Below are 112,855 nucleotides of genomic sequence, written 5' to 3'. Positions count from 1 at the left end.
TGACCTGATCGCCGGAAATCAGGCCTCATCGCGCCGGCCCCGGAGGCCGTACATCCAACAAGAATGCGCAGTACAGGAGGAGACAATGCAACAACAGAAGGGGTTCGGCCAGATCGCCGAACGCGAACAGGGACTCAAGCGCCGGCTGACGTCCGGCCAGATGAGCATGATCGCCATCGGCGGGGCCATCGGAACAGGGCTGTTCCTGGGCAGCAAATTCGCCATCGGCTTTGCCGGTCCCAGCGTGCTTATCAGCTATGCCATCGGCGGCGTCATCACGCTGCTGCTCATGGCCTGCCTGGCGGAAATGACGGTCGCGCATTCCACGTCCGGCTCGTTCGGCGCTTACGCCGAGCACTACATCGGCCCGCTTGCGGGCTTTTTGGTGCGTTATGCGTACTGGTCCTGCGTGGTGCTGGCGGTGGGCACCGAGGTCACGGCGGTGGCCAAGTACATGGCCTTCTGGTTTCCCAGTGTGCCGGGATGGCAGTGGGTCTGCGTATTTTCGGCGGCGCTCATCCTCATCAATGCCCTGAGCGTCAAGGCGTTCGGCACGATCGAATACTGGTTCTCGACCATCAAGATCAGCGCTATCGTGGGTTTCATCATCCTGGGCGCCTATGTGGTCTGGGGCGATCCGCAGTACGGCACCGCGAACTACACCGCGCATGGCGGGTTTTTTCCGAACGGCGTGTGGGGCATGTGGATCGCGGTCGTGATCTCGATCTTCAGCTATCTGAGCGTCGAGATGATCGCCGTGGCGGCCGGCGAAGCCGAAGACCCGGAACGTGCGGTCAAGCAGGCGTTTCGCGCCACCATCGTCCGGCTGGTCGTGTTCTATCTGCTGACGCTGGCGCTGATCCTGGCCATCGTGCCCTGGAATGAAGCCGGCAAGGACGGCAGCCCCTTCGTGAAGGTGATGCAGGTGCTGGATATTCCGGGGGCGGCGGGCGTCATCAATTTCATCGTGCTGGTGGCTGCGCTGTCGGCCATGAACAGCCAGCTCTACATCACCACGCGCATGATGTTCAGCTTGTCGCGGGCGGGCCACGCGCCGTCGGCGATGGGCCGGCTGTCCCGCAACGGCACGCCGCTGAACGCGTTGCTGCTGTCCACTAGCGGCATCGCCATCGCCACGGTGTTGAATGTGCTGTATCCGGAAACGGCCTTCACGCTGATGATGGCCATCTCGATGTTCGGTGCGCTCTTTACCTGGATGATGATCTTTGTGACGCATTACTTCTTTCGCCGCCGCTGGGTGCGTGAGGGCGGCGCGAAGCTGTCATTCCGCATGCCGGGATTTCCGGTGCTGACGCTGCTGGGCGCGGGGGCGATGCTGGCGATTCTGGTGACCACGTACTTCACCAGCGTCTTCAAGCTGACGTTGGTGTTTGGCGTGCCGTTCCTTGTGCTGCTGGCCGCGGCGTATTATCTGCTGTTCAAGAAGCGCGGCGAAGCGGTGGCCATGAACGCGCGCCGGCAGCGTGCGTGATGCATCATTGACGGCCGCGCCCACGGGCGCGGCCGTTTGCCGCAAATACAGCCGTCAAATTGACGTCAAACCGTGGCCACCGCACGCGCTGTCTGGACGGCGTCCGGTTCCGGCGCGGGGGCGAATACCCGCAGGCGGTGGCCGTCGGGATCCAACGCCACAAAGGTGCGGCCAAAGTCCATGTCGGTAGGCGCCTGCAGGATGGGCAGGCCGCGCAGGCTCCAGTCCACATGACGCTGGTTGACCGCGTCGGCATCCGCCACGGTGAATGCCAGTTCGGACGCGCCGCCGCGCCCGGCCGCCGGGGGCGCCACGGTGTAGCGCGACCACAATCCCAGCATCAGTCCGGAATCGAGCGCAAACAGCGCGAACGTGGGCGAGGATTCGACGGGCGGGCGCTGCAGCAGCGCGCTGTAGAAGGCGGCGCTGGCCTGCGCCTTTTCCACATACAGAATGACGAAATTGGTGTCTGACATGATGCGCTCCAGGGGGGTGATGCGCTCATGATAGGCAGGGGTACTGTCAGATTTTGGCAGTAGTCGATATCAAGTCTTGCGGGCCTCGTGGTCGAGCGCGCGCCACTCCTTGAGCAGGATGTGGCGGCGCCTGGGATATCTGCCCGCAACTGTCAGCGTCGCGATGCGGTCGGTGCGGAAATGCCGGAAGTCCCCGCGCAATTCGCACCAGGCCATCACCAGCCGCACGCTGTCGAAAAAGCCCAGCGCGAACGGCCAGATGATGCGGTTGGAATCCGCTCCCTTGTCATCGCGGTACGTGATTTCCAGCTTCTGTTCGCCGCGGATCGCCTGGCGGATCAGCGACACGTCCACGCGATCCGTGACAGCCACGGCGCTGGGCGCGACCAGCAGCGGGATGGCGTCGAGCTCGTCGCGCAATTCCTGCGGCAGCACCGCGCCGATCTTGGCCAGCGCATTGCTGGCGGCCAGCCCCAGGCGCTCGTCCGAGCGGCGGGCCACCCAGCGCGTGCCCAGCACCAGCGCCTCGATCTCTTCGGTACTGAACATCAGCGGCGGCAGCATGAAGCCGGGCCGCAGCACGTAGCCCACGCCGGGTTCTCCCTCGATCTCGGCGCCCTGGCATTGCAGGGTGGCGATGTCGCGATACAGCGTGCGCAGGCTGACGCCCATTTCGGCCGCAAGCCGATGGCCGCTGACGGGCAGGCGGTGGCGGCGCAGGGTCTGGAGCAGGTCCAGGAGGCGTTCAGTGCGGGACATGGGGGCGGGCGCGGGGCGGACGGCGCAATACTGCCACGAAATGGCAGCAGGCGGGGACAGTCCGCCGCGGATCGTCCCCGACCTTCAACGCCGTTTGCCAGCCCTACCTGCGCGGCCTTAGTTGCGGACCGGCTTGCCCGACGCGACGTCCAGCACCGACCCGTCCTCCAGGCTGACGCGGTAGATCTCACGCAAGACGTTGCCGGCAAAGCCGATCTCCACGATCGAGACGTCCTTGAACGTGGTCTGGATGCCGTCGGGCAGCACGGCGTTGAACTTGTCCGATTCGGCCTTCATGGCTTCCTGCAGGCGCGCGTCGTAGGGCGTCATGCTGTAGACCAGCGTGGTGTGCGGGTTGTGCGCGCGCACTTCCTTGCCGTCCTGCACGGTGTTCACGCCGCTTACGCCCAGCGTCTTGACCAGCTCCTTGCCGGCGTCGCTCATCTTGGCGTAGACCGGGCCCGTCACGCGCGGCAGCGGGCCGTCGCGCAGGGGAGCAAGGGCGGCGGTGGCCACGGTGTTGTAGCGCATCATGTCCTCGAAGCCCTGGCCGCTCTTGACCACGCCCAGGTCCAGCCACCACGGATGGCCCGCGCCCTTGGCGGCCTCGGTGGGATAGAAGGTCTTCAGGGTCACGGGCAGCGGTCCGGGCGGCTTGGGCAGCGCCTTGAGCATGCGCGCGGGCGTCTGCGGATCGGCGTTATGGATGTGGACCACGGTCACGTGCGGCAGGTTGGGCGTGTCGGCCTCGGTCTTCAGGCCGAGCGCGATGAGGTCCTGCTTGAGGGTGCCGTTGACCTTGGCGTCCAGGATGGCGTTGACCTCGGCCGGCAGGCGGTAAACCACGCCGTAGGTGGCCTGGTGCGCGCGGAACCCGGGTTGGGCGAGGGCGCTGTTGTCGATGGGCTCGGCGTGGGCGGCGCCGGTGGTGGCGAGAAGGCCGATGGCGGCCAGATGCAATGCACGTTTGATCATGGGTGCTCCCTGTTGTTGTGGACGTGACCCGCGAGAGTCATCCGCAGTGTGGCCAACGGGGATGTACGGCGTATTGCACCAAGGCCAAGATTTCCGATGGCAACCGGCAATTGTCCGATCGGTCCGGGGGCGGCGCGCCCCTTCGCTAGCCCAGGAACATGACGCCCACGATGGCGATGCCCAGCAGCAGGTTCACGCCCACCCAGCGCCGGATGCCGGCCATCGCCCGGCCGCCCGCCGGCCAGTCGGACGCCGCCACGGCCGCGGCCAGCCGCTTGTACAGCGCGAAGCGGATATGGCCGAAGATCGCGATCATCACGATGCCGCCGCTGGCCATCAGCGTCCAGTTCCGGGGCATGAAGAACGCGCCGCCGGTCTGGGCGGCCTGGCTGGCCGACGCGCCGATCATCCAGGCGCCCGTCACCAGAATCAGAACAATGGCTCCCAGCACGGCGTTCAGAAACGGCCCCAGCACCGACGCCATGAGCGGCAACCGCACGGGAGGCTCCAGCTTGGCGGCCGCCGGCCGCAGAAAACAGTGGGCAAAGAGCATGCCGCCCACCCAAAGGATCACGGCCATGACGTGGACGAATTGCAGGACGGCGTAGAGCATGGGGATCAGCCTGTAGAAAGCGGCGCCACGGAAGGCGGCGCGTGTGGTTGGGATGATATATGGCGCGAAGCCGGCGCGCGGACTTGACCTGGATCATGGTTTTGCATTTAGAATGAGATTGATTTCTATTTGTAGTTGTGATTTTTGCAGTTGTGAGTCAGGGAGCCATCCGTGCCGAATTCCGTGCTCGCCTCGGGCGACGCCGTCAACCTGCTGTACCGCGCCCATCACGGATGGCTGCATGGCTGGCTGCGCGCCAAACTGGGCAACAGCTTCGATGCCGCCGATCTTGCGCAGGACACGTTCGTGCGCGTGTTGCGCCACCGGCACGAACTGGATGCGCTGCGTGAACCCCGCGCCTACCTGACCACCATCGCCAAGCGCCTGCTGCTGAACCACCATCGCCGCCGCTCGGTAGAGCAGGCGTACATGGAGGCGTTGGCGCTGATGCCCGAGGCGCTGGCGCCGTCCGCGGAGCAGCGTCTCATCATCCTGGAAACGCTGCAGGAGATCGAAGAAATGCTGGCCGGCCTGTCGCTGCCCGCTCGCCAGGCGTTCCTGATGGCGCAACTGGAGGGGCTGAGCCACGCCGAGATCGCCAGCCGGCTCGATGTGTCGCTACGCACCGTGCACCGCTACATCACCAAGGGGCTTGAGCAATGCATCATGGCGGTGATGTGAGCGCGCAGGCCGATCCGGCGGGCGAGCTGCCCGCCGTCGAGCGCAACGTCGCGCGCGAGGCCGCGCGCTGGCTGTTGCGCCTGAGCTCGGAACGCGCCACGGACGCCGACGTCCATGCCTGCGCCCAATGGCGCGCCAGCAAGGCCGAGCACGAACATGCCTGGGAGCGGGCGCAACGCGTGAATGCGCGCTTCGGGCTGATTCCGTCGGCGCTGGGCATGGCGGCGCTGAATCGCCCGGATCTGAAGTCCCGCCGCGCCGCCGTCAAGACGCTGGTCGCCCTGATCGTGGCGGGGCCGGCAGGCTGGGCCGCATGGCGGGCCGATCCCCTGGACTGGCGCGCGGACTACCGCAGCGCCGCGGGCGAGCGGCGCGACGTGATGCTGGCCGACGGGTCGACGCTGCACCTGAACACCTCCAGCGCCGTCGACGTGCTGTTCGACGACGCGACGCGGCTATTGCGCTTGCGCGGCGGCGAGATCGCCGTGCACGCGGTGGCCGATCCCGCCAGCCATCCGCGCCCGTTCATCGTGCGCACGCGGCTGGGCGATATCGAAGCCCAGGCCTCGCGCTTTTGCGTGCGCCAGGAGGGTGGACGCTGTCAGCTCAGCGTGCAGGAAGGGCGCGTGCGCGTCGCCAGCAGCGGGCAGCCAGGGCATTACGTCGACGTGTCGGCCGGCGAGCAGAGCCAGCTGTCGCCCGGGTCCGTGGCCGTGGCCACGCCCGCGGACCCGCACGCCAGCGACTGGCTGCGCGGCGTGCTGTACGCCAGCGCGCTGCGGCTGGATGCCTTTGCGGCCGAACTGGGCCGCTACCGCCAGGGCATCGTGCGCTGCGATCCCGACATCGCGCACCTGCGCATTTCTGGCGCCTTCCAATTGCACGACACCGATGCGGTGCTCGCTGCGCTCCCCGCGACCCTGCCCGTGCAGGTGCGTTACCGCACGCCGTATTGGGTGACGATCCTGCCGCGCGACGCCGCGGCATGAGGCCGGGCGAAGACATGACAGGCCGCTCGCGGGTCGTGTTGGCGGGCGCGATTTTCAGCGCACCGAAATTTTTTCGCACATTGTTGTCCGGTTTTGAATTCACGAGGGTCATGGTCTGTATGGGCACACAGATGCCGATACCTGTTGGATCGAAAGGACGACCATGGCTTACTACCCCGCCGGCCGCGCAAGCGGCTCCCGTTCAGCCCGAGGCGCGCAATGCCGGCTGACCCGTCTGACCGCCGCCGTGCACGCGGCGCTGGCCTTGTGCGCGGCATCCGCCGCGATGCTGCCGATGTCCGCCGCGCAGGCGCAGGGGGCCGCGGCGGCGCAGGCCGGCATGCGCGGCTACAGCATCCCGGCCGGGGCGCTGGCGGATGCGTTGCCGCGTTTTGCGGACAGCGCCGGCGTGACCGTGCTGTTCGACGCGGCGCTGGTGGGGCAACGGCGCACTGCGGGATTGCAGGGGGCCTATTCCGTGCATGAGGGGTTTTCGCGTCTGCTGGCAGGCAGCGGATTGGGCGTGCAGGAACGCAGCGCGGGCGTCTTCGTGTTGCAAGCGCTGCCGCAGGGCGGCGTGACGCAGCTTGCGCCGGTGCGGATCGACGGCGAGGCCGCCGTCGTCACGCCGGCCTGGGACACCAGCACCGACCGCCGCCGCATGGACGATCTGCAGATCCGGAACTGGACCGACCTGGGCCGGCGCGCCGAACCGGGCGTGAACTTCAATCGCACGACCAACAGCATCAACATCCGCGGTCTGGACCAGGACCGCGTGCTGACCCGCGTGGACGGCATCCGCCTGCCGTGGCTGGACGACGGCGCGCGCGGCGTGAAGGGCGGCCTGGAGGCCGTGGACTTCAACAGCCTGTCGCGCCTGGACATCGTGCGCGGCGCGGACGCGACCGGCGGCGGCTCCGGCGCCATCTCGGGCATCGCCGACCTGCACACGCTGAACCCCGCGGACTTGCTGAGCGGCGGCAAAACCTTCGGCGCGCTGGCCAAGACCGACTTCGACTCCGCGGACAACAGCTGGGGCGCCAACGCCGCGCTGGCCGGGCAGATCCACAGCAACACGTTCTGGCTGGTGCAGGCGGGTGTGCGCAACGGTCACGAGCTGGATAACCGGGGCGACGTCGGCGGCTACGGCGCCACCCGCAGCGAGCCCAGCCCCGAAGATTACGACCAGCGCAGCTTCCTGATGAAGCTGCAGCAACGGGTGGACGGCGCGCATCTGTTCGGCCTGACGGGCGAATACTTCAAGCGCAATGCCGACATCGACAACCTGTGGGAGCAAGGCCCCGGCACCAGCTACCTCATCGGCGAAAACAGCACGCGCAAGGAAACCGAACGCGAGCGGGTGTCGTTCGACTACACGTACACGGCGCCGGACTCGGGCGGCCTCATCGACACGGCCCACGCCGTCGTGTACTGGCAGCGCGTGCGCCTGGACAACTCGCTCACCGGCATCCGCGGCGTCGACGCGCGTGCTCGCATTATTCCGGGCGATCCGTTCCGCTACGGCTTTCCCAACGGGCCGTATGGCCGCAGCAACTCGATCCAGCAGACGCTCTTTGGCGCCAGCACGGAATTGACCAAGCGCATCGCGGGCGCGTCGGTGTCGCAACTGTGGTCGTTCGGCGGCGAGTGGTACGGCAACAAGACCGAGCAGAACTCCAGCGGCTATGACAATTGCCCGGTGATTCGTCCGGGCACATCCGCGCCGTTCGGTCCGCGTGCGTGCGACATGCTGCACACCAACCAGGCCGACGTGCCGCAGTCCAAGGGCGACCAGTGGGCGCTGTGGGTGCAGGACGAGTTCAGCTTTGCCGACGGGCGCTACACGCTGGCACCCGCCTTGCGCTATGACCATTACGAGCAACGGCCGCAGTCCACGGCCGGCTACGAAAGCAATCCCAACGCGGGCGCGCTGCCGCCCAGCAACAGCGGCAGCCGCTTCTCGCCCAAGCTGCTGGGCACCTGGCGGGCGGCCGAGCAGCTCAGCCTCTATGCGCAGTACGCCTACGGCTTCAAGGCGCCCAGCGCCACGCAGCTCTACACCAACTATGGCGGCCCGGGCACCTATCTGCGCGTGGGCAATCCGTACCTGAAACCGGAGACCAGCAAGGGCTGGGAGTTGGGCGCCAAGCTCGGTTCCGACGACCTGGGCGGTGCAGTATCGTTCTTTGATAATCGCTATCAGAACTTCATCGATGGCGATGTGCCGCTGAACGCCAGTTCGCCGCAGTGGCAGGCGGGCTGGGCAGGCCAGTATCCGCTGGGTGTGACGGGCAACGTCAACCGCGCCAAGGTCCGCATCTACGGCGCCGAGGCAAGCGCGCACTGGAAGTTCGCGCCGGGCTGGCGCACGTGGGGTTCGCTGGCGTGGGCAGTGGGCAAGGACGAGGGCACGGGGCAGTACCTGAATTCCGTGGCGCCGCTGAAGGCGGTGCTGGGCTTGGGGTATGGCCGCGACGTGTGGGGCGTGGACGCCATGCTGACCACGGCGATGCAGCGCAACAAGGTCGAGTACCCCGAGGCGTCGGCCGACGCGCCCAATCCCGACTTCAAGGCGCCGGGCTACGGCGTGGTCGACCTGATGGGCTACTGGCGTCCGGCCGCGGTGAAGGGCTTGCAGGTGCAGGCGGGCGTTTTCAACCTGTTCGACAAGAAGTACTGGGAGGCCATCAACGTGCCGACCGCCGGCGCCACCGCGATTCCGCGCCCGGTGGACTGGTACACGGAACCGGGACGCAGCGTGCGCGTTTCGCTGACGTATCAATATTGAGTTCGGTCCGCCGCCATTCGGCGCTGACCGGATCCGGCGGCGGTTTTCAGCAATGTGTTTTGCACTGGCCGGAGGGCCTACGATGACGACTACCGATTTCACCACCCGCGCGCAAGCACTGCGCGCTCGCAACGAGGCGCTCGCCGCCTCGCAACCCGGGCTGCGCGCCCGCAATCTGGCGCAAGCCCTGGGCGTGTCCGAGGCCGAATGGGTGGCCGCGGGCTGTGGCGGCGTGCAGGCGACGGCGCTCATTGGCACGCCGCAGGAGATCTTCCGCGAGCTGGGCACGCTGGGCGAGGTCATGGCGCTGACGCGCAACGACTGGTGTGTGCACGAGCGCCACGGCCGGTATGAGGACATCCAGGCCGACGGTCCGGTAGGCCTGGTGCTGGGGCCGGACATCGACCTGCGCGTTTTCTTTACCGCCTGGAAGTCGGCCTGGTCGGTCGAGCAGGACGGCCGCCGCAGCCTGCAGTTCTTCGACGGCGCGGGCGTGGCGGTGCACAAGGTCTACCGCACCGACGGCACGGATGCCGCCGCGTGGGACGCGCTGGTTGCGCGATTTGCGGGCCAGGCGCAGTGGCCCGTCACGGAAACCTACGCGCCGCCTTCGGACGCCGCGCAGGTCGAGGACGCCCAAGCGTGGCGCGAGGCCTGGCTGGCCATGAAGGACACGCACGAGTTCTTCCCGCTCCTGCGCAAGTTCAAGGTGTCGCGCCTGGCGGCGCTGTCGGCGGCGGGTGAAGACCTGGCGCAGCCGGTGCCGGCCGATGCCGTCGAGCGCATGCTGCAGGCCGCCTCGGAATCGGGCCTGCGCATCATGTGCTTCGTGGGCAACCGCGGCATGATCCAGATCCATTCCGGACCGGTGCAGTCGCTGCACCGCACGGGGCCGTGGTTCAACGTGCTGGATCCCAGGTTCAACCTGCACCTGGACACCACCGCGATCGCCTCGGCGTGGGTGGTCAACAAGCCCACGACGGACGGTTGGGTCACCTCGCTGGAGGTGTATGCCAGCACGGGCGACCTGATCGTGCAGTTCTTTGGCGAACGCAAGCCCGGCCAGCCGGAAATCCCGCAATGGCGCGAACTGATGGTCAGCCTGTGCAGCGCGCCGCTGGCCGCCTGAGCCCCGAGCGCATAAGGAAACGAAAGCGATGAAGAAATGGTTGGCAGTGGCGGCCTGGTTACTGGCGGCGGGCGCGCACGCGGCGCCGCCCGAACGGGTGGCGACGCGGGTGGTGACGCTGGGCGGCAGTGTGACCGAGATCGTGTATCAGCTCGGGCAGGGCGGCAAGCTGGTGGGGGACGATCTGTCCAGCCTGTACCCCGAGGCCGCGACCAAGCTGCCGCGCGTCGGCTATTACCGCGCGGTGCCGGTGGAAGGCGTGCTGGCGCTCAAGCCGGATCTGGTCCTTGCGTCCGAGCAGGCCGGCCCGCCCGATGCGCTCAAGCGTCTGGGCGACGTCGGCGTGCGCATCGTCACGGTGCCGGACGCGCCGTCTGTGGACTCGCTGAAGGCCCGCATCCGCAACATCGCCGAGGCGCTGGACGTGGCCCCGGCCGGCGACGCGCTGGTGACCGAGATCACGCGCGACCTGAAGGCGGTCGAGGCGATTCCGGCTACCGGCGCCCGCGCGATCCTGGTCATCAACCGCACGGGCACGCTGCAAGGCGCCGGGGGCGGCACGGCGGCCAACGAGGTCATGACGATGGCGGGCCTGGCCAATGTGCTCAAGGACCAGCACGGCTACAAGCCGCTCTCGGCCGAGGCCGTCAGCGCGCTGGCGCCGGAGATCATCGTGGTGACGCGGACGTCGCTGGAAGCGTCCGGCGGTGTGGATAAGCTGCTGGCGCTGCCCGGCCTGGCTTCCACGCCCGCCGCGGCGCGCAAGCGCGTGATCGTCATGGACGACCTGCTCCTCTTGGGCATGGGCCCGCGCCTGCCGCTGGCGCTGACCGAACTCAAGCGGGAGGCGGCCGGTGTCATGGGGCGCTAGCGCAAGGCGTGTCTCGGCACCGCTGGCGCTGGCCGTGCTGGGCGCCGTGCTGTTGGGGGTGGCACTGGCCGCCAGCGCCAGCGGCGCAGTGCAGATTCCGCTGCGCGACATGCCCGCGCTGCTGTTTGGCAATCCCGCGCCGGACGATGCGCTGTGGCGCAATGTCCTGATCGACATCCGGCTGCCGCGGGTGCTGTTTGCCATGGTGGCGGGCGCCGCGCTGGCCATTTCAGGCGCGGCGATGCAGGCGCTCTTTCGCAATCCGCTGGCCGAGCCCGGCCTCATCGGCATTTCGGCGGGCGGATCGCTGGGCGCGGTGGCCGCGATCGTGCTGACCGCGGGCGGCTTCTGGGTGCTGGCGCCGGCGGCCTTTGCGGGCAGTCTGCTCGCCACCTTCTGCGCGTACACGCTGGGTCGGCGCGTGCCCGGCATGGCGGGACTGCTGCTGGCGGGCATCGCCATCAACGCGGTGGCGGGCGCGATGATCGGCCTCTTCACGTTCGTGGCCAATGACGCGCAACTGCGCGACCTCACGTTCTGGACCATGGGCAGCCTGGCCGGCGCCAACTGGACGCTGCTGGCCTTTCTTGGGCCGTGGGTGCTGGCGATGTCCTGGTGGCTGATGCGCCAGTGGCGGGTGATGAACGCGTTGCTGCTGGGCGAACGTGAGGCGCAGCACCTGGGCTATGCGCTCAAGCGGGTCAGGGCGCAACTGGTGCTGGCGTGCGCGCTGATCGTGGGCCCGCTGGTGGCCGCAACCGGCGGCATCGGCTTCGTGGGCCTGGTCGTGCCGCATCTGGTGCGCATGACGCTGGGCGCCAACCACCGCTGGCTGCTGCCCGCGTGCGTGCTGGGCGGCGCGCTGGCGTTGACGCTGGCTGATTGGCTGGCGCGCGTGGCCGTCGTGCCGGCCGAGCTGCCGATCGGACTGGTGACCAGCCTGGTGGGCGGACCCTTTTTCTTGTGGCTGCTGGCGCGCGGCCGGAGGCATGGATGATGCTCGCGGCCGATGAGTTGGTGCTGACGCGCGGGGCCAGCCGCATCCTGGACAAGGTGTCGCTGGCGGTGCGGCCCGGCGAAGTGGTGGGCCTGCTGGGCGCCAACGGCGCGGGCAAGTCGACGCTGCTGGGGGCAATGTCGTCCGAACTGGCGCCCGATTCGGGCACGGTCCGGCTGGGCGATGCCGACGTGCGGCGGCTGGCGCACCGCCAGCAGGCCCGCTTGCGCGCGGTGCTGCCGCAAAAGCCCGGGCTCAGTTTCGATCTGGACGTACGCGAGGTGGTGGGGATGGGCGCCTATCCGTTTCCGGAGCTGTCGCCCGCGCAGGTGGACGCGCTGGTGGAGCAGGCGCTGGGCTGGGCCGACGTGGCGCATCTGTGCGCGCGCCGTTACCCCGAGCTGTCCGGCGGCGAGCAGCAGCGCGTGCAATTCGCCCGGGTGCTGGTGCAGTGCAAGGCGGCGCGCGGGCAGGGCGAACCGCGCTATCTGCTGCTGGACGAGCCCACCGCCAGCCTGGACCCCAAGCACCAGGGCGATCTACTGCGCGTGGCGGCGGGTCTGGCCCACGATGGCGATACGGGGGTACTGGTGATCCTGCACGACATGAATCTGGCGGCGCGCTGGTGCGACCGCCTGTTGCTGCTGTGCGGCGGCCGCGCCATTGCGGCGGGCACGCCGGCGCAGGTGCTGACCCCGCGGAACCTGTTCCTGGCCTACGGTATCGACGCCCACGTCATGCCGCATCCCTTGCAACCCGAGCGCCTGCTGGTGGTGATGGCATGACGGCGTGACGCCGCGCGCGAGGCCGGTAAAATGGCGGGCATTGCATTTTTCCGCCAATTTTCACAGGATCCCGTGTCATGCCTACTTTTGACGTCGTCTCCGAAGTCGACAAACACGAACTGGCCAACGCCGTCGACCAGGCCAACCGCGAACTGGCCACGCGCTTCGATTTCAAGGGCACGGACGCCAAGTTCGAACTCGAAGGCTTCGTCGTGACCCAGGTCGCGTCCAGCGCGTTCCAGCTCAAGCAGATGCTGGACATCCTGCGCGGCCGCCTGTCTGCGCGCGGCATCGACGTGCGCTGCCTGGATGTGGCCGACCCGCTCGAAAACCTGGGCGGCGCCCGCCAGAAGGTCACGATCAAGCAGGGCATCGAGCAGCCCGTGGCCAAGAAGCTCATCGCTGCCATCAAGAACGCCAAGCTCAAGGTCGAATCGCAGATCAACGGCGACAAGCTGCGCATCTCCGGCAAGAAGCGCGACGACCTGCAGACCGCCATCGCGCTGCTGAAAAAGACCGACGTCGACCTGCCGCTGCAGTTCGAGAACTTCCGCGACTGAGCGGCCGGTCCACGCCGATGGGCCATTCCGGCGAGCTGCTTCTTGTCGTGGAACTTGCGCGCGCGGGTGGCATGTCGGCCGCGGCGCGCGAGCTTGACGTCACGCCCGCCGCGGTCAGCAAGCGCCTCGCGCAGATCGAGGCGCGGCTGGGCGTGCGGCTGTTCAACCGCAGCACGCGGCGCCTGAGCCTTACCGCAGAGGGCGAGGTCTACCTGGAAAACGCCCGCCGCATCCTGGGTGAAATCGACGATCTGGATGCGCTCATCGCCAGCCGGCAGGCCGCGCCGCGCGGGCTGCTCAAGGTCAATGCGCCGCTCGGTTTCGGGCGCAGCTACATCGCGCCCGCCATCGCGGAATTCGCGCAGAAGTACCCCGAGGTCTCGCTGCAATTGCAGCTGACCGACCGGCCCGCCGACTTCGTGCGCGAGGCCTTCGACGTCGCCGTGCGCTTCGGCGATCTACCCGACACCAGCCTGATCGCGCGCAAGATTGCGCCCAACCGCCGCCTGGTCTGCGCGTCGCCCGGCTATCTGAAAAAGCACGGCACGCCGGCCACGCCGCACGACTTGGCGCGGCATCAGTGCATCGTGCTGCGCCAGAACGAGGCGGCCTATGGCCTGTGGCGGTTCACCCGCGGCCGGCGTAGCGAAACCGTGAAGGTGCGCGGCAATCTCAGCAGCAACGACGGCGAGGTCACGCTGACCTGGGGGCTGGCGGGCCTGGGCATCCTGCAACGCGCCGAATGGGATCTGGCCCGCTACCTGCGCAGCGGCCGGCTGGTGCAGGTGCTGGAAGACTATGCGCTGCCGCAGGCGGACATCTACGCGGTGTTCCCCGAACGCCATCACCTGTCCGCCAAGGTGCGCGTGTTTGTGGACTTTCTGGTGGCGTATTTTGGCGAAGGCTCGGAGGGTCGTTGGTGAAGGCCGGCCGCCCGAGCGCTGGTCAGGCCGTCCAAAGGTGCTGCGCCGCATAGGCGCGCCATGGCCGCCAGGCCTCGGACCGCGCCAGCAGCTGTGCGGGCGTGTAGGGCCGGGATTCCAGCTTTTCCAGCGCGCGGATCAGGCCGATGTCCGCATGCGGAAACGCATCCGGTTCGCGCAGTTGCCGTAGCGCGATGTACTGCGCCGTCCATTCCCCCACGCCGCGTATCGTGCGCAGCCGCCGCACCGCGTTTTCCAGATCGACGGCGGCGTCAAAGAGATGCGGGTCCGCGACGGCGGCTGCGGCCACCGCCGACAACGTCGCCGCGCGGCTGCGCGGCATGCCCAGCGATGCCAGCTCGGCGGCGGCCACCGTTGCGGGCTCGGGGAACACATGGGTCAGCGCACCGTCCGGTTGCGTCAGCGGCGCGCCGTGCGCCGCCACCAGCTTGCCGGCCAGCCGGATGGCCGCGGCCACCGTGATCTGTTGGCCCAGCACCGCGCGCATGGCGAGTTCAAACCCGTCCCACGCGCCCGGCACGCGCAAGCCCGGCCGCGCCTGCATCAGCCCCGTCATGACCGGATCGGCGGCAAACTGCGCGGCAATGGCCGTGGGGTCGCTGGCCAGATCAAAGACGCGGCGCAGGCGCGCAATGATCGCGGGCAGCGATTGCAGGCGGGGAAAGCGCACCGTCACGTGCAGTGCGTCGCCGGCGCCCGGCCGGACCGTGACCGTGCCCTGCGCGCCGTCCAGGCTGATGGTGCGCGCATAGGTGTCGCTGGTCACGGATTCCACCCCCGGGATGGCGCGCAGCCGCAGGAAGGCCAGCATGGCTTCCCAGTCGTAGGGCGGGCGATAACGCAGCAACAGCTTGATTTCTCCGTCCCGACCCGCGGGCACTTCCGGCTTGCCTGAACGCCGCAATTCGCCGGGTGCGCGGCCGAACAGGTCCAGGAACACCTCGTTGAAGCGGCGGATGCTGCCGAAGCCGGCGGCGAACGCGATCTCGGCCATGGGAAGTTGCGTTTCGTGGATGAGCTGCTTGGCCAGCAGCACGCGGCGCGTCTGTGCGAATGCGACGGGCGAGGCCCCCAGATGCTGGCGGAATTGGCGGCGCAACTGCCGTTCGCCGATGCCAAGGCGCTGCGCCAGCACGTCGACGCCGGCCTCGTCCAGCGCGCCCAGTTCGATGCGCTGCAGCGCGCGCGTCACGCTGGCCGGCAGTTCCTGGCCAGGGCCCAGTTCGGGCGCCGTTTCCGGACGGCACCGCAGGCACGGGTGGAAACCCGCCTCTTGCGCGGCCGCGGCGGTCGAGAAGAACGTGACGTTCTTGGACAGGGGCGTGCGCGCCGGACAGACCGGCCGGCAGTAGATGCGCGTGGTTTTCACGGCCGTGAAGAAGCGGCCGTCGTAGCGGGCGTCACGCACCTGTATGGCGCTGTAGCAGGCATCGTGGTTCAGGTTCATGAGGCGATGCTAACGCCGCCGGGCGGACAAGATCTAGCGGATTTCGGACGGGGATGTGAATGTCACACAGCTGTCCGAAAACCGCCAGCGCACGGTCTGGCGGCAGGTCTATATTGGCGGCTTGCACACCTTTGCGGAGCGGCATCATGCCGGTACACACCTTTCTGCTCGAACGCGTGTCCACGCCCATCGGCCGGATGCTCGTGCTGACGGATGCGCAGGACCACCTGCGCGCTGTGGACTGGGAAGACTACGAGTCCCGCATGCACCTGCTGTTGCAGCGCCAGTATGGCCGGGGCGCGGTGCAACTGCAGAGCGCCGCGCAGCCCTCGCAGGCTAGCCGCGCGCTGCAAGCGTATTTCGACGGCGATGTGGACGCCATCTCGGCGCTTCCGGTCGCCTTTGGCGGCACGCCGTTCCAGCAGCAGGTCTGGCGCGCGCTGCGCGGCATCGACGGCGGCTGCACCATCAGCTACGGCACGCTTGCGGCGCGGATCGCGCGGCCCACGGCGGTGCGCGCGGTCGGGCTGGCCAATGGCGCCAATCCGGTGGGCATCGTGATTCCGTGCCACCGCGTGATCGGTGCCAACGCCGCGCTGACCGGGTACGGCGGCGGCCTGGCCCGCAAGCGCTGGCTGCTGGCGCACGAGGCCGGCTGGCGCAGCGCGCAACCGTCGGCCGCGGCCGCGTGGGCACTTTCAACTTCAGGTTGAAAATGTTGTGAATCTGGGCGCGTGCGCCACGCGCCGCGCTCGGTAAAGTGCCAGCAGCATTCACCCCGCACGGAGCGCTGGCACCATGAAGACCTATCGCATTGCAACCATCCCCGGCGACGGCATCGGCAAGGAAGTGATTCCCGCCGGGCAGCGCGTCATGCAGGAACTGGCGGCCCAGGGCGGGCTGCGTTTCGAGTTCCAGGATTTCGACTGGGGCGGGGACTATTACCGCAAGCATGGCGTCATGATGCCGGCCGACGGGCTGGACGCGCTGCGCGACAAGGACGCGATCCTGTTCGGTTCGGCGGGCGACCCGGACATCGCCGATCACATCACGCTGTGGGGCCTGCGCCTGAAGATCTGCCAGGGCTTTGATCAGTACGCGAACGTGCGTCCCACGCGCATCCTGCCGGGCATCGACGCGCCGCTCAAGCGCTGCACGCCCGAACAGCTGAACTGGGTGATCGTGCGCGAGAACTCCGAAGGCGAATACTCCGGCGTGGGCGGCCGCGTGCATCAGGGCCATCCCATCGAGGCCGCGACCGACGTATCGATCATGACGCGCGCCGGCGTCGAGCGCATCCTGCGCTTTGCGTTCAAGCTGGCGCAGTCGCGGCCGCGCAAGCTGTTGACCGTCGTCACCAAGTCCAATGCGCAGCGCCATGCCATGGTGATGTGGGACGAGATCGCCGTGCAGGTCAGCCGCGAGTTTCCGGACGTGACCTGGGACAAGGAGCTGGTCGATGCGGCCACCGCGCGCATGGTCAACCGACCTGCGTCGCTGGACACCATCGTTGCCACCAACCTGCACGCCGACATCCTGAGCGACCTGGCGGCGGCGCTGGCCGGCAGCCTGGGCATCGCGCCCACCGGCAACATCGATCCCGAACGCCGCTATCCGTCCATGTTCGAACCCATCCACGGCTCGGCCTTCGACATCATGGGCAAGGGCCTGGCCAATCCGGTCGGAACCTTCTGGTCGGTGGTGATGCTGCTGGAGCACCTGGGCGAAACCGAAGCGGCTGCACGGCTGATGCAGGCCATCGAAAGCGTCACCGCCGATCCCGCGCTGCACACCGGCGACCTGGGCGGCCGCGCGACGACCGAGCAGGTGACCAAGGCGGTCTGCAAAAAGCTGTCCGAATCGGCACAGGCCAAGGCGGCGTAGCGGGATTCCGGGTGCAGGTACGAGGACATCAGATCCGACGCCCGCACCGGGCAACACAACAACAAGCGAAGCTCATTCGTAGTCAGGAGACAACTCATGCAAAAGAAAGCGATGACGGCGCGCGCCTTGGCGTTCGCCTGCCTGATCGGCGTTTCATTCGCGGGCGGCGCGCAGGCGCAGTCCTATCCGACGCGCCCGGTGAACCTCGTCGTGCCGTTTCCGGCCGGCGGCACGACGGATGTGCTGGCGCGCGCACTGGGGCAGGAGCTAGCCAAAAGTCTGGGTCAGCCGGTGGTGGTGGAGAACAAGCCGGGGGCGGGGTCGACGCTGGGCGCCGACTACGTGGCCAAGGCCGCGCCGGACGGCTACACGCTGCTGATGGGCGCGGTGCATCACACCATCGCCACCAGCGTGTACAAGAACCTGAACTACGACTTCCAGAAGGACTTCGCACCGGTCACCACCGTGGCGCTCGTGCCGAATGTGCTGGTCGTCAATCCCAAACTGCCGGCCAAGGACGTGGCTTCGCTGCTGAAGCTGGCGCAGGCCTCGCCCGGCAAGCTGACCTACGGGTCCAACGGCATGGGCACGGGCCAGCACCTGATCGGCGCGCAATTCGAGCGCGCGGGCAACGTGCAGCTGTTGCATGTGCCGTACAAGGGCAGCGGGCCGCTGACGACCGACCTGCTGGGCGGACAGATCGACATGTCGTTCGACACCATCACCCCGGTACTTGCGCACATCCAGAGCGGCAAGCTGCGCGCGCTGGCCGTGACCACCAACCAGCGTTCGGCCGCCCTGCCGGACGTGCCGACAATGGAAGAGGCGGGCTTGAAGCCGTTCAACATGGGCACGTGGTTCGGCGTGCTGGCGCCCGCGGCGGCGCCCAAGGACGTGGTAGACCGGCTCAATGCCGAGATGGTGAAGATCATCCATTCGCCGGACTTCACGCGGCGCATGGCCGAGATCGGCGCGGTGCCGATCGGCGACACGCCCGCCGAAATGAAGGCGCGCATCGGCGCCGACACCACCAATTACGCGAAGCTGGTCAAGGAAGCCAAGGTCGCGATCAATTAAGCGGCAGGGGGGCCGCGACGGCTGTCGCGGCCCCCGTTACGCCCGGATCCATCCGCGCGCAATCGGCAGGGCCAGCACCTTGCGGTACACCACCTGCGCCACGCCCGTCAGCGGTTCGCCCGCGCGTTGCCACACCGGCACCGTGATGGCCGCCGCCAGGGGCGCCAGCAGCATCCCGCCCACGATATCCAGCGGGAAATGCACACCGAGATACACGCGCGACGTCCCCACCAGCAAGGCGCCCGCCAACGCGAGCCAGCCCCATCCCGCCCAGCGCCGGTCCAGGATCAGCGCGAAGGCGAAGGCGGCGATGATGATCGTGTGATTGCTGGGGAACGACGATGTGGGCTTGTGGGCGAAGAAGACGTGGCCCAGGCCGATCACGAAGGGACGCGGATGCGGCCATAGCGCGCCGCACACGTAGCTGAGCCCCAGGGCCACGGCGACGCTGGCCAGCGCCTTGAGCATCAGGCTGCGCTGGGCTTGTCTGCCCCACAGCCACACGGCGGCCATGACGCCCGGAACCAGCAGGATGAGCTTGTTTGCCAAAAACATAGCGGCGTGGATCCGCCACGCGGGCGTGGCGGGGTCGGCATTGATCGAAAGAAAAAGGGACTGATTGAGGCTTTCCAGGAAGTCCATGACACGTCATCGCGGCGTAATAATTCGGTTGCCGCGATGGTAATGACCGTACCCGTCAGATCCCTTGCAAAGCGCTTCGATGCGGCCGTTTTTACTTCTGGATGCGATTGCCTTGCGCGTCGATGACGGGCTCGCCGCTTTCCTTGGCGAACGCGCCTTGTTGCGGGGACGGAAGAATGTCCAACACCCCTTCGCACGGCCGGCACAGCTTGGCGCCCAGCGGCGTCGACACGAAGGGGCGGTTCAAAAGAATGGGATGCTGTTCGATCGCATCGAGCAGCGCGTCATCCGACAGCGACGTGTCGTCCAGACCCAGTTCCGCATACGGCGTGCCCTTTTCGCGCAGCGCATCGCGCACGCTGATGCCAGCCTGCTTGAACAGCGCCTTGAGCGTGTCGCGCGAAGGCGGCGTTTCCAGGTACAGCACGACCTGCGGCTCGATGCCTGCGTTGCGGATCAGGCCCAGCGTGTTGCGCGAGGTGCCGCACTTGGGGTTGTGGTAGATGGTGACGTCGGACATGAGAGCTCCTGTTCGGGTGTTGCGTAATGCCAATGCGCGATGCCAATGCGTGATGCAAATGCGCACTGGCAGACCCGGAGCATAGTCCATCCGCGGCGCCAAACGATGAGCGCCGCGACGCCCCTCAAACCGATAGATGCCGCCGCACGTCCTCGCCGTCGATCGTGTCGCGCCCGCCGCGGGCCACCACCTCGCCGCGCGACAGCACCACGAACTGGTCGGCCAATTCGCGCGCGAAGTCGAAATACTGTTCGCACAGCAGGATCGCGATGTCGCCGCGCTGGCGCAGCATGTGGATAACGCGCGCGATGTCCTTGATGATGGATGGCTGGATGCCTTCCGTGGGCTCGTCCAGGATGATGAGCTTGGGCTCGGCCACCAGCGCCCGCGCGATGGCCAGCTGCTGCTGTTGCCCGCCCGACAGGTCGCCGCCCCGCCGCGACAGCATGCTTTTCAGCACGGGAAACAGCTCGAAGATTTCTTCCTTGATGCGGCGGGCCCGGGCCGCGGGCTTGGTCGCCATGCCCATCAGGATGTTCTCTTCCACCGTCAGCCGCGCAAAGATGTCGCGGCCCTGCGGCACATACGCCATGCCGCGCGCGGCGCGCTGGTGCGGCGCCAGGCGGGTAATGTCGGCGCCGTCGAACGTGATGCCGCCGCGCGCCACGGGCAGCACGCCCATCACGCACTTGAGCAGTGTCGTCTTGCCCACGCCATTGCGGCCCAGCAGCGCCAGGCATTCGCCTTGGCGCACCGCCAGCGACACGCCGCGCAGGGTGTGGCTGCCGCCGTAGTATTGGTCGATCGTGCTTACGTCCAGCATTTTCAGCGCCCCAGATAGACTTCGATCACGCGCGGGTCGGCCTGCACGCGGCTCATCGGCCCCTCGGCCAGCACGGACCCTTCGTGCAGCACGGTGACCTTGCCGTCGCCGGCGATCTGGTTGACGAAGTCCATGTCGTGTTCCACCACCATCAGGGAATGGCGGCCCCGCAGTTCGTTCAAGAGTTCGCCGGTGCGTTCGGTTTCGGCGTCGGTCATGCCCGCCACGGGTTCGTCCAGCAGCAGCAGCTGCGGTTCCTGCATCAGCAGCATGCCGATCTCCAGCCACTGCTTCTGCCCGTGCGACAGCAGGCCCGCGGGGCGCCAGACCTCGGGCCGCAGCCGGATCAGGTCCAGTGTCTCGCCGATCCGGTCGGCCTGTTCGCTGGTCAGCCGCGAGAACAGGGTGGGGCGCACGCGCTTGTCCGTCTTCATGGCCAGCTCCAGGTTCTCGAACACGGTGTGCTGCTCGAACACCGTGGGGCGCTGGAACTTGCGGCCGATGCCGGCGTGCGCGATCTGCGCCTCGCTCAGCGTGGTCAGGTCGATGCTCTGGCCAAAATAGGCCGTGCCGGACGTGGGCCGGGTCTTGCCGGTGATCACGTCCATCATCGTGGTCTTGCCCGCGCCATTGGGACCGATGATGCAGCGCAGCTCGCCCACGCCGATGTCCAGCGTCAGGTCGTTCAGCGCCTTGAAGCCGTCGAAGCTGACCGTGATGCCTTCCAGGTACAGGATCGCGCCGTGGCTGGTGTCCAGGCCCTTGGGGCTGACGCGGCCGTAGCCGGCGTCGCCGCTGGGGCCGCCGTCCAGCATGGCCGATTCGGTGTGCGTGGTGGTCATGCCTTCTTCTCCTGGATGCGGGCCGCGATGCGGCGGGCAAGACCGACGATGCCGGTGGGCAGGAACAGGGTCACCAGCACGAAGATGAGACCCAGCGCGTACAACCAATATTCCGGCAGCACGCTGGTGAACCAGGTCTTCAGTCCGTTGACGGCGCCCGCGCCGATGATGGGACCGATCAGCGTGCCGCGTCCGCCCGTGGCCACCCAGATCACCATTTCGATGGAGTTCTCGGTGGACATTTCGCCCGGGTTGATGATGCCCACCTGCGGCACGTACAGCGCGCCCGCGATGCCGCACAGCACGGCCGACAGCGTCCACACGAACAGCTTGAAGCCCAGCGGGTCGTAGCCGATGAACCGCACGCGGCTCTCGGCGTCGCGCACGGCGGTCAGCACGCGCCCCAGCTTGCTTTGCGTGACCGCGCGCGCCAGGATCAGCGCGCCGGCCAGCGCGGCAAGCGTCACCCAGTAAAGCGTGGCGCGCGTGCCCGGCGCGGTGATGTCAAAGCCCAGGATGCGCTTGAAGTCGGTAAAGCCGTTGTTGCCGCCAAATCCCGTGTCGTTTCGAAAGAACAGCAGCATCGCGGCAAAGGTCAGCGCCTGCGTGATGATCGAGAAGTACACGCCCTTGATGCGCGAACGGAACGCAAAGTAGCCGAACACGAACGCCAGCACGCCGGGCACCAGCACCACCAGCAGCATCGCGTACCAGAAGTGCTCGGTGAAGGACCAATACCAGGGGTAGGTCTTCCAGTCCAGGAACACCATGAAGTCGGGCAGGTCGCTCTGGTAGACGCCGTCGCGGCCGATGGCGCGCATCAGGTACATGCCGTGCGCATAGCCGCCCAGCGCGAAGAACAGGCCATGACCCAGCGACAGAATGCCCGCATAGCCCCACACCAGGTCCAGCGCCAGCGCCGCCATGGCGTAGCACATGAACTTGCCCAGCAACGCCACGGCATAGGCCGACACGTGCAGCGTATGGCCCGGCGGAAACCACAGATTCATCAGCGGCAGGAGGGCCAGCAGGACAACACCCGCAGCCAGCGCGGCCCACACCCGGCTCGAGAAGAGCGGGCGGCGCGCCAGCAGGTTCAGGTCGGTCAGCGCGGTCTGTTTCATTCGACGCTCCGGCCCTTGGGGGCGAACAGGCCTTGCGGCCGCTTTTGGACGAACAGCACGATGAGCACCAGGATGGTGATCTTGGCCATGACAGCTCCCGCGTAAGGCTCCAGGAATTTATTCACGCCGCCCAGGCCCAGCGCGGCGATGACCGTGCCGGCCAGCTGGCCCACGCCGCCCAGCACCACCACCATGAACGAGTCCACGATGTAGCCGCGGCCCAGGTCGGGCCCCACGTTGCCCAGCTGCGAGAGCGCCACGCCCGCCAGCCCGGCGATGCCCGAGCCCAGGCCGAAGGCCAGCATGTCGATGCGGCCGGTCGGCACGCCCACGCAGTCAGCCATCCGCCGGTTCTGCGTGATGGCGCGCACAAAGAGGCCCAGCCGCGTGTGGTTCAAGAGCGCCCACACCAGAAAGACCACAAAGAATGCGAAGCCGATGATGACGATCCGGTTGTACGTCAGCACCAGCCCGCCCAGCACGGTCACGCCGCCCGACATCCAGCTGGGATTGCCGACCTCCACGTTCTGCGCGCCGAAGAGCGACCGCACGCCCTGCATCAGCATCAGACTGATGCCCCAGGTGGCCAGCAGCGTCTCCAGCGGACGGCCATACAGCCAGCGGATCACGGTGCGCTCCAGCGCCATGCCAACCAGCGCCGTCACGACGAACGCGAGCGGCAGTGCGGCCACCACATACCAGTCCAGCCAGCCCGGCAGCCACGCGCGAAAGAGCGTCTGCACCACATACGTCACGTAGGCGCCGATCATCAGCAGCTCGCCGTGCGCCATGTTGATGACGCCCATCAGGCCGAAGGTGATGGCAAGACCCAGCGCCGCCAGCAGCAGCACGCTGCCCAGGCTGACGCCGTAAAACAGATTGCCCGCCCATTCGATCGTGGCCAGGTGCCGGTCGATCTGCTTGACCGCGTTGGCCGCCGCCTCGCGCACGCCGGCATCGGGTTCTGCGTACGTGCCATCGCGCTCCTGCGTCAGGGCGGCCAGCGTGGGCCGGAACGCGGCGTTCTGGGTGTCGCCCAGCACTTGCACGGCGTGGCGGCGCTTGGCGGGGTCTTCGCTTTTCAGTTCCAGATTGGCCTGCGCGATCAGCAGCGCAGCGCGCACGGCCTCGTTCTTTTCCGCCGTCAGCGCCTTTTCCAGCATGGGCAGGCGCGCGGGGTCACCCGTCTGCTGCAGCCGCCGGGCCGCGGCGAGCCGTTCGTTGGCGTCGTCGGAGAACAGACGCGATCCCGCCAACGCGGCCTCGATGGCGCGGCGCAGGCGATTATTGATGGAAATCGTGCCCGCATCCGCAGGCAGGTCCACGGCCGTGCCCGTGGACGGATCGGTGGCGCGCGTGCCGCTCGTGCCGATCAGCACGCGGCCGTCGGCGGTGGCGTAGAGCTGGTCGCTACCCAGCGCCTGCAGCACCGCCGCGGCGCCCGGATCGGGCAGTTGGCCCAGCGCGGCAATCGCTTGCAGCCTGGCGTCGGTGTCGTCGCCGGCCAGCGGCGCAAGCAGGGCGGGGTCCACGCCGGCGGCGGCCGCGGGTGCGGCCAGCGCCGGCACGGCCAGCAGCCATGCCAGAAGGAAACGACGCAAGAAGTGTGCGATTGCCGCGATGCGCATGGCTGCCTTTTCCTTGATGTTGAGACTACAGGCCTTGCTTGCCTTCGTTGCCCGGGATGTACGGGCTCCACGGCTGGGCACGGATCGGGCCCTTGCTCTTCCAGACCACGCTGAACTGGCCGTCCGCCTTGATCTCACCGATGTAGACGGGCTTGTGCAGGTGGTGGTTGGTCTTGTCCATCTCGATGGTGTAGCCGTCCGGCGCGTTGAACTTCTGGCCGCCCATCGCCGCGATCACCTTGTCGACGTCGGTCGTCTTGGCCTGTTCGACGGCCTGCTTCCACATGTGGATGCCGATGTAGGTGGCTTCCATCGGATCGTTCGTCACGACGGTGTTGGCGTTGGGCAGGTTCTTGGCCTTGGCGTAGGCCTTCCACTTGGCAATGAACGCGTCGTTGACGGGGTTCTTGACGGACTGGAAGTAGTTCCAGGCGGCCAGGTGGCCGACCAGCGGCTTGGTGTCCACGCCGCGCAATTCCTCTTCGCCCACCGAGAACGCGACGACCGGCACATCGGTGGCCTTCAGCCCCGCGTTGCCCAGTTCCTTGTAGAAGGGCACGTTCGAGTCGCCGTTGATCGTGGAGATGACCGCGGTCTTGCCGCCGGTGGCGAACTTCTTGATGTTGGCGACGATGGTCTGGTAGTCGGAATGGCCGAACGGGGTGTAGACCTCGTCGATGTCGCTGTCCTTCACGCCCTTGGAATGCAGGAAGGCGCGCAGGATCTTGTTGGTGGTGCGGGGGTAGACGTAGTCGGTGCCCAGCAGCACGAAGCGCTTGGCGCCGCCGCCGTCTTCGCTCATCACGTATTCGACGGCGGGAATGGCTTGCTGGTTGGGCGCGGCGCCCGTGTAGAACACGTTCTTTTCCAGCTCTTCGCCTTCGTATTGCACGGGGTAGAACAGCAGGCCGTTCAGTTCCTTGAACACCGGCAGCACCGACTTGCGCGATACCGAGGTCCAGCAGCCGAAGACCACGGCCACCTTGTCCTGCGACAGGAGCTGGCGCGACTTCTCGGCGAACAGCGGCCAGTTCGACGCGGGGTCGACGACCACGGCTTCGAGCTTCTTGCCCATCACGCCGCCGTTGGCGTTGATCTCGTCGATGGTCATCAGGGCCACGTCCTTGAGCGACGTTTCCGAGATGGCCATGGTGCCCGAGAGCGAATGCAGGATGCCGACCTTGATGGTGTCCTCGGCGGCGTGAACCTGCGGCATCCATCCGGTCATGGCCAACAGGCTCACGGCGGTCAGTTGCTTAAGGGCTAGTCTGCGTTTCATGGTGACTCCTGGATGGAATAGGCCGGCCGGGCCGGCGAGAACGTTCAGAAAAAGCAGTCGCACAGGAGTCAAAAGCAAAACGTGTGCCAAGTGCTGGCAACGCTTCCCGCTGCTGTATGAAGGGGGTGGGTTTACGCGAAGGCGCGTGGCGGCCGGGGCGTGGCGCGCGTGCGTTCAGAACGGTGCCGTCTGCACAAAACCGGTGCGCGATGCGCCCGATCCCGGTGCGGCGCACGGGCCGATGCGGGGACCGGCATCGGCGGCTTGCGTGCGGTCTGGCCGCGCGTCAGAGGGAAAGCGCCACGCGCCGCCAACATGGCACGCAGATTGCTTGGGAATCCGTACTTGTATACAAGAAAGGATTCCAGCATGAATGCCGCAGCAACGCAGAAGCAACCCGCCGGTTGGACCATCGCGCAATGGCAGGCCGCCTATCGCGGCGGGGCGCAGCCCGAGGCGCTGTTGGCCAGCTACGCCGCCGAGCCCTGCGATAACACAGACAAGGACAACGCCTGGATCCGGCGCGTGGACCGCGTCCAGCTCGATGAGCAGCTCGACGGCCTGCGTCTCTTGCTGGCCGCGGCGGGCGGCGACATCTCGCGCCTGCCGCTGTATGGCGTGCCGTTTGCCATCAAGGACAACATCGATGCGGCGGGCTGGCCCACCACCGCGGCGTGCCCCGCGTTCGCCTACACGCCGCAAGAAGACGCGACCGTCGTGCGCCGCCTGCGCGCAGCCGGCGCCATCCTTATCGGCAAGACCAATCTGGACCAGTTTGCGACCGGCCTGGTGGGAACGCGCTCGCCGCACGGCGCCGTGGCCAACACGTTCAATCCCGATTACGTAAGCGGCGGCTCCAGTTCCGGCTCCGCGTCGGTGGTCGCGCGCGGCATCGCGGCGTTCTCGTTGGGCACGGATACGGCGGGCTCGGGCCGCGTGCCGGCGGGCTTCAACAATATCGTCGGGCTCAAGCCCACCAAGGGCTGGCTCAGCACCGCGGGCGTGGTGCCGGCATGCCGCACGCTGGACTGCGTGTCGATCTTCGCACTGACCGTGGACGACGCCGACAAGGTCGCGCAGGTGGCGGGCGGGTATGACGACGCCGATCCCTATTCGCGCAGCGTGCCGGCGGGCGCGGCGCGCCCGTGGCCCAAGGCGCCGCGGCTGGCCGTGCCGGCGTCGCTGGAATTCTTTGGCGACACGCAAGCCGCCGCCGTGTTCGACGACGCCGTGCGCGCGCTGCGCGCCGATGGCGCCCAGGTCGAAGCCATCGACTTCGCGCCGTTCAGCGAACTGGCGGCATTGCTGTACCAGGGACCGTGGGTGGCCGAGCGCTTTGCCGCGGTCCAGGCGTTGTGGAACGAGAACCCCGACGCCATCAATCCGGTCGTGCGCGGCATCGTCGAGCAGGCCGCGAACTACAGCGCGCTGGACGCGTTCAAGGCCGAGTACCGCCGCGCCGAGCTGACCCGCCAGATTCACCGCGCGCTCGAAGGCTTTGACGCGCTGGTCGTGCCGACCTCGCCTTCTATCTACACGATCGCCCAGCTGGAAGCGGACCCCGTCACGCTCAATTCCCGCCTGGGTGTCTATACCAACTTCGCCAACCTGGCCGACCTGTCCGCGCTGGCGGTGCCCGCCGGCATGCGCGCCGATGGCCTGCCCTCGGGCATCACGCTGATCGGATTGGCGTGGCAGGACCGCGCGCTGGCGCAGTTCGGCAGGCAATGGCAGGCGCGCCGCGGACTGCCGCTGGGCGCGACGGGCGCGCCGCTGCCCGCGCTGGCGGCCGATGGCGCGCCGTCCGCGGACACCGTGCGCGTCGCGGTGGTGGGCGCCCACCTGACCGGCATGCCGCTGAATCATCAGCTCACCTCGCGCCACGCGGTGTTCGTGGAGAAGACCTTAACGGCTGGAGACTACCGGCTCTTCGCGCTGGCCAACACCACGCCGCCCAAGCCGGGTCTGGTGAAGATGGACAGCGGCGCCGCCATCGAAGTCGAGCTGTGGGACGTGCCCGTGACGGCCTTTGGCGCGTTCGTGGCCGAGGTTCCCGCGCCGCTGGGCATCGGCACGCTGGAGCTGGCCGACGGGCGCCTGGTCAAGGGCTTCATCTGCGAACCGCGCGGCCTGGACGGGGCGCGGGACATCACCGAATTCGGCGGCTGGCGCGCCTACCTGGCCAGCCTGAACGCCGCCACCCGATAACCCGCCTCACCCCAGGGAGTCGCATCGTGTTCGATACCGTTCTGATTGCAAACCGCGGCGAGATCGCCGTCCGCGCCATCCGCACCCTCAAGCGGCTGGGCATCCGCAGCGTGGCCGTCTATTCCGATCCGGACCGCAATGCCGCGCATGTGCGCGAGGCCGACGTGGCCGTGGCGCTGGGCGGTGAGAAGGCCGCCGACAGCTACCTGCGCAAGGATCTGTTGCTGGAGGCGGCGCGCGCGCACGGCGCGCAGGCGATCTACCCCGGCTACGGCTTTCTGTCCGAGAGCGCCGACTTCGCCGAAGCCTGCGAGGCCGCCGGCATTGCCTTCGTCGGCCCCACGCCGCTGCAGATTCGCGAATTCGGCCTGAAGCACCGATCGCGCGAACTGGCGGCTGACGCGGGCGTGCCGATGACGCCGGGCACCGGTCTCTTGTCCAGCCTGGGCGAGGCGCTGTCGCAGGCCGAACGCATCGGCTATCCGGTCATGCTGAAAAGCACGGCGGGCGGCGGCGGCATCGGCTTGTCGCGCTGCGAGAACGAGGCGGAACTGACCGTTGCCTTCGACAGCGTGCAGCGCATGGGCGAACACTTCTTTCGCGACGGCGGTGCGTTCATCGAACGCTATGTGGACAACGCGCGGCATGTGGAGGTGCAGATCTTTGGCGACGGCGCGGGCCGCGTGCTGGCGCTGGGCGAACGCGACTGCTCGGTGCAGCGCCGCAACCAGAAGGTCATCGAGGAAACCCCGGCGCCGTTGCTGCCTGCCGCCACGCGCGCCGCGCTGCTGGATGCCGCCGTCAAGCTGGGTGAATCCGTGAACTACCGTTCGGCCGGCACGGTGGAGTTCATCTACGATCCGGCGCGCGACAGCTTCTACTTCCTTGAGGTCAATACGCGGCTGCAGGTCGAGCACCCGGTGACCGAGGCCGTGACCGGTCTGGACCTGGTGGAGTGCATGCTGCGCGTTGCCGCGGGCGAGCCGCTGGATTACGCCGCCATGTCGCGCGCCCCGCAAGGCGCGTCGATTGAAGTGCGCCTGTACGCCGAGGATCCGCTGCGCCAGTTCCAGCCATCGCCCGGCGTGCTGACCGACGTGTCGTTCCCGGACGGCGTGCGGGTCGATGGCTGGGTCGAGACCGGCACCGACGTGCCCGCGTTCTACGACCCGATGCTGGCCAAGCTGATCGTGCATGCGGAAACGCGCGAGGCCGCGCTGGACAAGCTGGCCGACGCGCTGGCGCGCACGCGCCTGCACGGCATTGCGACCAACCTGGATTACCTGCGCCAGATCGTGGCCGATGCGCGCTTTCGCGCCGGCCAGCTGTCCACGCGGTTTCTGGAAGGCTTTGCGTACCGCCCCGCGGCCATCGAGGTCCTGGAAGCCGGCACCTACACCAGCGTGCAGGACTATCCCGGCCGCGCGGGCTACTGGGACATCGGCGTGCCGCCCTCCGGTCCCATGGACGATTACGCGTTTCGCGTGGCCAACCGCATCGTCGGCAACGCGCCGGACGCAGCCGGCATCGAGACCACGCTGATCGGCCCGACGCTGCGCTTTCACGGCGATGCCGTCGTGGCGCTGACGGGCGCGGCGTGCGCGGCCACGCTGGATGGCGAGCCGGTGCCGATGTGGCAGCCCATCTTTGTCACTTCCGGACAGGTGCTGGCCACCGGCCGCGCGCTGTCCGGCTGCCGCAGCTACCTGGCGGTGCGCAACGGGCTGGACGTGCCGGTGTATTTGGGCAGCCGGTCCACCTTTGCGCTGGGCCAGTTTGGCGGCCATGCCGGCCGCACGCTGCGCGTGGGCGACATGCTGCCCGTCGTGCGTCCCGAACTGGCGGGCGCCACGGCCGCGCCGCCCGAGACGCTGCCGCAGGCCGCACCCGCCGCGCTGATCCCCGAATACGGCAACACCTGGGAGATCGGCGTGCTGTACGGCCCGCATGGCGCGCCCGACTTTTTTCAGCCCGACGCCATCGACGCCTTCTTTGCGGCCGACTGGGAGGTGCACTACAACTCCAATCGCCTGGGTGTCCGGCTGATCGGTCCCAAGCCCACGTGGGCGCGGGAAAACGGCGGCGAGGCCGGCCTGCATCCGTCCAACATCCACGATTGCGAATACGCAATTGGCAGCATCAATTTCACCGGCGACAGTCCCGTGATCCTGACGCGCGACGGCCCCAGCCTGGGCGGCTTCGTGTGTCCCGTCACCATCGCGCGTGCCGAGCTGTGGAAGGTGGGGCAGGTCAAGCCCGGCGACCGCATCCGCTTCGTGCGCATCGATTACCCGCAGGCCGTGGCACTGGAAGCCGCGCAGGACCGCCGCATCGCCGAACTGGCGCCCGCGGCGCCCGCCGCGACCGAGCCCGCACCCGTGCCGGCGACGGTCTCGGAGACCATCATCGCCGCGCTGCCCGCCGACGGGGCGCGCCCGTCGGTGTCGTACCGGCAAGCCGGCGACGGCTATCTGCTGCTGGAATACGGCGACAACGTGCTGGACCTGGCGCTGCGCATGCGCATCCACCTGCTGATGGAAGCGCTCAATGCGGATCCGGTTGACGGCGTGCTGGAGCTGTCGCCCGGCGTGCGCTCGCTGCAGATCCGCTACGACAGCCGCGTCATCCTGCAGGGCGCGCTGATTGCGAAGCTGCTGGAGATCGAACAAGGGCTGGCCGATGTGGCCACGCTGAAGGTGCCCACGCGCGTCGTGTACCTGCCGATGGCCTTCGAGGATTCCGCCACGCTGGGCGCGGTGCAGCGCTATCAGGAAACGGTGCGCGCCAGCGCGCCCTGGCTGCCGAACAACGTCGACTTCATCCAGCGCATCAACGGGCTGGACGCGCGCGACGAGGTGCGCCGCATTGTTTTTGACGCCAGCTATCTCATCATGGGCCTGGGCGACGTGTATCTGGGCGCGCCGTGCGCGGTGCCCATCGACCCGCGTCACCGCCTGCTGACGTCCAAGTACAACCCCGCGCGCACCTTCACCGCCGAAGGCACGGTGGGCATCGGCGGGGTGTACATGTGCATCTACGGCATGGATTCGCCCGGGGGCTATCAGCTTGTGGGCCGCACGCTGCCCATCTGGAACAAGTTCCTGAAGAACCCGGTATTCCAGGACGGCAAGCCGTGGCTGCTGCGGTTCTTCGATCAGGTGCGCTTCTATCCCGTCACCGAGGCGGAACTGGATGTCCTGCGCGAGGACTTCCGCGAAGGCCGCGCCACGGTCCGCATCGAGGAGGAAGTGTTCGACTTTGCCGCGCATCGGTGTTTCCTGGCCGAGCAGGCGGACAGCATCGCCGCCTTCCAGGCGCGTCAGAAGACGGCGTTCGATGCCGAAGTGGCGCTCTGGAAGACCGAGGACGTGGCGGCCGAACCGCCTGCCGCCGAACCCGAGGCCGAGACCGTGCTGCGCGACGGCGAGCGGCTGGTCAGCGCCGACATGTGCGGCAACATCTGGAAGATTCCGGTCCAGGTGGGGCAGAGCGTGTCGGCCGGCGACACGCTGGTGGTGGTCGAGGCCATGAAGATGGAGCTGTCCGTCATCGCGCCGGCGTCGGGCACGGTGTCCGCCATCCGCTGCGTGCCCGGCAAGCCCGTCAACGCGGGCGATCCGCTGGTCGTGATCACCGAAGACGCCACGTGCGTCGTGACCGGATGATGCGGCTGGAAGCCGTCCAGGCCGGGCCCGCCATCCGCCAGTCGCCGGCGCTTGCCGGCTCGCTGGCCGATCAGGTCTACCAGCGCATCAAGGATGACCTGTTCGGCTTTCGCATGCTGCCCGGCGAGCGCTTCACCGAGGCGGACCTGGTGGCGCGGCTGGGCGTGAGCCGCACGCCCGTGCGGCTGGGCCTGGCGCGGCTGGAACGCGAAGGCTTCGTGCTGGCCCGGCCGCGCAGCGGGTGGCAGGTGCGGCCGTTCGACTTCGAACGTTTCGAGGCGCTGTACGACGTGCGCGTGGTGCTGGAGCAGGCGGCGGTGGAAAAGCTGTGCGCCCGCGAGCACATGGATCCGGCCGGCATCCTGGGCGCGCTGACGGACGTCTGGCTGGTGCCGCCGCCGCAGCGCATCCTGGACGGCCGGCTGGTGGCGCAGCTGGATGAAGCCTTCCACTGCTCGCTGGTGGCCGCGGCAGGCAATCCGGAGATGGCGCAGATCCACCGCGACGTCACGGAAAAGATCCGCATCGTCAGGCGGCTGGACTTCACCAAGGACTTCCGCGTGGACGCCACGTACGACGAACACGCGGCCATCCTGCGGGCGATCCTGGCGCGCCGGGCAGAGGAGGCCGCGCGCATGCTGCGGTCCCACATCGAGATGAGCAAGGCCGAGGTGCGCAAGATCACGCTGCACATGCTGCACGAGGCGCGCGCCAGCGCGGGCTGAGCGGCAGCCCGCAGGTCACCGCTCGCCGCTCGCAGCGGGTGTGCCTAGCCCTGCAGCTGGCGGTAGACCTCTTGCGACACGCGCTGCAGCTCGTCGCGGCTGACGGCGCCAGAGAGGGCGTAGCCGAACTCGCCTTCGACCCAATAGAACACCCGCACGGGGCCTTCCTGCGTGAACTGGAAGGCAGTCTGTCCGCCGGCGGCTTCGCGGGTGACGTACAGCGTCAGGCGCTGGCCATCGGCCGCGCCATACATGAACTGCGCCACCGGACCGGCGCCGCCCGGCAGCAGCCGCCCGCCGATGAGTTCATAACCCGTTTTCGACAGCGACGGCGCACGCATCGGCGCGCCCATGCGCTTGGTCAGCCACGTCACCAGCGCCTTCTCGTTTTCGCCGCTGACCTCGACGGGCCGGCCCATGTCGGGCGCATACACCGCGTGGGCGATGGCGGCGCGCTGGGCATAGCCGCCTGCAGCCCGCTCCGGGCTGGCGGTGGCCAGCACCGTCTGCAGATGGCGCGCATCCAGGGCGCCGCGCAGCATCCAGGCCGCGCTGGCGCTGACCACGGCAACGGCCACGCTGGCCGCCAACGCGCGCCAGGGCCAGGTCCGTGCCGGCGCGCGCAGGGGCAAGCGCAAGGGAAGGGGTTCGTCCAGCACGGGGTCCAGCAGGGCGTGCAGCGCGCGGCGCTGCGCCTGCCATTCGTCCACCCGGATCTGGTCCTGCGGATGCGCGGCCAGGAATGCGGCCACTTCCGCGCGGCGCGTGGCGGACAACTGGCCGTCGGCATAGCCATGCAGGTCGGCTTCCGTGATGGGCGTGCCCGCGGCGGGAACCGGATGGAGGCGTTTGTCGGTCATGGCATTTCACGCGGGGAGGGAACAGGCCGCAGCCGTCTGGCGGGTTCGCGGCCCTGCATCAGCGCGCCGAGCTTTTCGCGGGCGCGCGAGAGCCGCGACATGACGGTGCCGATCGGCACCGACAGGATGCGTGCGGTCTCCTGGTAGGACAGGTCTTCGACGGCGATCAGCAAGAGGACCTCGCGCTGCTCCGCCGGCAGGGCAAGCAGGCAGCGGTCCAGGTCCCGCACATCGAGCTGGTCGGTCTGGGTGGCGCGCACTGGCGCATCGGGCAGGTCGCCGGGCGCCGTCTGGTCGCTACGCCGGCCCGCAGCGCGCACGCCGTCGATGAAATGGTTGTGCATGATGCCGAACATCCAGGCACGCAGCTCGCCGCGCTTCTGCCAGCGGGAATAGCGGCTCCATGCGCGCTCCAGCGTGTCCTGCACCAGATCGTCGGCGCGATCCGGGTCGCCCGTCAGCCCGCGCGCATAGCGGCGCAGGCTGGGGATGCAGGCCAGGATCTGGGCTTCGTCTTCGGCGCGCATGGGCTGATCAGGCAGGTGTCCGGATCAGGGTTTGACGACGTGCCAGATTTCCTTGAAGTTGTCGCCAGTCTTGTCGCCCGGCTTGGTGTCCTTGGCGAACAGATACAGCGGCTTGCCCTTGAAGGCCCATTGCTTGCTGCCGTCGTCGCGGGTGATAACCGTCAGGTCGCCCATCGGCTTGGCGTCGGCGGCGGCCATGGCGGGCGGCCAGGCCTTCGCGCATGCGTCGACGCAGACGCTCTTGCCCGCGGAGTCCTTGTCGAAGGTGTACAGCGTCATGCCGGCGCTATTGACCAGGATGCCGTCCTGGGTCTTGACGGCCTGGGCGTGGGCGCCGGCCGAGAACAGGGCGGCGCAGGCGAGAGCCAGGGCCGCGGCGGTGTGTTTGCGCATGGTGTGCCTCGTAGGTGGGGAGGATTGTGGGGGACTGCCCTCTACGGACGCCGGCCGGCGCAGCTTTATTCCGCGGTCCGGAAAAAAAATGTGCCGCAAAGGGCTCAACCACCCGGCCGGACGGCGCCGGGGTCATACCGCATTTCATGTTCCAGCTCGGTCTCCATGACAGGGGTAAAGCCCAACGCCTCGTACAGCCGCCGGGCGGGATTGCCTTTCAGGACGCTCAACGTGACGGGCGCCCCTTCCTGGTCCGCGCGGTCCAGCACGCCGGCCACCAGCCGGCGGCCCAGCCCCTGGCCCTGAAAATCCGGATCGATCTGGATCTGCACGATGCGCCAGCCGGCGGCATCGCGGTAATGCTTGAACAGCCCCGCGGGCCGCCCGCCCAGCCAGACGATCAGGGCGTCATCGAAGTGGTACTGGATGCGCGCCAGGTGCGCGGCATCGTCCAGCGACACGCCTGCACGCTCCAGATGTTCCGTCATGGTGCGCTTGCGCAGGGCCAGCAGGAACGGCACGTCGTCTTCGGTGGCGGGCTGGAGCGCTAGATCGGGAGGCAGGTTCATGTTGCGATGCGGAAAGGACCGTGGAAACGCGCGCGCCGCCGGATGGCGGAGCGGGGTGTCTGAGGTTATAGATCGGAAGTGGGGGGGACGCTAGTGCCTACCCCTTCAACATCCCCAACGGCTCCGGCCCGAAGTGCCGCAGGTTCGGAAACACCGTCCGCAGATCGTCCCGGCTGGCGCCGAACCAGGCGCCCAAATCCGCGCCCAGCTGATCCACTGCTGTCGTGGGCAGCAGGCGGCCGTTGTCCACGAACCCTGGGCCGTTCAGTGCGATTTCCGGGTGGGCGCCGTAGCAGCGCCCGCCCTTGACCGCGCCGCCCAGCACGAAGTGGTGCCCGCCCCAGCCGTGGTCCGAGCCGTTGCCGTTGGATCCCAGCGTGCGGCCGAACTCGGAGGCGGTGAAGGTGGTGACCTGATCGGCCACGCCCATGTCCGACAGGGCGTTCTGGAATGCCGCCAGCGCCTGGCCCAGTTCCTTCAGCAAGGCCGGGTGCGTATCGGACAGGCCAGTGTGGTTGTCATAGCCGTTCTGCGAGACGAAGAACACCTGCCGCCGCGCGCCCAGCGTGTCGCGGGCCGCGATGATGCGCGCCACGATGCGCAACTGCTGCGCGAGCGGCGACGAAAAGTCGCCGGGCACGGCGACGTCGGCCAAGGCGGCGCGTAGGCGCGTGTCGGCTGAGATGGACTGGGCGGCAATGCGCGACATCTCGCGTTCCATCAGGTGTTCGCGCGGCTCGGTGATCAGTTCGCGCAGCAGGGCGGTGCAGGCGCTGGAGCCATACATATCGCGGTGCAGCAGGTCGATCTGCGTGGAACCATTGATGCCCACGCGATAGCCCGCCACCTTGCGGCCGGCCAGCAGCACCGTGCTGCCGCCCGCCGTGATGCCGGTGAAGGTGCGGTGTGCGTTCGCGCCCGCGAAAAGATCGGTCAGCCGGCCCGCCCAGCCCGAGGACGCGCCCTCGGGCGCCAGCGCCTGCCAGACCGACTGCTGGTCGTTGTGCGAGAACAGCTTGGGCGGCAGCGGCACGCGCGCGCCGATGTATTCGGCCTTGGTGGTGGGCACGATCAGCGGACCGACGTTCAACAGCGCGGCCAGCTCGCCGCGTTCGTACAGCGGGGCCAGCGGCGCCAGCGCGGGGGCCAGGGCGAACTGCATGCCGCCCTGCGTGTCCGCCTTGCCGCGCAGCACGGTGGCGCGCAGCGCGTCGCGCGCGAGCGCGATGTCGCCGCGCGCGGCGGCGTAGGCGCGATACGACGACGGATCGTAGGGGACGAGCGTGTTGTACGGATCGTTGCCGCCGTACAGGAAGACGCAGACCAGCGCCTTGTATGCGGGCGGGGCGGATTGCGCCGCGGCGGCGCCGATCGCGGCCAGGTTCAGCGCCAGCGGAGCGGCGCCGCGGGTGGCGCCCAGCGCCATGGCGCGCAGGAGAAAGTTGCGGCGGTCGAGGCCTTGGCGGTCTGTCATTTCTGCACCAGGTATTCCGGGGTGGCGGCCACCAGCATGATGGCGGCGCGGACCCGGTCGCGCGGGCGGTCCGGCGGCAACGTGGCCACGGCCTTGGCGATGGCGGCCGCGGTGCGCGCGCTGAAGGCGTCGCCCGCCAGCAGCAGCACCACGCGCGCCACCAGCGCCTCCGGGTCCTTGGCCAGCGCGAGCTCGGGCGTGTAGGCGGTCTGCAGGTCCTCCCAACCGCGGTCCACGTAAATGGCCAGGAAATTCAAATAGCCCGCGATGCTGGTCTCGTCGGTGATCTGCAGCTCCGGCGCAACCAGGTGGCGGCGCGCAAGCTCGGTGACGGGCGGCACGTAGCGGGGCCGGAAGAAGTTGAACACCGACGGCGACCGCATCGGGCTCTGCGCCAGCCGGATCGTGTTGTCGGTGGTGTCGGGCATGGCCCATTCGCCGTTGGTCGAATCCGCCCCGAAGGCGCGGGCCCATCCCGAAAAGCGCAGGATCGGTTCGCGCACCTTGCCCCAATAGGGCGAGCTCAGGTCCGGCTGGCGCGCCTCCGGGTCCAGCAGGATCGCGCGCACCACGGCCTTCAGGTTGCCGCGCTGGCCCTTCCCGTCGTCATTGAACACGGCTGACACGCGGCCCACGTACGCCGGACTGGGATTGCTGGTCACCATGCGCTGGATGAGCTGCATGCCGATGAAGGGCCCCACGTTGGGATGGGCGCTGATGACCTCCATGGCGCGCTTGAGCGACAGGTGGCCATCCGTGCCGGGCGGGATGACCGCGCCCAGGAAGCGCTTCTCCGACATCGAGTGCAGCGCGTTGTTCAGCGCCATGGGGCGGCGGTGAAACTCCACGTCTGTTTCCGGGCCGTTGATATCCCAGCCCGTGAAGACCTTGGCTAGCCCCTGCACGTCGGCATTGGTGTAGGTTTCCACGGGCGCGCCGTTGACGAGCTTGACCGTGCCGTCCTGCTCCAGCGCCAGCAGGCCGATGCTGAACAGCTGCATCACCTCGCGCGCGTAATTTTCGTCGGGATGGCGGCCTGTCCTGGGGTCTTCCTTGCGGTTGCCGCGATAGGTCAGCATGCAGCCCATCGACAGGTTCTGCGTCACCGCGGTCAGCAGGTCCTGGTAATTGCCCAGGGCGTGCTTGGCCAGCAGATCCATGAAACCGGCCGCGCCGAAGAGCGGCCACGACGCCGTGATGGCGGACACGCCGACGACGAAGATCTCCGACAGCGAAAACGCGACCCGCGTGCGTACCTGATCGGGCGCGCTGATGAACTTGCGCCACAGCGTGGATTCCAGCGGCGCATTGATGCCGTTGCCCTTGAAAGCCTCGGTGTTGCGGTTCGTCTGGAGCAGCCAGTCGAAATGCGTCTGCGATGGCGGCATGTCGAGCTGGGCGTCCAGCCAGGCGGCATAGCCGACCCGCACGACGGCGTCGATGTCGGCCGGCGTGGGGCCGAAGGTGGCCTGCGCCAGAAAGCGCGAAGCCTGGCCGGGAGTCGGGGGGGCGGACTGCGGCGCAGCCGCTGACGATGTAGCGGACATGCGCCAAACACCTCGTCGAATGTGAAAACCTACGGTACTAAAAGCCCGCCGGGGCCTTCAATACCGTCATTCGGACGAGGGACTACGCCAAACGCATGAGGCCGGCGATCCCGCGCGCGTCACACGGAGCGCGTGATGCCGCCGTCGATGCGGATGTTCTGGCCGGTGATGTAGGACGATGCGCTCGACGCCAGGAACGCGATCAGGTCCGCCACTTCCTGCGCCGTACCGTAGCGGCCCATCGGGATGCGCACGCGGCGGTCTTCCTTTTCGGGCAGGCTGTCGATGAAGCCCGGGAGCACGTTGTTCATGCGCACGTTGTACTGCGCGTACTCGTCCGTGAACACCTTGGTGAAGGCGGCCAGCCCGGCGCGGAACACGCCCGACGTCGGAAACAGCGCTTCCGGCTCGAAGGTGGCATAGGTGGAGATATTGACGATGGCGCCGGATTGCTGCTGCTTCATCACCGGCGCCACCAGGCGCGTGATGCGCACCACGTTCAGCAGGTAGAACTCCATGCCCAGGTGCCAGTCGTCGTCGCTCAGTTCCAGCAGCGGGCCCTTGGGGCCGTGGCCGGCGCTATTGACCACCGCGTCGACGCGGCCCCACTTTTGCAGGGTGGCGTCCACCAGGCGCGACAGGTCTTCCGGCGAGCGGTTCGACCCGGTGACGCCCAGGCCGCCCAGTTCCTGCGCCAGCGCCGCGCCCTTGCCGGACGACGACAGGATGGCCACGCGGTATCCGTCCGCCGCCAGCTTGCGCGCCGCCGCCGCACCCATGCCGCTGCCGGCCGCCGTGAGGATCGCCACTTTTTCCGTGCTCATGCTCGCTCCAGTCTGGAATTCGGGATCGGCCATTGTAGGGGCGGGCAGGTGCTGCGCGCAGCACCTGCGCGGGGGCGCGTCTACGGTTTGGCGGCCACGCGCCAGACGACATTGCCAACGTCGTCCGCCACCAGCAGGCCGCCCTGCTTGTCGATCGCCACGCCCACCGGCCGGCCCTGCGCCTGGCCGTTCTCGTCCAGAAAGCCGGTGAGTACGTCCCTGGCCGGCCCGCCGGGCTGGTTCTGATCGAAGGGCACGAAGATCACCTTGTAGCCGCTGCGCGGATCGCGGTTCCACGAGCCGTGCTGGCCCACGAACATGCCGTGGTCATAGGGCTCGGGCAACGTGGTCCCGCCCGACCACGCCAGGCCGAGCGATGCGGTGTGCGGGCCCAGCGCGTAATCGGGCACGATGGCCTGCGCGACGAGATCGGGCCGCGGCGGCTGCACGCGCGTATCGACGTGCTGGCCGAAGTAGCTGTACGGCCAGCCATAGAAGCCGCCGTCGCGCACCGAGGTCATGTAGTCCGGCACGAGGTCGCTGCCCAGCTCGTCGCGCTCGTTGACGGCCGTCCACAGCGTCTTGCCGTCCGGCGCCCAGGCCATGCCGACCGGATTGCGCAGCCCCGTGGCGTACAGCCGCTTTTGCAAGCTGGCCACGTCCAGCTCCCAGATGGCGGCGCGGCCTTCCTCGATGTCCATGCCGTTCTCGCCCACGTTGCTGTTGGACCCCACGGACACATACAGGCGGGAACCGTCCGGGCTGGCGATGAGGTTCTTGGTCCAGTGGTGGTTCAGGCCGGCGGGCAGGTCGGTGACCTTGACGGCCGGCGCCGTGCTGCGCGTCTGGCCCGGTTCGAAGGGAAAGCGCACGACGGCGTCGGCATTCGCCACGTACAGCTGGTTGCCGACGAGCGCCATGCCGAACGGCGAATTCAATCCTTCCAGCAGCGTCGTGCGCGTTTCCGCCACGCCGTCGTGATCGGCGTCGCGCAGCAGCGTGATGCGGTTGGCGCTGTCGGTCTTGGCGCCCGCGCGTTTCATCACCAGGCCGGCGGCCCATTGCTTGATGCCGCCCGGCGCGTCTTCGGGCTTGGGCGGCGCGTTGGTCTCGGCGACCAGCACGTCGCCATTGGGCAGCACGTACAGCCAGCGCGGATGATCCAGCCCGGCGGCGAACGCCGTCACGGTCAGGCCGTCCGCGGGCTGCGGCTGCGCGCCCGGCTTCCAGCCCACGGCCTTGGCCGTGTTCACCGTGGGAATGAGCGTGGTGTTGGGGGGCGGCAGCTGAGGCGCGGGCCCCATGCCGGCTTCGACGGGCAGCTTGGCGACCTCGCCGCAGGCGCTGAGCAACGTCAGCGCCAGGGCGGCCGCCAGCGCGAAACGCAGGTTGACCATGATGGGGACTCCAGGGCTTGCAAGTCGCCCCATCATACCCAGGCGGGCTTACTTCACCAGCGTGACCGGCACCTGCGCCAGCTGCACCACCTGATTGGCCACCGAGCCGATCAGGATGTTGGTCAGCTTGCCGTTGCCGCGCGTGCCCATGACGATGCGGGCGCAGCGGTGGTCCTGCGCATAGCCGGCGATTTCGGCGGGCGCGTTGCCAAAGATCACGTGGCTGACGTAGTCCACGCCGGCCGTGTCCAGCAGCTTGCGCGCGGCTTCGGTGGCTTCGCGGCCTTCGCGGGCGTAAAAATCGTCGATCATGTCCTGCGTGATCAGGCGCGACAACCCGGCGCGCCCGCGCGGCGGCGTCTGGATGTTGATGAGGTGGATGCGCGCGGATGTTGCGCCCTGCGCCAGGCGGCGGGCATAGTCGACGGCGCGGTCCGCGTTGTCGGAGCCGTCGACGGGAACGAGAATGTTCAGCATGGAGGCTCCTTACTTGACCAGCGTGACGGGCAGTTCGGTCAGGGACAGCACGCCCGTGGCGACCGACCCCATGAAAAGCGCCGACACCGAACCCAGGCCGCGCGTCCCCATGAAGATCTCGTGGGCGCCGGTTTCATCGGCCACGCGCGTAATGGTCTCGGCAGCCGCGCCGGCCTCGATGTGTACGTCGAACGGCACGCCGGCCTGCGTCAGCAGCGCGCTGGCGGCCTGCACGGCGGCCTCGCCTTCCTCGTGGTGATAGGCATCGATCTCTTCCTGCGACAGGCCGCTGCCGAACGCGCCGGCCTTCAAGGGCATCTGGACCGTCAGCAGGTCCACGCGTTCGACCGGGTCGTAGCGGCGCGCATCGAGCAGCGCCTTGACCGCGTTCAGGGAAGTTTCCGAACCATCGACGGGAATCAGGATGCGTTTCATGGCGTCTCCTTGCGGGCCGTGGGGGCGTGCGTTCCACTGTATCTCACATTCGCCCCGCCGGCGCCTCCCGGCGCTGCGGCAGATCAAGCGGGGCGCAGTCCCCGCCACGCGTCGGGCACCGTGCCGGCCGGCATGGGCGTACCCAGCAGGCGGCTTGCCAGCTGCGCCAGCGCGTCGGCGTCGCCCGTGGTCTGCAACTGCAGGGCGCCCGGACCTTGGGTCGCCAGCAGGCCGCGTTCATGCAGCTGGTGGCGCAGCCAGCGCGCCACCGGGGCGCCCGTCTCCAAGAGCGGCACGCCGGGGCCGGCGGCGTCCTGGATCACGTCGCGCAGGAAGGGAAAGTGCGTGCAGCCCAACACCAGGACGTCCGCCCCGGCCTCGCGCAGTTCGGCGACCGGCCCGCGCACGGCCTCGGCGGCTTCGGGGCCCGAGAGCACGCCTTGCTCGACCAGCCGCACCCATTGCGGGCAGGGCCGCAGCACGATGCGAACCTCGGGCGCCTCGCGTTGTACCAGCGCGGCGAACTTGGGGCTGGCCAGCGTCCCGGTCGTGGCGAAGACGCCCACCACGCCCGTGTGCGTCAGGTGCGCGGCGGGCTTGATGGCCGGTTCGACGCCGATGATGATGAGCGCCGGATGGCGCTGGCGCAGCAGCGCGATGGCCGCGGCCGTGGCGGTGTTGCAGGCCACCACCATGGCGCGGGCGCGCTGCGACACGAAGTAGTCGGCGATGGCGCAGGCGCGTTGCTCGACGAAGGCCTGGGTCTTTTCCCCGTAGGGCACATGGGCGGAGTCCGCGACGTAGCGCAGCGGCTCGTGGGGCAGCAGGTCGCGGATGGCCCGGACGACGCTCAGCCCGCCGACGCCGGAGTCGTACACGCCGATGGGAGATTCGGAAAGCATGGAAAGCCGTGGGTCATTGCAGGATGCGGTGGCGGCAAGTGTAGCGCCGGGGCAGGGGTGGCCAAAGGGGCGGACCATAGGCGGCCCCGCGTCAGGGGCTCTCGCCCGCCCCGGGTTCGTCGCGCTGGCGCCGCGCTTCGTCGATCAGCTTGCGGGCGGCGCCGGACAGGGGCGCGTCGCGCCAGATCAGGTTCAGCGGCGCGCGCAGCGTCGCCGGATGGGTGACGCTGACATACACCACGCCCTCGATGTTCACGCGTCGCAGCGACGCGGGCACCAGCGACACGCCCAGTCCCGCGGCGACGAAACTCAGGGTGGACAGCATGCGTGGCGCTTCCTGCGTGACGCGGGGGCTGAAACCTTCGGCGCGGCATGCGCTGATGATGGCGTCGTACAGCCCCGGGCCGCTGTGACGCCGGTACAGGATCAGCGATTCGTCCGCCAGCTCCGACAGCGAGATGCGCTTGCGCGCGCGGCCCCTGACGGCCGGGTGGTCGGCCGGAAAGGCCGCCAGCATGGCTTCCTCGAGCACGGTTTCCATTTGCACGCCGGGGTCCGCGCCATGCGCGCCGCGGATGAACGCGACATCGATGCGCCCCTCGGCGACCGCCTCGCGCAGCTCGCCCGTGCTGCTTTCTTCGAGCACCAGATGCACGTGCGGCGCGCTTTCGCGGAAACGCCGGATGACCGACGGCACGAACGGATGAAACGCCGCCGAGCCCGTGAATCCCACCGTCAAGCGGCCCGCCTCGCCCTGCGACACGCGCCGCACGCCGTCCACGGCCTGGTCCACCAGGGCGATGATGTTGCGCGCGTCTTCCAGCAGCGCGCGCCCGCTTTCGGTGAGCTCCATGCCGCGCGGCAGCCGGTGAAAGAGCGTCACGCCCAGCTCCGCCTCCAGCACGCGGATCTGCTGGCTGAGCGGCGGCTGGCGGATGCCCAGCCGGGCCGCCGCCTTGGTCAGATGGGATTCCTCGGCGACGGCCAGGAAGTACCGCAACAGCCGCAAATCAACGCTTGCCATATTCTGTAGATATGAGTATTTGACGAGTCATATATTAGACATTATCTGACGCGAGGAGTAGCCTGCAATCTCGTGATCCACCCCTGGCGCGTTCCCCGCGCCAGCTCCCTTAGCCGGTTCCGCGCCGGCCACAACAATGACGAACGCAGCACTCTCCACCGACGAGGCCGATTTACGGCCTCCCCCCACTTGCGGCCAGCTGTTCCACGGTTTTCTGATGCTGGGCCTGACCGCCTTCGGCGGCGCCTTGCCCCTGGCGCGGCGCATGGTCGTCGAAAAGCACCGCTGGCTGACCGGCGCCGAGTTCACCGAACTGCTGGGCCTGTGCCAATTCCTGCCGGGCGGCAACATCATCAACCTGTCCGTCGCCCTGGGCATGAAATTCCGCGGCCCGCGCGGCGCGTTCGCCGCGCTGATGGGCCTGATCCTCGCGCCGTCCATCATCGTCGTCATGCTAGGCATGGTCTATGACCGTTTCCAGAACGATCCCGACATCCAGCATCTGTTCGCCGGCCTGGCGGCGGCCGCCGCCGGGCTGCTGATCTCCATGGCGGTCAAGATCGGCATGCCGGTCGTCAAGCGCCGCGACTGGCTTGCGGGTGTGGTCGCCACCGCCTGTTTCATCGCCATCGCCGTCCTGCGCATTCCGCTTCTGCCCACGATGCTGGTGCTGACGCCGCTCAGCATCCTGATGGTCTGGAGGCAACGCCGATGATCCATACCCTTGTCGCCCTTGTCCTCATTTTTTCCGAACTGTCCGTGCTGGCCTTCGGCGGAGGCAACACCATCCTGCCCGAGATGCAGCGCCAGGTCGTCGAGGTCCACGGCTGGATGACGGCCGCCGACTTCTCCGCGCTCTTTGCGCTGGGCCAGGCTGCGCCGGGGCCCAACCTGATGGTCGTCACGCTGGTCGGCTGGCACGTCGCCGGCCTGCCGGGCCTGCTGGCCACGACCATCGCCAAGTTCGGCCCGTCGTCGCTCATCACCGTCTTCGCGCTGGGCCTCTGGGAAAAATTCAAGGACCGCCCGTGGCGCGGCGTCATCCAGGCGGGCATCTTCCCCATGACCGTGGGGCTGGTCGCCGCCAGCGCCTCGCTCATCACCGAGGCGTCCGTGCACACCTGGCTGCTGGGCGCGATCACCGCCGTCGTCGCCATCCTGGGTAGCGGCACGCGCATACATCCGCTGTGGCTGCTGTTCGGCGGCGCGCTGGCCGGTTTGCTGGGTATCGGTTAGCGTAGGGACCTATCGCGGGACTGCCACGGGCAACACGCCCCGGCCCCGCGGCGCAGACAGGAGCCCGCCATGCAGCCGCTCAAAGATGACAGCGCCGGAAACGCCTCGAATGCCGACCGGCTGCCGTTCTTCCATGCCCATCGCCGGCTGATGCTGTGCGCCGGCCTGCTGCTCGCGGTCGCGGGCGGGCTGTACGCAGCCGGCCTGCCGCCCAGTCTAGCCATCCTGCTGGGCTTTGACGCCGGGGCGCTGATCTTCCTGATCCTGACCGCCCGTGTGTTCGGACGCACCAGCGCCGCCGCCATGCGCCGGCACGCCCGCCAGCACGACGTCGGGCGCGGCGGCGTCCTCTGGAGCAGCGTCGCGCTGTCCTGCATGGTGCTGGTCGCGTTGTGGGTGGAAATGCGCGCGCAAAACAATGTGGGCGCGGTGCTCGACATGCTGGCCGCGGCGGTGACCATCGTGCTGTCGTGGCTCTACATGAACATGATCTTCGCGCTGCACTATGCCCACGGGTACTACGGCCATGAGAACGCCATGCACAAGGGCCTGGATTTTCCGGGCACGGACGAGCCCGACTACTGGGACTTCGCGTATTTCTCGCTGGTGCTGGGCATGACCTTCCAGGTGTCGGACGTGCAGATCGTCAACCGCCGGCTTCGCCGCATGGCGATGACGCACGGCGTCATCGCGTTCTTCTTCAACGTGTTCATCATCGCGATCAGCGTGAACGTGGCGGCGGGGCGGGCGTAGGATCGAGGGGTGCTGCGTCCTGCCCCGGAATCTGGCGGCGCTTATCCCACACAAACGCCGCGGCCTGCGCCATCGCGGCCACCAGTCCAATTGCCCAAATTGCACCGGCGCCAAGGATGGCGGCGCCCAGCCCGCTGCCCACCGAAAAGCCGAAATACATCGTCGACGTATTCAACGCCAGTGCAACCGGCGCCTGTCCCGGGGCCCCCGCGCCGATAAGGCGTGCCATCTGCGCGGGAAAGAATGACCAGACTGTGAAGCCCCACAGGAACACGGCGATCAACACGGGGGCTCGCGCGGCGGACGCAGGCAGCGCCGTTGCCAGCGACAATCCCAGGAACGCCAGTCCCAGCATGGTCAGCGACACCTGTACCACGCGATTTGCGCCCAGCCTGTCGGTCAGCGCACCGCCCGTTGTCACGCCGAGCGCGGCCGCCACGCCCCAGAGCGATATCGTCGCGCTGATGGCGGCGTCTCGAAATCCCAGCACGCTTGCCAAGTACGGTGCGAGGAACGGGTATGCAGTGAACGCGCCAATCGCCCAGAAAAGGCTGACCGACAGCAATCGCAGTATCGACGGTTGGCGCACGACTGCAAGACGCTGCCGAAACGTTGCGACCGCAATACCTGTTCCTGCATCGGCGGCGATGCCCACCCCGATGCCGGCGATGGCCACCAGGCTCATCACCGCGACGATGGAGAATGTGGCGCGCCAGCCCAGAAAGTGACCGGCCACCGCGCCCAGCGGCAGGCCTAGCGCAATGGCCAACGTCATGCCGGCGCTGACGATGGCCAGCGCCTTGCCCCGCCTTTCAGGCGCTACGATTACGCCGGCCAGCGCATTTGCGCCGGGCACGTACAAGCCAGCTGCCACCGCCATGACGACCCGCGCCGTCATCAGCGTCCAGAAGGTGGGCGACCAGGCAGCAAGCACGTTGCCCAGAGCGAACAATCCCATGGCGAGCTGCAGGGCCGCGCGGCGATTCCAACGTGCGGTCAGGACGGTTATGATGGGCGAGCTGACCGCCAGCGTCAGCGTGAACACCACGATGAGCGACGCCATCTGCGGGACCGTCATACGGAAATCCGCCGCCATCGTCGGCAAAAGCGGTGCAATCATGAAACCTTCCGTGCCGATGGCGAAGGTGCCGAGCGCCAGAAAGCCGGCCGGCAGCAGTTCTGCGCTGCGGCTCGCTGCCGCGGCTGTGCCCGCCGGCCCGGAGCTTGCGATATCCAATTTTGTTGTCATGGGATCTTTCCAGAGGGGGCGGCGCCCACGGGGGCGCCGCGTGCCGGCCGCGTCAGACCGGAATCGGTTCGTCCACCAGGCTTTGGTTGAACGCATGCACGAAGGCGTGCTCATTCGACCCAGGGTTGTCGCGCAGCGGGCGAATGGCCTGGACCAGCACCTCCGGCGCGTCGGACCCCAGCCCTTGCATCGTCTCGGCGATGAACGCATCCAGCGGCATGGCGCGCGGATCGCCGCTTTTCTTGATGAGGTCCGTATCGACCCACGGCGGCGCAATTTCCTGCACCGTCACGCGGGTGTCGCGCAGCATGAACCGTTGCGACAGCGCGTAGGAATGCAGCGCAGCCTTGGAGGCGGAATACACCGCGTTCGAGGCGATCGGCACGTACGCGAGGATCGACGTGTTGTGGATGATCGTCGCGCGCGGCTGGGCCTTCAGATGCTCGATGAGGGCGGACGTGAGGCGGATCGGCCCCAGCAGGTTTGTGTCCAGGATCCGTTGCGACACGGCGTCGTCGATCGTGGACGAGGGGTCGTCGAACGGCATGATGCCGGCGTTGTTGATCAGTACGTTGAGCGTCGGGTATTTTGCGATCAGCGTCTTGGCGACGCGTTCGATGTCCTGGGCGTTGGAGATATCCAGGGCGATGCCTTCGATGCCCGGATGCGCTGCGGCGATGTCGTCCAGCAGCGCCTGCCGGCGGCCGGCGACGATGACCTTGTTGCCCAGGTCGTGAAGGGCGACGGCCAGTGCGCGGCCGATGCCGGAGGTGCCGCCGGTGATGAAGATGGTGTTTTGGGTCAGTTGCATGTGCGTGCCTCGGTGGAGTGGATGAGCGTCTGCAATCAGTGCAGATCGCGGTTCAGGCACTATGCGGCAGATCGTGAATGTCTCAAATGTCAATAAAGCGTCGATTTAAGACATGGTGCAGCGGTTGGCGGATTTTGCCGAGTGAATTGCGTGCCTGGGCCTGCATAAGCATTTCACCCATTGACGCCGGCTGGTGGCTTCAATAGCCTATATCCGTCATTTACGGACATGGATACACAGATGCGCCAGATCGGCCTCATCCTCGAAGACGGTTTCCAGGTCATGGGCCTTGCCGCGCTCGCGGCCTTCGAGTTCGCCAACATCGCGCTGGAGCGCGACGGGTACCGCGTGACCATCCTGTCGGAAGGCGGCGGCATCATCCGCTCGACCATGAACGCGGGCATCGAGACAGTTGCCCTGGGTGTCATGCCCGACACCCTGATCGTGGCGGGCGAACTGATGCCCCGGCCTGTCACGCCGGGCCTGGCGCGCTATGTGGCGCGCGCCGCCACCGAAGCGCGGCGTGTCGCGGGCGTGTGCACGGGCGCCTTTGTTCTGGCCGAGGCCGGTCTCTTGAACGGCCGCGCGGCCACCACCCATTGGGCGCATGCGCGCACTCTTCAGGACCGTTTTCCCGAGGTGCGCGTCGACCCCGACCGCATTTTCGTGCGTGACGGCAACATCTGGACGTCCGCCGGCATGTCGGCCGCCATCGATCTCGCCCTGGCGCTGATCGAAGACGACCACGGCGCGGCGCTAGCCCGCGATGTGGCACGGCGGCTGGTCGTCTATCACCGGCGCCCGGGCGGCCAATCCCAGTTTTCCGCCTTGCTGGAACTGGAACCGCGTTCCGACCGGATCCAACGGGCGCTGGTCTATGCCAAGGAACACCTGCGAAATCCCTTGACGGTGGACGAACTGGCCGAGGCGGCACGCCTGTCGCCGCGGCAGTTCAGCCGCGTGTTCCGCGAGGAGACCGGGCATTCCCCGGCCAAGGTGGTGGAGCTGCTGCGGCTGGAAGCGGCCCGCGCCATGCTCGAAGCCGGGCGGCATTCGCTGGACATCGTGGCGCGGGACACCGGCTTTGCCGACCGCAACCGCATGCGGCGGGCGTTCCTGCGCGCCTATGGCCAGCCGCCCAGCGGGGTGCGGCGCGCGGGACGAATGACCGCGCCGGATGACGCGCCGCCGCCGTGAAACTGTCACTGAGTTGAACGCGCGGGCGCCGTAGCGCAATGTCGCTGACTCCCGGATCGTTGTGATCTAACATGCGCCATTCCCGCTAGCCGCGCATGCGGTATCCACGTTCACACGGTTGCCTTGCACTCTCCATCACCCGCGACGCGTCCTCTCGATTGGCTGAATTTTTTCGTGGCCGATGTGCGGGATGGACTTGGGCCTTACCTGGCAATCTACCTGCTCGCCGTCCACCATTGGCGGCCTGACAGCATCGGGCGTGTCATGACGATCTCCGGGCTGGCCGCGCTGGCGGCGCAGACGCCGGCGGGCGCGCTGGTGGATCGTGCGTCGAACAAGCGTGCGCTGCTGATCGCCGCCGCCGTGCTGGTGACGGTGGCGTGCATGGCCGTCCTGGCCAGCCCGAACTTCGCCTGGGTCACGCTGACGCAGGCGGTCGCGGGCGTTGCGTCGTCGGTCTTCGCACCCGCCATCGCGGGCATCACGCTCGGCCTGACCACGGCCCACGCCTTCACGGCGCGCATCGCGCGCAACGAATCGTTCAATCACGCCGGCAACGGATTCGCGGCGCTGCTGGCGGGCGGACTGGCGTACGTCTGGGGGCCGGTCGCGGTGTTCTACCTGATGGCAGCGATGGCGCTGGCCAGCCTGGCGGCCACCCTGCGCATCCCCGCGCATATCGACCCGGACAAGGCGCGCGGGCTGGCCGAGCGCGCCAATGCGGGGGCGCATGCGCAGCCCGTGCCGCTGCGCCAGTTGCTGTCGAACCGGCCGCTCCTGCTGCTGGCCTTGAGCTGCGCGCTGTTTCACCTGGCCAATGCGGCCATGCTGCCGCTGGTCGGGCAAAAGCTCGCCCTGGCAAACCCGGCGCTCGCCACGCCGCTGACCGCCGTCTGCATCGTCGCGGCGCAGTTCGTGATGATTCCCGCCGCGATGGCCGTCGGGCGGTACGCAGACCAATGGGGACGCAAGCCGCTGCTGCTGATCGGGTTTCTCATCCTGCCGCTGCGTGGCGTGCTGTACACGTTTTCCGACGACACCGCGTGGCTGGTGGGCGTGCAGTTGCTCGACGGCATTGGCGCGGGCATCTTCGGCGCCGTCCTGCCCTTGATGGTGCTGGACCTGACGCAGGGCTCGGGCCGCTTCAACGCCAGCCTGGGCGCCGTCACCACAGTGTTCGGCATCGGGGCCGCGCTGAGCAACGGGCTGGCTGGCGTGATCGTGCAGCACGCGGGTTACAGTGCAGCGTTTCTTGCGCTGGCCGGCATTGCCGCGCTGGCCTGCGTGACCCTGCTGGTCTTGCCGGAGACGCGCGCGTCCGCCGCATCGGCCCCCGCGCCGGCTTCCTCTTCCCTTCCTTGATGCATTCCTGAACGCATGTCGCTATCCAATGCCGTGATCTGGTTGATTGCCGCCGCGACCACCATGGCCATTCTCTTTCGTCCCTGGCGGCTGCCCGAGTACGTGTGGGCAACGGCCGGCGCGGTCGCCTTGGTGGTGCTAGGCTTGCTGACCGCGCGGCAGGCCGGCGGCGCCATTCTGGAAGGCACCGACGTCTATCTGTTCCTGATCGGCATGATGCTGGTGGCGGAGGTCGCCCGGCAGGCAGGCCTGTTCGACTGGGTGGCTGTGCTGGCGGCCGACCACGCCGCCGGGTCGGCGCGGCGGCTGTTCGACCTGGTGTTCCTGGTGGGCACCGGGGTCACCGTGCTGCTGTCCAACGACGCCACGGCCGTCGTGCTGACGCCTGCCGTCTACGCGGTGACGCGTGTCGTCGGCGCGCCGCCGTTGCCGTATCTGTACGTCTGCGCCTTCATCGCCAACGCGGCCAGCTTCGTGCTGCCGATCTCGAATCCGGCCAACCTGGTCGTTTTCGGCGACCGCATGCCTGCGTTGGGGCCGTGGCTGGCGCACTTTGCCCTGCCGTCCGCCCTGGCCATCGGCGCCACCTACGTGACGTTGCGGCTGGTGTTTCGCCACGACCTGCGCCAGCCCTTGAAGCCGTCGCCGCCGCTGCCGCCCATGACCTTGCCGCTGCGCATGGCCGCGCTGGGCGTGGCCATCACCGCGGGCACGCTGCTCATCACCTCGGCGCTTGGCCAGCGTCTGGGCCTGCCCACGCTGATCGCCGGTTGCGTGTCGGCGGCGCTGGTGCTGGCGGTCACGCGATCCAGCCCGATTCGCCTCATCAAAGGGGTGGCGTGGGGCGTGCTGCCGTTGGTGGCGGGCCTGTTCGTGCTGGTCGAGGGCATGGCCGCCAGCGGCGTGCTGCAAGACCTGGCGAACCTGATGCGCAGCCTGTCCGCCGACGCGGCGCTATGGGCGGGCGGGGTGGGGGCCGCGCTGTCGGGCAACGTCATCAACAATCTGCCGGCCGGGCTGATGGCGGGCACGCTGGCGCGCATGGCCGACCTGCCCAGCGCCACCACCGCGGCGCTGCTGATCGGGATCGACCTGGGCCCCAACCTGTCCGTCAGCGGATCGCTTGCGACCCTGCTGTGGCTGCTGGCCGTGCGCCGCGAAGGCATGCACATCAGCGCGCTCAGTTTCCTGCGGCTGGGCATCGTGGTCATGCCGCCGGCGCTGATCCTGGCGCTGGGCGCGCTGCACGTGTTCAGCTGACCCCGCGCAGGCGCGCGCCCATTTCAGAATGTCCCGCGCACCGTCAGGGTGGCGTTGCGCGGATCGCCGTAGAAGCTGCCCCAGCCCGGCGCGCCGATGGTCTGGTAGTAGGTCTTGTCGAAGAGGTTGTTCACGTTCAACGCGGCCGACCAGTTCTTGTTGATCTGATACCCGACGCGCGCATTCCACACCGCGTAAGCCCCTTGCGAGACGCGCACCGACCGCGTTTCCGTGTAGCTGCCCGTCTGGTAGTTCACGCCCGCGCCCAGCGACCACGCCGACAGTTCGCCCGGCAGCCGGTAGTCGGACCACAGGCGCAGGATGTGCTTGGGCGTGACCGTGCGGGCGAAGTTGGTGTTGGTGACCTGCGTGTCGTCCAGGAACTTCAGCGTATTGAAGGTGTAGCCCGCGAACAGCTGCCAGCCCGGCGCCACTTCGCCGCTGATCTCGGCGTCCAGGCCCTGGCTGCGCACCTTGCCGCTCGACAGGTAGCAGATGTCGCCCGTCGCGCACACGCTGGTCAGATCCTCTTGCGCGCGGTTCTTCTGGTCGACGCGAAAGAGCGCGATGGACGTGTTCACGCGGCCGTCCATCAGCTCGCCCTTAAGGCCGATCTCGTAGTTCTTGCCCACGATGGGATCTAGCACCTTGCCGGATGCGTCCACCGCGTTCTGGGGCTCGAAGATCTGCGCGTAGCTGACGTAGCCGGACCATTGGGGATTGAACGCGTAGATCAGGCCGCCGTAGGGGGTGACGACGCCGTTGTCCTTGTACGGATCGACGTATTGCTCGCCGCTGTCGCGATAGCGGCTGGTGTTTTCGTACCAGCTCATCCGCGCGCCCGCCACCAGCGTCAGCGGGTCGGCCAGGCTGAAGCGGCCGACGCCGTAGACGCCCGTCTGCTTCATCTTCACGATGGTGGCCGCGCTGCGGTAGGCGTTATCGCGCATCCAGTCATCGGTGGGCTCCGGCACATGATGATCCGGGTTCCACACGTTCACGGCGCGATTCAGGCGATTCAACGCAAAATCGTTCTTGCTGGTGAGCTCGTTGATGCTGGCGCCGACGCTCACCGAATGCTTGCGGCCCAGCGCTTCGAAGGCGCCGTCCACATCCAGATTCAGCGCCTTGTTGCGCGTGGACATGTCGAACAGGCCCGCGTACAGCATGGGACCCAGGCCCGTCTCCGGGTTCACGGCGCCTTCCGTGAACGCGTACTTCGAGTCGTTGGATTCCTGCGAGGACGTGCCCGTCAGCTTGAACGACCAGTCCTTGTTGAAGCGGTGCGCCAGTTCGGCAAAGACGGTGGTCTGCTTGCCATTCCAGCGGTTCCAGTCCTGGCCCAGCGAGGTCGGCCGCTTCAGGCCGATGTCGTCGCCATTGCTGTAGTGGGGCAGGCCGTGGAAGAAGGGGGTGGAACGCAGTTCCTCGTAGCTGACGCCGCCGGTCAGCGTGGTGTCCGGGCTGAAGTCATAGCTGAGCACGCCGTACAGCACGCCGGTGCGGCTTTGCGCTTCGTCGTAGAAGTAGTCACGGTCGTTGTAGCTGGCCACGCCGCGGGCGCGCAGGGTGCCGGCCTCGTTCAGCGGCGCGCTGGCGTCGATGTCGGCGCGGTAGTTGTTCCACGAGCCGCCGCTGGCCAGCATCTGCACCTGGGGCTCGGCGAGCGGGCGCTTGCGCACCAGGTTGACGGCCGCGCTGGGCGAGCCGGCGCCTTGCAACAGGCCCGTGGCGCCGCGGATGATTTCCACGCGGTCCAGCGTCACGGTCTCGGTGGTGAAGCTGTTGGCCTGGGGGTAGTAGAACGCGCGGTTCACGCCGTCGAACTGATAGCTGTCCACGCGAAAACCGCGCGAATACACGTAGCTGCCGCCCATCGGGCTCTTGTAGAGCGTCATACCGGTGCTGTTGGCCAGCACGTCGTCCAGCGTGTTGGCGTTCTGGTCGTCCATGCGCTGGCGCGTGACCACGCTGACCGACTGCGGAATTTCCTTGAGCGTCTGGCGGCCCTTGCCGATGGTCACCACGCGGCTCGTGTAGCTGCCCGTGCCCTCGGTGACCGGATCGTCGGTCATGCCGGTCACGGTCACCGGCGCCAGCGTGGACACCCCCGGCGCGTCCTGCGGCACGCGCCGCAATTGATAGCCTTCGCCGTTGGCGTTGGCCACTGCCTGCAGGCCCGTGCCCGCAAGCAGCCGGGCAAGTCCCTGCTCGGGCGTGTACCGGCCCGTCAATCCCTGCGTCCGCACGCCGCGCGTCAGCGCTGGCGAGGCCGCCACCGTGACCTTGGCAGCAACGCCAAACTGACCCAGCGCCACGTCCAGCGTGGCGGGTGCGATGGCGAAGGCAATCTCGCCGGCGGGCGCGGCCTGCGCCCACGACGCGGCCGGGGCGGCCAGCGAGGCGGCTGCCGTCAGGGCAAGGTGGACGGCAAGGCGCAAACGCATGCGCGGTGACGATGACAAGGCAAGGGGAGAGCGGGACTGGCGTCGTGCCATGACTGGAGTTTCCTGATTCGTCGATTGAAAAGCGCGGCCCTCGGGCGCCTCGGGGCCTTCTCTTCGTCTAACGAACCAGAACTGAAAATCTGCGGCGCGGTTACAAAATAGTCGGAATGGGCGGGGTGGGGGCCTGCGGTGACCGGCTGGCTCACGCCCGGCCCACGGTGACCCAGTAGCGCGTGCGATAGCGCAGCCTCAGGTCCAGCACGCTGGCCAGCACCTCCAGCGCCTTGTCCGTGTCGTCGATACGGAATGCGCCCGTGACCTCCCGGTGTGCCACGTCGGCGTCGCAGCGCACGATGCCCGCGCGGTAGCGGCCCAGCTCTTGCACGAACCGGTCCAGCCGCATGCGGTTCGCCACCAGCATGCCTTCGGTCCAGGCCGGCGCCGCGCCGTCCACCGCGGTCACTGGCGACAGGGCGTTGCGGTCGAATTCGGCTTGCTCGCCCGCATGCACCACACGGGCCGGCTGCACGCGCGAGTCCGGCTCCACGCGCACCGCGCCTTCAAAGACCGCGACGTGCGTGGCCCCTTGGCCGTCATCCTTTTGCCGCACCGAAAAGCGGGTGCCCAGCGGCGTCAGCAGGCCATTGGGTGTGCTGACGGCAAACGGCCGGCCCGCGTCGTCGTGGCCCGTGGCGATCAGAATTTCGCCGCTGCGCAGTGTGATCCGGCGTTGCCGCGCGTCGTAGCGCATCGCCACGGCGGAATCGGTGTTCAGCGTCAGCACGGTGCCGTCGGGCAAGCGCACGACGCGCTGCTCGCCCGTAGCGGTCCGGTACACGGTGCTGCCGTCCCACACGCCTTCGCGCGCGCCCAACCAGCCCATGGCGCCCAGACCGACGCCGGCCGCCATCCACTTCAGCGCGCCGCGGCGCGAACGCTGGTCGCAATAGCGCAAGATCGTCTGGCCCGCGGCGGCGCCGGCCAGGTTGGCGGAGGTGGCGGATTTCAGGTCCTGGCTGATGCCCTGCAGGCGCTGCCAGGCGAGTTCGTGGCGCGCGTCGGCCTCGCGCCATTGCGTACAGGCGGCTTGCGTGGCGGCGTCGGGCGCATCCCCGGTGCGCATCATCCACTGCGCCGCCTGCCGGATGATGTCCGGGTGCACCCGTTCGGCGGGGGCAGCGCTCATGCGTACAGCGCCGCGTAGCAGTGTTCCCACGCCTTGATCATGTCGCGCTGCACGGCCGCCACCGAAATGCCCAGCTCGCGGGCGACGTCCAGATACGGCAGGCCTTCCACCTGCGCCAGCACGAAAACCCGGCGCACGCGCGCTGGCAACTGCTCCATCATGCGGCAGACGGCGTCCAGCGCCTCGACCACTAGCGCATGCGTCTCGGGGCTGGGCTCGACCGCTTCACTGCGCGCGGCAAGCGTCTCAAGATAAGCCTGCTCGATCGCCCGCCGCCGCGACTGGTCGATCAACAGGCGCTTGGCCACCGTGGTCAAAAAACCGCGCGGCTCGGCAAACGCGGCGCGCGATTCGCTGCGCATGACCCGTTCGAACGTGTCGTGCGCCAGATCGGCGGCGTTGTCGGCATTGCCGGCAAGCCGTCGGCGCAGCATCTGCACGAGCCAGCCGTGGTGCTCGCGGTACAGGCTGACGAATTCGGCGGAGGACGCAAAGTGGGCGGGCGGCACGGGTCGGCTTGGCAGATGCTAATGGGAATGATTGCTAATTGTAGCCAATCAGCGGCGCGTGGCGAATACTTTTCACGCGCCGTTGCGGTCCCGCCCTCCGTGGTCCGCGATGGCGGGCCCATGCAACCGCCAGGTTCATGCGGCGCCCGCTCCGGGGGGGCCGCAAACCTCTCATCGTTGTCCGTATGCCTTCAAACCGCGCCCAATCGCCACAGCGACGTCATCTCCCGGGACCGCGCCGCATGCAGCGGATCGTTCGCGTCCCGCGCCTTGCCGTGCATCGGCCGCGTGTCCAACTTCTCGATCACGCGCAGGCCGGCGGCCTCGATCATCGCGAGCAGTTGCTCGCGTGTGCGCAGCCCCAGATGTTCGGCCAGATCCGACAGGATCAGCCATCCTTCGCCGTTCGGCGTCAGATGGTCCTTCAATCCATTCAGGAAGCCACGCAGCATGCGGCTGTCCGGGTCGTACACGGCATGTTCCAGCGGCGAGCTGGGCCGCGCGGGCAGCCAGGGCGGGTTGCAGACGATGAGCGACACGCGGCCTTCGGGGAAGAGGTCGGTCTGTTCGACCTCGACCTGCCCGGACAACCCCAGGCGTTCCAGGTTCTCGCGCGCGCAGGCAATCGCGCGGGGATCCATGTCGGTGGCGATGACGCGCTTGCCGCCGCGGCGGGCGATGACGGCGGCAAGCACGCCCGTGCCCGTGCCGATATCGAAAGCCACGCTGCCGCGCGGCATCGGCGTGTTGGCGACCAGGTCCACGTATTCGCCGCGCACCGGCGAGAACACGCCGTAGTGCGGGTGGATGCGGTTGTTCAGGGCCGGAATCTCCACGCCCTTCCTGCGCCATTCGTAGGCGCCGATCAGGCCCAGCAGTTCGCGCAGCGACGCGACGTAGGGCGTATCGCCCGGCACGTTCGCGGCTTCGCAGGCCAGATGCGCGTCGGGCGCGCGGCGCAGGGGGATGGTATGGCCGGCGTCGAAGGGAATCAGCAGCATGCCCAGGATGCGGGCGCGCTGCGATTGGACCTGACGATGCTGGTTGAAGGCCTCAAGTTGGGTTTCCACCGGTTTGCGCGGACGCTTGTCGACGCGGCGGGTGATGGCCTGCAACAGCTGGCGCGCGTTCTGGAAGTCGCCGCGCCACAGCAGGCCCACGCCTTCGCACGCGTGGCGGTAGGCCATGTCCGCGGTCAGGGTGTCGTCGGCGACGATGACGCGTTTGGGCGGCGTGGCGCCGGTTTCCGAGTGCCAGCGCGCCGAGCGGGCGACGCCGTTTTCTTCCCACTGCAGTTCGGGCGCGTTCAAGAGGTCGCTCCGGCGGGGAATGGGGGGAAGGGCAGGATCATGGGGAAAGGCACATAAAAGAGAAGGGCGCGGGCTGCCAATGTAGCAGCTTCGCGCCCTGGGGCCGTCGCGCGGCGCACCGGGCGCCGCGGCATGGCGGGGTCAGTGGAACAGCACGACGGCCTTTTGCAGCGTGATCCAGATGCCCCAGGCCAGCGGAATGCCGACGCAGGCCCACGCAAAGGCGATCAGCGCGGGCGGCGTGCGGAAGTTCGACCTGCCCACGCCGTGGGTTTCGGCGGCCACGGCGCGCTCGTGCGCCAACGCCTTTTCCTTGGCCAGTTCCTCGTCGGTCATGAAGTACTTGGCGTTGACCGGGCGGATGGCAAGGTTGCACAGGAAGCCCACGACCAACATGCCGGCCAGGATGTACATGGTGATGTCATACACCTGGGCGCGCGGCACGCCGATGGACAGCTGGTATTCGCGGATGTAGTTGACGAGAACCGGCCCGAAGATGCCCGCCGCGGACCACGCGGTCAGCAACCGGCCGTGGATGGCGCCGACCATCTGGGTGCCAAACAGGTCGGCCAGGTAGGCGGGTACCGTGGCAAAGCCGCCGCCGTACATCGACAGGATCACGCAGAACGCGGCCACAAAGAGCGCCAGGGCGCCCATGTGCGCGGTCCACGGAATGGCGGCGTACAGCACGAAGCCCAGGACGAAGAAGACGAAGTACGTCATCTTGCGGCCCAGCTTGTCGGACAGGCTGGCCCAGAAGAAGCGGCCGCCGATGTTGAACAGGCTGAGCAGGCCGGTAAAGCCGGCGGCAATCGCGGCGATGGCCGCGAGCTGGTCCTTGTCGAGCTGGCCAAAGCCCAGCTCGGGTTTGTCGATCAGCCCGCCGCCAAACACTTCCTGCAGCAGCGGCGAAGCCATCCCCAGGATGCCGATGCCCGCCGTGACGTTCAGGCACAGCGCCCACCACACCAGCCAGAACTGCGGCACGCCCCAGACGCGCTTCACGTGCACGTGTCGCTGCGTGATCATGACGTTGTTGACCTGCTTGGCGGGCGGCGTCCAGCCGGCGGGCTTCCAGCCGGTGGGCGGCACGCGGTAGCCCAGCGCGCCGGACATCATGAAGATGAAGTACACCAGCGCCATGGTCAGGAAGGTCTGCCAGACGCCCGGTGAGGTCGGCGTGGCAAAGTGGCGCATCAGCATGTCGGCCAGCGGCGCGCCGATCATGGCGCCGCCGCCAAAGCCCATGATGGCCATGCCCGTTGCCATGCCGCGGCGGTCCGGAAACCACTTGATCAGCGTGCTCACCGGCGAGATATACCCCAGGCCCAGCCCGATCCCGCCGATGACGCCTGACCCCAGCCACAGCATCCACATCTGGTGCAGGTAGATGCCGATGGCCGAGATGACCAGGCCGCCGCACCAGCACAGCGCCGACACGACGCCGGCCTTGCGCGGGCCGGCCCGTTCCAGCCAGCCGCCCCACAAGGCGGCCGAACACCCCAGCAGCACGAAGAACAGGGTGTACATCCACCCCATGGTCGAGATCTTCCAGTCGCAGCTCGTGGTGAACAGTTCGGCCACGAGGCTCATGTCGGGCGGGCAGGCCAGCGGCTTGGCCCCGCCCACCACCTTGGACAGGGGCAGCCAGAACACCGAAAAGCCGTAGGCCATGCCGATGCAAAGGTGGATGGCCAGCGCGGCGGGGGGCACCAGCCAGCGCGAGAAGCCCGGTCCCGCGATGGTGCGTTCTTTGTCGAGAAATCCCGGCCGGGAGCCCGGCAGGTCCAGGGTGGCGCTACTTTCCATGATGTCTCCTCAGGGGTGCGGCTTTATAGCGTGCGTAGGCCGGAAGTGCCCGGTCCCGCCGCCTCTTTTATGGATCTGTTGCTGTCCTGCCACTGCGGGGGGACCGCCGCGCGGGCGGTCCGGGTGCGCTATGCGACGCGCGCGCGCGGCGTCAGCCGCTCGCGATGCTGGGTGACCGCCTGCAGCACCAGCGGGTGCAGCTGTTCCTCGCCGGCGTCGCCGTCCGGGCTGCGCGCCAGGAAATCCAGCAGCTCGGTGCGCATGCGCGGTTCCCAGAACTTCTGGATGTGGTTGGTGACGCTTTCCAGCGCCTCGGGCCGGTCCGGCATGGCGTCGAAGAACTGGCCGATGCGGTTGGCCATGCGGATCAGGTTGACGATTTCCATTGCTGTCTTGCGTCCGGTTCAGGTAAGGATGCGTTCGGGGTGGGTGTAGATGGCGGCGTCGCCATCGCGCGTGAAGCCCAGCAGGGTGACGTTGGCGTCGGTGGCCAGACGGATGGCCAGCGCGGTGGGCGCGGACACCGAAGCCAACACCGCAACGCCGGCCGCGGCCGTCTTCTGCACCATCTCGAAGCTGGCGCGGCTGGACACCACGACGATGCCGTCGGCGCCGTTGACCGCCTGGCGCGCCAGCGCGCCGGCCAGCTTGTCCAGCGCGTTGTGGCGGCCCACGTCTTCGCGGACCAGCGCCACGGCGCCGTCGGCGCCCGACCAGCCCGCGGCGTGCGTGGCGCCCGTGATGTCGTGCAGCGTCTGGCGGGCGCGCATGTCGCGCATGGCGGCCAGCACCGACTTGATGCGCACCGGCGCCCCATTGGCGACCGGCGCCACGGGCCGCAGCACCTCGGGCAGGGTTTCCACGCCGCACAGGCCGCAGCCGGTGCGACCAGCCATGGCGCGGCGCCGCGTCTTCAGGCGCATTTCACAGGCGGACGAGATCTCCAGCTGCACGACGATGCCGCCGCATTGCGGCAGCAGATCGATGCCGCGCACGTCGCTCACGCTGCCGATGATGCCTTCGGACAGCGAGAACCCGACGGCAAAGTCCTCCAGGTCTGCGGGCGTGGCCAGCATGGTGGCGTGACTGATGCCGTTGAATTCCAGCGCCACCGGCGTTTCCTCGGCCACGTAATCGGTCTCGGCGTCGGTGGCGATGACCCCCGAGCGCACGCGGATGACCTGGGTCGGCGTGCAGTCGGGGCGGGCGGTGGTCGGCGTAGGCATGGGATCCCTGGCTGGCTGTCGGTTACTTCCCGGTCAGCGCCGCCTCGCTCTCGCGCGAGCGTTCGCGCAGGAGCTTTTGCTGGATGTCCGCAAATCGCGACCATTGCCGCTGCCATTCCGACGGTTGCGACACGCGCGTCACCTGCACGGCCGTGACCTTGTATTCGGGGCAGTTGGTCGCCCAGTCGGAGCTGTCGGTGGTGACGACGTTGGCGCCGGACTCGGGAAAGTGGAACGTGGTGTATACCACGCCCGGCTGCACGCGGTCGGTCAGCGTCGCGCGCAGCACGGTTTCCCCGGCGCGGCTCTGGATGCCCACCCAGTCGCCTTCGGCCACGCCGCGGTCCTCGGCGTCCTGCGGATGAATTTCCAGCACGTCCTCGCCGTGCCACATCACGTTGGGCGTGCGGCGGGTCTGCGCGCCCACGTTGTATTGCGACAGGATGCGGCCCGTGGTCAAGAGCAGCGGGAAGCGGCGCGTGCTGCGCTCGTCGGTGGGCACGTACTTGGTGATCATGAAGCGGCCCTTGCCACGCACGAACTGGTCGATGTGCATGATCGGCGTGCCTTCCGGCGCGTCGTCGTTGCACGGCCATTGCAGGCTGCCCAGCTTGTCGAGCTTGTCGTACGTGACGCCGGCAAACGTGGGCGTCAGCCGCGCGATCTCTTCCATGATTTCGCGCGGGTGCTTGTAGTTCATCGGGTAGCCCAGCGCGTTGGACAGCGCCACCGTCACTTCCCAGTCCGACTTGCCGTTCTTGGGTTCCATCACCTTGCGCACGCGCGAGATGCGGCGCTCGGCGTTGGTGAAGGTGCCGTCCTTTTCCAGGAACGAGGAACCCGGCAGGAACACGTGCGCGTACTTGGCGGTCTCGTTCAGGAACAGGTCCTGCACGACGATGCACTCCATGGCCGCCAGCGATGCCGCCACGTGCTGCGTGTTGGGATCGGACTGCACGATGTCTTCGCCCTGGCAGTACAGGCCCTTGAAGGACCCGCCCAGCGCGGCCTCGAACATGTTGGGGATGCGCAGGCCGGGCTCGGGTTGCAGCGTGACGCCCCAGTCCTTTTCAAACTGGGCGCGCACGGTGTTGTCCGAGATGTGGCGGTAGCCGGGCAGTTCGTGCGGGAACGAGCCCATGTCGCACGACCCCTGCACGTTGTTCTGGCCGCGCAGCGGATTCACCCCCACGCCTTCGCGGCCGATGTTGCCGGTGGCCATCGCCAGGTTGGCAATGGCCATGACGGTGGTCGAGCCCTGGCTGTGCTCGGTGACGCCCAGGCCGTAGTAGATGGAGCCATTGCCGCCGGTGGCAAACAGGCGCGCTGCGCCGCGCACCGCCTGCGCGGGCACGCCGGTGATTTCTTCCATGGCTTCCGGCGAGTTCTCGGGCAGCGACACGAAGTCGCGCCATTCCTTGAAGGCCTTTTCTTCGCAGCGCTCGGCCACGAAATCCTCGGCGATCAGGCCCTCGGTGGCGATGACATGCGCCAGCGAGGACAGCAGCGCCGTGTTGGTGCCCGGCCGCACCTGCAGGTGGAAGTCGGCCTTGATGTGCGGCGAGCTGACCAGTTCGATGCGGCGCGGGTCGATGACGATCAGCCGCGCGCCTTCGCGCAGCCGGCGCTTCAGGCGCGAAGCAAAGACGGGATGGCCGCTGCTGGGGTTGGCCCCCATCACGATGACCACGTCGGTGTGCATGACGGAGTCAAACGTCTGCGTGCCGGCCGATTCGCCCAGCGTCTGCTTCAGCCCGTAGCCGGTGGGCGAATGGCACACGCGCGCGCAGGTATCGACGTTGTTGGTGCCGAAGGCGGCGCGCACCAGCTTCTGCACCAGCCAGGTTTCTTCGTTGGTGCAGCGCGAGGACGTGATGCCGCCGACCGCATCGCGCCCGTACTGGCTCTGGATGCGGCGGAATTCGGAAGCCGCGTAGTTGATCGCCTCGTCCCAGGACACTTCCTTCCAGGAATCGGTGATGTGCTTGCGGATCATGGGTTTGAGCACGCGTTCCTTGTGCGTGGCGTAGCCCCAGGCAAAACGTCCCTTCACGCAGGAATGGCCGCGGTTGGCCTGGCCGTCCTTCCACGGCACCATGCGCACGACTTCCTGGCCCTTCATTTCGGCCTTGAAGCCGCAACCCACGCCGCAGTAGGCGCAGGTCGTCACGACCGAGTGCTCGGCCTGGCCCATCATGATGACGGTCTTTTCCTGCAGGGTGGACGTGGGGCAGGCCTGCACGCAGGCGCCGCAGGACACGCATTCGCTATCCAGGAAGGGCTGGTCCTGGCCGGCCGATACGTGCGAGTCGAAACCCTTGCCGGAGATCGTCAGGGCAAACGTGCCTTGCGTTTCCTCGCAGGCGCGCACGCAGCGGTTGCAGACGATGCACTTGGATGCGTCGAACGTGAAGTAGGGGTTGGACTCGTCCTTCTCGGCCTTCAGATGGTTGGCGCCGTCCTGGCCGTAGCGCACGTTGCGCAGGCCCACGACGCCGGCCATGTCTTGCAGCTCGCAATCGCCGTTGGCCGGGCAGGTCAGGCAATCGAGCGGATGGTCCGAAATGTACAGCTCCATCACGCCGCGGCGCAGGTCGTGCAGCTTTGGCGTTTCGGTATAGACGACCATGCCGTTCTCGGCCGGCGTCGTACAGGACGCGGGATAGCCGCGGCGGCCTTCGATCTGCACAAGGCACAGGCGGCACGATCCGAACGGTTCAAGGCTGTCGGTGGCGCAGAGCTTGGGGATGTTGATGCCGGCGTCCGCGGCCGCGCGCATCAGCGACGTGCCTTCGGGAACGGTGACTTCCTGGCCGTCGATGGTCAGGGTGACGGTCTTTTCGGACACGCGCGCCGGCGTGCCCATGTCGCGATCGCGCTTGATGACGGTTTCTAGCATGGCGGTCTCGGGTTCAGGCCGCGTGGGCGGCAGACTGGGAGGACTCGATGCCGAAGTCCTGCGGAAAATGGTTCAGCGCGGACAGCACCGGGTAGGGCGCCATGCCCCCCAGCGCGCACAGCGAACCGCCAAGCATCGTGTCGCACAGGTCGCGCAGCAGATGCACATGCTGTTCGCGCTGTTCGCGGCTCTGGCTGCCGGCCGCGATCTTGTCGATGGTTTCCATGCCGCGCGTGGAGCCGATGCGGCACGGCGTGCACTTGCCACAGGACTCGATGGCGCAGAACTCCATGGCGTAACGCGCCATGCGCGCCATGTCCACGGTGTCGTCGAAGGCGACGAGTCCGCCGTGGCCGATCATGGCCGAGATCTGGACGTAGGCTTCGTAGTCCAGCGGCACGTCCCATTGCGATTCGGGCAGGTAGGCGCCCAGCGGTCCGCCCACCTGCACCGCGCGCAGCGGCCGGCCGGACGCGCTGCCGCCGCCGAATTCGTAGAGCAGGTCGCGCAGGCTGAGCCCAAAGGCCTTCTCCACCAGCCCGCCTTGCTTGAGATTGCCGGCCAGCTGGAAGGGCAGCGTGCCGTGCGAACGGCCCACGCCGTAGTCGCGGTAATACGCCGCGCCCTTGGCCAGGATGATCGGCACGGTGGCCAGCGAGATGACGTTGTTGATGACGGTCGGTTTGCCGAACAGGCCCGAGATGGCGGGCAGCGGCGGCTTGGCGCGCACCACGCCGCGCTTGCCCTCCAGGCTTTCCAGCAGCGAGGTTTCTTCGCCGCAGATGTAGGCGCCCGCGCCCTTGCGCACTTCCAGGTCGAAGCGGCGGCCGCTGCCGTGCACGTCGTCGCCCAGCCAGCCGACGCTGCGGGCACGCGCGATCGCGGCTTCAAGCGTGGCGATGGCGTGGGGGTATTCGGAGCGGACGTAGATGTAGCCGTAGGACGCGCCAACCGCCAGGCCTGCAATCGTCATGCCTTCGATCAGGACGTACGGGTCGCCTTCCATCAGCAGGCGGTCGGCAAAGGTGCCCGAGTCGCCTTCGTCGGCGTTGCAGACAATGTATTTGGTGTCGCCGGGCGTGCCCGCCACGGTCTTCCATTTGATGCCGGTGGGAAACGCCGCGCCGCCGCGGCCGCGCAGGCCGGATTCCACCATTTCGTCGACGATCTGCGCCGGCGCCATGGCCAGCGCGCGCTTCAAGCCTTGCAACCCGCCATGCGCGGCGTAGTCCTGCAGGGACAGCGGATCGATCACGCCGACGCGGGCGAAGGTCAGGCGCTCCTGGTGCTTGAGGTAGGGGATTTCCTCGGTCAGGCCCAGGCGCAACGCGTGTTCGCCGCCCGTCAGCCAGCCGGCGTCGAACAGCGAGGCCACGTCTTCAGGCTGCACGGGCCCATAGGCGATGCGGCCTTGCGGCGTGGCGATCTCAACCAGGGGTTCCAGCCACAGCAGGCCGCGCGAACCATTGCGCACCACCTGCACGGACAGGCCGCGCTGATCGGCCATGCGCTCGATGTCGCGGGCAACGGTATCGGCGTCCATGGCCAGCGCCGCGGCGTCGCGCGGCACGTAGATGACGACGGGGGCGCTCATGGCGTGTCCTCCAGCGTGCGGGCCAGCAGGCGGTCCAGCTTGGCTTCGGTAACGCGGGCGTGGGGCTGGCCGTCGATCATGACAGCGGGCGACTGCGCGCACAGGCCCAGGCAATACACGGGCTCCAGCGTGAAGTTGCCGTCCGGGGTGCTGGCGTGGAAATCACAGCCCAGCGCGGCGCGCGCATGGGCGGCCAGGCGTTCGCCGCCCATGGATTGGCAGGCCTCGGCCCGGCAGACCTCCAGCGTGTGGCGCGCGGCAGGCTCGGTGCGGAAATGGGGGTAGAACGTGATGACGCCGTGGACTTCGGCGCGGGAGAGGTTCAGGGCCTCGGCGATGGTCTGCACCGCCTCGGCCGGAATACAGCCCAGTTCGTGCTGCACCGCATGCAGCACCGGCAGCAGCGGGCCGGGCTGGTCTTTCAGCCGGGCAAGGATGCGGGCCGTGGCCGCGATGGCCGGGGTGGCGGATGCCTGAGCGGCGTCCAGGGCCAGCTTGCCGCCCCGGGCGCCACCGCTGGATGCCAGATCGGATTTTGCCTCGCGCAGGTGCACGTCGGTCTCCTCCTGTGTTGCGTGACCCCATCAACGGGGGCTTATGTGGCGGGTGGATCACGGTCAATTAATATGTTTAAAAAAACATATAAACCGCGCGTCCGCCGCGTTATTTGTGTACTCTAACGAGGTACTTGAACGCCTTCAATAAGAAATAAATGACATATAAGTTCCGAATCGGCCTGCGGCCGCAATGGACATTGGGCGGAGACGACGAGGCGACGCCCGTGCCGTTGCAAGACATGCTTGCGCTCCTGGCGGCCATCGACGCCACCGGCAACATCGCGGGCGCCTGCCGCGCCTGCGGCCTGTCCTACCGGCACGCGTGGGGCGTGTTGCGGCGCTTCGAGTCCATCTTCGGCACGCAACTGCTCATCACCAACCGCCGCCAGGGCACGCAGTTGTCGCCCTTTGCGCAGCGGCTGCTATGGGCCAACCGCCGCATCGAGGCGCGGCTGATGCCCACGCTGGACAGCATGGCCTCCGAATTGCAGGAAGAGCTTGAACGCCTGCTGCCCGAAAGCGGCCCGCACCTGCGCCTGCACGCCAGCCACGGTTTTGCCGTGGAATCCCTGATGCAGCACATGGGCAACCGCACCCCCGGCCTGGAACTGCGTTATCGCACGGCAATCGAGGCCCTGGCGTCGCTGGAACGGCACGAATGCGACCTCGCGGGCTTTCAGGTGCCGCTGGGCGATTTCGAATCCCCCATCATGGAACGCTATGCGCAGTGGCTCAACGCCGACGAATACATGCTCATCCACCTGGCCGTGCGCAATACGGGGTTGTTCGTCACGGCCGGCAATCCCAAGCAGATCCGCGGCATGGCGGACCTGGCCCGCAGCGACGTGCGCTTCGTGAACCGGCAGATCGGCTCCAGCACGCGTTATCTGGTCGGCCTGATGTTGCAGCGCGCCGGCGTGTCCATCGGCGAAGTGCAGGGCTACGAAACCAACGAATTCACCCACATGGCGATCGCGGCGCACATTGCCAGCGGCATGGCGGACACAGGGGTCGGCGTGGAGACGGCGGCCTGCCGCTTCGGGCTGGACTTCATTCCGCTGGTGCGCGAGCGCTATTTCTTTGCCATCCGCAAGGCGTCGCTGGACACGCCGGCCATGCAGGACCTGCTGTCCATCATGCGCGGCCCGGACTATGTCGGTTACGTGGGCCAGCTTGTCGGCTACGACGCCCGCGACACCGGCCGGCTGCAGACCCTGGAAGAGGCCTTTCCGCGAGAACGCGCACCGCGATCCGCCGGGATATGATGTGCCAATGAGCAAAGTGATAATCCTTGCCGATCACCGGAGTTCGCCACGGGCTTCCCTCGCGTCCGGCGAACTTCCGCCGCACGGGCAGCCCGCGCTGGACCAGCGCGCGCGTCCGCTGCGCGACCTGCGCATTTCCGTCACTGACCGCTGCAACTTCCGCTGCACCTATTGCATGCCGCGCGAGGTCTTTGACAGCAGCTACAGCTTCATGCCGCATTCGGCGCTGCTGTCGTTCGAAGAAATCAGCCGGCTGGCCGGCATCTTCACGCAGTTGGGCGTCGAAAAGATCCGCCTGACCGGCGGCGAGCCGCTGCTGCGCAAGCACATCGAAAACCTGGTCGGCATGCTGGCCGAACTGCGCACGCCGCAGGGCCGGCCGCTTGATCTCACCCTTACCACCAACGGCAGCGTCCTCGCGCGCAAGGCCGCCGCGCTGAAAAGCGCCGGGCTCACGCGCGTGACGGTCAGCCTGGATGCGCTGGACGCCGCCATGTTCCAGGGCATGAGCGACAGCGGCTTCACGCCGGACGACGTGCTGCGCGGCATCGACGCCGCGGCGGACGCGGGCCTGGCGCCCGTCAAGGTCAACATGGTGGTGCGCAAGGGCCTGAACGACGGGCAGATCCTGCCCATGGCCGAACGCTTCCGCCACAGCGGCCACGTCCTGCGCTTCATCGAATACATGGACGTGGGCAACAGCAACGGCTGGAATCTCGCCGAAGTGGTGCCATCGCGCGAAGTGCTGGACCGCATCGGCGCCGTGCATCCGCTGGAACCCGTGGAATCGGTCGAAATGGGCCGTGTGGCCGAACGCTGGCGCTACGTGGACGGCGGCGGCGAGATCGGCGTCATCTCCAGCGTTACGCACGCCTTCTGCGGCGGCTGTACGCGGGCGCGCCTGTCGCCCGAAGGCAAGCTCTACCTGTGCCTCTTCGCCCACGAAGGCCACGACCTGCGCGCGCCGCTACGCGATGGCGCGACGGACGAGGAACTGGCGCGCATCCTGGCGGGCATCTGGTCGGCGCGCGGCGACAACTATTCCGAACTGCGCGGCCAGAACATGGCGGACCCATCTCGCAAGATCGAGATGAGCTACATCGGTGGCTGAGTTTCAACGCGACGGGCTTGCCGGCCTGATCCTCGCCGGCGGGCAGGGTTCCCGCATGAATCATCAGGACAAGGGACTGGTCGCGCTGCACGGCGAACCCATGGTCGCGCACATCGCGCGCCGGCTTGCGCCGCAGGTCGGCCGCCTTATCATCAGCGCCAACCGGCACCCGGAACGTTACGCGCAGTATGGCGACGTCGTTGCCGATGGCGAACGCGAACTGGGCGCCTGGCAGGGTCCGCTGGTGGGTATTGCGACGGCGCTGCAGACGCTGCAGGCGTCGGCTGCTGCGCCGCCCGAATCCGCCGCGCAGTGGCTGGTGGTGGTGCCCTGCGATACGCCCTTCCTGCCGGAAGATCTGGCCGCGCGCCTGATCGCCGCGGCTGCCGCGGCCGATGCGCCGCTGGCCTATGCCGCAGCCAACGGCCAGCGCCATTCGGCCTGCATGGCGCTGCGCACGTCGTTGCTGCCGAACCTGCGGGAATATCTGCGGTCAGGCGACCGCAAGGTGGGTCTCTGGCAGGCGAGGGCGGGCGCGGTCGAAGCGGTGTTCGACGATTGCCCGCCGCATGCCTTCATGAACGTCAATACGCCAGAAGACCTGGCACTGGCCGAGCGCTACGCCAGCCAGTGACGCAGGTCGTAATACGAAACCGTGTCCCTGTCCTGCACCAGCACGTCGGCCGGCAGGCGCGCCAAGCCGGTGGACCAGGGCAATGAGCTGATCACGCCCGATCCCTGATGGCCGTACGGCACGAGTTCGCTGCCGCCTTCGTCGGCCACGCGGCATTGCACCCGCAGGAATTCCTCGCGGCTGTCCTGGCGCGGCTGCGCGGTGCGCAGCGGCAACTGGCTGACCGGCGGGAAGATGTCTTCGCGGCCCTGCATGCGGCGCATCAGCGGCGTCACCAGCGTGGCGAACACGGCATAGGCCGACACCGGATTGCCAGGCAGGCTGACCACCGGCTTGCCGTCGATCTGCGCCAGGGCCACCGGCTTGCCGGGCTTCATGCGCACCTTCCACAGCGATAGTTCGCCGCCCAGCGCGGCCAGCGCCGGTTTGACGAGGTCACGCTCGCCCACCGACACACCGCCCACGCTCAGCACGAGGTCGCAATCGGCCAGCAGGGTCTTGAAGGCGTCCAGCAGATCGGCTTCGGTATCGCGGGCGTGCAGCACGTGAACGGGCAGGGCGCCCATGCCGCGCACCATCGCGGCCAGCATCGGCCCGTTGGAGTTGTAGATCTGTTCCGTGGCGCGCGGCTGGCCCGGCAGGACGAGCTCGTCGCCCGTGGTCAAGATGCCGACGCGAAGCTGACCGTAGACGGGAATCGTTGCCATGCCTTGCGAGGCCAGCAGCGCGACGTGCGCGGCCTGCAGCAGCGTGCCCGCCGGCAGCAGCGCGGCGCCCGCCATCGTGTCTTCGCCGCGGCGGCGAATGTGCTGGCCCAGCCGGGGTTCGCGCGAAATCTGGACGTGGTTGTCGGCTTCGGTGGTGTCTTCCTGCATGACGACCACATCGGCGCCCGCCGGTATCACGCTGCCGGTAAATAGACGAATGGCCTGGCCTGGCTTGAGCGGTTCGGGCACGTCGCCCGCGTAGCAGCGCTGCTGAATCGGCAGGCGCGCTTGCGGGTTCCAGTCGGCCAGGCGCAGGGCATAGCCGTCCATGGCGCTGTTGTCGGCCGGCGGAATGTCCACCGTGGCGTCAAGGTGCGCGGCCAGAACGCGGCCGCTGGCCTGTGCCAGTTCGACGTGCTCGGTGCGTTGAAGGGGGGCGGCGGCGTTGGCCAGCAGGGTCTGGGCTTGATCGAAATCCAGCATGGGTCAGGCTTCTTGTTCGCGTTTCGTAAATTGCGAGGCGAAATTGCAGGGGCCGTGGCCGCTGTCGAGCTGCTCGCGCAGAATCTTGGTCCAGGCGGTCTCGCACGCGTTGTTCGAGCCCGGCAGGCAGAAGATCAGGGTCTGGTTGGCCGACCCGGCAGACGCGCGCGACTGGATCGTGGAGCTGCCGATCTCGGTGTAGGAAATCTGGCGGAAGAGTTCGCCGAAACCCGGAATCTCGCGATCCAGCAGCGGCAGGATGGCCTGCGGCGTGTGGTCGCGATGCGAGAAGCCCGTGCCGCCGGTAGTCAGGATGACCTGCACCTCGGGGTCGGCGATCCAGTCGCTGATGACGCGGCGGATCTGGTAGATGTCGTCGCGCACGATGTCGCGGCGCACGCACTGATGGCCGGCATGCGCCAGGCTGTGCGCCAGCAGATTGCCGGACGTGTCGTCACCTGCGCTGCGGGTGTCGCTGATGGTCAGTACGCCGCAGCCCAGCGGGACCGGGGTGGCTTCGCTCATGGATTTTCCTTATTGTCGGCAGTGTCTTCATCCCAGGCGTCCGTGCGGTCCTGGTCGGATTGGCGCTGTTCCACCCAGAAGCTGTCGCCGCCGGCGAGGGTCTCGCGCTTCCAGAAGGGCGCGCGCGTCTTGAGCGCGTCGATGATGTATTCGCAGCCGCGGAAGGCGTCGCCGCGATGGGCGCTGGCTGCCGCCACGAAGACGATCTGCGCGTTGCGGTGCAGCGCGCCGACGCGGTGCACGATGACCGTGCCAGCCAGATTCCAGCGCGCGCGGGCCGTGGCGGCGATGTCTTCGAGCTCGCGCTCGCACATGCCCGGATAGTGTTCGAGAAAAAGCGTGTCGGTGGGGGTATCGGGCGCGTAGTCGCGCACGTAACCCACGAACGTCACGATGCCGCCCACGCCGGGGCCGGCGGATTCCCGCAGCGCGGCGGTCAGCGCCGCGCCGTCGAAGTCGGCTTCCTGGACGCGGATCATGGCGTCAGCCTCCGGTGACCGGTTCGAACACCGCGACCTCGTCGCCCGCGCGGATCGGGGCGGTGGGCTTGGCATGCGTCTGGTTGATGGCCAGCTTCAGGCGCGTGGCCGGTTCCAATTGGGGATAGCGTTCGCCCAGTGCGGCCAGCAACTGCGCGCCGGTGGATTCGCCCGCGAGGGGCCAGGTTTCGGTGCGCTTGCCGACCAGTTCGGCAACGCGCGCGAAGTACAGAAGATTAATCGTTGCGCCATTCACCGCTTTTACCTCCCGCCTTGTACTTGAGGCGAACTTGTTCGATCACGATACCTTTGTCGGCAGCTTTGCACATGTCGTAGATGGTCAGTGCGGCCACGCTGCACGCCATCATGGCTTCCATTTCGACGCCCGTCTTGTAGCTGGTGCGGCAGGTGGCCAGGATGTCGATGCGATGCTCGGCGTCGTTCAAGGCGAATTCCACGCCGACGAACGCGAGCGGCAGGCTGTGGCACAGGGGGATCATGTCGGCGCAGCGCTTGGCGGCCAGGATCGCGGCCACGCGCGCCGTGTTGAGCACCTCTCCCTTGCCCTGGCCGGGTTGGGTCAAGAGGCCATAGGCGACGGCGTTCATGCGGATGCTGCCGGCGGCAACCGCCACGCGCTCGGTGTCCGTCTTGGCGATGACGTCGACCATGCGGACCTGGCCGGCTTCGTCCAGGTGACTCAAGGTGGGGGTGGTCTCGGACATGGAAATCGGGATCAAGAATTGTTAATGAATGAAAAGAGCGGGGCCGGGCTGGCCGGCGGGGTCCGCTGTTCCGCCTATGATAGACGAGCAGTTAAGGGGGCGCGATAATCGCGCCAGCAGTCAGAGGAAGGTTGGATCGCCTTCAATGTGTATCAGGAGACTTTCAATGCCCGTGCGGATGCCCAAGCTACGGTTCACCCGACGCGCCGGCAAGATTCTCCTGGGTATTGTGGCGTTCGTGCTGATTCTGTTTGGCGTGGCAGCGTGGCAGGTGCCGAAAGTGCTGCACGGCGTGCTGACCGATGACGTCGCAAAGATGATCGGGCGCGACGTTTCCGTCGGCAAGATCACCTTCAATCCGTTCACGCTGACCGTCCGCGCGCAAGACCTGACCGTGGCGCAGCCTGGCTCGCAGACGCCGCTGTTGACCTTGGCTGAACTGGATGCCAGCGCGTCGTGGACATCGCTGTTCTGGTTCGCGCCGGTGGTCGACCGTCTGACGCTTCGGCAGCCTAACATCGCCATCGTCCGCGAAGACGTCCTGCGCTTCAATTTCTCTGACATAGAACAACGCGTGGCCGAATTGGCCGCCGCCAAGCCCCAAGAGCCGCCCAAGCCGGACGAAGGATTGCCGCGCTTTTCGCTCAACAACATGGTGATCGAGGACGGCGCCATCACGCTGGACGACAAGGTCACCGGCCGCAAGCAGGTCGTGGACGAGTTCACCATCGGGGTGCCGTTCATCTCGACCTTCGGCTACGCCACCGATATCGACGTGCAGCCGCGCCTGCACCTGCGCATCAACGGCAGCCCTTTCGACCTGACCGGCGTGGCGCGGCCGTTCGATGTGGTCCCCTCGTCCACGCTGCGCGTGGCCTTCGACGGCCTGCAGCTCGAGAAGTGGGCCGACGTCTGGCCCATGCCGCTTCCCTTCAAGGTCGAGCGCGCGCTGCTCGACTCGAATCTGCAGGTCGTCTTCGAGCAGCCCAAGGACGCGCCGCCCAAGATCCGCATCGTCGGCGACCTGGGGTTGCGCCGCCTGGACGTGCGCGACCCGTCCGGCGGCAATCTGGCCGCCTGGAGCGCATTGACCGTCAGCCGGCTGGAACTGGAGCCGATTGCGCGGCAGGTGTATATCGGCGAGGTCGGCCTCTGGGCGCCGCAAATCCATGTGCGTCGTCACGCCAACGAACACCTGAACTGGCAGGACGTCGTCGCGGGATTGAAGGCGCTGGGCGGCGTGGAACCGACGGCCACGCCCGTGCGGGACGAGATGCGCAAGGCCAGCGGCCTGAAGCCGCTTTCCCCAAGCGGGCCGCAGGTTGCGCCGGGCGCGGCCGGCGCGCCTGCGCCGGTTCCTGCGCCGGCCGGTCACGCGCCCGCCGCGCCGGCCGCTCAAGCTCCGGCACCGCGCCCAGACCAAGCAGCCACGGCGCCCGCCGGTCAAGCGCCCGCCACGCCGGCCCCCGCGCCCGCCACGCCGGCCCCCGCGCCCGCCGAATGGAAGGTCGTGCTCGACGCCTTCAACCTGCATGAAGGCGAGGTCTACGTCACCGATGCGGTCAGCAAGCTGGACTATGTGATGACCGGCCTGGCCGCCACCGTCGAAGGCGTGGCGCTGCCGCAGCCGCCGGACCAGCCCATCAACCTGTGGCTGACCATGGACAACAGCACCGACGGCGGCTGGCTGCGCGCCAAGGGGCCGCTGGTCATCAAGCCGCTGTCGCTCGACATGAACGTGCGTCTGGGCAACATCGCGCTGGCGCCCTTGGCGCCGGCCGTGCGCTCCGCCGCGCCCATCACCCTGCTCGACGGCCGGCTGGGCGCCACCGCGCAACTGCACGTGCGCGAGAAGGGCGGTGCGATCGATGCGTCCGCCACCGCCGTGCAGGCCGACCTGACGCAGTTCAAGGCCCGCGACGAATCGCTCAAGCCGGTGCTGGACATCGCCATGCAGTCCCTTCGCATCACGGCCGACCGTCTAGCCCTGGGACCGGGCCCCAGCAACTTCACGGTGGCCGCAGCCGGCGTCCAGGGCGACGGCAAGCTGGACCTCAAAGGGGTCTTCACGCCGCAGCCGCTCACGCTCAAGACCGCGGTCGACCTGTCCAACCTGAACGTCGCCAGCTTCGCGCCGTACTTCGCCTCCAGCCTGAACGCCACCGTCCGCGCCGTCACGCTAAGCGCCAAGGGCAACGCCGAATTCACCGCCGCCGCCGGCAATGCGCCGATGAAGGCCGGCTGGAAGGGCGGCGTCGACATCACCGACCTGGACCTGCAGGACCGCGTCAACAAGGACGACTTCCTGAACTGGAAGCGCCTGGGCTTTACCGGCATGGACATCTCCGTGGCGGGCGACAAGATCGGCGCGCGGTTGGGCGATATCGCCCTTGAAGATTTCTACGGCCGCATCCTGCTCAACGCGCAGGGCCGGCTCAACGTCATGGATCTGGTGGCCGCGCCCGGGCAGGCCGGCGGCTCGATCACGCAAGACACCCAGACACCCGGCCGCAGCGCCGAGCCCCCGGCCCCGCCGCCCGCGCCGCCCGCGGCCACTGCGCCGGCCAAGGGCAGCGGCGCGGCCGCCATGCCGGACATTTCGGTCAACAGCGTCACGCTGACCCGCGGCCGCATGACCTTCACCGACCGTTTCGTCAAGCCGAACTACGTCGCTGAACTGTCCAGCATCGAGGGCGACATCACCGCCGTTTCGTCCACCAATCCCCAGCCCGCCAAGGTCAAGGTCACGGGCCGCGTCTACACGACCGCGCCGCTCTCGATCAGCGGCATCGTGCAGCCTTTCGCCAAGTACCTGACGCTGGACCTGAAGGCCTCGGCCAAGGGCGTCGACCTGCCGCGCTTCAACACCTATTCGGCCAAGTACGTGGGCTATCCGATCAAACGCGGCAAGCTGTCGGTCGACCTGGAATACAAGATCAAGAACCGGGCCTTGCAGGCGACCAATCACGTCGTGCTCAACCAGCTCACCTTCGGCGACAAGACCAACAGCCCGGACGCCACCAAACTGCCCGTGCTGCTGGCCGTTGCGCTGCTGAAGGACTCGCGCGGCAACATCGACATCAATCTGCCGATCTCCGGCTCGCTGGACGACCCCGAGTTCTCGGTCGGCGGCATCGTCGTGCGCGTGCTGATGAACCTGGTGGTCAAGGCGGTGACCTCGCCCTTCAGCCTGCTCGCGTCCGCGTTCGGCGGCGGCGAAGAGCTGTCCTATGTCGAATTCGCGCCGGGCAGCGCCGTGCTGACCGAAGACTCGCTCCAGCGCATCGAGACCCTTACCAAGGCGCTTGCCGACCGTCCGGCCCTGAAGCTGGACATCAGCGGCCGCGCCGATCCCAAGACCGACACGGAAGGCCTGCGCCAGGCCTGGGTCGACGCCAAGATCCGCGCCGCCAAGGCCGCGGACGTCGCGCCGCGCGGCAAGAAGCCCGATCCCAAGGGCGTTGAGGTCTCCGGGACGGAACGTGCCAAATACCTCGAAGCCGTCTACGATGACACCGACCTCAAGGACAAGCCGCGCAATTTCATCGGCATGGCCAAATCCATTCCGGCCGCGCAGATGGAAGCGATGCTGCGCGCGGCGGCCCCCGTCGGCGAGGATCAGCTGCGCCAATTGGCCGATGCCCGCGCGCAGGCGGTTTATGAGAAGTTGCAAGCCCAGGAAGGACTCGCGGATCGCGTGTTCATCGTCGCGTCGCAGCTGGACGCCGATGGCATCAAGGACGAGGGGCAACCCTCGCGCGTGGACTTCTCCCTGAAGTGAACTTGGCAGGCCCCGGCAGGGACGCGAGGCGCGTCCCGCCGTGCCCGTCTTTTACCCGGAGATTTTTCGATGAAAGACCAGGACGCGCACTTCGACAGCCTGCTCCCGCCCTTGCGGCTGGACCGCCGAGGCTTTCTCGCTACCACCGCGGCGGCGGGTTTCTCGCTGGCGGCAGGCCCGGTGGCGGCACAGACTGCCATCGCCACGGACGCCAAGGGCCTCGTGGCCGGCAAGGTCGAGATCCCCACTTCCGACGGCAAGATCCCCGCTTACCGCGCCGCGCCGGAAGGCAAGAAGAACCTGCCCACGATCCTCGTCGTCCAGGAAATCTTCGGCGTGCACGAATACATCCAGGACGTCTGCCGGCGCCTGGCGCACCTGGGCTACCTCGCCGTCGCGCCGGAACTCTACGTGCGCCAGGGCGACCCGTCCAAGTACACCGAAATCCCCAAACTGCAGGCCGAGGTCGTCAGCAAGGTCCCGGATAAACAGGTCACCGCCGACCTGGACGCCACCGCCGCCTGGGCGGCGGCGCATGGCGGCAACCCGGACCGCTTGGGCATCGTCGGCTTCTGCTGGGGCGGCCGCCAGGTCTGGCTCTACGCCGCCCACAACCCCAAACTCAAGGCCGGCGCCGCCTGGTACGGCCAACTGGCGGGCGACCCCTCCGAACTCAAACCCAAGTCGGCCCTGGCTATCGTCAATGACCTGAAGGCCCCGGTCCTGGGCGCCTACGGCGGCAAGGACGCCGGCATCTCGCAAACCGACGTCGACCGCATGCGCGTGGAACTGGCCAAGGGCTCCGCCGCCGCCAAGGCCTCCCGCATCGACATCTACCCCGAAGCGGGCCACGCCTTTCACGCCGACTACCGCCCGTCGTACCGCAAGGCAGAAGCGGAGCAGGCGTGGACGCGGATGCTGGATTGGTTCAAGCAGAACGGGTTGTAAGGCGTCGACCTTCCTGAAGGCTCGATGATCGGGCCAACTGATCGGGCCAACTTTGACCTGCCTGGGTCAAAGTTGGCCCGATTTTCTTTGTTTGTTTTCAGGGGGTTGAGCGCTGTCGGGCCACCGTTGGCCTGAAAAGCCACCGAAAAAAACACTTTCGCGGTTTCGGGCGATTCGAGCGCGGCAGGCGTCGCGGCAAGGGATCGCTAAGCGTCTGATAAGAAAGAAAAAGTTGCTACATGCGGCCAAGCTGGCACGGAGATTGCATCAGCCCCGTGGTGCTCCGGAGCTTGCCATGCCAACCCAATCCAATCTGCGCTTCACATTTGCTGTCGGCGACGAGTCCTTTGATGTCGTCGGGTTTTCGCTGGAAGAAGGTTTGTCCGAGACCTTCAAACTTGAGGTGGACCTGGCCAGTGCGAAGGCCGCCATCGATTTCGGCAGCGTTCTGGACCGTGCCTCGCTGCTCACGATCTGGCATGGCGACACGCCCGTGCGCTACGTGCACGGCGCTGTTTCCTCCTTCGTCCAGGGCGACACGGGATTTCGCCGAACACGCTATTCAGCCGTCGTCGAGCCGCGTCTTGCGCGCTTAAAGCTCAGTTCCGACTGGCGTATTTTCCAGTCACTCACCGTCCCGCAGATCACCGATTCCGTGCTCAAGGCGCATGGGCTCACGCTTGTCTACGAGCAGCGCAACACCACCGAGCACCAGTCACGCGAATACTGCGTGCAAGCCGGCGACACCGACTACCACTTCATTGAGCGCATCATGCGCGAGGAAGGGTTCTTCTATTCCTTCCGGCATAGCGCGGAGGGCCACCAGCTCGTCCACAGCGATCGCCTGTTTATTCATGGCCGCGTGGGCGATCGGCCGGTGCAGTACAACCCCACGCCCGGTGGCGATCAGCCCCAACCCGCGCTGCGCCGCTTTGCCTATGGCGAGAGCGTGCGCACTGCGCGTCAGACGCAGCGCGACTACACCTTTCACCATCCCCGCTACACCCACGAGCACACCCGCTACGGACGGGATCTGGATCATCAGGGGCGCCGGTATGAGCGCTACGATTATCCTGCCCGCGCCAAGTTTGACGAGGCCGGCAAGCCCTTCGCCGATAACCGCCTGCGCGGGCATCGCCGCGATGCGCGCGTTGCCTTGGCCGAAGGCGATGATCCGCGATTGCAGCCGGGCATCTCCTTCACGCTGGCCGGCCACCCGCGGGAAGACATGAACCGCGGCTGGCGCCCGGTCCGCATCGTTCACCGCGGTACGCAGCACGCGAGCCAGGCCGAGGACAGCGCGCAGGCGCAGTCGGGTACGCATTACGCCTACGAGGCCGAACTGGTGCCAGACGATGCCGAGTGGCGCGCCGAGCCGTTGCCAAGACCCCGCATCGACGGACCGCAGAACGCTGTCGTGGTCGGACCGCCCAACGAAGAAATCTTCACCGACGCGTACGGGCGGGTGAAGGTCCAGTTCCCCTGGGACCGTGAAGGCAGACAGGACGAACACAGCTCCTGCTGGATCCGTGTTTCGCAAGACATCGCCGGCGCCACATGGGGCCACATGACCATCCCAAGGATCGGCCAGGAGGTCATCGTTTCCCATTTCGACGGCGACCCAGACCAGCCCGTGATCACAGGCCGGGCATACAACCGCCTGCAATTGCCCCCCTACGAACTGCCGCGCCACAAGACGCGGATGACGATCAAAAGCAACACGCACAAGGGCGAGGGGTACAACGAACTGCGATTCGAAGACGAAAAGGACCAGGAAGAAATCTACGTCCACGCGCAGAAGGACCAGAACATCCACGTCAACCACAACGAAACCACCTTCGTGGGCCACGACCGCGGCGAACAAGTGGAACACGACGAATCCATCACCATCGGCCACGACCGCAAGGAAACCGTGGGTAATGACGAACAGGTGAATATCGGCCTGGATCGGCGGCATGAAATCGGCCAGGACGACTTCCTGACGGTGGGGCGCAACCACACGATCTACACCGCCAAGGACCGCACCGAAGAGGTCGGCAACAACCGCCGCGACAAGACTGCGGCAAATCATCGCGTGAGTATCGGCGGACACCAGGAACAGACGGTGGAGGGGCACGCGGAACTGCAGGCGGGGCAGGCGATTCGGCAGCGCACCAAGGTCTATGAGATCCATGCGGGGGAAAACCTATCTCTTAAAGGCCCCGGAGGAACCATTCGAATCGACGGATCAGGCATCACGCTCGAGGGACTCGCGATTCAGGTGAAGGGACCGATGCGCCAACAGAGCGGCAGTGCGAGCCCGGTCTCGGCCCCTGTGGGGGTTCCCGCTCCGGGCCTGCCATTCGACGTGCTGTGCAGGAAGCGCAGCGACGGCAGTTGTCCGCGGTCGGACTGTCCGTGCGGCAACTTCCACGAGCGTTGATATGTTGATCGCCCTGGATCAGATGACGCAGCCCCAATTGCATCCGCCTTCGCTGGCGACGTTTTTGCTGCTCGAAACCGAAATACTTGACGAGTGGCTGGTGCGCCAACCGGACTCGCCGGAGCGCGCCGCCATCGGTGACTTCGTGCGCAAAGTCGACTATGCCACTTCCCTGCGGTGGGTTTGGGGCGACACCGAGTACGACAACCATCACGCGGACGGGCCGGTGCTGGTGCAGTACCAATCCGATTCGCGTCTGTCGGGATTTTTCATCGACCCCTGGGCGTCAACCGGTGGGGCGGTCTTTCTCGCGTCCTCCCGCTCGATCGACGAGGTAATAGCCCAGTTGCGAGCGGTCCTGTTCGTGCTGATGCCCAATGGCAACAAGGCTCGCTTCCGGATTCAGGAAACAACCGCGCTTGCGAGCGTGCTGCGAGCCCTTGCGCCTTTCCGGGCCGCTGCGCTGCTGGGGCCCATTCAGGAACTGATCTGGCGGGAAAGCCTCGGGCCAGCGCATCAGTGGTGGCGCTATCGCCAACCGGATGGTCCGCACCCGGTGCAAGGCGGCTTCCAATTCAACCACGCAGAAATGAGCGCCATCGATGCGGGGTTGACTGACCAGCACCTTCTCAAGCACATCGCGATCACCCGGCAGGCCCCTCACAGCTTTCGCGACGACCCGCGTCAGCAAACCCGGGTGTGGATGGAGCAGCTCAATAGCTGGGGGTTCAAGGAGTTCTCTCATCTTGATTCCGCCCTGGATGCCTTCCGTCACCCCGCTTACCGCCGATGCGCGGCCAAGGTGATTGAGTTTCTTGAGGACCCCGCGATGACACCGGGCGCCCGCGCCGCACGGGCATTGAATTACCTGATGACCGAAGGACATTGATCATGGCAGCAAGTACTGGCCATCGCAGCGCCAACGAAGGCTGCAAGGCCCGAATCCCCTTGTTTCCGCTGCGCTATTCCGCCCATCCTCGGCCCAAGGGTGGCGCCGACTATGCCTATGATGCGCCGTCCCTGGAAACTGGCTTTCAGACGTTGGACCACGCGCAGTATGGATTGCGTTGCGTGGGCGAGGGATTCGTCTATCTGTTCGATGAGACCGAAGGGACGGTATTCGTCTGGCGGGTTAACGAAGAGACCGGTCAATTCATCGAGCTTCTGTCCAGACATCGCTCACTGGAAGCGGCGCTCGGAGGCTACAAACCGGGACGCTCTCTGCCCCACATCTGGGCGAATGAGCGTTCAGTGGTCCACCTTTTATTGACGGACACGTTGCTTACCGAGCGAAAAATCCGCGAAATCGAATCGGACTTGGACGGCATCCGGGCAAAGTTGGCAACGACCGTTGACATGAAGGCTTGGACGGAAAGCGCGCCAGCCAGACATACCTTTCCGGCAAGTCGGTTGGGCGAGCTGGTGGAGGAGTTCAAGGGCTCCGACCTCAGCTTTTCGCCCTGGCGCATCAAACAGTCGACTCCTTCTGCTCAGTCCTTGGTGACGGGCATGAGAGCGGTAGCGTCCGCCAAGCAGATCGCTGTCGTCATGCATGACAACATTGCCTTGGTGCAGGATCTGGGTGGGATATTCCATGAATCTCGCACGGATATCGAGACTTACACCTCGGCGCCTGATGCCGCAAGCAAGGGCGACGATATCCAGCGCTATCGCAAGACGATCATCGCCCAGTTGATTGGACGGATCTACGAGGCTGCCTATGCCAACGGCAAGGGAATTGATCTGCAGACTGAGGCGGGTCAGGGGAAGCTCGACAAGGCCTTGAAGCGCGACGTCTACGAGTACGAGTACAAGCGCAAGTGGTTTGAAGACAATCTTGCAGTTCAGGAGCGCGAGCCGCCGAGGCATCGTCCATCTTCGTACCCCAGCGCCAAAGCGCAGCTGGAAGCCATGCCCAAAGACCCGGCAGGCCAGCGGATGGCAGTTCTGGCGCTCAATGCCGAGCGCTATTCCAGGCATGTGAAGGAAGACGAGCGGGTCGCCTATTTGAAGAATTTCGAGCGAGAGCTGGAAAAGCGGCACATTGCCGTGCTGGACCATAAGAATGACCGATGCGTCTGGTTGAAAGGCTACCGTCAGCGTGCGAAACCTGGGGACTTTGGCGCAACCTTTCTGCGCTACGACCTCACCGACCCAGTGGCTTCAACCAGCCATGCCACGGCCTTCAGCCATTGCATCGAAGGCATGATCTGGGGCACTGCGACGACGCCCGTCGGCAAGAAGGACCATGAAAGAGCGTTGTTCGGAGAATGGTGGGCGTTGCCATGGAAGGAAAACCCAATCCTCGAGAACCTTGGGCATGACAAAGGCTTCGGGGACACGCTTGTGGAGAACAAGGCCGACGTGCTCGTGGATACGGCAGCCGGCAAGGCGTTTGCCGGCCTCGTTAGATTCGTGGCCGTTCAATATCTGATGGAACAGGTCGGGGTTTTTACCTTGACCCGTGCTCCGAATTGGCGTGGCGCGGTCCGAAATAATGTGGATGCTCTTATTCATCGGTTGGCAGGCACAGGCAGTGAGGCCGACGCCGCGCATTTGCGTGGCCTGCTCGAAGAACGCTACGAAGATCGAATCGTCGGACGCAGCCTGACGCTCGAAGAGGGCTACGCCAGGCTGGGACAAGTACCGGGTGTTCGAGGGTTCACTGCTGAAGGATCGATTGCCCAACGTGCTGGCAATGAAATTGTCCTTCTGGAATGGGAGCGTTTGACGCCGCTTACCCGTTATGCGAATCCCTTTTTGCAGGTGTTCGAAGGAGGGGCGGCAAGCGGTGTTGCAGTGCTCAGCATCTGGAATCTCATGAAAGCTGTTGAGAATTTTCGGATCAGCTCAGACCTCGACGACATCGCGACAGTGTCGAACTTGGCTGCAGCCGCACTCGGTACGGCGAGCGCAGTGAACGGTGCGTTGGTAGCAACGCGGGCGCTGGCACCGGCCATGTTTGAGAATGCATCGGTTTTGAGTTCCGCACTTCGCGCGGTGGCGAGTGCAGGCGCATTGCGCATATTTGGTTATGGAGGCGCTTTAGCTGATGCTATTACCAATTGGTTTAAAGCGTACAAGCAATATCAGATCGGAAATGCAAGCACTGCTACTTACTATGCACTGGCGGGAGCTGGAATGCTTTTCGGCGGAATTGCATTGACACATGCTGGTGCCGGAGCAATGACAACGGGGATCGGACTGGCCGGTTCCGTCATGGGCATTCCCGTTTGGGGCTGGATTGTGGCGGGTGTCATTCTTCTTGGATTGGGTCTCTGGTGGCTGTTCAAAGGGGACGACAGCCGGTATTCCGCTCTCGAGTTTTGGCTGAACGACGGCACATTCGGCAAGCGCGCATTGCTGGGACGCGAATCTGGAGCCGCTTATGCCTCGCTCGCGGCAGAGAACAAGGCCTATGTCGAAATAAACTATGCGCCCAAAAAGTCCGACAGCGAATGGAAAGTTTTCGCACTTGATACTTTGGTGAGCCCAGTTGGCACGGTGGGGGTAACGACGACTTATTCGCCCCGGCTAGTTGTTGAAGTTGCGTACCCACTAGAGGGGGATATTCTGCCCATGCAACCAGCTTCTGTGACGGGCGAGATGTCTCCCAATGCTTCGGATGGCTCCGAGACGGATTTGAAGATCAGGCAGGAGCGCCGGAAGCAACTGGCTTCCGGCGGGTCGCTGATCACCTACGTTATTACCGGCCTGCAAAACGATATCGACTTTGGTTTGTCACTGACCGCCAAATATGTACCGAAATTATTGGGCGAACCTTTGACTGCCATGTATTCCTTTGCCAAAGAGGATGTGCCTTGGTACTACCGATCGAAGTGAGAGAAATGAGATGTTGGATCAATGCGCGTGCAAAGGATGAGGTTTCTTGTTTGCGAGCATTGATCCGACGGTCAGGTGGTTTCCACGGAGCATTCAAATGACAAGTGAACGGAAGCGGCGCACCGTGCCGAAGACGGAAAAAAGCTGGTTATACAACCGCGTGGACGCGCTGCGAATTGATGACCCGCCTCTGGGCGTCGCCCCTGCGGCGGATAAAAATTTCATGAAAATGACGGAATGTTGTCTGTTTATGCGGACAGCTTCTGGTTCCCTTTATGGTGGACGAGGAAGCATGAGTTGGTGGGCGGTCCTTCTCGCGGTTTTTTTTTGGGCGATATTTTCTTTGTATGAGTTTGCAGTTTATAAAAAGTCGTTGTCACAAACGGGGTTTGCAAGTAATTTTTTCGAGTTTTACTTGCATTATTCGTATATACCATTCGGCGTAAGTCTATTTGTGTTTATTGCGTGTTCCTGGATCTTTGTCCCGTGGCGCCGCCAGCTACCCATCGTATTTAACCGAAAAACAAAAGCTGTCAGTTTTTTTCATGAGGGAAAAGTCGTTTCTGAGGATTGGAGCAAGATCGAGGTCTACATTAAGGACGTCACTACCGCTTCAGCCGGCGGAGTTCCCATCAATGAGGGAATCCTCTGTTTGGTTTTTCCTCGTTGGGGGTTCGACGGAAAGCAACTGCGCACTGTCATCATGGGTACCCAGGACGCGCCGGCAGCCATGTCGAAGCGAGGTATTTACGGTGCTGCAATGATCTGGGAGTACATCCGACTGTTCATGCGGGAGGGCGCGGCCTCCGTTCCCGCTGCGGCTCCGCATCTGGAGTATCGGCTGCAGCGGCCCCTTGACGCGTTCCGGCATTTCAACCCGCTGAAGATGCTGCGCGTGAAGATCTGGTGGTATCCGGTTGCCGTGCCCTTTTTTCTTTTTGTCGCATTGCCGCTGGCGCCCGTTGCGATCATCGGAGACTTGCTCTACTACGCACTTGACCGCGTTCTGCCTCGCCGGAAGTGGCCACAGGGGCTGATCGAGGCGTGCGAGGGCGCTTGGGACGGCCGAGGAGACTGAGGCTTGCAGAGCCTCCTTCCGGACACCGTCATTCACTCGTTAGCGCGCCTTCTCCCCCGGCAGCCCGTCGCTGACCTCTGCCAGCGCGCGCTTCATATCTTCGTACTTCATTACCCGTTCGCTCTGAAACCCGCCCAGCACGCCCCGGCAGCCATCGACGCCGGACCGCTTCATGTCTTCCATCATTGTCTTGCCTTCGGCCTGCCCCTTGGCAAACTCGGCGTCATACCCGCTGGCGGCAAACCCATACTCCTCGGCATAGCGCGTGAGATTCTTGCGCGCCGTGTCCTGGTGCTGCGCCAGGTCGGGTTCGGACGCGCCGCACGCGCGCGCGGCGCCGTTTGACGCGCCGGCGGCCACGACAAACGAATCGTATTGGGCCTGCTCGGCGGCGTCGGGGGCCGCCATCACGGGGGCGGCGGCCGCCAGGCTCAAGGTCAGGGCGGTCAGGAATCTGCGCATCGAAATCTCCCTGTAAGGCCCGCTTCGCGGCGCGGTGCCTCTCACGACCGCGGCGGGCGATGTCTTTACCACGGCATTATGGCAAGCGCGCGTTTCCTCTCCGTGAAGCTGCCGTGTGGAGTCGTTTCGAACTGTTCATCTTCTTTTCGTGCTTAGGCCAAAGGCAGCAAGCCGGCCGCGCACGAACTATGATGGGGGCTGTGAGGCGATCCTGCCTCAATGCATTGCCCCCTTTCATCCTGGAGATCTACATGACGATCAAAGTCGGCGACCGCGTGCCCGATGGCACGTTGACCGAATTCATCGAAACCGAAACCGCCGGCTGCTCGCTCGGCCCCAACGCGTTTCAGGTCGCCGACCTGACCCGCGGCAAGACCATTGCGCTGTTTGCCGTGCCGGGCGCCTTCACGCCCACCTGCTCGGCCAAGCACCTGCCGGGCTACGTCGAACAGGCCGCCGCCCTCAAGGCCAAGGGCATCGATGAAATCTGGTGCGTGTCCGTCAACGACGCCTTCGTCATGGGCGCCTGGGGCCGCGAACAGAAGACCGATGGCAAGGTCCGCATGCTGGCCGACGGCTCCGCGCTGTGGACCAAGGAACTCGGCCTCGAACTGGACCTGGTCCAGCGCGGCATGGGCGTGCGCTCGCAGCGCTACTCCGCCCTGATCGTCGACGGCGTCGTGAAGCAACTGAACGTGGAAGCGCCTGGCAAGTTTGAAGTCAGCGACGCGGCCACCATGCTCTCGCAAGCCTGATCCCCGCAGGTTCCTGTTTTACCGCCAGTGTTGCGGGCCGCCCCGGCGGCCCGCGGCGCTGAAAGCCAGCAGCGGTTGTCCACGCCATGCTCTCCACGATCTCATCGTTCTCGTCGCTCTATTTCGCGACCTTGCTGATGCTCATCGGCACGGGTCTGTTCAATACCTACATGGGCCTGCGCCTGACTGCGCAGTCCGTCAGCGAAGTGTGGATCGGCACCTTGATCGCCGGCTACTACCTGGGTCTTGTCTGCGGCGCGCGGCTGGGACACAAGCTCATCATCCGCGTCGGTCATATCCGCGCCTTCGTTGCCTGTGCCGCCATCGCCACCAGCATGATCCTGGCGCAGACGCTGGTCGATTCCATGCCGCTGTGGCTGGTGTTCCGTGTCATCTCAGGCATCGTGATGGTGACCGAGTTCATGGTGATCGAGAGCTGGCTCAATGAGCAGACCGAAAACCACCAGCGCGGCCGCGTGTTCTCCGTGTATATGGTCGTTTCCGGCCTGGGCACCGTGCTCGGCCAATTGGCGCTCACCGCCTACGCCACGCTCGATCTGCGTCCGCTCACCCTGGTTGCGATGTGCCTGGTGCTGTGCCTGGTGCCGCTCGCGGTCACGGCGCGCTCGCACCCGCCCACGCCGCTGCCTGCGCCGCTGGACGTGCGGTTCTTCATGCGGCGCGTGCCGCTGTCCATGACTGTCCTTTTCGTGGCGGGCAACCTGTCCGGCGCGTTCTATGGCTTGGCGGCGGTCTACGGCGCCAAGAACGGCCTGTCCACCTCGCAGGCCGCCATCTTCGTTGCCGCCGCCGTCACGGCGGGCCTCTTGTCGCAATGGCCGATGGGCTGGCTGTCCGACCGCATCAATCGCGCCGGTCTCATCCGGTTCAACGCCTTGCTGCTGGTCCTGCTGCCCGCCGTCATGTGGGGCTGGATCGCGTTGCCGTTCTGGGCGCTGGTCGCCATGTCCTGCATCTTCGGGATCCTGCAGTTCACGCTGTATCCGCTGGGCGCGGCGTTTGCCAACGACCACGTGGAGTCCGAGCGCCGCGTCAGCCTGTCGGCGGTGCTGCTCATGACGTACGGCCTGGGCGCCTGCGTCGGGCCCATGATCGCCGGCTGGATGATGTCGCTGGGCGGCCCCGCCATGTATTACGTGTTCATCTCGGCGTGCGCCGTGATTCTGGTCTGGCAGGTGCGGCCAACGCGCGTCACGGGCGCGCACCAGGTCGACGAGGCGCCGACGCATTTCGTGCCGATGCCCGATACGCTGCAAAGCTCGCCGGCGGCGGCGGTGCTGGATCCGCGGGTGGACCCCGAGAACGACATCGCCATGGAAATGGTGCAGCCCGATCCGTCCGCGGCGCCGGCGCCGCCCGAGGCCGCGGCGGAACCCGCCCCAGCCGACCCCCTTGCTGCCGACGCGCCAATGGGCGCCTTTGCAGATCCGGTGGCGGGACCGGACGCCGGGGCGAATGCCGGGCAGGATTCGGCAGTAGATTCCGCCCCGGATGTCACCCCTGAGGCCGAGCCCGAACGCCAGCGGCGCACGGGCACCTGAATCCCGCCTACCAGGGCGTCATCAGCACGATGGCGGACAGCGCCAGCGCGATGCCCAGCAGGTTCAGACGCGTGAGCGGTTCACGAAACGCCAGGGCGCCCACCAGGGTGCCCAGCGTGATCACCCCCATGTTCATGGACGCGAACACCAGCGCGGGATGCTCGGGCAGGGACTGGTGTGCGCGCACGTAGGTCAGGATGTTGCCGAAGTTGGCCATCCCCAATGCCACGCCCGCGGCCAGATGCCGCGCCTGCCAGCGCACGCGGCGCCACAGCAGATACGCCAGCATCAGCGCGCCCGCCATCAGGAAGGCGAGCAGCAGGCCGCCCGCAAACGCGGTGCCGGTGCGTGCAACCTGCTTGAACAGGATGTCGATCACGCCATAGCCCGCCCACACCACCAGCGGCCAGAGCCACATGGCGCGGTTGTCGCCCGCAGCCGTGCCCTCGGACAGGCGGATGCGCGGCGGCTGGCGCAACAGGCAGAAGAGGGCGGTGAACGCCAGCAGGATCGCGGCCAGCTTGCGGCCCGTGACTGGCTCGCCAAACAGCACGAACGCGGCCAGCAGCGGAATGAAGAGCGACAGGCGCTGCGCGGCATCGCTGCGCACGATGCCCGCATGCCGCAGCGCCGCGGCCATCGCCAGAAAGACACTGGGCAACAGCACGCCCAGCGCCGCCAGCACCAGCCACGGCGTTTGCGGCGCCAGCAGGCGCGCCGGGTCGGGGCGCAGCACCAGCCAGCAGAGCAGGGCGGCCACGGCGTAGTTCATGGCGATCGCCTGGCGCACGTCCACCTGCCAACGCCGCGCCAGTTTCAGCATGACGGCCACCGTGACGCTGCAGGCGACGCTGGCCGCGAGATAGAGAAGGCCTGGGGTCAGGGGCATGCCGGCCCCTCGTGGTGGGCGTGCGCGTCCGCGTCGACCCGCATGCCCAAGCGATCGAGCAGGCGCTGATCCGCGGCCATCTGCGGGTTGGCGGTGGTCAGCAGCGCGTCGCCGTAGAACATGGAATTGGCGCCCGCCAGAAAACACAGCGCCTGCAGCGCATCGTCCATGGCCTCGCGTCCGGCCGACAGGCGCACTGCGGCGCGCGGCATTGAAATGCGCGCCACCGCGATGGTGCGTACGAACTCGAACGGATCCAGCGCCTCTACGGCGGCCAGCGGCGTGCCTTCGACCTGAACCAGGTTATTGATCGGCACGGACTCGGGGTAGGGCTCCATGCTGGCGAGCTGGGCGATCAGGCCGGCGCGCTCGCGGCGCGATTCGCCCATGCCGACGATGCCGCCGCAGCATACGCTGATGCCGGCGTCTCGAACGCGGTCCAGCGTGTCCAGGCGGTCCTGGTAGGTGCGCGTGGAGATGATCTTGCCGTAGAACGCCGGCGAGGTATCCAGGTTGTGGTTGTAGTAGTCCAGACCGGCGTCCTTCAGTTGCTCGGCCTGACCGTCTTTCAGCATGCCCAACGTCACGCAGGTCTCCAGGCCCAGCGCCTTGACGGCGCTGACCATCTCGGCCACGGCATCCAGGTGATGCGGCTTGGGACTGCGCCACGCGGCACCCATGCAGAACCGCTGCGCGCCGCCCGCCTGCGCCGCGCGCGCCGCGGCGACCACGTCCTCAAGGGGCATCAGCTTGTCGGCGTCCACGCCGGTGTCGTAGTGCGAGGACTGAGGGCAATACGCGCAATCCTCGGGACAGCCGCCGGTCTTGATCGACAGCAGGCTGGACAGCTGGATGACGTTCGGATCGAAATGGGCGCGGTGCGTCTGCTGCGCCCGGTGCATCAAATCCATGAACGGCAGCTCGTAGAGCGCCATGATGGCGTCGGTGCTCCATGCCGAGGCGGGAGGGCGTTTGGGCACCGTTGGAACGGGAATGGTCGCAGTCTGCATGATCGGGGGCTCCTTCGTTCGTGGCCGGATCTCGCCCCGGTGGCCAGTGGGCCAGGGGCTGGATCGGCGGATCGTAAGAAGGGGCGGCCGATTTACGCAATGCGGGTGATAAGCGCGGATTTAAGGGTGCGTTGCCCGGACGATCAATGAAAATGGCCGCTTTTGGGCGGCCACGAGTTCTAAAGCGATGGCATCTTCGGGGACGCCGAAGGGCTGAATATTTTGATTCAAATTGTAAATCCAACCCCGCCGGTCTCAGGACTTCGACTGCTTATCGCGGTTGCGAGCGCTTTCGTGGCCGGTGATGCCGCGGTCGCGTGCCCAGACAATGGCGGCGCTGCGCCGATGCACGCCGATCTTGCTGTAGATCGTGGCGACGTGATTGCGCACGGTGTTGCGCGACAGCTTGAGCGCCTTGGCGATGCCGTCGTCGTCATGCCCCTGGCACAACAGCCCAAGGACTTCGCGCTCGCGCGAGGTGAGCTGCGCCAGTTCGGCCACGTCGCGCGTGGCGGGGGCGGGCTGGCGTAGTTGCGCCAGTTTCTCGATGATGCCGCGGCTGAACCAGGAAGTGTCCTGCATCACCGCCTCGATCGCGGTCAGCAGTTCGGTCTCGGATCGCTTGCGCTCGGTGATGTCCTGCATGACGATCAGCACGCGGCGCAGCCCGCCGATCATGACCGGTTCGGCCGACACCAGGCAGTCCAGCTCGCCGCCGTCGCGCGCAATCATCACGGCTTCGCGGTTCCGGACGCTTTCGCCGCGCTTCAGGCCGGCCAGCATGCCTTCGTACGGACGCAGTCCCAGTTCGACAAGGTCCTGTTCCGCCTTGTCGTCCAGCGACAGGCCGGTGGCCGCCGCAAAGGCGTCATTCAGGTTCAGCACGTTCAGGGTGTCGCCGTCACAGACCGCCATCGGCACGGGCGCCAGCTGGAACGCCTTGGAAAAGCGCTCTTCGCTTTCCCGCAAGGCTTCTTCGGTACGCTTGCGGCCTTCCAGGTCGATGAAGGTGAACAGCATGCACGGTTCGTCGTGCATGTCGATGGGCTGGCCCGCCACCACGACGAACTTGCTGGTGCCATCCGGCAGTTTCAGCACGCCCTCGCGCTGCGGAATGGTCTGGCCTTCGTTAAGCCGCGCCACGGCGGTTTCCTTGTCGTCGCTGCCGTCCAGCACGTCCAGTTCGTAGGCCGATTTGCCCAGCACCGTGTCTCGCGAATAGCCCGTCATCTCCAGGAACCCCTGGTTCACCTTGACGTAGCGCAGGTCTGAAAGCCGGCAGATCAGCGCAGGCGCCGGATTGGCGGAGAAGGTGCGCTCGAAGCGTTCCTCGGCATTGACCTGGGCCGTCTGGTCGTGAAGGATAAGCACGCGGTACGGAATGGGACCGCCATCGTCCAGGTCCAGCCCGCGCGCCATCAGGTTGCGCGTGAATTCGTCGTCGTCCTTGCGGCCCAGATCCAGCAGCAGGTCTTCGAACTCTTCACCCGCAGAAAGCCGGTCCATTGGATACTGGCGGGCCGGCACGCGGTGATGATTGCGGTAGGTAAGCGTATACCGCTTGCGGTAGCCGGCGGGCGTGCCGCCCAGCTCTTCGATGGCGTTGGCGCCGTGCAGCGCGAGTGCGCTGGCGTTGGCCCAGGCGATCGAGCCGTCGGCCTCAAGCAGGATGATGCCCTCGTTCAGGCCCGCAATGATGCTTTGCAGGTGTTGGCGATGTGCTTGGGGTGCGGCGTCGTTGGGGGTCACGTAGGCCTCTTTTCTCTTCGCATGGCGTGTACGCGCAAGCATGAAGCCGCGCGCCGGTACTGTCCAGAGGTCAAAACGGACGAGTCTCGCGGAAGGGGTACAGCGGGAGGGGATTGCATCGCGAACGCGTCGCCTTGAGTCAGATCCGCAAAAGCAAAAAGCTCCGGAATCCGGAGCTTTCGATGCGTGCTGCGAGCAGCGTTTGGTAAGCGCAATGTGCTTGGCGGAGCGGACGGGGCTCGAACCCGCGACCCCCGGCGTGACAGGCCGGTATTCTAACCAACTGAACTACCGCTCCGCAGCGGCTTACTGATGTCTTCAAACTTCTTTACTGCGGCTGTGGTGTCAAGACAGCTTGTACTGCTTGCCAGCGGAAGCTGGCGTCCCCTAGGGGATTCGAACCCCTGTACTCACCGTGAAAGGGTGATGTCCTAGGCCTCTAGACGAAGGGGACCCGGAACTAACAGCTTTACTACTGTACTGCGTTACTACCGTACTGCGACTGGTGGAGGTAAGCGGGATCGAACCGCTGACCTCTTGCATGCCATGCAAGCGCTCTCCCAGCTGAGCTATACCCCCCAGGGCGTCCTGCTGTCCCAAACTTCAAACAACAAGGTCTCACACTTATAAAACAAAAAAGCCCCGAAAACGGAGCTCTTGAAAGACTCTGAGCGAGAGAGCTTTTGGCGGAGCGGACGGGGCTCGAACCCGCGACCCCCGGCGTGACAGGCCGGTATTCTAACCAACTGAACTACCGCTCCGCAGCGGCTTAACTCAACTACATTGTCACTTCAACTGCATCACTTCTACTGCATGCCAGAAGACTGGCGTCCCCTAGGGGATTCGAACCCCTGTACTCACCGTGAAAGGGTGATGTCCTAGGCCTCTAGACGAAGGGGACTTGGACTTGCTGTACTACTCTTCGCTTTGGACTGGTGGAGGTAAGCGGGATCGAACCGCTGACCTCTTGCATGCCATGCAAGCGCTCTCCCAGCTGAGCTATACCCCCGTTCCGCTAATCAATCCGTTCAACGTTTTTGCTAGAAACTTGCTGTTTACAGCGCGTTTTTTGCTGTTTCGTTGCCGGTTTTGTTTAGTGCCGTTGGCGAAGAAACGAGATTATGCACGAACTAAATTTGGTGTGCAAGTCGCTTCATGGCAAAAAACAAAAAAGTTGCGAAAAAAGAGGGATGGATAGCCGTTGGAAGGGCATTGTTTTGCGCGAAAACCACGCGGCAAGCCGTGGTCGATTGGGGCAGAAATCAATAAAATCAACGGCTTGTGCAAGGGCTATCGTACACGGCTGATTTTTTTGCGAGGCGCGCGTTTTTTACACGTGCTCGCCCTATGGCGAGCCGCACGGAAAGCTGCCGCAGACCGGCAAGGACATCGACACATGAGCACTTCTCCATGAGCAGCACCGCCTTTCCCACCGTCGCGCTGGGCCGCACGGACATGGAGATCACGCGCATCGGCCTGGGGGCCTGGGCGATGGGCGGCAATGGATGGGCGGTGGGCTGGGGGCCGCAGGAAGACGCCGAATCCATCAAGGCGATCCGGCATGCGGTCGACCGCGGCATCAACTGGATCGATACCGCCGCGGTGTATGGGCTGGGCCATTCCGAGGAGATCGTGCGCCAGGCGCTGGCCCAGATGCCTGCCGCCGAGCGCCCTTATGTCTTCACGAAGTGCGGCCTGACGTGGTCGGCTGCGCAGCCGCAGGCCATGCCGCGGCGCACGGGCGCCCCTTCCAGTATCCGGCGCGAGCTGGAGGGGTCGCTGCGGCGGCTGGGCGTCGAGCGCATCGACCTCTACCAGATGCACTGGCCTGCGGGCGACGGCACACCGCTGGAGGCGTACTGGCAGGAGTTGCTGGACCTCAAGCAGGCGGGCAAGGTCCGCGCTGTCGGTCTGTCGAATCACAATCTGGCGCAGTTGCGCGCCGCCGAATACCTGGGCCACGTGGACACGCTGCAACCCCCGTTTTCGGCGATCCAGCGTACTGCGGCCAGCGACCTGATTCCCTGGTGCGCGTCACACGGCACGGGTGTGATCGTGTACAGCCCCATGCATTCGGGCCTGCTGACCGGCAAGTTCAGCGCCGAGCGTGCACGGGCCTTGCCGCCGGACGATTGGCGGTCGCGGCACGCGGATTTCCGCTCACCGGACCTGGAACGCAATCTGGCGCTGGCCGATGCCTTCAAGCCGATCGCGGAACGGCATGGCGCCACCGTCGCTGCCGCGGCGGCGGCCTGGACGTTGGCGTGGTCGGGTGTGACAGGCGCCATTGTGGGGGCGCGCAGCGCGTCGCAGGTGGATGGCGTGATCGGCGCGGCCGAGCTGGAACTGGACGCCGAGGACATGCAGGCCATTGCCGAGGCGATCGAAAACACGGGAGCGGGAAGCGGACCGTTGGCGCCGCCCGACGAAACAGGCTCGCTGCCCGCGAACCTGTTTGCGTGAGCCGGGATCAGCCGCGGCGCGGGCGGCGGGCGCTGCCGACGGCGGCGATGAGCGCCAGGCCGATCAGCGCGAGCGCGGTCTTGTCCCCAAAACGCGCGTAGGGCGTCAGCCCCGTCATGCCTTGGACGGAGACGGGCAGCACGCCCGCCTGCAGCGGCGCGAGCTGGGCGGCAACATGGCCTTTCGCATCGATGGCCGCGGTGATGCCCGTATTGGTGGCGGTCAGCATCGGACGCGCGGTTTCGATGGTGCGCAGCCGGCCGATCTGCAAGTGTTGACGCAGCGCCCAGCTGTCGCCGAACCAGCCCAGGTTGCTGACGTTAACCAGGATGGTCGCACCCGGCTCGCCGTTGGGGCCGGGCTGCAAGGCGGGCAGCAGGTCGGGGCCGAAGAGGTCTTCGTAGCAGATGTTGAAGGCAATGTGCTGGCCGCCGACGGCAAAGGGCGTCTGGCGTTCGCCGCCCCGGTCGAAGTCGCCCAGCGGAATGTTGAGCATCTCGACGAACCAGTGAAAGCCGGGGGGCACGTACTCGCCCCAGGGCACGAGATGGCGTTTGTCGTAGCGCATGGCGGTATTGCCGCCCAGCAGCTGTTCGACCGGCGTGGCGCCGTCAAAGCCGATGACGCTGTTGGTGTAGCGTTCGCGGCCGTCCACGCGATCGTGCAGCGGCACGCCCATCGCGATGACGGTGTTGTGCTGGCGGGCCAGGTCGCGCCAGACCTCCCAGACCCGCGGATCGAGCTGATCCTGGAAGATGGGCAGCACGGTCTCGGGCAGGATCACCAGTTGCGGCGCGGGCACGCCGGGCGCGGGCGGCATGGCCGTCAGATCAAGGTGGCGCCGCACGCTCTGCTCGAGAAGCGCCGGATCGAATTTCTGGGATTGTCCGATGTTGCCCTGCACGAGGCGCACGTTCAGCGGGTCGCCCACGGGCGCCGACCAGTCGATGCGCGACAGCGGCCAGCCCGTCCCGGCCAGGGCCAGCGCGATGCCGGCGGCCAGCGCGTGGCGCGGGGCCACGCCGGCCTTGCGTGAGGGCTGCCAGAGGCTCGCGGCGGCGGCCGCGACAAACGCGGCCAGGAACGCCATGCCGTGCACGCCGACGAGCGGCGCCCAGCCCGCGATGGGGCTGTCGACCTGCGCGTAGCCGATGTTCAGCCACGGAAAGCCGGTCAGGAGCACCGCGCGTAGCCATTCGAACGCGGCCCACATCGCGGCCCAGGCCAGTGTGGCGGTCAGGATGCGGGACGGCGTGGCGTCCGGGGCCAGCGGCGCGTAGCGGCGCGCCAACGCGTTGGCGGTGGCGGGAAACAGGGCCAGGAAGGCCGACAGCGCCAGCACCGCGGCAACCGCCAGCGGCGCGGCCAGATCGCCGTAGCGGTGCAGGCTGATGAAGATCCAGTACAGCCCCAGCGCGTAGCTGGCGAAGCTGAATAGCCAGCCGCGCAGCCAAGCCTGACGGGCAGACGGGGCGTACAGCGTGACGCGGGCCAGCACCGCCAGCGCGGCGATCTGGGTGAACGCCAGCGCCCATCCGGGCAGCGGGCCGGGGGCAAAGGTCAGGGCGTGGACGGCGCCCGCCAGCACGAGGCCGGCGGCGCCGCGCAGGAGTCGGCTGCGCGCAGTGCTGGTCATGCGTCGTTGGCGGGTGCTGCGGACTGCGGAGCGGCAAGGCGCTTGACGCGCAGCCAGATGGCCCGGCGGGCATCGCCGCGCGCCACTTCCAGGCGCAGGCCTTCGATGTCGGCGTGGTCGCCGCGGCGCGGGATGCGGCCGAGCTGACCGCCCATCCAGCCGCCGACGCTGTCGTACTCGTCGTCGGGCAACTGGCAGCCGAATACTTCATTGAAGTGCGAGATGTCGGTGGCCGCGAGCACGCGCCACTGGTTTTCGCCTTCAGGGAAGATGGAGTCTTCCTCGGTTTCGTCGAACTCGTCTTCGATGTCGCCGACGATCTGTTCCAGCACGTCTTCCATCGTGACCAGCCCGGAAATGCCGCCGTGCTCGTCGATGACGATGGCCTGGTGGTTGCGGCTGGCGCGGAACTCATGCAGCAGCACGTTCAGGCGCTTGGATTCCGGAATGAACACGGCCGGGCGGACCAGCGAGCGCACGTCGATGTTGGGTTCCAGCATGCAGCGCAGCAGATCCTTGGCGAGCAGGATGCCGATGATGTTGTCGCGATCGCCCTCGTAGACGGGGAACCGCGAATGCGCGGTTTCGATCACCGAGGCCACCAGGTAGGGAATGGGCTGCGTGACATCGAGCAGATCCATGCGCGAGCGCGGGACCATGATGTCGCCGACAGTGCCCTCGGACACGGCTAGCGCGCCCTTGATCATCTTGTACGACTCCGCGTCGAGCAGATCGCGCTCGTGCGCGGCTTCGAGGACGGCCTTGATGCCTTCGCGGTCCTCGGGCTCTCGGCGCACAAGGGAAAGCAGGCGGTCTAGGAGGGATTTGGTGGCGGGTTTGGCAGAGCGAGCGGAAGTCGCTTCGGGAGCAGGGTAAGGGTCAGACATCGTCCGGGAGGACAAGTTATGGAGGAGCCAGCATAACCGATACTGGCCCATCGTTTGTAACGCCAACCGGGAAAATGGGTGCATTGGACGCGATCTGCGCCTTGCTGCACGCCATTTTCCGGCAATTTCTCAGGGTTGACCCGGAGCCGCCGCGCTCAGGCTGCGACGTAGGGGTCGGCAATGCCCATTTGCGCAAGGGTGGCGGTTTCCAGGGCTTCCATGCGCTTGGCCTCGCGCGCCTTGATGTGGTCGTAGCCCAGCGAATGCAGCACGCCGTGGATGGTGAGGTGGGCGGCGTGGTCCAGCAAGGGCTTGCGCTGTTCGCGGGCCTCGCGCACCAGCACGGGCACGCACATGACGATGTCGCCGCGGGCCACGCCCAGCGGGTCGACGCCGTATTCGAAGGTCAGCACGTTGGTGGCGTAGTCGCGGCCGCGGAAATCGCGGTTCAGGCGGCGGCCCTCGGCCGCGCCGACCAGCCGCAGGCTGAGTTCGGCGGCCGAGAACGCGACCAGGCCGTCTTCATGGGCGGCGCCCAGCGCGCGTTCTGCCCAGCGGCGCAGGCGCCAGCGGGGCAGGCGAGCTTCCTCGACCCCATACTGCACGGACAGGGACAGCTCAGGCTTCATCTTCGGCAGCGCGGTCGTAGGCGTCGACGATGCGGGCGACCAGGGGGTGGCGCACGACATCGCGGCTGGTGAATTTGGTGGTGGCGATGCCCTGGACGTCATGCAGCACTTTCACCGCATGCGCCAGCCCGCTGACCTGACCGCGCGGCAGGTCGACCTGCGAGGGGTCGCCGGTGATGACCGCCTTGCTGCCAAAGCCGATGCGTGTAAGGAACATCTTCATCTGCTCGGGCGTCGTGTTCTGCGCCTCGTCCAGGATGACGAAGGCGTGGTTCAGCGTGCGCCCGCGCATGTAGGCCAGCGGCGCGATCTCGATGGTCTGCTTTTCGAACAGGCGCTGCACCTTTTCGAAGCCCATCAGGTCGTACAGCGCGTCATACAGCGGGCGCAGGTACGGGTCGACCTTCTGCGCCAGGTCGCCGGGCAGAAAGCCCAGGCGTTCGCCGGCTTCGACGGCGGGGCGGGTCAGCACCAGGCGCTGCACCGTGTCGCGTTCCATGGCGTCGATGGCGCAGGCCACGGCCAGCCAGGTCTTGCCCGTGCCGGCAGGGCCGACGCCGAACGTGATGTCGTGCTTGAGGATGTTGTTCAGGTAGTCGCGCTGGCGCGGCGTGCGCGGACGCAGGTCGCTGCGCTTGGTGCGCAGTGCGATGCCGTCGCTTTCGTCGTCCAGGGCGGGCAGGGCATCGAGTTCCTGGGCCTGCTCTTCCTTGAGCTTGTCTTCCTGGCGGCCCACGCCGATCTCGACCAATCCCAGCTGGATGTCGTCGATGGACAGGGCGCGGTGCACGGCCTGTTCGTGGAACCGGCGCAGGATGCGGCCGGCCAGTTCGGCCCGCTCGCCTTCGATGGTGACGCGGCTGCCGCGGCGCGACAGCTTGACCGTCATGCCGTCGGCGAGCTGCCGCAGGTTTTCGTCCAGGGGGCCGCAGAGGTTGGCCAGGTGGGTGTTGTCGCCGTCCAGGGTGACGATGACGGGCATGCTGCGACGCGCGCGGGAGCGGGGAGTGGTCATTCAGCCTCTTGCGATGTGCGGTCCACGTCGGCAACCCGGGCGCGCAGGGAGTTCGTGTGCGCCTCGGTGATGATGACGTCGACCATTTGTCCGATGAGCCGCGCGGGCGCGGGGAAATTGACGATGCGGTTGTTTTCGGTGCGGCCCATGAGTTCGTTCGGGTCGCGGCGCGAGGGACCTTCCACCAGCAGGCGCTGGCGCGTGCCCACCATGTTGCGGGCAATCGTTGCCGCCTGTTCGTTGATGAGCGCCTGCAGGCGCTGCAGGCGGCGCAGCTTCACGTCCTGGGGCGTGTCGTCCGTCAGGTCGGCGGCGGGGGTGCCCGGGCGGCGCGAATACACGAACGAGAACGACGTATCGAAGCCGACGTCCTCGATCAGCTTGAGCGTCTTTTCGAAGTCTTCCTCGGTCTCGCCGGGAAAGCCCACGATGAAGTCGGAGGACAGCGTGAGATTCGGGCGGGCAGCGCGCAGGCGGCGCACGACGGACTTGAATTCCAGCGTGGTGTAGCCGCGCTTCATGCTGGCCAGCACGCGGTCGCTGCCGGCTTGCACTGGCAGGTGCAGGAACGAGACCAGCTTGGGCAGGCGGGCGTAGGCGTCAACCATGCGCTGGGTCATTTCCTTGGGGTGAGAGGTCGTGTAGCGGATGCGCTCGATGCCGGGGATCTCGTGCACGTATTCCAGCAGCATCGCAAAGTCCGCGATCTCGTCGGAATCGGTCATGCGGCCGCGGTAGGCGTTCACGTTCTGGCCCAGCAACGTCACTTCCTTGACGCCCTGGTCGGCCAGGTCGGCCACTTCGATCAGCACGTCGTCGAACGGACGCGAGACCTCTTCGCCGCGCGTGTAAGGCACGACGCAGAAGCTGCAGTACTTGCTACAGCCTTCCATGATGGACACGAACGCCGTGGCGCCGTCGACGCGCGGCGGCGGCATGTTGTCGAATTTCTCGATTTCGGGAAAGCTGATGTCGACCTGCGAGCGGCCTTCGTCGCGGCGGCGCTTGATCAGGTCGGGCAGGCGGTGCAGCGTCTGCGGGCCGAACACCACGTCGACGTACGGCGCGCGCTTGACGATGGCTTCGCCTTCCTGGCTGGCCACGCAGCCGCCCACGCCGATGACCAGGTTCGGATTGGTCTTCTTCAGGTGCTGCACGCGGCCCAGGTCCGAAAACACCTTTTCCTGCGCCTTTTCGCGCACCGAACAGGTGTTGAACAGGATGACGTCCGCCTCTTCGGGGTTGTCGGTCAGTTCGAGCCCGCCCTGGTCCTCGCGCAGCACGTCTGCCATCTTGTCCGAGTCGTACTCGTTCATCTGGCAGCCGAAGGTGCGGATGTACAGCTTGCGGGGGGAGCCGGCGCCGGGAACGGCCGAAGGCAGGACGGGGGAGCCGCCGTCGCGGGTTTCGCCGGGGACATTGCCCGCGCGCTTGAGAGAAGTTTCTTGCATGATGATCGCCGTGACGGGTGTAGATCCCGGGGGCTGGAAAGAGGGGAAAGGCGGAATTTTAACCCTTGCCCAAAAATTGTTTCTTGGTCGGGCGCGCGTTGGCCGTTACGATAGCGGTCCGAGCGCCGGGTGGCGCCGGCAAGATCTCCTTTTTATGCTCGTGCGGAACCGATGAATTCCAATCGCCTCACGCCTGCGGCAGCCGTTCCGTCCCTCGATGGCGGTGCCGGTTCCGCCGTCCAGGACGAATACCGAAATCCCTATCCCGCGTCCGTGTGGGCGCTGCTGGCAGGCGCGCTGGCGCTGGCCGCGGCGGCCTGCGCGCTGTGGGTCGACCTGCCGCTCGCGATCTGGATCCAGCAATCGGTGTCGGCTGGCGTGGACCAGTCGTTTGAATGGGTGGGCGAGCTGGGCGAAAGCGGCCATTACATCGTCATGGCGCTGGCGTTTTACGTGATCGGCCTGGTGGGTCTGGCGCGCGGATGGCGCAATCCGCTGCGTGTCAGCTACGCCGCCATGGCGCGCGGCAGCCTGCTGATGCTGTCGACGATGGCGGTGGGCGGGCTGGTGGTGCTGGTGCTCAAGCGCACCGTGGCCCGCGCGCGTCCCGAGCTGTATTTCGAACAAGGCATCTACGGCCTGGGCGAATCGTTTTCCCGCGCCCAGCAGTTCAATTCCTTTCCTTCCAGCCACACCTACGCCGCCTTTGCCGTGGCAGTGGTGCTGGGCATCCTGGCGCCCCGCTGGCGCTGGATTTTCCTGCTGCTGGCGGCGCTGGTGGCGATCAGCCGGCTGGTGAACCTGGATCACTATCTGTCGGACGTGATGACGGCCGGCGGCATCGCCGTGCTGGTCGGCCACTATCTGGCCCCCCGGGTGCTTGGCAGTAAGTACCAATGGCCGCTGCGCGCCCCGTGGCGCTGGTGGAAGAAGGCCTGAGGCAGGGCTTGGGAAGCAGGCAAGGCCGCGGAATCCGCGGCCTTTTTTTCGTCCGGTGACGGCGTCCGGGGACGGAATGCCGGCTTAAAACGGGGCCGGCGCGTGGGTGTCAGGCCAGCACTTTGACCCCGGTCGGCGTTTCGATCTGCGCACGCAGGCGGGGCGGGCCGTCGGCCTGCTCGACGTCGATCAGGCTGTCCGCGCCCATCCAGGCCAACCCCTGGCGCAGCAGCGAGGCGCGGGGATGGCAGCCGGTCAGGCGGAGCAAGCGCAGCGGCTGGCGCGGCAGGGTCGCACCGGGCGGATTCTCGACGTCCCATTGGATCAGCGTGGGCAGCAGGCCTTCGCCGGCTTCGTAGCCGGCCTCGCGCCACGCCGGCAGGCTGCCGTCTTCCGGCACGGTCAGGCGCCAGCGCAGGTCGCCGCGCGTCATGGCAATGGCGGGCGGCAGCCGGTCGGGGTGCTCGGCCTGCATGCGCGTCAGGTCCAGCGGCGCCTCGACACGCGCGGCCCAGTGCGCTAAAAACGGTCCCTGTTCGAGACGCGCGCGCACGTCGCCCTGGTCCAGCCCGAACCAGCGGGGGCGCTCGGGCGCCGGCGCGTCGGGATCGATCGCGATGACTTCCAGATACACGCCGTCCGCCATGCCCAGCACCCGGTTATGGGTGCCCATGCGCGGATGCGCGCCGCCGCCCTGCGGCGTGATGCCCAGCAGTCCGGCGACATATTCGGTACCGCTGGCGAGGTCCGCGGCGGCGATGACGAGGTGGTCGATGGTGAGTTTCATGAGGGGCATGGTAACGAATGGGCGCTCGTTCGTCCGGTTCGGTGTTGGTGTCAAGCCGCGACGGAGATGCCGGCCGCGTCAGACCGGCGGGCTTTGCGCACACGGATTTCAACATGCTGATCCAGCGATACCAGCGCCTGCATCACCCGTTCCAAGGAAATGTTCTGGAGCTTGTACCGCCGCATTTGAGAGATTTTGGGTTGCGTCATTCCGGTCAGCGCAGCGACCTCCCGCTGGCTCAGGGCACGCTGATCGATCAAATCGTTGAACCTGATGGCCAGTTGGACCTTTGCGGTCAACTCGGCCGCGTCGTCAAAGCCAAGGTCATAGAGCACATTTTGCGTGCCGGGATGGGGCGTGCGGGTCATGGAGCGCTCCGGTGGGGATGTTGCCGAACCATTGCACGCTTCAGCCGGCTTGATATGAGATCAAGGTCGGCCTGGGGCGTGCTGATGCCCGACTTGGATTTTTTCTGAAATGCATGCAGTACATGGATGGCGGTGTCGATCTTCATTGCGTAGGCAGTCCGATACGCATTGCCTCGCTCGGTTTCGGCAAGCTGATAAACGCCCGGCCCCAGCCCTTTCATGGCTTTTGCAGCATCGGGCCAACGGCCGCATTGCAGGGTGTACAGCGACATTCCCATTCGCTTTTGCACGGGGAGCGGGAACGCCTTGAAGTCCTTTCTGGAAGATCCTTCCCAGTAGAGAAGCTTGGGTTTTTCTGTCCACACGATATACCTGTTCGGATATATAAATCAACCGCCGTGGCGGGGGATCGGACAAACTAACCAAAAACGGTGGGGTGGACTATTCGTGCTCGCCGCACCTGCCCGTGCCCCAAAAGAAAAACCCGTCGCAAGCGACGGGTTCTTGGTGTCAGGGCCGTGGCAATCAGGCGACTTCGCCTTCCTCGCCTTCCTTCTTGACCGGCTTGATCAGGTCTTCGCGCTTGACGCCCATCCACATGGCCAGCGCGGCGGCGACGAACACCGACGAGTAGATGCCGAACCAGATGCCGATGGTCAGGGCCATGGCGAAGTAGTGCAGGGTGGGGCCGCCGAAGAACAGCATGGCCAGCACCATCATCTGGGTCGAACCGTGGGTGATGATGGTCCGCGAGATAGTCTGCGTGATGGCGCTGTTGATGACTTCGTGCACGTCCGCCTTGCGGTACTTGCGGAAGTTTTCGCGGATCCGGTCCATGATGACCACGGATTCGTTCACGGAGTAGCCCAGCACGGCCAGCACGCCGGCCAGCACCGCCAGCGAGAACTCCCACTGGAAGAACGCGAAGAAGCCCAGGATGATGACCACGTCGTGCAGGTTGGCGATCACGCCGGCCACCGCGAACTTCCATTCGAAGCGGAAGCCCAGGTAGACCATGATGCCGATCACCACGACCAGCAGCGCCATGAGGCCGTTGTGCAGCAGTTCCTGGCCGACCTGCGGGCCCACGAATTCGACACGGCGCAATTCCACGCCCGAATCGGCGGCCTTCAGCGCGGCCATGACGGTTTCGCTTTGCGTGGCGGACGTCTGGCCTTCCTGCAGGGGCAGGCGGATCATGACGTCATGCGACGTGCCGAAGTTCTGGACCTGGAAGTCGGTGTAGCCCAGCTTGGACACCACGCCGCGCACGTTTTCAAGCTGCGCCGTCTGGGCGTAGTTGACTTCCATGACCGTGCCGCCGGTGAACTCGATCGACAGGTGAAAGCCGCGGGTGACGATGAAAAAGACCGCCAGCAGGAAGGTGACGAGACTGATGATGTTCAGCACCAGGGCATGGCGCATGAACGGGATGGTGCGGTGAATCCGGAAAAATTCCATTTTTCGCCTTCGGTTCTTTTCTGTGGCGGACGGCTGGGGCCGTCCGCCTTATTTTCAGTTTGCCTTCGGCTTCCAGACTTCGCCGATGGAGATCGAGGTGAGCTTCTTCTTGCGGCCGTAGTACAGATTGGCCAGCGCGCGCACGCCCACGACCGACGAGAACATCGAGGTCAGGATGCCCAGGCAGTGAACCACCGCGAAGCCCCGGATCGGGCCCGAACCGAACGCCAGCAGCGCCAGGCCCACGATCAGCGTGGTCAGGTTCGAGTCGAGAATGGTGCCCCACGCGCGTTCGAAACCGTGATGGATGGCCTGCTGGGGGGTGGCCCCCGCGCGCAGTTCTTCGCGTATGCGCTCGTTGATCAGCACGTTCGAGTCAATAGCCATGCCCAGTGTCAGCGCAATGGCCGCGATGCCGGGCAGCGTCAGCGTGGCCTGCAGCATGGACAGGAGCGCCAGCAGCAGCAGCACGTTGAGCGTCAGGCCGATCGTGGAGAACACGCCGAACAGGTGGTAGTAGATGATGATGAACGCGGCGATCGCCAGGAAGCCGTACAGCGTCGAGTAAAAGCCCTTGGAAATGTTGTCGGCGCCAAGGCTCGGGCCGATGGTGCGTTCCTCGATGATGGACATCGGCGCGGCCAGCGCGCCGGCGCGCAGCAGCAGGGCGGTGTCGGCGGCTTCCTCGGAGGTCATGCTGCCCGAGATCTGCACCTGGCCGCCCGCGATTTCGCCGCGGATGACGGGCGCGGTGACCACTTCGCCCTTGCCGTTTTCGAACAGCAGAATGGCCATGCGCTTGTTGATGTTGTCGCGGGTGACGTCGCGGAAGATGCGGGCGCCCTTGGAGTCCAGCGTCAGGTGGACGGCGGCCTGCTGGGTCTGCGAATCGCGGCCGGGCTGGGCGTCCTGCAGGTTTTCACCGGTCAGGATGACCTGGCGGCGGACCAGGATCGGACGGCCGTCACGGTCGTTGTAGCGTTCAAGACCAAACGGGACGCTGCCGCCCAGCAACGCGGCCTGCGCGGCGGGGGAGTCGTCGACCATGCGGATTTCCAGCGTGGCGGTGCGGCCCAGCAGTTCCTTGGCCTTGGCCACGTCCTGCACGCCGGGCAACTGCACCACGATGCGGTCTGAACCCTGCTGCTGGATGACCGGTTCGGCCACGCCCAGCTCGTTGATGCGGTTGTGCAGCGTGTTGATGTTCTGCTTGAGCGCGGAATCCTGCACGCGGGTGACGGCGGCCGGGTTCAGGGCGGCCATCAGCAGCTGCTTGCCGTTTTCTTCGCGTTCGGTGAATTCCAGGTCAGGCAGGCGCGAGCGCAGCGTCGAGATGGCGCGGTCGCGGTCGTCGGAATTGGCGAAGGTGGCGGCAATGCCCATGCCGGAGCGTTCGACGCCGGCCACGGGGATCTTCTGATCGCGCAGCACCGAGCGCACGTCGGCGGCCAGGGAATCATAGCGGGCGGTCAGGGCGCCTTGCATGTCGACCTGCAGCAGGAAGTGCACGCCGCCGCGCAGGTCCAGGCCCAGGTACATGGGCTTGGGCGCGAACCAGCCCAGGGCGCGCATCCAGGGCGGCGAGGCGGGCAAGAGGTTCAGCGCCACGGTGTATTGCGGGTCGCCGGGAACGGTGTTGAGCGATTTTTCGATCAGGTCGCGGGCCTGCAGCTGCACGTCGGTCGACGGGAAGCGGGCGCGAACCGTGCCGAGCGTGCCGTTCAGTTCGAAATAGGCGCCGTCGTTGGGAATCTTGGCATCGGCCAGGATCTGTTCCACGCGCGCCAACACGGCGGTGTCGACCTTGACCGTGGCCTTGGCGCTGGACACCTGAACGGCGGGGGACTCGCCGTAGAAATTGGGCAGCGTGTACAGCAGGCCAATGAGGACCGCGACCAGGACCGTAATGTACTTCCAGAGGGGATAGCGGTTCATTGCCGGCTACTTCATTGAAAGAGATGAAAGGGCCGCCCGGGCGAGACGCGGCGGGCGGCGGTAGGCGCCTTCTAGGACAAGAGCCCCGATGGGGCTCTTTTGGGACGCTTACAGGGCCTTGATGGTTCCCTTGGGCAGGACGGTCGACACCGACGACTTCTGCATGATGACTTCGACGGGCTTGTCGGCCAGTTCGGAGACTTCGACGGTGACGTAGCTGTCGTTGACCTTGGTGACCTTGCCGAGCAGGCCGCCGGCCGTGACGACTTCGTCGCCCTTGGCCAGGGCCGCGATCAGGTTGCGGTGTTCCTTCTGGCGCTTCATCTGCGGACGGATCATCAGGAAGTAGAGGATCACGAACATCAGGATGATGGGCAGCATGCCCATCAGCGCATTGCCTTCGGGAGCGGCGGCCTGGGCCACGACGAGGCTGGCGGTATCGATAACGGACATTGAATTCTCCTGCGTTTGAGTCTGTTTGGGTTTATCGCTATGTTTTTAATGCGCCCATCCCCGCGCGAGCCATGGATAGGGCAAGCCGACTATTGTATATAGGTTATCGCCAGCCTTTAACTAGGGTGTCATCCCAGGCGACAAGGCGGCTTCCGCTTGCAGCGGCGGCTGCCCGGTCAAATGGGGGCGAAACCCGCCGGCAAAAGCCCCTGGCGGGGCTTTTTTATCCGGCTACTCGATGCCGCGGGCACGGTCCGCGGCGAACTGGGCGCGCCAGGCGTCAAAACGGCCTTCCGCAATGGCCTCGCGCATTTCCTTCATGATAGTCAGATAGAAGTGCAGGTTGTGCAGCGTGTTCAGGCGCGCGCCGGTGATTTCATTGGCGCGTTGCAGATGGTGCAGGTACGCGCGCGAGAAATTGCCGCAAGTGTGGCAGCTGCAGCTCGGGTCCAGCGGACGGGTATCGTCGCGGTATTTGGCATTGCGGATCTTGACATCGCCAAAGCGCGTGAACAGCCAGCCGTTGCGCGCATTGCGAGTCGGCATCACGCAGTCGAACATGTCGACGCCGCGGCTCACGCCCTCGACGAGGTCTTCGGGGGTGCCGACGCCCATCAGGTAACGCGGCGCCTGCGCGGGCAGCTTGGGCGTGACATGCGCCAGGATGCGCATCATGTCTTCCTTGGGCTCGCCTACCGACAGCCCGCCGATCGCGTAGCCGTGAAAGCCGATGTCCTGCAGTCCGGCCAGGGATTCGTCGCGCAGCGACTCGTACATGCCGCCCTGCACGATGCCAAAGAGCGCGTTCGGGTTGCCCAGACGGTCGAATTCGTCGCGCGAGCGGCGCGCCCAGCGCAGCGACATGCGCATCGAGCGGGCCGCCTCTTCGACGGTGGCGGGGCGGCCGTCGATTTCATAGGGCGTGCACTCGTCGAACACCATGACGATGTCGGAGTTGAGCGAGCGCTGGATGCGCATCGATTCTTCAGGCGTGAGGAACAGGCGCGCGCCGTCGATGGGAGAGGCGAACTTGACGCCTTCCTCGGTGATCTTGCGCATGCCCTGCAGGCTGAACACCTGGAAGCCGCCCGAGTCGGTCAGGATGGGCTTGTCCCACTGCATGAAGCCATGCAGGCCGCCATGCTTTTCCATGATTTCGGTGCCCGGGCGCAACCACAGGTGGAAGGTGTTGCCCAGCACGATCTGCGAGCCGATTTCCTTGAGCTCGTGCGGCATCATCGCCTTGACGCTGCCGTAGGTGCCCACCGGCATGAAGATGGGGGTCTCGACCACGCCGTGGTTCAGCGTGATGCGGCCGCGGCGGGCGCCGCCGTCGGTGGCGAGCAGTTCGAAGTTGAGTCCGGTCATGAGGCAGGGGTTTCGATGAACATGGCGTCGCCATAGCTGAAGAAGCGGTAGCGCGCGGCGACGGCGTGGGCGTAGGCGCGGCGGATGGGCTCGACGCCGGCCAGCGCCGACACCAGCATCAGCAGGGTCGACTGGGGAAGATGGAAGTTGGTGACCAGCGCGTCCACCACACGGTACGCGTAGCCCGGGGTGATGAACAGGCGCGTGTCGCCCTGGGCGGTGGCCAGCGGGACGCCGGGGGCGGTTTGGCCCTCGGTCTGCGCGGCGGCCGATTCCAGGGCGCGCACGCTGGTGGTGCCGACGGCGATCACGCGTCCGCCCTGGGCGCGGGCCGCGGCAATGGCGTCCACGGTGGCTTGGGGCACCGTGAACCATTCCGCGTGCATGACGTGGTCGGCCAGATTGTCCACGCGCACTGGCTGGAAGGTGCCGGCGCCCACGTGCAGCGTGACGAAGGCGCGGGCCACGCCCAGCCCGGCCAGGCGATCCAGCGTCGGCTGGTCAAAGTGCAGGCCGGCCGTGGGCGCGGCGACCGCGCCGGGTTCGCGCGCGTAGACCGTCTGATAGCGGTCGTCGTCGCCCGCGTCCGCCGCATGCGTGATGTAGGGCGGCAGCGGCGTGGCGCCGTGCGCGTCCAGCAGGTCGAGCACGGGGCCCGGAAAGCGGATGTCGAAAAGTTCGCCCTCGCGGCCCAGCACGGTGGCCTCGAAGGCGTCGGCCAGGCGCAGCACCATGCCGGGGCCCGGCGACTTGCTGGCGCGCACGTGCGCCAGGACGCGGTCGGGCTCGGTGATGCGTTCGACCAGCACCTCGATCTTGCCGCCGGTGATCTTGTGGCCGGGCAGGCGCGCCTTGATGACGCGGGTGTCGTTGAACACCAGCAGGTCGTTCGGACGCAGCAGGGAGGTCAGGTCGGCGAACTGGCGGTCATGGAGCTGGCTGGCGGCATCCAGGTGCAGCAGGCGGCTGCCCGTGCGCTGGGCGGCGGGCGTCTGCGCAATGAGCTCGGGCGGCAGTTCGTAGTCGAAATCGGAAACGGTGAAGGACTGGGTCACGCGGATATCGGGATGAGTGGGGCCCGCCTGGCGGGCTTGGGGCAACCCGCTATTGTAAAGGGGACGGTTAATAGGGGCGGAACAGCGGCGTGCGCAGTTAAATGCGTCTGCGCTGGCGCTCGGGGCGGCCTCGCGCCGCCCGCAATCCGTCCAGGTTTTGTATGCTCTCGGTTTTGCTGGACGAGCAACCGGGTGGGCGTGCAATGACGGGACAAGTGATCAGGCGGGTGGGCGGACTGAAGCAATGGCTGGCCGGCGGTGTCCTGGCCCTGGCCGCGCACGCCGCCTTTGCGCAGGTTCCGGGACTGCCGCCCGACGTGGTCAAGGCCTGGAAGGCGAGCAAGCTGCCGGAAAGTTCGCTGTCGCTGGTGGTCCAGGAGGTCGGCGGCCCGCGGCTCGTGGCGCTCAACGCGAAGGAAGCCCGCAATCCGGCCTCGGTGATGAAACTGGTCACGACCTGGGCGGCGCTGTCCGAGCTGGGTCCCAATTACGTCTGGCGCACCGAATTCATGACGGCGCCCGGCGCGCGTCCCGACGCCAAGGGCGTGCTGGCCGGGCCGCTGTACCTGCGGGCTGGCGGCGATCCCCAATTCCTGATGCAGGACCTGTGGACGCTGCTGCGCGAACTGCGGCTGCGCGGGGTCAAGCAGATCAACGATCTCGTGATCGACCGCAGCATCTTCGGCCAGGTCACGACCGACCCGGGCGCGTTCGACGGCGCGCCCGACCGGGCGTACAACGCCAGCCCGGACGCGCTGATGGTGGGCTTTGGCGCGCTGCGGCTGCTGTTCACGCCGGACCCGGTCGCCAACAAGTGGGTGCCACTGATCGATCCGCCGCTGCCCGGCCTGAAGATCGAGGGCCAGGTCGAATGGAGCGACGTGCGCTGTCCCGGCCCCCCGGTGGTCACGACCGACCCGCTCATTACCCAGCAGGGCGTCACCATCCGCGTCAACGGCAAGGTGGCCGGTTCCTGCGGCGAGTTCAGCCTGTATCGCCTGGCGCTGTCCCAGCCCGAATACGCCACCGAAGTCTTCCGCATGCTCTGGAAGGAGCTGGGCGGCACGTTCAAGGGACAGGTCCGGTCCGGCATGGTGCCGGCCGACGCCGTTGTGCTGGCCTCGCACGACTCGCCCACGCTGGCCGAAGCGATCCGCCAGATCAACAAGCGCAGCAACAACGTCATGGCGCGCACCCTGCTGCTGACGCTGGGCGCCGAGCGGGGCCGCCGTCCGGCCACCGTCGGCAGCAGCGAGGAAGTGGCCAAGCAGCTACTGGCCAAGCAGGGGCTGGACATGCCGGAACTGGTCATCGACAACGGCGCCGGCCTGTCGCGCGACGCCCGCGTGTCGGCGGACAGCCTGGCGTCGATGCTGACCGTGGCCTGGAATTCGCCGGTGATGCCGGAATACATTTCGTCCTTCGCCATCGCCGGCGTGGACGGCACCGTGCGCCGCCGCCTGAAGGGCAACGGCACGCTGGGCATGGCTCACCTGAAGACCGGCTCGCTGCGCGATGTGCGCTCGATCGCCGGTTACGTGCTGGGCGCCAGCGGCAAGCGCTACGTGGTCGTCAGCATCGTGAACCACGAGCAGGCAGGCGCCGTCCGCGCCTTTGACGACGCCTTGATCTCCTGGCTCGCCGAACAATGAACGTGAGCCCCCACGCCGCGCGCATTTCATGCGCTAGCTGCCCCCCAAGGGGGCTGCCCCGCCTTGGGGCGGCCCTGAGGAAAGGCCCCCACGCCACGCGCATTTCATGCGCTAGCTGCCCCCCAGGGGGGCTGCCCCGCCTTGGGGCGGCCCTGCGGCGGGGCGGGCCCAAAACGATTACGATCCTCTCGTGTGGCTCGCGAGCGGGCGGCGCAGGTGCGCTGCGCCGCGCCGGGTCCGCCTGAGGCCCAAAGCATTCTGACCAACAAATACTCTGGAGAGTTACGCACATGCCCGTGCACGAAATCCGCCATCCGCTGATCCGCCACAAGCTCGGGATCATGCGGCGCGCCGACCTCAGTACCAAGAGCTTCCGTGAACTGTCGCAGGAAGTGGGCGCACTGCTGACGTACGAAGCGTCCAAGGACCTGCCGCTGGCGCCCGCCACGGTCGAGGGCTGGTGCGGGCAGGTCGAAGTCGAGAAGATCGCCGGCAAGAAAGTCACCGTGGTGCCCATCCTGCGCGCCGGCATCGGCATGCTGGACGGCGTGCTGAGCCTGATCCCGGGCGCGAAGGTCAGCGTTGTGGGCGTGGCTCGCAATGAAGAGACGCTGGAAGCCCACACTTATCTGGAACGCCTGGTGGGCGAACTCGACCAGCGCCTGGCGCTGATCGTCGATCCCATGCTGGCCACGGGCGGTTCGATGGTTGCTGCCATCGACCTGCTCAAGCGCGCCGGCTGCAAGGAGATCCGCGCGCTGGTGCTGGTGGCGGCGCCCGTGGGCATCGACGCGGTGCTCAACAAGCACCCGGACGTGCATATCTACACGGCGTCCATCGACGAGGGTCTGAATGAGCACGGCTACATCATGCCGGGCCTGGGCGACGCCGGCGACCGCATCTTCGGCACGCAGCAAAAGGGCTGAAGACCCATCCGGCCGTGCCCGGCAGGGATGTCGGCCGTGAAGAACCGGCGCCGCGCCGATGCCGCGCCGGACAGCGGTTCTAGGCCGTCAGCGCCTGCTGCCCCAGATGCTGGCCAAACCAGTGCAATTGGGGCGCCAGGCCGGCGACCTCGCCCACGATCAGCAGGGCGGGAGAGCGGACGGCATGGTCGCGGGCCAGTTCCGGCAGTTCCGCGAGCCGTCCCGACACCACGCGCTGTTCGGGCCGGCTGCCGTTCTCGATCAGTGCGAACGGCGTGTCTGGCGAGCGGCCGTGGCGCAGCAGGCGCTGCGTCAGCAGATCAAGCTGGCCAACCCCCATGTAGAACGCCAAGGTCTGCTTTTCGCGCGCCAGGGCGGGCCAATCCAGGTTGTCTTCGTCTTCGCGGCAATGCGCGGTGATGAGGCGCACCGATTGGGCGTGTTCGCGGTGCGTCAGCGGAATGCCGGCATAGGCCGCACAGGCCAGCGCCGCGGTGATGCCGGGCACCACCTCATAGCGCACGCCATGCGCGCGCAAAAACTCCAGTTCCTCGCCGCCGCGCCCAAAAATGAAGGCGTCGCCGCCCTTGAGCCGCACCACGCGGCGGCCCGCCTGCGCGTATTCCACCAGCAGACCATGGATGCGCGCCTGCGTGGCGTGATGGTTTTCGCCCGGCAGCTTGCCCACGGGCACGCGTTCGGCGTCGCGCCGGGCCAGCGACAGGACCTCGTCGCTGACCAGACGGTCGTAAAGAATGACATCGGCTTCGTTCAGCGCGCGCAAGGCCTTGAGCGTCAAGAGGCCCGGATCGCCCGGCCCCGCGCCCACCAGCACGACGCTGCCCTCGGCGGGCGCAATCGGCGCGGCTAACGCGTCGGCCAGCGCGGCCTCGGCCTGCGCCGGCTGCTGCTGGCGCAGAAAGCCCGCCACCGGGCCGTCCAGCAGCCAGTCGTAGAAGCGTCGGCGCGCACCCAGGTCCGGGAGGCTGGCGCGAATGCGCTTGCGGTAGACGGCGGCCAGGCCGGCCAGCTGGCCCAGCGTGTGGTCGAACAGCGACTCGATGCGTTCGCGGATGCGGCGCGCCAGCACGGGCGCCACGCCCGACGACGAAATGGCGACGATGACGGGGGAGCGGTCGACGATAGACGGCACCTGGAAGGACGACAGTTCGGGGTCGTCCACCACGTTGCTGAAAATACGGCGCGCCTCGGCGGCCTGCGACACCGCGGCATTGACCGTCCGATCGTCGGTGGCGGCCACCACCAGCCAGACGTCTTGCAGCCAATCGGCGTTGAACGTCCCGGGCAGGTGGCGCACGCGGCCCTCGGTCACAAGCGCCGCCAGCGCGGGCGTCAGTGCCGGCGCGCCCACGACCACGTTTGCGCTGGCTTCCAGCAGGGCCAGGGTCTTGCGCTCGGCGACCGCGCCGCCGCCAACAACGAGTACCAGCCGGTCTGTCAGATCGGCAAAAATCGGGAAAAGCTTCATGTATGCCAGCCTCGGGCGCACCCGGCTCAATGTGGGTCGATGATAGGGACCGGCTCTCATCCCCACAACTTTTGATTTCTTTAATTCATATAGCCATAACTTATTTGGCGGCCCGTCAGGCGCTGCCCAGCCATTGGCTCATCTCGACGACCTCGCGGGCGACCTCGCCCAGCCGCTTCTGGCTCTGCATGGCGCGCTCGCGCAGCAGCCGGTGGGCCTCGTCCTCGGTCACGGCGCGCGTCTTCATCAGAATACCCTTGGCTTTTTCCACCCACTGCCGGTCCGCCAGCCGCAGTTGCGCCTCGCGCAATTCCTCGCGCCGGGTTTTCTCCATGGCGAAGCGCTCGATCGCCACGGTCAGCAGGGGCTCGATGCGGGCGGCCGGCACGTCCCCGACCACGTAGGCGGCAACGCCTGCGCGCAAGGCCGTGCGGATGGTTTCGCGATTGCCGTCGTCGGTGAACATCACGACCGGGCGGTCGCTGTGCGAACTGGCCACACAGATGTTCTCCAGCGTGTCGCGGCCGGGGGCGTCGCTGTCGATCAGCACCACGTCGGCGGCGGACTGCGCGATGCTGGCGGCCAGGTCCGTGCCGGGCGCCACCTCGGCCACGACGTGCACGCCCGCCGCGGCAAGCGTTTGCCGCAGCGACGCCGCGCGTCCCTCGCCATCGTTGAGCAGCATGACCTTCAACATGAAACACCCCCTGTGCGATGACTGATGCAAGTTCCATGCCATCGTCGCCGCGCGCGGCGCGGGGCGCGCGCGCACGATGGCGGGGCGCGCGCCGCACAGCGATGGTGCGGTGCGGCATCGTACTGCGCACCAAGTTGGCTCCGCCCCTGATTCAGCCCGGCGACGCCAGACCCGCGCGGGTTGGGCGCATCGCAAGCGCTGGCGCGGGCTGCGGCGCGGTTTGCGCAGACCGCCAGAAATCTGGCACGGCGATTGCTTGAGTGAAGTCGGGGCGGCCAACGGCGGTCGCCCGACGCAACGCGCCGCATCACGCGGCCAGGGACAACGACGTTCCGCTGCGCCACTGGATAGAGATCCGTGGCGCGCGGAACGTTTTTTTTTGCCGCCACCCGCAAGGAGCCTCGCATGACGCCTATGACCCGCAGTCCCTCGACCGACGCCGCCCGCGCCGACATGACCGCCAATGCCGGCCGCCGCAAATGGCTCAGCGGCACGGCGCGCGCGGTGGCTGGCGCCGGTCTGCTTTCATTGGTCGACCCGCTGGTGCGCGCCGGCGCGTGGGCGGCGGGCACCGACGCGCCGGAAAAGACCGAGGTGAAGATCGGCTTCATCCCGCTGACCGACTGCGCATCGGTGGTGATGGCGTCGGTGCTGGGTATCGACAAGAAATACGGCGTCAAGATCACGCCCTCCAAGGAAGCCTCGTGGGCCGCCGTGCGCGACAAGCTCATGAACGGCGAGCTGGACATGGCGCACGTGCTGTATGGCCTGGTCTACGGCGTGCACCTGGGCATCGGCGGACCGAAGAAGGACATGGCCGTGCTGATGAGCCTGAACCAGAACGGACAGGCCATCACCCTATCGAACAAGCTGCTGGAAGCCGGGGCGCGCGACGGCGAATCGCTCGCCAAGCTGATGGCCGCGGACAAGCGCGAATACACGTTCGCGCAGACCTTTCCGACCGGCACGCACGCGATGTGGCTGTATTACTGGCTGGCGGCACATGGCATCAATCCCATGAAGGACGCCAAGGTGATCACCGTGCCGCCGCCGCAGATGGTGGCCAACATGCGGGTGGGCAACATGGATGGCTACTGCGTGGGCGAGCCGTGGGGCGCGCGCGCCATCATGGACAAGATCGGCTTCACCACGGTGACGTCGCAGGGCATCTGGACGGACCATCCCGAGAAGGTCCTGGGCGCCAGCGCCGATTTCGTGAACCGCAACCCGAACACCGCGCGCGCCGTCACGGCCGCGATCCTGGAAGCCGGCAAGTGGATCGACGCGTCGCCCGAAAACCGCCGCAAGACGGCCGAGACCATCGCCGCCAAGTCCTACGTCAACACGGACGCCAGCGGCATCGTGGACCGCATGTTGGGGCAGTACGACGACGGCCTGGGCAAGAAATGGTCGGACGCGCACGCCATGCGCTTTTACGCAGACGGCGCCGCCAACTTTCCGTACCTGAGCGATGGCATGTGGTTCCTGACGCAGCACAAGCGTTGGGGCTTGCTCAAGGAACACCCGGACTACCAGGCGGTCGCCACGCAGATCAACCGCATCGACGTCTACAAGCAGGCGGCGCAGGCCGCGGGCGTGGCGCTGCCTGCCAGTGAATCGCGCACGTCCACGCTGATCGACGGCGTGGTGTGGGACGGCAGCAATCCCGCGGCCTATGCCGACGGTTTCAAGGTCAAGGCCTGACGGCCGCTACGAGAAGGGGACTGGCGATGTCTACCGTAACGATGACAAGCCGCGGCACCGAATTTGCCGCGCTGTGGCGGGAACGCCTGGAATCGGCGTTGAAGGCCGTGGTGGGGCCGGTTGCCGGCTTTGCGCTCTTTGTGCTGGTCTGGCAGGTGGTGGCGATGCGCATCCCGGAGATTCCGACGCCCGGGGTCACGTGGCATGCGGCCGTGGAACTGTTCGCCGATCCGTTCTATGACAACGGCCCGAACGACAAGGGCATCGGCTGGAACCTGCTGGCCTCGCTGGAACGCGTGGCGGCGGGATTCGGGCTGGCGGCGCTGGTCGGCATTCCCGTGGGCTTTGCGATCGGCCGCTACGCCGCGGTGCGCGCGATGTTCTCGCCCATCGTCAGCCTTTTGCGGCCGGTGTCGCCGCTGGCGTGGCTGCCGCTCGGGCTGCTGCTGTTCAAGGCGGCCAATCCGGCCGCGATCTGGGCCATCTTCATCTGTTCGATCTGGCCGATGATCATCAACACCGCGGTGGGCGTGTCGCGCGTGCCGCAGGATTACCTGAACGTGGCGCGCGTCCTGAACCTGTCCGAATGGAAGGTCACGACCAAGGTGCTTTTGCCCGCGGTGCTGCCCTACATGCTGACCGGCGTGCGGCTGTCCATCGGCACGGCATGGCTGGTGATCGTGGCCGCCGAGATGCTGACGGGCGGCACGGGCATCGGCTTCTGGTTGTGGGACGAGTGGAACAACCTGAAGGTCGAGCACATCGTCATCGCCATTTTCGTGATCGGCATCGTGGGGCTGCTGCTGGAGACCCTGCTGGTCGCGCTGGCCCGCCGTTTCACCTACACCGAGGAATAGCGCCATGAAGAAATTCGTACGCATCGAGCGCGTGGGACAGACCTTTGACACCCGCAAGGGCGCCTTCGTGGCGCTGCGCGACATCGACCTGACGGTCGAGCAGGGCGAGTTCATCACGCTGATCGGCCACTCCGGCTGCGGCAAGTCCACCCTGCTCAACCTGATCGCCGGCCTGACCCGGCCGACGAGCGGCGTGCTGCTGTGCGCCGAACGCGAGATAACCGGCCCGGGTCCGGACCGGGCGGTGGTGTTCCAGAACCATTCGCTGCTGCCTTGGCTGACGTGTTTCCAGAACGTGCACCTGGCGGTCGAGCGGGTGTTCGGCGCCACGGAAAAGCGCGCCCAGCTGGCCGAGCGCACGCGCGCCGCGCTGGACCTGGTGGGCCTGCTGCCGGCGCAGAACAAGCTGCCGCGCGAGATCTCCGGCGGCATGAAGCAGCGCGTGGGCATCGCGCGCGCGCTGGCGATCGAACCCGGCGTGCTGCTGATGGACGAGCCGTTCGGCGCGCTGGATGCGCTGACGCGCGCGCATCTGCAGGACGAGCTGCTCAAGATCGTGGCCAAGACCCGCACGACCACCATCATGGTCACGCACGACGTGGACGAGGCCGTGCTGCTGTCGGACCGCATCGTCATGCTGACCAATGGACCGGCCGCGACCATCGGCGAGATCCTGCCGGTGCCGCTGCCCCGGCCGCGCGACCGCGTGCGGCTGGCCAACGATCCGACATACCTGGCGTGCCGCGCGGGCGTGGTGGACTTCCTGCATCGCCGGCACGGCAATCCGGAGCGTTCCCAGGTCGCGGTCCAGGCCAACGCCGCGCTTGCCGTCGTGACCGCGCCGTTGCAGGAAGCCGGCGCAGCAGCGGCGCGCGCCGCCGCGTAAGGGGGCGGTCAT

101 protein-coding genes, 6 tRNA genes and 1 pseudogene (2 of these 108 only partly in view) are annotated in these 112,855 nt (G+C 66.9%); 42 read left to right on the top strand and 66 right to left on the bottom strand.

Translation table 11 applies throughout. The features are described 5' to 3' along the window. On the top strand, positions 1 to 8 hold the final stretch of the coding sequence (gene kynU / locus QEP15_RS19995) for a kynureninase (RefSeq protein WP_152382364.1). Its footprint begins 1,243 nt before the window's first position; the window shows 8 of its 1,251 coding nt (coding positions 1,244-1,251); the start codon falls outside the window, past its left edge; its stop codon occupies positions 6 to 8. A 77-nt stretch (positions 9 to 85) separates the two neighbouring features. Further along, positions 86 to 1,492 carry an amino acid permease gene (locus QEP15_RS19990; RefSeq protein WP_108696615.1) on the top strand — a complete coding sequence of 469 codons (1,407 nt, stop codon included), beginning with the start codon at positions 86 to 88 and terminating at the stop codon, positions 1,490 to 1,492. Between the two features lie 65 nt (positions 1,493 to 1,557). Here QEP15_RS19990 and QEP15_RS19985 read toward each other — a convergent pair whose 3' ends face one another. The 4 genes from QEP15_RS19985 to QEP15_RS19970 all read right to left on the bottom strand — a co-directional run bounded on the left by QEP15_RS19985 (position 1,558) and on the right by QEP15_RS19970 (position 4,315). After that, positions 1,558 to 1,968 (bottom strand): VOC family protein, encoded by a 411-nt coding sequence (locus QEP15_RS19985; RefSeq protein WP_280147919.1) that lies wholly within the window; start codon positions 1,966 to 1,968, stop codon positions 1,558 to 1,560. A gap of 69 nt (positions 1,969 to 2,037) precedes the next feature. Next, positions 2,038 to 2,727, bottom strand: a complete 690-nt coding sequence (locus QEP15_RS19980) for a helix-turn-helix transcriptional regulator (protein WP_152382362.1) — start codon at positions 2,725 to 2,727, stop codon at positions 2,038 to 2,040. A 117-nt stretch (positions 2,728 to 2,844) separates the two neighbouring features. Further along, complete coding sequence (locus tag QEP15_RS19975) at positions 2,845 to 3,702, bottom strand: hypothetical protein (RefSeq protein WP_152382361.1); 858 nt, start codon at positions 3,700 to 3,702, stop codon at positions 2,845 to 2,847. A gap of 145 nt (positions 3,703 to 3,847) precedes the next feature. Continuing rightward, positions 3,848 to 4,315, bottom strand: a complete 468-nt coding sequence (locus QEP15_RS19970; protein WP_056326403.1) for a CopD family protein — start codon at positions 4,313 to 4,315, stop codon at positions 3,848 to 3,850. A 171-nt stretch (positions 4,316 to 4,486) separates the two neighbouring features. On the opposite strand from QEP15_RS19970, the gene QEP15_RS19965 reads away from it, so the two are divergent. The 9 genes from QEP15_RS19965 to QEP15_RS19925 all read left to right on the top strand — a co-directional run bounded on the left by QEP15_RS19965 (position 4,487) and on the right by QEP15_RS19925 (position 14,038). Further along, entirely contained in the window at positions 4,487 to 4,996 is a 510-nt protein-coding gene (locus tag QEP15_RS19965; protein WP_062838694.1) for a sigma-70 family RNA polymerase sigma factor, read from the top strand. Next, a complete protein-coding gene (locus tag QEP15_RS19960) occupies positions 4,975 to 5,985 on the top strand; it encodes a FecR domain-containing protein (protein ID WP_279990792.1) in 1,011 nt (336 codons plus the stop codon). Before QEP15_RS19965 ends, QEP15_RS19960 begins: the two co-directional genes overlap by 22 nt. 163 nt (positions 5,986 to 6,148) lie before the next feature. Next, positions 6,149 to 8,773, top strand: a complete 2,625-nt coding sequence (locus QEP15_RS19955; protein ID WP_425285964.1) for a TonB-dependent receptor — start codon at positions 6,149 to 6,151, stop codon at positions 8,771 to 8,773. Positions 8,774 to 8,855: 82 nt separating this feature from the next. Next, positions 8,856 to 9,902, top strand: coding sequence for a hemin-degrading factor (locus QEP15_RS19950; protein WP_152382358.1), 1,047 nt, complete (start codon positions 8,856 to 8,858; stop codon positions 9,900 to 9,902). A gap of 28 nt (positions 9,903 to 9,930) precedes the next feature. Further along, positions 9,931 to 10,773 carry a heme/hemin ABC transporter substrate-binding protein gene (locus tag QEP15_RS19945; RefSeq protein WP_253854997.1) on the top strand — a complete coding sequence of 281 codons (843 nt, stop codon included), beginning with the start codon at positions 9,931 to 9,933 and terminating at the stop codon, positions 10,771 to 10,773. 49 nt (positions 10,774 to 10,822) lie between these two features. Beyond that, positions 10,823 to 11,770 (top strand): FecCD family ABC transporter permease, encoded by a 948-nt coding sequence (locus QEP15_RS19940; RefSeq protein ID WP_175155317.1) that lies wholly within the window; start codon positions 10,823 to 10,825, stop codon positions 11,768 to 11,770. Further along, the gene (locus QEP15_RS19935) at positions 11,767 to 12,555 is read left to right on the top strand and encodes a heme ABC transporter ATP-binding protein (protein WP_152382356.1); all 789 of its coding nucleotides are present in this window, start codon (positions 11,767 to 11,769) and stop codon (positions 12,553 to 12,555) included. The genes QEP15_RS19940 and QEP15_RS19935 overlap by 4 nt, the downstream gene beginning before the upstream one ends. Before the next feature lie 77 nt (positions 12,556 to 12,632). Continuing rightward, positions 12,633 to 13,115, top strand: a complete 483-nt coding sequence (locus QEP15_RS19930; protein WP_056326426.1) for a YajQ family cyclic di-GMP-binding protein — start codon at positions 12,633 to 12,635, stop codon at positions 13,113 to 13,115. Between the two features lie 17 nt (positions 13,116 to 13,132). After that, positions 13,133 to 14,038: a LysR family transcriptional regulator gene (locus QEP15_RS19925; protein WP_056326428.1), complete on the top strand. Its 906-nt coding sequence runs from the start codon at positions 13,133 to 13,135 to the stop codon at positions 14,036 to 14,038. A 22-nt stretch (positions 14,039 to 14,060) separates the two neighbouring features. Here QEP15_RS19925 and QEP15_RS19920 read toward each other — a convergent pair whose 3' ends face one another. Further along, the gene (locus QEP15_RS19920; RefSeq protein WP_280147918.1) at positions 14,061 to 15,506 is read right to left on the bottom strand and encodes an AlkA N-terminal domain-containing protein; all 1,446 of its coding nucleotides are present in this window, start codon (positions 15,504 to 15,506) and stop codon (positions 14,061 to 14,063) included. Positions 15,507 to 15,652: 146 nt separating this feature from the next. Between QEP15_RS19920 and ogt the strand changes: the two genes are divergently transcribed. From ogt to QEP15_RS19905, 3 genes are all read left to right on the top strand, one after another. After that, positions 15,653 to 16,219 carry a methylated-DNA--[protein]-cysteine S-methyltransferase gene (gene ogt / locus QEP15_RS19915; protein WP_280147917.1) on the top strand — a complete coding sequence of 189 codons (567 nt, stop codon included), beginning with the start codon at positions 15,653 to 15,655 and terminating at the stop codon, positions 16,217 to 16,219. An 85-nt stretch (positions 16,220 to 16,304) separates the two neighbouring features. Continuing rightward, positions 16,305 to 17,390: a tartrate dehydrogenase gene (locus tag QEP15_RS19910; protein WP_152382353.1), complete on the top strand. Its 1,086-nt coding sequence runs from the start codon at positions 16,305 to 16,307 to the stop codon at positions 17,388 to 17,390. Positions 17,391 to 17,486: 96 nt separating this feature from the next. After that, a complete protein-coding gene (locus QEP15_RS19905; protein ID WP_056326439.1) occupies positions 17,487 to 18,467 on the top strand; it encodes a Bug family tripartite tricarboxylate transporter substrate binding protein in 981 nt (326 codons plus the stop codon). A gap of 36 nt (positions 18,468 to 18,503) precedes the next feature. Here QEP15_RS19905 and QEP15_RS19900 read toward each other — a convergent pair whose 3' ends face one another. The 7 genes from QEP15_RS19900 to urtA all read right to left on the bottom strand — a co-directional run bounded on the left by QEP15_RS19900 (position 18,504) and on the right by urtA (position 25,325). Further along, positions 18,504 to 19,022, bottom strand: coding sequence for an undecaprenyl-diphosphatase (locus QEP15_RS19900; RefSeq protein ID WP_280147916.1), 519 nt, complete (start codon positions 19,020 to 19,022; stop codon positions 18,504 to 18,506). A 178-nt stretch (positions 19,023 to 19,200) separates the two neighbouring features. Further along, positions 19,201 to 19,629, bottom strand: a complete 429-nt coding sequence (gene arsC / locus QEP15_RS19895) for an arsenate reductase (glutaredoxin) (RefSeq protein ID WP_063952080.1) — start codon at positions 19,627 to 19,629, stop codon at positions 19,201 to 19,203. Positions 19,630 to 19,753: 124 nt separating this feature from the next. Further along, complete coding sequence (gene urtE, locus QEP15_RS19890) at positions 19,754 to 20,452, bottom strand: urea ABC transporter ATP-binding subunit UrtE (RefSeq protein WP_152382350.1); 699 nt, start codon at positions 20,450 to 20,452, stop codon at positions 19,754 to 19,756. A gap of 2 nt (positions 20,453 to 20,454) precedes the next feature. Beyond that, complete coding sequence (urtD, locus tag QEP15_RS19885) at positions 20,455 to 21,294, bottom strand: urea ABC transporter ATP-binding protein UrtD (protein ID WP_062838708.1); 840 nt, start codon at positions 21,292 to 21,294, stop codon at positions 20,455 to 20,457. Then, complete coding sequence (urtC, locus tag QEP15_RS19880; RefSeq protein ID WP_217618362.1) at positions 21,291 to 22,418, bottom strand: urea ABC transporter permease subunit UrtC; 1,128 nt, start codon at positions 22,416 to 22,418, stop codon at positions 21,291 to 21,293. The genes urtD and urtC overlap by 4 nt, the downstream gene beginning before the upstream one ends. Continuing rightward, on the bottom strand, positions 22,415 to 24,046 hold the full coding sequence (urtB, locus tag QEP15_RS19875) for an urea ABC transporter permease subunit UrtB (RefSeq protein WP_280147915.1): 1,632 nt from the start codon (positions 24,044 to 24,046) through the stop codon (positions 22,415 to 22,417). The genes urtC and urtB overlap by 4 nt, the downstream gene beginning before the upstream one ends. 25 nt (positions 24,047 to 24,071) lie before the next feature. Then, positions 24,072 to 25,325 (bottom strand): urea ABC transporter substrate-binding protein, encoded by a 1,254-nt coding sequence (gene urtA, locus QEP15_RS19870; RefSeq protein ID WP_217618360.1) that lies wholly within the window; start codon positions 25,323 to 25,325, stop codon positions 24,072 to 24,074. 369 nt (positions 25,326 to 25,694) lie between these two features. Here urtA and atzF point away from each other — a divergent pair, with 369 nt between their 5' ends. The 3 genes from atzF to QEP15_RS19855 are packed head-to-tail and all read left to right on the top strand — an operon-like array spanning position 25,695 to position 31,923. Beyond that, positions 25,695 to 27,533, top strand: coding sequence for an allophanate hydrolase (gene atzF / locus QEP15_RS19865; RefSeq protein WP_280147914.1), 1,839 nt, complete (start codon positions 25,695 to 25,697; stop codon positions 27,531 to 27,533). Between the two features lie 26 nt (positions 27,534 to 27,559). Beyond that, positions 27,560 to 31,198, top strand: a complete 3,639-nt coding sequence (gene uca / locus QEP15_RS19860) for an urea carboxylase (protein WP_280147913.1) — start codon at positions 27,560 to 27,562, stop codon at positions 31,196 to 31,198. Further along, positions 31,195 to 31,923, top strand: a complete 729-nt coding sequence (locus QEP15_RS19855) for a GntR family transcriptional regulator (protein WP_280148933.1) — start codon at positions 31,195 to 31,197, stop codon at positions 31,921 to 31,923. The genes uca and QEP15_RS19855 overlap by 4 nt, the downstream gene beginning before the upstream one ends. A 44-nt stretch (positions 31,924 to 31,967) precedes the next feature. Here the strand turns inward: QEP15_RS19855 and QEP15_RS19850 are convergent, their stop codons facing one another. The 12 genes from QEP15_RS19850 to QEP15_RS19795 form a co-directional block, all read right to left on the bottom strand. Then, the gene (locus tag QEP15_RS19850; RefSeq protein ID WP_175155149.1) at positions 31,968 to 32,783 is read right to left on the bottom strand and encodes an anti-sigma factor family protein; all 816 of its coding nucleotides are present in this window, start codon (positions 32,781 to 32,783) and stop codon (positions 31,968 to 31,970) included. Next, a complete protein-coding gene (locus QEP15_RS19845; protein WP_280147912.1) occupies positions 32,780 to 33,310 on the bottom strand; it encodes an RNA polymerase sigma factor in 531 nt (176 codons plus the stop codon). Before QEP15_RS19845 ends, QEP15_RS19850 begins: the two co-directional genes overlap by 4 nt. Before the next feature lie 24 nt (positions 33,311 to 33,334). Continuing rightward, complete coding sequence (locus QEP15_RS19840) at positions 33,335 to 33,703, bottom strand: COG4315 family predicted lipoprotein (protein WP_056326478.1); 369 nt, start codon at positions 33,701 to 33,703, stop codon at positions 33,335 to 33,337. Positions 33,704 to 33,807: 104 nt separating this feature from the next. Next, on the bottom strand, positions 33,808 to 34,272 hold the full coding sequence (locus QEP15_RS19835; protein ID WP_152382343.1) for a GNAT family N-acetyltransferase: 465 nt from the start codon (positions 34,270 to 34,272) through the stop codon (positions 33,808 to 33,810). 97 nt (positions 34,273 to 34,369) lie between these two features. Next, the gene (locus QEP15_RS19830) at positions 34,370 to 35,746 is read right to left on the bottom strand and encodes a DUF1501 domain-containing protein (RefSeq protein ID WP_280147911.1); all 1,377 of its coding nucleotides are present in this window, start codon (positions 35,744 to 35,746) and stop codon (positions 34,370 to 34,372) included. Continuing rightward, complete coding sequence (locus QEP15_RS19825) at positions 35,743 to 37,293, bottom strand: DUF1800 domain-containing protein (protein ID WP_280147910.1); 1,551 nt, start codon at positions 37,291 to 37,293, stop codon at positions 35,743 to 35,745. Before QEP15_RS19825 ends, QEP15_RS19830 begins: the two co-directional genes overlap by 4 nt. A 119-nt stretch (positions 37,294 to 37,412) precedes the next feature. Next, entirely contained in the window at positions 37,413 to 38,117 is a 705-nt protein-coding gene (locus QEP15_RS19820; protein ID WP_062838720.1) for an SDR family oxidoreductase, read from the bottom strand. Positions 38,118 to 38,197: 80 nt separating this feature from the next. Further along, positions 38,198 to 39,514, bottom strand: a complete 1,317-nt coding sequence (locus tag QEP15_RS19815; protein ID WP_280147909.1) for a PQQ-dependent sugar dehydrogenase — start codon at positions 39,512 to 39,514, stop codon at positions 38,198 to 38,200. 48 nt (positions 39,515 to 39,562) lie between these two features. Continuing rightward, positions 39,563 to 39,991: a universal stress protein gene (locus QEP15_RS19810; RefSeq protein ID WP_142053724.1), complete on the bottom strand. Its 429-nt coding sequence runs from the start codon at positions 39,989 to 39,991 to the stop codon at positions 39,563 to 39,565. Between the two features lie 9 nt (positions 39,992 to 40,000). After that, on the bottom strand, positions 40,001 to 40,426 hold the full coding sequence (locus QEP15_RS19805; RefSeq protein ID WP_152382338.1) for a universal stress protein: 426 nt from the start codon (positions 40,424 to 40,426) through the stop codon (positions 40,001 to 40,003). An 83-nt stretch (positions 40,427 to 40,509) separates the two neighbouring features. Continuing rightward, on the bottom strand, positions 40,510 to 41,328 hold the full coding sequence (gene murI / locus QEP15_RS19800) for a glutamate racemase (protein WP_152382337.1): 819 nt from the start codon (positions 41,326 to 41,328) through the stop codon (positions 40,510 to 40,512). Between the two features lie 91 nt (positions 41,329 to 41,419). After that, a complete protein-coding gene (locus tag QEP15_RS19795) occupies positions 41,420 to 42,352 on the bottom strand; it encodes a LysR family transcriptional regulator (protein ID WP_152382336.1) in 933 nt (310 codons plus the stop codon). Between the two features lie 136 nt (positions 42,353 to 42,488). On the opposite strand from QEP15_RS19795, the gene QEP15_RS19790 reads away from it, so the two are divergent. The 3 genes from QEP15_RS19790 (at position 42,489) to QEP15_RS19780 (ending at position 44,341) form a co-directional block, all read left to right on the top strand. Next, positions 42,489 to 43,067: a chromate transporter gene (locus QEP15_RS19790; RefSeq protein WP_152382335.1), complete on the top strand. Its 579-nt coding sequence runs from the start codon at positions 42,489 to 42,491 to the stop codon at positions 43,065 to 43,067. Next, the gene (locus QEP15_RS19785) at positions 43,064 to 43,588 is read left to right on the top strand and encodes a chromate transporter (protein ID WP_056326514.1); all 525 of its coding nucleotides are present in this window, start codon (positions 43,064 to 43,066) and stop codon (positions 43,586 to 43,588) included. The genes QEP15_RS19790 and QEP15_RS19785 overlap by 4 nt, the downstream gene beginning before the upstream one ends. A gap of 69 nt (positions 43,589 to 43,657) precedes the next feature. Beyond that, the gene (locus tag QEP15_RS19780; protein WP_152382334.1) at positions 43,658 to 44,341 is read left to right on the top strand and encodes a DUF1345 domain-containing protein; all 684 of its coding nucleotides are present in this window, start codon (positions 43,658 to 43,660) and stop codon (positions 44,339 to 44,341) included. Here QEP15_RS19780 and QEP15_RS19775 read toward each other — a convergent pair. Both QEP15_RS19775 and QEP15_RS19770 read right to left on the bottom strand, forming a co-directional pair. Beyond that, positions 44,310 to 45,590, bottom strand: coding sequence for an MFS transporter (locus QEP15_RS19775; protein WP_280147908.1), 1,281 nt, complete (start codon positions 45,588 to 45,590; stop codon positions 44,310 to 44,312). The two genes, QEP15_RS19780 and QEP15_RS19775, sit on opposite strands and share 32 nt — an antisense overlap. A 52-nt stretch (positions 45,591 to 45,642) precedes the next feature. Further along, entirely contained in the window at positions 45,643 to 46,401 is a 759-nt protein-coding gene (locus tag QEP15_RS19770; protein WP_175155141.1) for an SDR family oxidoreductase, read from the bottom strand. Between the two features lie 240 nt (positions 46,402 to 46,641). Here QEP15_RS19770 and QEP15_RS19765 point away from each other — a divergent pair, with 240 nt between their 5' ends. The 3 genes from QEP15_RS19765 (at position 46,642) to QEP15_RS19755 (ending at position 50,220) form a co-directional block, all read left to right on the top strand. Then, positions 46,642 to 47,598 (top strand): GlxA family transcriptional regulator, encoded by a 957-nt coding sequence (locus tag QEP15_RS19765; protein ID WP_152382331.1) that lies wholly within the window; start codon positions 46,642 to 46,644, stop codon positions 47,596 to 47,598. 174 nt (positions 47,599 to 47,772) lie between these two features. Then, positions 47,773 to 48,960, top strand: a complete 1,188-nt coding sequence (locus tag QEP15_RS19760; RefSeq protein ID WP_227741286.1) for an MFS transporter — start codon at positions 47,773 to 47,775, stop codon at positions 48,958 to 48,960. A 15-nt stretch (positions 48,961 to 48,975) separates the two neighbouring features. Further along, positions 48,976 to 50,220, top strand: a complete 1,245-nt coding sequence (locus tag QEP15_RS19755) for an arsenic transporter (protein ID WP_280147907.1) — start codon at positions 48,976 to 48,978, stop codon at positions 50,218 to 50,220. A gap of 23 nt (positions 50,221 to 50,243) precedes the next feature. Here the strand turns inward: QEP15_RS19755 and QEP15_RS19750 are convergent, their stop codons facing one another. The 10 genes from QEP15_RS19750 to QEP15_RS19705 all read right to left on the bottom strand — a co-directional run bounded on the left by QEP15_RS19750 (position 50,244) and on the right by QEP15_RS19705 (position 63,754). Next, positions 50,244 to 52,718 carry a TonB-dependent siderophore receptor gene (locus QEP15_RS19750; protein WP_280147906.1) on the bottom strand — a complete coding sequence of 825 codons (2,475 nt, stop codon included), beginning with the start codon at positions 52,716 to 52,718 and terminating at the stop codon, positions 50,244 to 50,246. A 151-nt stretch (positions 52,719 to 52,869) separates the two neighbouring features. Beyond that, positions 52,870 to 53,853, bottom strand: coding sequence for a FecR domain-containing protein (locus tag QEP15_RS19745; protein ID WP_280147905.1), 984 nt, complete (start codon positions 53,851 to 53,853; stop codon positions 52,870 to 52,872). Beyond that, positions 53,850 to 54,362, bottom strand: a complete 513-nt coding sequence (locus QEP15_RS19740) for a sigma-70 family RNA polymerase sigma factor (protein ID WP_217618346.1) — start codon at positions 54,360 to 54,362, stop codon at positions 53,850 to 53,852. Before QEP15_RS19740 ends, QEP15_RS19745 begins: the two co-directional genes overlap by 4 nt. Positions 54,363 to 54,553: 191 nt before the next feature. Then, complete coding sequence (locus tag QEP15_RS19735; protein ID WP_280147904.1) at positions 54,554 to 55,672, bottom strand: methyltransferase; 1,119 nt, start codon at positions 55,670 to 55,672, stop codon at positions 54,554 to 54,556. Between the two features lie 141 nt (positions 55,673 to 55,813). Beyond that, complete coding sequence (locus QEP15_RS19730) at positions 55,814 to 57,481, bottom strand: OFA family MFS transporter (protein ID WP_152382325.1); 1,668 nt, start codon at positions 57,479 to 57,481, stop codon at positions 55,814 to 55,816. 128 nt (positions 57,482 to 57,609) lie between these two features. Then, complete coding sequence (locus QEP15_RS19725) at positions 57,610 to 57,867, bottom strand: formate dehydrogenase subunit delta (protein WP_280147903.1); 258 nt, start codon at positions 57,865 to 57,867, stop codon at positions 57,610 to 57,612. Between the two features lie 18 nt (positions 57,868 to 57,885). After that, complete coding sequence (gene fdhD / locus QEP15_RS19720) at positions 57,886 to 58,707, bottom strand: formate dehydrogenase accessory sulfurtransferase FdhD (RefSeq protein ID WP_152382324.1); 822 nt, start codon at positions 58,705 to 58,707, stop codon at positions 57,886 to 57,888. A gap of 22 nt (positions 58,708 to 58,729) precedes the next feature. Beyond that, positions 58,730 to 61,606: a formate dehydrogenase subunit alpha gene (fdhF, locus tag QEP15_RS19715; RefSeq protein WP_280147902.1), complete on the bottom strand. Its 2,877-nt coding sequence runs from the start codon at positions 61,604 to 61,606 to the stop codon at positions 58,730 to 58,732. A gap of 13 nt (positions 61,607 to 61,619) precedes the next feature. Further along, entirely contained in the window at positions 61,620 to 63,200 is a 1,581-nt protein-coding gene (locus tag QEP15_RS19710; protein WP_280147901.1) for a formate dehydrogenase beta subunit, read from the bottom strand. Then, entirely contained in the window at positions 63,197 to 63,754 is a 558-nt protein-coding gene (locus QEP15_RS19705; RefSeq protein WP_152382321.1) for a formate dehydrogenase subunit gamma, read from the bottom strand. The genes QEP15_RS19710 and QEP15_RS19705 overlap by 4 nt, the downstream gene beginning before the upstream one ends. Before the next feature lie 158 nt (positions 63,755 to 63,912). Between QEP15_RS19705 and QEP15_RS19700 the strand changes: the two genes are divergently transcribed. From QEP15_RS19700 to mobA, 3 genes are read left to right on the top strand one after another with little or no spacing between them, the layout of a single operon-like run. Continuing rightward, complete coding sequence (locus tag QEP15_RS19700; protein WP_062838739.1) at positions 63,913 to 65,022, top strand: substrate-binding domain-containing protein; 1,110 nt, start codon at positions 63,913 to 63,915, stop codon at positions 65,020 to 65,022. A gap of 7 nt (positions 65,023 to 65,029) precedes the next feature. Beyond that, positions 65,030 to 66,133 carry a GTP 3',8-cyclase MoaA gene (moaA, locus tag QEP15_RS19695; protein ID WP_280147900.1) on the top strand — a complete coding sequence of 368 codons (1,104 nt, stop codon included), beginning with the start codon at positions 65,030 to 65,032 and terminating at the stop codon, positions 66,131 to 66,133. 55 nt (positions 66,134 to 66,188) lie between these two features. After that, entirely contained in the window at positions 66,189 to 66,767 is a 579-nt protein-coding gene (gene mobA, locus QEP15_RS19690) for a molybdenum cofactor guanylyltransferase MobA (protein WP_280148932.1), read from the top strand. Here mobA and QEP15_RS19685 read toward each other — a convergent pair. From QEP15_RS19685 to moaC, 5 genes are read right to left on the bottom strand one after another with little or no spacing between them, the layout of a single operon-like run. Next, positions 66,752 to 67,957 carry a molybdopterin molybdotransferase MoeA gene (locus QEP15_RS19685; RefSeq protein ID WP_280147899.1) on the bottom strand — a complete coding sequence of 402 codons (1,206 nt, stop codon included), beginning with the start codon at positions 67,955 to 67,957 and terminating at the stop codon, positions 66,752 to 66,754. The two genes, mobA and QEP15_RS19685, sit on opposite strands and share 16 nt — an antisense overlap. A 3-nt stretch (positions 67,958 to 67,960) precedes the next feature. Continuing rightward, complete coding sequence (gene moaB / locus QEP15_RS19680; protein ID WP_280147898.1) at positions 67,961 to 68,482, bottom strand: molybdenum cofactor biosynthesis protein B; 522 nt, start codon at positions 68,480 to 68,482, stop codon at positions 67,961 to 67,963. Then, on the bottom strand, positions 68,479 to 68,961 hold the full coding sequence (locus QEP15_RS19675; protein ID WP_280021103.1) for a molybdenum cofactor biosynthesis protein MoaE: 483 nt from the start codon (positions 68,959 to 68,961) through the stop codon (positions 68,479 to 68,481). The genes moaB and QEP15_RS19675 overlap by 4 nt, the downstream gene beginning before the upstream one ends. A 4-nt stretch (positions 68,962 to 68,965) precedes the next feature. Beyond that, positions 68,966 to 69,217: a MoaD/ThiS family protein gene (locus QEP15_RS19670; RefSeq protein WP_056326580.1), complete on the bottom strand. Its 252-nt coding sequence runs from the start codon at positions 69,215 to 69,217 to the stop codon at positions 68,966 to 68,968. Continuing rightward, entirely contained in the window at positions 69,198 to 69,686 is a 489-nt protein-coding gene (moaC, locus tag QEP15_RS19665) for a cyclic pyranopterin monophosphate synthase MoaC (RefSeq protein WP_056326583.1), read from the bottom strand. The genes QEP15_RS19670 and moaC overlap by 20 nt, the downstream gene beginning before the upstream one ends. Before the next feature lie 166 nt (positions 69,687 to 69,852). Here moaC and QEP15_RS19660 point away from each other — a divergent pair, with 166 nt between their 5' ends. From QEP15_RS19660 to QEP15_RS19635, 6 genes are all read left to right on the top strand, one after another. After that, positions 69,853 to 73,467: a DUF748 domain-containing protein gene (locus QEP15_RS19660; protein WP_217618342.1), complete on the top strand. Its 3,615-nt coding sequence runs from the start codon at positions 69,853 to 69,855 to the stop codon at positions 73,465 to 73,467. A gap of 69 nt (positions 73,468 to 73,536) precedes the next feature. Beyond that, positions 73,537 to 74,415, top strand: a complete 879-nt coding sequence (locus tag QEP15_RS19655; protein WP_152382315.1) for a dienelactone hydrolase family protein — start codon at positions 73,537 to 73,539, stop codon at positions 74,413 to 74,415. Positions 74,416 to 74,710: 295 nt separating this feature from the next. After that, positions 74,711 to 76,837: a type VI secretion system Vgr family protein gene (locus QEP15_RS19650; protein WP_280147897.1), complete on the top strand. Its 2,127-nt coding sequence runs from the start codon at positions 74,711 to 74,713 to the stop codon at positions 76,835 to 76,837. Between the two features lies 1 nt (position 76,838). Further along, entirely contained in the window at positions 76,839 to 77,726 is an 888-nt protein-coding gene (locus tag QEP15_RS19645; protein WP_280147896.1) for a DUF4123 domain-containing protein, read from the top strand. A gap of 2 nt (positions 77,727 to 77,728) precedes the next feature. Then, complete coding sequence (locus QEP15_RS19640; protein WP_280147895.1) at positions 77,729 to 80,680, top strand: toxin VasX; 2,952 nt, start codon at positions 77,729 to 77,731, stop codon at positions 80,678 to 80,680. 97 nt (positions 80,681 to 80,777) lie between these two features. After that, complete coding sequence (locus QEP15_RS19635) at positions 80,778 to 81,758, top strand: DUF6708 domain-containing protein (RefSeq protein ID WP_280147894.1); 981 nt, start codon at positions 80,778 to 80,780, stop codon at positions 81,756 to 81,758. A gap of 39 nt (positions 81,759 to 81,797) precedes the next feature. Here QEP15_RS19635 and QEP15_RS19630 read toward each other — a convergent pair whose 3' ends face one another. Continuing rightward, positions 81,798 to 82,220: a hypothetical protein gene (locus tag QEP15_RS19630; RefSeq protein WP_280147893.1), complete on the bottom strand. Its 423-nt coding sequence runs from the start codon at positions 82,218 to 82,220 to the stop codon at positions 81,798 to 81,800. A gap of 251 nt (positions 82,221 to 82,471) precedes the next feature. Here QEP15_RS19630 and QEP15_RS19625 point away from each other — a divergent pair, with 251 nt between their 5' ends. Together QEP15_RS19625 and QEP15_RS19620 are read left to right on the top strand one after the other, a co-directional pair. Beyond that, entirely contained in the window at positions 82,472 to 82,975 is a 504-nt protein-coding gene (locus QEP15_RS19625; protein WP_056326595.1) for a peroxiredoxin, read from the top strand. An 86-nt stretch (positions 82,976 to 83,061) separates the two neighbouring features. Next, complete coding sequence (locus QEP15_RS19620) at positions 83,062 to 84,537, top strand: MFS transporter (protein ID WP_152382313.1); 1,476 nt, start codon at positions 83,062 to 83,064, stop codon at positions 84,535 to 84,537. A 7-nt stretch (positions 84,538 to 84,544) separates the two neighbouring features. Here QEP15_RS19620 and QEP15_RS19615 read toward each other — a convergent pair whose 3' ends face one another. From QEP15_RS19615 to QEP15_RS19575, 9 genes are all read right to left on the bottom strand, one after another. After that, on the bottom strand, positions 84,545 to 85,420 hold the full coding sequence (locus QEP15_RS19615) for an EamA family transporter (protein WP_280148931.1): 876 nt from the start codon (positions 85,418 to 85,420) through the stop codon (positions 84,545 to 84,547). Beyond that, entirely contained in the window at positions 85,417 to 86,436 is a 1,020-nt protein-coding gene (gene bioB / locus QEP15_RS19610; protein ID WP_280147892.1) for a biotin synthase BioB, read from the bottom strand. The genes QEP15_RS19615 and bioB overlap by 4 nt, the downstream gene beginning before the upstream one ends. A 255-nt stretch (positions 86,437 to 86,691) precedes the next feature. After that, complete coding sequence (locus QEP15_RS19605; RefSeq protein WP_280147891.1) at positions 86,692 to 88,185, bottom strand: PAS domain S-box protein; 1,494 nt, start codon at positions 88,183 to 88,185, stop codon at positions 86,692 to 86,694. A gap of 221 nt (positions 88,186 to 88,406) precedes the next feature. Next, positions 88,407 to 88,483: transfer RNA gene (locus tag QEP15_RS19600), tRNA-Asp, on the bottom strand. Between the two features lie 80 nt (positions 88,484 to 88,563). After that, positions 88,564 to 88,639: transfer RNA gene (locus tag QEP15_RS19595), tRNA-Glu, on the bottom strand. A gap of 49 nt (positions 88,640 to 88,688) precedes the next feature. Next, positions 88,689 to 88,764, bottom strand: a tRNA-Ala gene (locus QEP15_RS19590). Positions 88,765 to 88,869: 105 nt separating this feature from the next. Continuing rightward, positions 88,870 to 88,946, bottom strand: a tRNA-Asp gene (locus QEP15_RS19585). 64 nt (positions 88,947 to 89,010) lie between these two features. Then, positions 89,011 to 89,086 (bottom strand) — tRNA-Glu (locus tag QEP15_RS19580). Positions 89,087 to 89,118: 32 nt separating this feature from the next. Next, positions 89,119 to 89,194 (bottom strand) — tRNA-Ala (locus tag QEP15_RS19575). Between the two features lie 446 nt (positions 89,195 to 89,640). On the opposite strand from QEP15_RS19575, the gene QEP15_RS19570 reads away from it, so the two are divergent. Further along, the gene (locus tag QEP15_RS19570; protein ID WP_280148930.1) at positions 89,641 to 90,648 is read left to right on the top strand and encodes an aldo/keto reductase; all 1,008 of its coding nucleotides are present in this window, start codon (positions 89,641 to 89,643) and stop codon (positions 90,646 to 90,648) included. Between the two features lie 7 nt (positions 90,649 to 90,655). Here the strand turns inward: QEP15_RS19570 and lnt are convergent, their stop codons facing one another. From lnt to miaB, 5 genes are all read right to left on the bottom strand, one after another. Then, positions 90,656 to 92,284: an apolipoprotein N-acyltransferase gene (gene lnt / locus QEP15_RS19565; protein WP_280147890.1), complete on the bottom strand. Its 1,629-nt coding sequence runs from the start codon at positions 92,282 to 92,284 to the stop codon at positions 90,656 to 90,658. Further along, positions 92,281 to 93,171, bottom strand: coding sequence for a CorC family transporter (locus QEP15_RS19560; protein WP_056326602.1), 891 nt, complete (start codon positions 93,169 to 93,171; stop codon positions 92,281 to 92,283). Before QEP15_RS19560 ends, lnt begins: the two co-directional genes overlap by 4 nt. 155 nt (positions 93,172 to 93,326) lie before the next feature. Then, a complete protein-coding gene (gene ybeY, locus QEP15_RS19555; RefSeq protein WP_056326604.1) occupies positions 93,327 to 93,800 on the bottom strand; it encodes an rRNA maturation RNase YbeY in 474 nt (157 codons plus the stop codon). Continuing rightward, positions 93,790 to 94,815: a PhoH family protein gene (locus QEP15_RS19550; protein ID WP_142053768.1), complete on the bottom strand. Its 1,026-nt coding sequence runs from the start codon at positions 94,813 to 94,815 to the stop codon at positions 93,790 to 93,792. Before QEP15_RS19550 ends, ybeY begins: the two co-directional genes overlap by 11 nt. Continuing rightward, complete coding sequence (gene miaB, locus QEP15_RS19545) at positions 94,812 to 96,266, bottom strand: tRNA (N6-isopentenyl adenosine(37)-C2)-methylthiotransferase MiaB (RefSeq protein ID WP_142053770.1); 1,455 nt, start codon at positions 96,264 to 96,266, stop codon at positions 94,812 to 94,814. Before miaB ends, QEP15_RS19550 begins: the two co-directional genes overlap by 4 nt. A gap of 171 nt (positions 96,267 to 96,437) precedes the next feature. Between miaB and QEP15_RS19540 the strand changes: the two genes are divergently transcribed. After that, positions 96,438 to 97,205, top strand: a complete 768-nt coding sequence (locus QEP15_RS19540; RefSeq protein ID WP_280147889.1) for a phosphatase PAP2 family protein — start codon at positions 96,438 to 96,440, stop codon at positions 97,203 to 97,205. A 109-nt stretch (positions 97,206 to 97,314) separates the two neighbouring features. On the opposite strand, the gene QEP15_RS19535 is transcribed toward QEP15_RS19540, so the two are convergent. The 8 genes from QEP15_RS19535 to queA form a co-directional block, all read right to left on the bottom strand. Continuing rightward, positions 97,315 to 97,992 carry a VOC family protein gene (locus QEP15_RS19535; RefSeq protein ID WP_280148929.1) on the bottom strand — a complete coding sequence of 226 codons (678 nt, stop codon included), beginning with the start codon at positions 97,990 to 97,992 and terminating at the stop codon, positions 97,315 to 97,317. A 50-nt stretch (positions 97,993 to 98,042) separates the two neighbouring features. After that, on the bottom strand, positions 98,043 to 98,360 hold the full coding sequence (locus QEP15_RS19530) for a helix-turn-helix domain-containing protein (RefSeq protein ID WP_056326611.1): 318 nt from the start codon (positions 98,358 to 98,360) through the stop codon (positions 98,043 to 98,045). Further along, positions 98,357 to 98,632, bottom strand: a complete 276-nt coding sequence (locus QEP15_RS19525; RefSeq protein ID WP_342032960.1) for a type II toxin-antitoxin system RelE/ParE family toxin — start codon at positions 98,630 to 98,632, stop codon at positions 98,357 to 98,359. The genes QEP15_RS19530 and QEP15_RS19525 overlap by 4 nt, the downstream gene beginning before the upstream one ends. 253 nt (positions 98,633 to 98,885) lie before the next feature. Further along, complete coding sequence (gene secF / locus QEP15_RS19520) at positions 98,886 to 99,821, bottom strand: protein translocase subunit SecF (protein WP_056326612.1); 936 nt, start codon at positions 99,819 to 99,821, stop codon at positions 98,886 to 98,888. Positions 99,822 to 99,875: 54 nt separating this feature from the next. After that, positions 99,876 to 101,756 (bottom strand): protein translocase subunit SecD, encoded by a 1,881-nt coding sequence (secD, locus tag QEP15_RS19515; RefSeq protein ID WP_280147888.1) that lies wholly within the window; start codon positions 101,754 to 101,756, stop codon positions 99,876 to 99,878. A 108-nt stretch (positions 101,757 to 101,864) separates the two neighbouring features. Further along, positions 101,865 to 102,209 carry a preprotein translocase subunit YajC gene (gene yajC / locus QEP15_RS19510; RefSeq protein ID WP_042794815.1) on the bottom strand — a complete coding sequence of 115 codons (345 nt, stop codon included), beginning with the start codon at positions 102,207 to 102,209 and terminating at the stop codon, positions 101,865 to 101,867. A 231-nt stretch (positions 102,210 to 102,440) separates the two neighbouring features. Beyond that, positions 102,441 to 103,577 (bottom strand): tRNA guanosine(34) transglycosylase Tgt, encoded by a 1,137-nt coding sequence (gene tgt, locus QEP15_RS19505; RefSeq protein WP_108005311.1) that lies wholly within the window; start codon positions 103,575 to 103,577, stop codon positions 102,441 to 102,443. Beyond that, entirely contained in the window at positions 103,574 to 104,632 is a 1,059-nt protein-coding gene (gene queA / locus QEP15_RS19500; protein WP_180098072.1) for a tRNA preQ1(34) S-adenosylmethionine ribosyltransferase-isomerase QueA, read from the bottom strand. The genes tgt and queA overlap by 4 nt, the downstream gene beginning before the upstream one ends. 203 nt (positions 104,633 to 104,835) lie before the next feature. On the opposite strand from queA, the gene dacB reads away from it, so the two are divergent. After that, positions 104,836 to 106,284 carry a D-alanyl-D-alanine carboxypeptidase/D-alanyl-D-alanine endopeptidase gene (dacB, locus tag QEP15_RS19495; RefSeq protein ID WP_056326619.1) on the top strand — a complete coding sequence of 483 codons (1,449 nt, stop codon included), beginning with the start codon at positions 104,836 to 104,838 and terminating at the stop codon, positions 106,282 to 106,284. A gap of 290 nt (positions 106,285 to 106,574) precedes the next feature. Continuing rightward, positions 106,575 to 107,210, top strand: coding sequence for a uracil phosphoribosyltransferase (gene upp / locus QEP15_RS19490; protein WP_056326620.1), 636 nt, complete (start codon positions 106,575 to 106,577; stop codon positions 107,208 to 107,210). 79 nt (positions 107,211 to 107,289) lie between these two features. Here upp and cysG read toward each other — a convergent pair whose 3' ends face one another. Together cysG and QEP15_RS19480 are read right to left on the bottom strand one after the other, a co-directional pair. Then, entirely contained in the window at positions 107,290 to 108,699 is a 1,410-nt protein-coding gene (gene cysG / locus QEP15_RS19485) for a siroheme synthase CysG (RefSeq protein ID WP_280147887.1), read from the bottom strand. 115 nt (positions 108,700 to 108,814) lie between these two features. Then, a complete protein-coding gene (locus tag QEP15_RS19480; protein WP_056326624.1) occupies positions 108,815 to 109,396 on the bottom strand; it encodes an ANTAR domain-containing response regulator in 582 nt (193 codons plus the stop codon). 405 nt (positions 109,397 to 109,801) lie between these two features. Between QEP15_RS19480 and QEP15_RS19475 the strand changes: the two genes are divergently transcribed. The 4 genes and pseudogenes from QEP15_RS19475 to QEP15_RS19460 form a co-directional block, all read left to right on the top strand. Continuing rightward, positions 109,802 to 111,100 (top strand): CmpA/NrtA family ABC transporter substrate-binding protein, encoded by a 1,299-nt coding sequence (locus QEP15_RS19475; protein ID WP_279991190.1) that lies wholly within the window; start codon positions 109,802 to 109,804, stop codon positions 111,098 to 111,100. A gap of 26 nt (positions 111,101 to 111,126) precedes the next feature. Then, the gene (gene ntrB, locus QEP15_RS19470) at positions 111,127 to 111,957 is read left to right on the top strand and encodes a nitrate ABC transporter permease (RefSeq protein ID WP_226846732.1); all 831 of its coding nucleotides are present in this window, start codon (positions 111,127 to 111,129) and stop codon (positions 111,955 to 111,957) included. Positions 111,958 to 111,961: 4 nt separating this feature from the next. Continuing rightward, positions 111,962 to 112,843, top strand: a complete 882-nt coding sequence (locus QEP15_RS19465) for an ABC transporter ATP-binding protein (protein WP_253855063.1) — start codon at positions 111,962 to 111,964, stop codon at positions 112,841 to 112,843. Between the two features lie 10 nt (positions 112,844 to 112,853). Then, a pseudogene (locus QEP15_RS19460) lies at positions 112,854 to 112,855 on the top strand (NAD(P)/FAD-dependent oxidoreductase) (its annotated part continues 1,201 nt past the right edge of the window); the annotation flags it as partial.

The organism is Achromobacter mucicolens, from assembly GCF_029866465.1.
In the GTDB taxonomy this organism is placed as follows: domain Bacteria; phylum Pseudomonadota; class Gammaproteobacteria; order Burkholderiales; family Burkholderiaceae_B; genus Achromobacter; species Achromobacter mucicolens.
This window is presented reverse-complemented; position numbering and strand designations above follow the sequence as displayed.

What these genes read in the sequence shown, in the direction of transcription:
- QEP15_RS19990 (WP_108696615.1), top strand. Translation starts at nt 86, where the DNA reads ATGCAACAACAGAAGGGGTTCGGCCAGATCGCCGAACGCGAACAGGGA.
- QEP15_RS19985 (WP_280147919.1), bottom strand. Translation starts at nt 1,968, where the DNA reads ATGTCAGACACCAATTTCGTCATTCTGTATGTGGAAAAGGCGCAGGCC.
- QEP15_RS19980 (WP_152382362.1), bottom strand. Translation starts at nt 2,727, where the DNA reads ATGTCCCGCACTGAACGCCTCCTGGACCTGCTCCAGACCCTGCGCCGC.
- QEP15_RS19975 (WP_152382361.1), bottom strand. Translation starts at nt 3,702, where the DNA reads ATGATCAAACGTGCATTGCATCTGGCCGCCATCGGCCTTCTCGCCACC.
- QEP15_RS19970 (WP_056326403.1), bottom strand. Translation starts at nt 4,315, where the DNA reads ATGCTCTACGCCGTCCTGCAATTCGTCCACGTCATGGCCGTGATCCTT.
- QEP15_RS19960 (WP_279990792.1), top strand. Translation starts at nt 4,975, where the DNA reads ATGCATCATGGCGGTGATGTGAGCGCGCAGGCCGATCCGGCGGGCGAG.
- QEP15_RS19955 (WP_425285964.1), top strand. Translation starts at nt 6,149, where the DNA reads ATGGCTTACTACCCCGCCGGCCGCGCAAGCGGCTCCCGTTCAGCCCGA.
- QEP15_RS19950 (WP_152382358.1), top strand. Translation starts at nt 8,856, where the DNA reads ATGACGACTACCGATTTCACCACCCGCGCGCAAGCACTGCGCGCTCGC.
- QEP15_RS19945 (WP_253854997.1), top strand. Translation starts at nt 9,931, where the DNA reads ATGAAGAAATGGTTGGCAGTGGCGGCCTGGTTACTGGCGGCGGGCGCG.
- QEP15_RS19935 (WP_152382356.1), top strand. Translation starts at nt 11,767, where the DNA reads ATGATGCTCGCGGCCGATGAGTTGGTGCTGACGCGCGGGGCCAGCCGC.
- QEP15_RS19930 (WP_056326426.1), top strand. Translation starts at nt 12,633, where the DNA reads ATGCCTACTTTTGACGTCGTCTCCGAAGTCGACAAACACGAACTGGCC.
- QEP15_RS19925 (WP_056326428.1), top strand. Translation starts at nt 13,133, where the DNA reads ATGGGCCATTCCGGCGAGCTGCTTCTTGTCGTGGAACTTGCGCGCGCG.
- QEP15_RS19920 (WP_280147918.1), bottom strand. Translation starts at nt 15,506, where the DNA reads ATGAACCTGAACCACGATGCCTGCTACAGCGCCATACAGGTGCGTGAC.
- ogt (WP_280147917.1), top strand. Translation starts at nt 15,653, where the DNA reads ATGCCGGTACACACCTTTCTGCTCGAACGCGTGTCCACGCCCATCGGC.
- QEP15_RS19910 (WP_152382353.1), top strand. Translation starts at nt 16,305, where the DNA reads ATGAAGACCTATCGCATTGCAACCATCCCCGGCGACGGCATCGGCAAG.
- QEP15_RS19905 (WP_056326439.1), top strand. Translation starts at nt 17,487, where the DNA reads ATGCAAAAGAAAGCGATGACGGCGCGCGCCTTGGCGTTCGCCTGCCTG.
- QEP15_RS19900 (WP_280147916.1), bottom strand. Translation starts at nt 19,022, where the DNA reads ATGTTTTTGGCAAACAAGCTCATCCTGCTGGTTCCGGGCGTCATGGCC.
- arsC (WP_063952080.1), bottom strand. Translation starts at nt 19,629, where the DNA reads ATGTCCGACGTCACCATCTACCACAACCCCAAGTGCGGCACCTCGCGC.
- urtE (WP_152382350.1), bottom strand. Translation starts at nt 20,452, where the DNA reads ATGCTGGACGTAAGCACGATCGACCAATACTACGGCGGCAGCCACACC.
- urtD (WP_062838708.1), bottom strand. Translation starts at nt 21,294, where the DNA reads ATGACCACCACGCACACCGAATCGGCCATGCTGGACGGCGGCCCCAGC.
- urtC (WP_217618362.1), bottom strand. Translation starts at nt 22,418, where the DNA reads ATGAAACAGACCGCGCTGACCGACCTGAACCTGCTGGCGCGCCGCCCG.
- urtB (WP_280147915.1), bottom strand. Translation starts at nt 24,046, where the DNA reads ATGCGCATCGCGGCAATCGCACACTTCTTGCGTCGTTTCCTTCTGGCA.
- urtA (WP_217618360.1), bottom strand. Translation starts at nt 25,325, where the DNA reads ATGAAACGCAGACTAGCCCTTAAGCAACTGACCGCCGTGAGCCTGTTG.
- atzF (WP_280147914.1), top strand. Translation starts at nt 25,695, where the DNA reads ATGAATGCCGCAGCAACGCAGAAGCAACCCGCCGGTTGGACCATCGCG.
- QEP15_RS19855 (WP_280148933.1), top strand. Translation starts at nt 31,195, where the DNA reads ATGATGCGGCTGGAAGCCGTCCAGGCCGGGCCCGCCATCCGCCAGTCG.
- QEP15_RS19850 (WP_175155149.1), bottom strand. Translation starts at nt 32,783, where the DNA reads ATGACCGACAAACGCCTCCATCCGGTTCCCGCCGCGGGCACGCCCATC.
- QEP15_RS19845 (WP_280147912.1), bottom strand. Translation starts at nt 33,310, where the DNA reads ATGCGCGCCGAAGACGAAGCCCAGATCCTGGCCTGCATCCCCAGCCTG.
- QEP15_RS19840 (WP_056326478.1), bottom strand. Translation starts at nt 33,703, where the DNA reads ATGCGCAAACACACCGCCGCGGCCCTGGCTCTCGCCTGCGCCGCCCTG.
- QEP15_RS19835 (WP_152382343.1), bottom strand. Translation starts at nt 34,272, where the DNA reads ATGAACCTGCCTCCCGATCTAGCGCTCCAGCCCGCCACCGAAGACGAC.
- QEP15_RS19830 (WP_280147911.1), bottom strand. Translation starts at nt 35,746, where the DNA reads ATGACAGACCGCCAAGGCCTCGACCGCCGCAACTTTCTCCTGCGCGCC.
- QEP15_RS19825 (WP_280147910.1), bottom strand. Translation starts at nt 37,293, where the DNA reads ATGTCCGCTACATCGTCAGCGGCTGCGCCGCAGTCCGCCCCCCCGACT.
- QEP15_RS19820 (WP_062838720.1), bottom strand. Translation starts at nt 38,117, where the DNA reads ATGAGCACGGAAAAAGTGGCGATCCTCACGGCGGCCGGCAGCGGCATG.
- QEP15_RS19815 (WP_280147909.1), bottom strand. Translation starts at nt 39,514, where the DNA reads ATGGTCAACCTGCGTTTCGCGCTGGCGGCCGCCCTGGCGCTGACGTTG.
- QEP15_RS19810 (WP_142053724.1), bottom strand. Translation starts at nt 39,991, where the DNA reads ATGCTGAACATTCTCGTTCCCGTCGACGGCTCCGACAACGCGGACCGC.
- QEP15_RS19805 (WP_152382338.1), bottom strand. Translation starts at nt 40,426, where the DNA reads ATGAAACGCATCCTGATTCCCGTCGATGGTTCGGAAACTTCCCTGAAC.
- murI (WP_152382337.1), bottom strand. Translation starts at nt 41,328, where the DNA reads ATGCTTTCCGAATCTCCCATCGGCGTGTACGACTCCGGCGTCGGCGGG.
- QEP15_RS19795 (WP_152382336.1), bottom strand. Translation starts at nt 42,352, where the DNA reads ATGGCAAGCGTTGATTTGCGGCTGTTGCGGTACTTCCTGGCCGTCGCC.
- QEP15_RS19790 (WP_152382335.1), top strand. Translation starts at nt 42,489, where the DNA reads ATGACGAACGCAGCACTCTCCACCGACGAGGCCGATTTACGGCCTCCC.
- QEP15_RS19785 (WP_056326514.1), top strand. Translation starts at nt 43,064, where the DNA reads ATGATCCATACCCTTGTCGCCCTTGTCCTCATTTTTTCCGAACTGTCC.
- QEP15_RS19780 (WP_152382334.1), top strand. Translation starts at nt 43,658, where the DNA reads ATGCAGCCGCTCAAAGATGACAGCGCCGGAAACGCCTCGAATGCCGAC.
- QEP15_RS19775 (WP_280147908.1), bottom strand. Translation starts at nt 45,590, where the DNA reads ATGACAACAAAATTGGATATCGCAAGCTCCGGGCCGGCGGGCACAGCC.
- QEP15_RS19770 (WP_175155141.1), bottom strand. Translation starts at nt 46,401, where the DNA reads ATGCAACTGACCCAAAACACCATCTTCATCACCGGCGGCACCTCCGGC.
- QEP15_RS19765 (WP_152382331.1), top strand. Translation starts at nt 46,642, where the DNA reads ATGCGCCAGATCGGCCTCATCCTCGAAGACGGTTTCCAGGTCATGGGC.
- QEP15_RS19755 (WP_280147907.1), top strand. Translation starts at nt 48,976, where the DNA reads ATGTCGCTATCCAATGCCGTGATCTGGTTGATTGCCGCCGCGACCACC.
- QEP15_RS19750 (WP_280147906.1), bottom strand. Translation starts at nt 52,718, where the DNA reads ATGGCACGACGCCAGTCCCGCTCTCCCCTTGCCTTGTCATCGTCACCG.
- QEP15_RS19745 (WP_280147905.1), bottom strand. Translation starts at nt 53,853, where the DNA reads ATGAGCGCTGCCCCCGCCGAACGGGTGCACCCGGACATCATCCGGCAG.
- QEP15_RS19730 (WP_152382325.1), bottom strand. Translation starts at nt 57,481, where the DNA reads ATGGAAAGTAGCGCCACCCTGGACCTGCCGGGCTCCCGGCCGGGATTT.
- QEP15_RS19725 (WP_280147903.1), bottom strand. Translation starts at nt 57,867, where the DNA reads ATGGAAATCGTCAACCTGATCCGCATGGCCAACCGCATCGGCCAGTTC.
- fdhD (WP_152382324.1), bottom strand. Translation starts at nt 58,707, where the DNA reads ATGCCTACGCCGACCACCGCCCGCCCCGACTGCACGCCGACCCAGGTC.
- fdhF (WP_280147902.1), bottom strand. Translation starts at nt 61,606, where the DNA reads ATGCTAGAAACCGTCATCAAGCGCGATCGCGACATGGGCACGCCGGCG.
- QEP15_RS19710 (WP_280147901.1), bottom strand. Translation starts at nt 63,200, where the DNA reads ATGAGCGCCCCCGTCGTCATCTACGTGCCGCGCGACGCCGCGGCGCTG.
- QEP15_RS19700 (WP_062838739.1), top strand. Translation starts at nt 63,913, where the DNA reads ATGACATATAAGTTCCGAATCGGCCTGCGGCCGCAATGGACATTGGGC.
- moaA (WP_280147900.1), top strand. Translation starts at nt 65,030, where the DNA reads ATGAGCAAAGTGATAATCCTTGCCGATCACCGGAGTTCGCCACGGGCT.
- mobA (WP_280148932.1), top strand. Translation starts at nt 66,189, where the DNA reads ATGAATCATCAGGACAAGGGACTGGTCGCGCTGCACGGCGAACCCATG.
- QEP15_RS19685 (WP_280147899.1), bottom strand. Translation starts at nt 67,957, where the DNA reads ATGCTGGATTTCGATCAAGCCCAGACCCTGCTGGCCAACGCCGCCGCC.
- moaB (WP_280147898.1), bottom strand. Translation starts at nt 68,482, where the DNA reads ATGAGCGAAGCCACCCCGGTCCCGCTGGGCTGCGGCGTACTGACCATC.
- QEP15_RS19675 (WP_280021103.1), bottom strand. Translation starts at nt 68,961, where the DNA reads ATGATCCGCGTCCAGGAAGCCGACTTCGACGGCGCGGCGCTGACCGCC.
- moaC (WP_056326583.1), bottom strand. Translation starts at nt 69,686, where the DNA reads ATGTCCGAGACCACCCCCACCTTGAGTCACCTGGACGAAGCCGGCCAG.
- QEP15_RS19660 (WP_217618342.1), top strand. Translation starts at nt 69,853, where the DNA reads ATGCCCGTGCGGATGCCCAAGCTACGGTTCACCCGACGCGCCGGCAAG.
- QEP15_RS19655 (WP_152382315.1), top strand. Translation starts at nt 73,537, where the DNA reads ATGAAAGACCAGGACGCGCACTTCGACAGCCTGCTCCCGCCCTTGCGG.
- QEP15_RS19650 (WP_280147897.1), top strand. Translation starts at nt 74,711, where the DNA reads ATGCCAACCCAATCCAATCTGCGCTTCACATTTGCTGTCGGCGACGAG.
- QEP15_RS19645 (WP_280147896.1), top strand. Translation starts at nt 76,839, where the DNA reads ATGTTGATCGCCCTGGATCAGATGACGCAGCCCCAATTGCATCCGCCT.
- QEP15_RS19640 (WP_280147895.1), top strand. Translation starts at nt 77,729, where the DNA reads ATGGCAGCAAGTACTGGCCATCGCAGCGCCAACGAAGGCTGCAAGGCC.
- QEP15_RS19635 (WP_280147894.1), top strand. Translation starts at nt 80,778, where the DNA reads ATGACAAGTGAACGGAAGCGGCGCACCGTGCCGAAGACGGAAAAAAGC.
- QEP15_RS19630 (WP_280147893.1), bottom strand. Translation starts at nt 82,220, where the DNA reads ATGCGCAGATTCCTGACCGCCCTGACCTTGAGCCTGGCGGCCGCCGCC.
- QEP15_RS19625 (WP_056326595.1), top strand. Translation starts at nt 82,472, where the DNA reads ATGACGATCAAAGTCGGCGACCGCGTGCCCGATGGCACGTTGACCGAA.
- QEP15_RS19620 (WP_152382313.1), top strand. Translation starts at nt 83,062, where the DNA reads ATGCTCTCCACGATCTCATCGTTCTCGTCGCTCTATTTCGCGACCTTG.
- bioB (WP_280147892.1), bottom strand. Translation starts at nt 86,436, where the DNA reads ATGCAGACTGCGACCATTCCCGTTCCAACGGTGCCCAAACGCCCTCCC.
- QEP15_RS19570 (WP_280148930.1), top strand. Translation starts at nt 89,641, where the DNA reads ATGGAGATCACGCGCATCGGCCTGGGGGCCTGGGCGATGGGCGGCAAT.
- lnt (WP_280147890.1), bottom strand. Translation starts at nt 92,284, where the DNA reads ATGACCAGCACTGCGCGCAGCCGACTCCTGCGCGGCGCCGCCGGCCTC.
- QEP15_RS19560 (WP_056326602.1), bottom strand. Translation starts at nt 93,171, where the DNA reads ATGTCTGACCCTTACCCTGCTCCCGAAGCGACTTCCGCTCGCTCTGCC.
- ybeY (WP_056326604.1), bottom strand. Translation starts at nt 93,800, where the DNA reads ATGAAGCCTGAGCTGTCCCTGTCCGTGCAGTATGGGGTCGAGGAAGCT.
- QEP15_RS19550 (WP_142053768.1), bottom strand. Translation starts at nt 94,815, where the DNA reads ATGACCACTCCCCGCTCCCGCGCGCGTCGCAGCATGCCCGTCATCGTC.
- miaB (WP_142053770.1), bottom strand. Translation starts at nt 96,266, where the DNA reads ATGCAAGAAACTTCTCTCAAGCGCGCGGGCAATGTCCCCGGCGAAACC.
- QEP15_RS19540 (WP_280147889.1), top strand. Translation starts at nt 96,438, where the DNA reads ATGAATTCCAATCGCCTCACGCCTGCGGCAGCCGTTCCGTCCCTCGAT.
- QEP15_RS19535 (WP_280148929.1), bottom strand. Translation starts at nt 97,992, where the DNA reads ATGAAACTCACCATCGACCACCTCGTCATCGCCGCCGCGGACCTCGCC.
- QEP15_RS19530 (WP_056326611.1), bottom strand. Translation starts at nt 98,360, where the DNA reads ATGACCCGCACGCCCCATCCCGGCACGCAAAATGTGCTCTATGACCTT.
- QEP15_RS19525 (WP_342032960.1), bottom strand. Translation starts at nt 98,632, where the DNA reads ATGTCGCTGTACACCCTGCAATGCGGCCGTTGGCCCGATGCTGCAAAA.
- secF (WP_056326612.1), bottom strand. Translation starts at nt 99,821, where the DNA reads ATGGAATTTTTCCGGATTCACCGCACCATCCCGTTCATGCGCCATGCC.
- secD (WP_280147888.1), bottom strand. Translation starts at nt 101,756, where the DNA reads ATGAACCGCTATCCCCTCTGGAAGTACATTACGGTCCTGGTCGCGGTC.
- yajC (WP_042794815.1), bottom strand. Translation starts at nt 102,209, where the DNA reads ATGTCCGTTATCGATACCGCCAGCCTCGTCGTGGCCCAGGCCGCCGCT.
- tgt (WP_108005311.1), bottom strand. Translation starts at nt 103,577, where the DNA reads ATGACCGGACTCAACTTCGAACTGCTCGCCACCGACGGCGGCGCCCGC.
- dacB (WP_056326619.1), top strand. Translation starts at nt 104,836, where the DNA reads ATGACGGGACAAGTGATCAGGCGGGTGGGCGGACTGAAGCAATGGCTG.
- upp (WP_056326620.1), top strand. Translation starts at nt 106,575, where the DNA reads ATGCCCGTGCACGAAATCCGCCATCCGCTGATCCGCCACAAGCTCGGG.
- cysG (WP_280147887.1), bottom strand. Translation starts at nt 108,699, where the DNA reads ATGAAGCTTTTCCCGATTTTTGCCGATCTGACAGACCGGCTGGTACTC.
- QEP15_RS19480 (WP_056326624.1), bottom strand. Translation starts at nt 109,396, where the DNA reads ATGTTGAAGGTCATGCTGCTCAACGATGGCGAGGGACGCGCGGCGTCG.
- QEP15_RS19475 (WP_279991190.1), top strand. Translation starts at nt 109,802, where the DNA reads ATGACGCCTATGACCCGCAGTCCCTCGACCGACGCCGCCCGCGCCGAC.
- ntrB (WP_226846732.1), top strand. Translation starts at nt 111,127, where the DNA reads ATGTCTACCGTAACGATGACAAGCCGCGGCACCGAATTTGCCGCGCTG.
- QEP15_RS19465 (WP_253855063.1), top strand. Translation starts at nt 111,962, where the DNA reads ATGAAGAAATTCGTACGCATCGAGCGCGTGGGACAGACCTTTGACACC.